Raw genomic sequence first — 103,343 nt, forward strand, 5'->3', positions numbered from 1 at the left:
CCCGTACATTCCCGCGCTGAACCGGAAGATAAGGCTCAATCAACGCGTACTGCTTTTCTGTTATCTCATTCATAACAATGGTTTAGCAGAAGCGGGCATCAGACGGTAGTGTTAACAGGCCCTAGTATAAATTAATAATACGGACTTCTCCGCCACAAAATCATATCCTAGTGTTCTTGTGGCTTTTTCCCATATCCTTGAACCATTCTCCACATTTCGATCCGAAACATTCATCACAATAGCAGAGGCCGCACCAGCCACGAGGCAACTTTCCGGCACTTGGATGCAGATCACCCACATCATAGCAACAAGCAAGTTTCTTACCTGAATGCGCCCAAAAACGACGCAATCACGGTGATCTGGACCAATTTTGGGTCAGATTCCTGCCGTTGGGCGATATGTCACGTCGCAGAATTACCCATTTTGGCCGTCTACGTACTGTACCCACGAGTATTGGTGCGCTAGTGAACCCGTGACCTAAAATGAATGGATTCTACTATGAGCGATCTACTCTCTCAGCGCCAGTCCTCCATCGATGCCACGCAGGGCGGCGCGCCTGCGCGAACAATCAACCCGTTTTTTGGTGTTGGACCTATTACCGACGTCGTCCGTGATGAGGTCGAAGGCCGTGAAAACAGATTCAAGTTCGACCATTGGCTGGAATCCACTTATCGCAAGCTGGATGACAAGGGCAACGATCTGGGCCCGTTCACGACGGCAGAGCTTGGTCGCTCCATGCACCGCGGCTATCCTGCGGATGCGGTTCTGTTGGACATGATGCACCATATCCACCGGTATTTCGGGTTTCCGAAATCCAACCAAATGGCCGTTGGTCTGGGTGGCGGGCATAGCGGGTTTACCGTTGCGATCATGCACCTGATGAACCCGAACCTGGCGGGTCAGAAACTGTTCGTCGACACCCCTGCCCCGGAATCCGAGGCCGCAAAGGCAGGTGGCTTCTTCCGTCAAAGCTGGGGCACCCAGATTCTGGAGCTGCAACGCTATGCCGCGAATGGCAACGCCGACAAGATTGCCTTTGCTGGTGAGGAAGGCACGATCCCTTCTGCTGACGCGCTCGAAGAGATGGGCATCACGCTGTTCGTAGGTGTCGGCCATGAAACCACTGGCGCCACCACCTATACCGAGGCAGAGGTTAAATCCCTGCTGGAATGGCTGGCCCGCGATCCTGAAAACCGCCATGCGGTGATCGATGTGACATCGATGCTGGGCGGCATGCCCTGGGCCGATGATGTGGTGGCATCCTTCCTGCAGAACTGCTGTCTGTTCACCCCGTTCCAAAAGGCCATTGGCGGTGTATCTGGGTATTTCATCGCGTCGTTCACACCTGCGGCGATGCAGTTGATCGAAGACAACCAGAAAGATCCGGCATGGGCCATCGCGCGTCAGTTGAAACTGGTTGTTCCAACCGATGCCAAAAAACCGCTGACGGGTGAAAAGACCGTGGGTCTGGGCCCGTTCTATGATCCGGCTGCCAATAAAATGACTGGCGGGGTGATCAACACATTCTCCACCCTCGCCTTTGCGGAAACCACCTATTGCCTGCTGCGTGTGGAGGCCATGATCGGCTCTGTCGAGACGATGAACCAGCGGTCGGTGCGTAATCGCCAACAGATTCAGGACTGGCTGGCGGGTCAATCCCTGCTGGAAGCCGGCGTTGCAAACCCCGAAAAACGCGGTGCCGCCGTGACCCTGTTGCGGGTCAATGATCCGGACATCACCGATGCTGATATCCATGCCCGTATCGTGGCCCGTTCCAAGCAGCTTTTGGGGTATGAGGGTCTGACCCATCCCAATGGCGAATATGAGGCCGGTCTGGATGCGGCCCGCTATGTCAACGCCTTCCCGGGCACCCCGGGCGACTATCGCGCCTGGATCGGTGGCATTCGCGAATCCGAAGATATCGTCGCGCTGTTGGAAAACATCTCTTACGCCTATCACCGTGCAAAAATCGTGGTACTGGAGGAAGAACTTGCCGCCCAGGGCCACACATTTGAGGCCGGCGAAGGCGCAGGTGGTGACACCCGCAAGGACGACTCTACCCGTGCCTACCGCATCCTGATCGCAGATCTGATTGGTCTGAAGTTTGGTGCCGATGGTCAGCCTGACCCCTCTGCCGTTCAAACCCATATCGAGGCACAAGGCGGGACCTTCACACTGGGTGCCTGGGATGGCGCTGACCTGCCTGCGGGTCAGCACTTCTTCTATCAACCTGATCTCAGCACCCATGAGGAACTGTCTGCGGCCTGCTGTGACAACCAGTATGACGCGGTGATCGCGGCGGCGACCTTCTTCCCTGAAAATGCCACCTTCCCAGAGGGCGGGGTGCGTATCGGCGCTGGCACCGGCAACATGGCCTGCGCCTGTTGGGGCGGCGGCGGCGGCACTGGTGGCTCTGCACCACTGATGAACACGCCCAGCTTTAACAGCCGTGCGACCGCGCAAATGGCGATGAAGGCTCTGCTGCGCGTTCTGCCAGACCTGAATGTCGATGAAATGCACGACCGCGTGGTCAAGGGCGACTTTGACACCGGCAAGCATCTGAAAGACTACCCGACCGAGAAGGTCGAGGGCAAACGCATGGCCGTGATCGGTTATGGCAATATCGGTCGCGATGTCGCCCGTCTGGCGAAATCTTTTGGTATGAAAGTGTCCGTCTACGCCCGCGAGCGTCACAAGCAGTGGATCGAATCCGAAGGCTTCACCTATGCCGCAACGCCAGAAGAGGCCGCAGCGGGTGCCGACGTTCTGTCCCCCCACACCGGTTTGGGCGCACCCACCACTGATGGCTCTTTTGCCAATGCTGGCCTGATCGGCGCATCGGTTCTGAACGCCATGAACGATGGCGCGGTCATCGTGAACTATGACCGTGGCGAAGTGATCGACGCAGACGCCCTCCATGCCGCAATGGCCAGCGGCAAAATCCGCTTTGCCGCCATTGATGCGGATTTGTTCGTCAAAGACGACGGTAGCCTCTTTGGCCCAATGGTGCCTTATCGCCCGCTGATCGAGACCTTCCCCGGCCGTCTGGAACTATTGCCGCATGCTGCAGCGGATACCGAACACACCTCGCGTGTCGAAGGCGCCAAGCAGGCGGTGGATCAGATCCTGTCCGCGATCCGCTATCGCAAAGTCATCAACTGCAAGGGCGACATCCCCGAAGGCTACACCAGCGGCGGTCCACAAACCGTGCCGGGTGTTGGCAAAGTCTTCCCGGGCACCATCAGCCGTGCGGCCGACGACGCCGACGCATTGGTCCGTATCCGTAAGGCATCGGAAACCCTGGCCACCATATGGGGCGCGATTGAAAGCACCCGCGACGCGGGCCGCCGGGCCGAATTGATCGCCGATCATGGCGCGGCGTTGATGCTGGCGACCAACACGCTGTTGAACGATTGCGATGCCTTCGGCCTGAACGGCCCGTTTGACGGCAACGCCTGATCAAACAATTCGGGCCAGCATCACACGATGCTGGCCCGCTTTCCTTCTGACCGCGTCAGTAAAAACTCTGCGGGTCGATATCCACTGACAATCTGATTGTTCCCGGCAGTTTGAACTGTCCCACCCATAGGGCCACGGCCTTTTGGATTGGCACGGACTTGTCCGCTTTGATCAACATCCTGACCCGGTGGCGCCCCCTGATCCGGGCAATGGGCGCAGGTGCGGGCCCGTAGAGCTCCGCCCCCACCGCGCGCAACGGATCCTGGCGCCGCGCCATCGCATTGGCCATATCAAAGGTTTGCGCGGCCTCTGTTCCTGACAAGACAATCCCGACCAGACGCCCATAGGGCGGCACACCGGCAGCCTGTCGCGACCCTGCCTCCGCCCGCCAAAACGCCTCTTCTTCCCCCGACAGGATCGCGCGAATCACCGGGTGTTCCGGCTGATAGGTCTGCAACACCGCAACGCCGCGCTTTTCCGCCCGCCCGGCCCGTCCTGCGACCTGCCGGATTAGTTGAAATGTCCGTTCCGCCGCCCGCAGGTCAGACCCCTGCAGGCCCAGATCGGCATCAATAACCCCAACAAGCGTCAGCAGAGGAAAATTATGCCCCTTGGCCACCAGCTGCGTGCCGATGATAATATCTCCGGCACCATTGGCAATGTCGACGACCGCCTCTTTCAAGGCGCGGGCCGAATGAAACAGATCAGAAGACAAGACCTTGACCCGCGCATCGGGGAACTGATCCACCACCTCTTCGGCCAACCGTTCCACCCCGGGGCCGATAGGGGCCAATTTGCCCTCCACCTGGCAGCTGGGGCAGACCTCTGGCATTGGTTTCGTCTCGCCGCATTGATGGCACATCAGCCGTTTCAGAAAACGGTGCTCCACCATCCGTGCATCGCAGTGATCACAGGCGATCTGGTTGCCGCAGGCCCGGCACAGGGTGGTCGGTGCATAGCCGCGTCGGTTCAGAAACAACAGCGACTGTTCGCCATCCCTTATCCGCTGGGTGATTTCGCCGCGCAACGTGGGCGACAGCCATCGGCCCGAGGGCAGTTCCTCTAGCCGCATGTCAATCGCGCGCATATCCGGCAGCTCCGCCACACCAAATCGGCTGCTAAGATCAAGGCGCTGGTACTTTCCGCTTTCTGCATTGGCCCAGCTTTCCAATGCGGGCGTGGCCGAGGCCAACACCACCTGGGCAGAGGCGCAAGTGGCGCGCAGCACCGCCATATCACGGGCGTTATACAGCACGCCGTCCTCTTGTTTATAGGAACTGTCATGCTCCTCATCGACCACGATCAGCCCCAGATCACGAAATGGCAGATACAAAGCTGACCGCGCACCCACGACCAGATCAACGCCACCTTGGCCCGCCATGCGCCAGATTCGGCGGCGTTCGGTCATGGTGACGCCCGAATGCCATTCAGCGGGCCGCGCGCCAAATCGCGCCTCAACCCGGGTCAGAAACTCCGCCGTCAGAGCAATTTCCGGCAACAAGACCAGCGCTTGGCGCCCTTGGCGCAAACATTCGGAGACTGCCTCCAGATAGACCTCTGTCTTGCCCGATCCGGTGACCCCTTTCAAAAGCGTCGTGCGGTACTGACCGCTGCGCATATCGGCGCGCAACACATCCGCCGCCTGCGCCTGATCGGTGTTCAGCTCTTTACCGCCATAGTCTGGATCAAGACTGGCAAAGGGCCTGTCTCGCGGCGTGGCCTCTTCTCGCATCGCACCTTGGGCCACCAGCCCCTTGATGACGCTGGCACTGGTTCCAGCCATTTCTGCCAGCTCGCGCTGGGTGAAGCTCAGGCCCGCATAATCACGCAAGACCGACAGGACACGGCGGCGTGCATCGGTCAGCCGATCCGGTTCACTATCGCCCAGCCGATAAATTTTCTGCATCGACGGCGGGTCGCTCAACCCCGGGGCACGGGTCGCCAGCCGTAGCATGGTGGTCATCGGGGTCAGGGTATAATCGCTGGCCCGGGTCAGAAAGGCGCGCATTTCCTCGCGCATCGGGGCCACATCAAGCACCCGGTGGGCCGCGCGAATTTTTGATCGGTCAAATGTTCCCTGCCCAGGCCCCCAGACCACGCCCAGAACCTTGCGCGGGCCCAAGGGCACCTCGACAAACGCCCCCTGATGGCAGCCACCCTCTGGCGCGCGGTAGTCCAGCAACCGATCCAACGGCTGCGTGGTCAGCACCGAGATCAGCGCCTCGTGATCATAAAATCCAGGGTTTGTGTGATCGGACATCTTGCGCCTGCGCCGCCTCAGGAACGCCCATATTCACGCCACAGATGGCGCGGGTCAACAGGGATAACGGCCCGGATCCAAAAACAGGGTTATCCGTCGAGCAGACCGGAAATACCCCTGATTGCGGCCTGCAGAACGCTGTCCAAACCGACCCGCAACGCGTTGATGACCGCGACATAGCCAGACAGAATTCCTTCTGCCCTGGGGATCATATTGGCGATCGTCGGGGCAAGGGCATAAATCACAACACAGGTCGCAAAGACCACCAGCGCCAGGATGAAGCCTGCACGATAGCGGCTGCGTTCACGCAGCAGTTCCGCCTCTTCGGCGCCATAGCCGGCCTCTCCATCCTGATCAGCATCCGACCGCAGCGACGAATTGATCTCTTCGATATCCGGCAAAAGGTTGCGGCGATTGGGCTGTTCGGGAACACCGTCGTCTTCGTTCGCCAACAGGGCAGAGATCGCACTGTCCAGCGCATTTGGGTCAGCGTCGTCCTGTTTGGGTTTTGTCGGCCGTTCGGGAACTGGTGCCACGGCAGATACTGATACATCCGTGTCGTCATCCTCGCGCCAGATGCGACCTTCAGCCTGCCGGGCTTGGGCCTCTCTGTCCGCCTCTTCGCGCAGCACGTTCTGGACCACGGGATCAAGGGGGCGGCGCCGGGGTTCCGGGGACGGGGCTGGGGACAACTCCTCTGGCTCTGGCTCTGGCTCTGGCTCTGGCTCTGGCTCTGGCTCTGGCTCTGGCTCTGGCTCTGGCTCTGGCTCTGGCTCTGGCTCTGGCTCTGGCTCTGGCTCTGGCTCTGGCTCTGGCTCTGAAGCCACATCATCATATGGCGCCGCTGACAACCCTTCTTCGGCCGGCTCGTCAGACTGCACCTCTTCATAGGTCTCTGCAGGATCGTTCCAGATCTGATCCGATGCGGGCGCTTCTTGATCTTCATCGGATGCGGTCACGGGCTCATCGGCCACGGGTGGTACTATTGAGTCTTCGTCTGACGCGGCAATTGCGTCTTGGGTCGCTTCAGCCCCAGTTTCGGCCTCCTCGGCCAGCATCGCAGCGCTTTTCTGAAACCAGGTATGTCCGCAATTTGAACATTGAACATCGCGCCCATCATCGGGGATGACGCGGTCATCGACTTCGTAATTGGCCTCACAGCTCGGACAAATCAGTCGCATTAATCTAATCCTGTTTCGCCCGCGTTGGTCGCGGTTCGTTGCCTCAATTGTTTCCACTTGTAGCAAGCCTTTGGTCTTTGTCCAAGTTTAGTGATGCCCAGTCATTGAAAGATCACGTTCTCTGGGGCAAAACTGTCACCATCAAGCCAACCGCCAAATGACGAAAGGGGCGCGCATTGATCGAGCTGAACGCTGCCTCTTTCAGTTATGGCGGGCAGGCCATCCTGAACGACATGACCACAACCCTGGCCCCCGGATCGTTTCATTTTCTGACCGGCCCGTCGGGGGCAGGCAAATCCACGTTTTTGAAACTGTGTCATGGCGCGCTGAAACCAACCGCTGGTCACATCAGCATTTTTGGCAAACAAACCAACAGTATGGCCCGGGACGATATCGCCAGGACCCGGCAACGCATCGGCGTGGTGCATCAGGATTGTCAGTTTCTGGATCACCTAAGCCTGACCGAAAATATCCTGCTCCCGCTGACGGTGGCGGGTCAGCTCAGCGATCATCACACAGGCGACCTGCGAGAGCTGATGGCCTGGGTCGGCCTGTCGGATCGCGCAAACGCCCTGCCCCCATCACTATCCGGTGGCGAACGTCAGCGCGCGGCCCTGGCCCGCGCTGTCATCCAATCGCCAGAGGTTATTTTGGCCGATGAACCCACAGGCAATGTTGATTGGGAGATGTCGCAGCGGCTCTTGTCGCTGCTTGCAGAGCTCAACCGCATGGGCAAAACCATCGTGATCGCCACCCATGATCTGCAATTGATCCGGGCGGCAAAGACCCAGGTCAATGCCCGGGTGCTGCGCATCAGCGATCGTACCATCCAAAATGCCGGGGCTGATTTGTGAAGAGCGTCAAAATGATACGCGCCGGTGAACTGGGCGGCTTTCTGGGCGGTGAGCAGAAGGACCGGGTCGTCCCGCCCACTGGTAACACCGCCGGGCTGACGGTCTTTACCTCTGCGGCGATGGCATTTCTGTGTGTCTTTGCCATTGCCTTGTCACTGGCCGCCGGGCGTTTGGCAGATCGCTGGCATTCCGAGCTGACACAATCCATCACCATCCGAATCTCGGCCCCTGCAGGACAGGCCGACCGGCAGGTTCAACGTACATTGCAAATTTTGGATACAACGCCCGGTGTGACCTCTGCGGCAGCCCTGAGCAAAGAGGAACATCAGGCATTGCTAAGCCCCTGGTTCGGGCCGGACCTGCCCGTTCACGATCTGCCCATTCCGCAACTGATCAACATCACCACGGATCAGACCCGGTTTGACACCGAAGGCCTGCGCCAAAGGCTGTCTGGTGAAGTGCCCGGCGCGGTGCTGGATGACCACATGCGCTGGCGCACCCCGCTGGTGCGCGCGGCAGAACGGTTGCGCCTGTTTGGGATGATCTCGATCCTTCTGATCGCCGCAACGACCGCGGCAATTATTACGCTTGCCGCCAACGCCGCCCTGGCCGCCAATAGTCAGGTCATTCAGGTCCTGCGAACGGTCGGAGCGATGGATAGCTATATCGCCCGCGCCTTTGTCCGGCGATTCACTTTGCGGGCCTTTTATGGTGCCTTTGTGGGCATGATCGCTGGCAGTATTGCGGTCGCACTTCTGCCTGCCGGTCAGGACCCTGGAAACTTTCTCACTGGCCTCGGTTTCGCCGGTTGGCATTGGCTTTGGCCCTTGGTTATCGCCCCGCTGGCCGCTACTGTCGCCTTTGTCGCCACCCGATTTGCCGCCCACGGAATTTTGAAAGACACGCCATGATACGCCACGCATTTCAGTGGGTTCGGTCCCTGCTCTTTATTGTCCAGATGTATCTGATGCTGGCCATCATCGGATTTGGTGGTATCCCCATTGCCCTGATCCGGCGCGAGGCGGTCTATGGCATCATCCGCGCCTATTGCAACTGGGTCCGTTGGACGGCGTCATGGATGGTCGGGTTAAAAACCGAAATCCGGGGGGAAATCCCCTCTGGCCCGGTGATCGTCGCAGCCAAGCACCAGTCGTTTCTGGACATTTTGATGATTGCCGGCACGGTCCCCAGAATGCGCTTCATCATGAAAAAAGAGCTGCGCTGGGCGCCGGTGATCGGAATGTACGCGAACTGGACCCATACCATCCCCGTTGACCGTGGCAAAAAAGGACAGGCGATCAAGGATATGGTCAAGGCCGTGGTCGACGGACCGAAAGAACCCAGCCAACTGGTGATCTTTCCACAAGGCACCCGTGTCGCCGCAGGCGTCAAAAAACCCTACAAGATTGGCACAGCAGTGCTTTACGAAAAGACCGGCCAAACTGTCATTCCAGCCGCCACCAATGTTGGCATGTTCTGGCCACGCCGCAGCCTGCTGCGTAAACCCGGTTTGGCCGTGGTCGAGTTTATGCCCGCCTTAGAGCCGGGCAAAGGCACCCGCGCCTTCATGCAACAGCTTGAAGCATCCATCGAAACCGCCTCTGACCGGTTGATGGCAGAGGCCCGATTGGCCAGGAACAAAGGTCATGCGCAAGATTGATACGATCCAAGAGTTGGAGGCTCTTTACAGTACGCCCGGTGAGGCTTCGCTGATAAAAGTCACGGATCAACTGATCCCGACCTATCGCGACTGGATTTCCCGCAGCCGGTTTTGCGTGCTCAGCACCATCGGGCCGGAAGGCACAGATGGCAGCCCGCGCGGGGACGATGGCCCCGTCGTGAAGATTTTGGACGACAAGACTTTGTCTCTGCCCGACTGGCGCGGCAACCAGCGGCTGGACACCCTGCGCAATATCGTGCACGACGCCCGCGTTTCCTTGATGTTTTTTATTGCCGGGTCAAACAATGTGATCCGCGTGAATGGTCATGCCATCCTGACCGACGATGATGACCTGCGCCGCAACTTTGAACAGGGCGGGCATCATCCGGCAACGATCATCGTGGTCAGCATCGAAGAGGTCTATTCGCAATGCGCCCGTGCCCTGATGCGCGCAGGCCTTTGGACCATGGGCGATCAGTCACACGGCTTGCCAACGGTCGGGGAAATGTTGCGCGACGCCAAGAACGGCGCGTTCGACGCCGACGCCTATGATCGCGACTGGCAGTCACGCGTGGAGGCAACATTGTGGTCGAATTGACGCTCGTCCGCCACGGACAGGCCCAGACCGGCGCCCGGGATGAGGCCAGCTATGATCAGCTCAGCGATCTGGGCCATCAACAGGCACGCTGGCTGGGTGAAGTTTTGCGGCAGGATCACCCTTATGACCGCATCATCTCTGGTGCCATGACCCGACAGGTGGAAACCGCGCAGTCGCTTGGCCTGCCAAAATTGCCCCATAAGATAGACCCGCGTTTGAATGAGCTGGACTATTTCGGGCTCGCCGAAAGCTTGCGCCAGAACGAAGGCATCGACATCCCCTATGACATGCAAAGTTTCGCCCTGCATGTGCCACAGGTCCTGGATGCCTGGCGCAACCGACGGGTTCACGATCATCTGGAAAGTTATGACGATTTTCGCACCCGCATTCGCGCTGCTGTCGCTGACGCGGCCGGGCTGGGGGGGCGCAGCCTTCTGGTGACTTCAACCGGGGTCATTGCAACACTGACGGCCATGGCTTTGGATCTGGACATCGCCATGAAAACCCGGATTTTTCTACGCATCCGAAATACGTCGGTCCACCGCTTCGTCTGGCAAAATGATGAACTGCATCTCAGTCAGTACGGGGCAACCCCGCATCTGGACCACGCCTCCCGCAACCACGCGCTGACCTACGGGTAGGCGCAAAAGGGGCGCTGCCCCTCGCGGGCAAAGCCCACTCACCCCGAGGTGTTTCATGCGAAAGGAAAAGCGGGCGGGTTTTACAGCCTCTGCGCGCGAATGTTTCGATTGAACCCGGGATTTCTTTTTGGCCGCAATACTCCCGCCAGAGGCCACAGCGCCGCCCAAAAGGCGGCGCAACTTATGGTGTGACGCAGAACGCGTCGCTATTTAATTGGGTGGCGAAACCTGTCAGGCTGCGAGCCCCTTGGAGCCAAGCCCAAGGTATTTCTTGCGCCGCTCTTGAACCAGTTCTGCGGGTTTTTTCTTGGCCAGCCGGGCCAGCTCTTCTTCTAGCGCTTTGCCCACCGCGGCAATCGCGGCGGGTTTGTTGCGCTGCGCACCGCCCATTGGTTCTGGGATCACGATATCAGCCACGCCCAACTTGTTCAGGTCCTGCGCCGTTAGGCGCAAGGCCTCTGCCGCTTCGCGCATCTTTTCGGCGTCTTTCCACAGGATAGAGGCACAGCCCTCTGGCGAAATCACCGAATAGATCGAATGTTCCAACATCATCAGCGTGTTGCCGGTGGCAAAGGCCACCGCCCCGCCGGAGCCGCCCTCGCCAATGATGACGGAGATCAAGGGCACTTTGACCTGCAGGCATTTTTCGGTCGACCGGGCAATCGCCTCTGACTGACCGCGCTCTTCGGCCCCTTTGCCCGGATAGGCGCCGGGTGTGTCGACCAAAGTGATGATCGGGATGCCAAAACGGTCGGCCATTTCCATCAAACGGATGGCTTTGCGGTAGCCTTCCGGACGCGCCATGCCGAAATTGCGTTCGATCCGCGATTTGGTGTCATTGCCCTTCTCATGGCCGATTACCATGACGGGGACACCATCCAACCGGGCCAAGCCGCCCATGACCGCATGGTCATCGGCAAAATTCCGATCCCCGGCAAGCGGCGTGTATTCGTCAAACAAAGCCTCGATATAATCTTTGCAATGGGGCCGATCTGGGTGGCGGGCAACCTGACATTTGCGCCACGGCGTCAGGCTCGCATAGAGATCTTTCAGAAGATCCCTGGCTTTTTTATCCAGCGCCTTGGCTTCCGACTCGACATCCATTTCTTCATTTGCCCGCGCCAGAGATCGCAACTCGGCAGCCTTGCCTTCGATTTCAGCCAGCGGTTTCTCAAATTCAAGATAATGGGTCACGAAGCTCTCCTGCATAATCTAACTGTCGTATATGGCCTGAGATACGAGCCAATGCAACATAGCACCGAACAGCTTTGGGCACACGCGCGTTGCGATATCTCACAAATTTTCATTGCCCTGGACATTTGTCGGCCTCTACCCATGATTTCTGGCGGTATTGTCGCCGCATTGCTGTCAATCCCGCATAAAAGCAGCTTTGTTTCCCCAATATTCGAAGGCTGCTGAAATTCGGACAAAAAATCCCCGTATCCGCCCCTAAATGCTGTGGAGAATACCGTTCAAACCGGCGGATTGATCACGGATTTTCACTGAATTTCGACGTTATCGTTTCGCATTTGGTGTATGCGGCCCATCTTCAACCCGCTTTGTTCCTGTGTGCCGAACAATCGCGGTTTCGACTGATCCTTTTAGACAGGTTGGTCGCTTAACCCCGGCCCGTGTAGGCAGAGATAACGGAAAGCGGCAACTTGGTCATTCGCTTGGGTGGGGCATCCGCATTGACCATCACCGCTCGCAACGCCGCTTTCCGTTTTGTTAAACAGTAATGGCTTCGGCCGAAATGTAATAAGTATGGTGAAGTAATGAGTGCTCAGGTTCAAAATGGTCAGGCCAGGAGAGAGACCCACAGACCGATCGCGGACAGTCAGACGCTGGACATTGACAATCTGATCGAACGGATTGCCACGCAGCCGTCTGCACCGTTGAAATCTGTGACGCCACCCCGTCTCTCTCCTGCCGCCACGCCCGTCGCACGTCCGGCATGGGCGATTGACGGAATTGCCGATAACACCCGGATCACCTCATCCTTTGGCGAGGTGCCCGCCCAGTTGCTGCGTAAAAACGACATGCTGCGCACCCGCGATGGATCCTATCGCCGTATTATTTGGATCAACCACCTGCGGTTTGACGAAGAATTCCTAGCGCAACACCCAGAGGCCGCGCCGATCCGCATCCGTGCCGGGGCCCTTGGTCGCAATCTGCCAGAACGGGATGTCGAACTGTCGCCCAGCAATGCGATCAGCCTGACAACCGGCGCAGGTCGCGCGACATTTAAGGCCAAAGACCTGCTCAACCGCTCCGGTGTTCTGCAAATGCCACGCAGGATGTTGAGCTATACCCAAATACGCTGCGAGGGCGGCGATACCGAGATCTGTTCCGAAGGTGTATGGATTCACCTGAACGGGTAAGTGAAACGCTCTTTTCACAAAAGAAATGCCGCCTGACCACAGGCGGCATTTTCGATTCTGGCTGTATGATCAAGACTTAATCAGCGATCATTTCGGCCTGACGCACGATCACCTCTGCCTGCTTGATCGAGGCGATATCGACCAGACGGCCCTTATAGGTCGTGGCGCCCTGCCCGGCGGCTTTGGCGGCCTCCATTGCGTCCAGAATTTCGCGGGCTTCCTGCACCTGCGCATCCGACGGGGTGAAGACCTCATTCGCCAGCGCGATCTGTTTCGGGTGGATCGCCCATTTGCCGACCATGCCCAAGGTCGCACATCGACGTGCCTGGGCCAGAAACCCTTCGTCATCCGAAAAGTCCCCAAACGGCCCATCGACGGGCAGCAACCCGTGGGTCCGGCAGGCCGCAACAATGGCTGCTGTTGCCCAATGCCACGGGTCTGACCAATGCTTTTCCCCGTTGCGGTGCATGTAGTAGTTTTCCTGCGTCCCGCCGATTCCGGTGGTCTGCATCCCCATCGATGCGGCAAAATCGGCCGCGCCAAGGCTCAGCGCCTGCATCCGTGGGCTGGCGGCGGCGATCTCCTCAACATGGGAAATCCCGGCCGACGTTTCGATAATCGCCTCGAAACTGATACGCTTCTTACGGCCCTTTGCGGCCTCAATCGAGGTGACCAGCGCATCCACCGCATAGATATCAGCCGCGCATCCGGCCTTGGGGATCATGATCTGATCCAGCGCATCACCGGCCTGTTCCAGCAGATCAACAACGTCCTTGTACCAATACGGGCTATCCAGACCATTGATCCGCACCGACAGGTATTTGTTGCCCCAATCAATGTCGTGGGTGGCTGCAATCGCGTTCTTGCGGGCCTCATCCTTGTCATTGGGGGCAACGGAATCTTCCAGATCGATATTGATCACATCCGCCGCGCTGGCGGCCATTTTTTCAAACAAGGCCGGACGCGAAGCGGGGCCAAATAATTGGCAACGGTTGGGGCGGGCCAGGGCGGCAGGCTGGAGACGAAAGCTCATTGATGATTCCTCTCGCAAGAATATTGCATTTCAGTTGTGCCGGTTGGTATAAAATTACGCTGCGCTGCGCAAGAAGGTTTTGCATGTGCAGCATAAGAGGATCGCGACCCTCATGTCGGAAACGGATGCGCCGTCACAATCGCAATTTGGTAGCTGGGCAATATCGTTAAGATTCAAACGGCTGGAATTTGGATTGCCTAACCTGTTCACCCCCATCCGTATCGGGCCGCATGATCTGGATCATAGGGTCGTTTTGGCCCCCATGACCCGAATCCGGGCGGATGAGGCCACGCTGGCCCCAACCCGGCAAACCGAAGATTATTACGCTCAACGGGCAAGCCAGGGTGGTCTGCTGATCACAGAGGCGGTGCATATCTCACCCGAGGCGACGCCGGTGTGGAAAATCTACCCCCGGGTATTGGCCAAGGGCGGCCATGTGCCGGGGCTGTGGACCGAAACCCAGATGCTGGCTTGGCGCCGCGTCGTGGACCGTGTTCATGCCAAGGGCGCAAAGATCTTTTGCCAACTGCTGCATACCGGGCGGGTGGCACAACCCGATATTGGTGCGCATCCCCTGATCGCGGGGACAGACCGGCCATTGCCACCTGTGTCATCTTCTGCAACCCCCATTCTTGCCAGCCAGGAAACCGGCAATCAGTACAATTGGGACGCCAATGCAGCGCGCCCGCGGGCATTGCAGACGGCTGAAATTCCGCGCGTCATATCAGATTACACCCACGCGGCAGAACTGGCGAAAGCCGCGGGTTTTGACGGGGTGGAACTGCACGCGGCACACGGCTATCTGATTGAACAGTTTCTCAACGACGGTGTAAATCACCGCTCTGATGCTTATGGCGGATCCATTGAAAACCGCTGTCGCCTTTTATTCGAACTGGTGGAGGCGCTACAGGCCGTGATGGGAGAGGGCCGATTGGCGGTGCGCCTGTCCCCAACCCACTTGGACCCCGAAACCGGGCGATCCAGACAGGTTTACTTCGATGTCCATGACAGCGACCCGGGTGCGCTCTACCGCCACGCGGTTCAGGGGTTAAATACCTATCCACTGGCCTACCTGCTGCTGACGGAACCCCGGGTCGGTGGATTGTCGCAACGGCCAGAGGACGAAAATGCCTATTCCCAACCAATCGCCAATCGGCCCTATCGGGATCTGTATGATGGGGTTTTGATCGGTGCGGGCGGTTTTACCCCGACCACGGCGGCACAGGCGGTTGCCCGCGGAGATTACGACCTGATCGCATTTGGCCGCTGGTTTCTGGCCAACCCTGACCTACCGGAACGGCTTCGCCAAAACGCTCGATTGAATGTCTATGATCGGGCCACATTCTACGGGGCCGGTGCTGAAGGCTATATCGACTACCCGACGCTGTCAGAGCCTTTGGGCAGATACCGCACAATGGCGCCTGATACGATCGGGGCCAGCCTGACATCCCCGAACAAAAGACCAAAATAAAGCGCGGCCAACCTACGACAACTGATCGAACAGTCTGAACCAATCCGCACCTCAAAGGAGGAAGCCGCGACAACGCTCAACTTAACGCATGATAATTCGATAAATATGTCAATACATCGAATATTCTTTCGATATATCTTTCACAACGCCTGAAATCAGTATGTTTTCGCAGGTAATTCGTAGGAAACTGCGCGCAAACTGATTCTGTGGGGGTACGCACCATGATTGAAACGCCATATCTTCTGTTCCTCGGTGATGCGCCAGACATGCTGGCCGCCAAAGTGGCCATCGGCATTCGCGACTGGCGCCCGGAAAATGCACTGGGTCAAATCAGGCTGGAAGGCTGCGGCGCTGATCTTGGGCTGAAGGATCTGACCCTGGCCGAAGCGCAGGAAGCCGGTGCCAAAACCCTCGTGATTGGCGTGGCCAACCGGGGCGGCGTGATTTCCCCTGCCTGGAAAAAAGTGCTGATCGAAGCGCTGGAAATGGGCTATGATATCGCCTCTGGCCTGCACAATCTGCTAAGGGATGAGGGCGACCTGGTCGCAGCGGCACAGACCTTTGGCGGCACCCTGCACGACGTGCGCGTCCCAACAGTTGGCTATCCGATTGCAAACGGCAAAAAGCGCACTGGCAAACGCTGTCTGGCCGTCGGCACCGATTGTTCCGTGGGCAAGATGTATACCGCCATGTGCATGGACGCCGAGTTGCGCAATCGCGGTATGAAGTCGACCTTCCGCGCAACCGGCCAGACCGGCATCCTGATCACCGGCCACGGCGTCCCGCTTGACGCGGTCATCGCCGATTTCATGGCCGGGTCGATCGAGTATCTGACCCCTGACAATGACGACGATCACTGGGATCATATCGAGGGGCAAGGTTCGCTGTTCCATGTGTCCTATTCCGGCGTCACCATGGCGTTGATCCATGGCGGCCAGCCTGATGCGCTGGTGCTGGCCCATGAACCGACCCGCGCCCATATGCGCGGCCTGCCGGATTATGCGTTACCGTCACTGGAACAACTTCGCGATACCGTTCTGCCCATTGCCCGCGTTGCAAACCCCAACTGCCAAGTGGTTGGCATTTCGATCAACACGCAGCACATGTCAGAAGACGAGGCCAAAGCCTATATCGCCGAGGTTGAAACCCGCATGGGCCTACCCGCCACGGACCCGTTCCGTTTTGGCGCTGGCAAGTTGGTGGACGCTCTGGCAGCGATCTGATCTAAGGATCCCGCTGGCGGCAACATTACATGCCTCCGGCGGGAGTATTTTCACCAAAAGAAGGGCCACATGATGCAGGTCACCGTTACCCGCGACGTGTTCAAACTGGCACAAGCCTTCACCATTTCCCGTGGGTCGCGGACAGAGGCAAAGGTGCTGACCGCGACCATCCGCGATGGCGCCCATCAGGGCTGGGGCGAATGCGTCCCCTATGCGCGCTACAATGAAACACTGGACAGCGTGAGCGCCCAGATCGAAAGCCTGCCTGATGGACTCAGCCGCGCGGCGCTTTACGACCTTCTACCTGCCGGGGCGGCCCGCTTTGCAGTCGACGCTGCGCTATGGGATCTGGAGGCCAAGAAAGCCGGCAAGCGCGCCTGGCAATTGGCTGGACTGTCCGCACCAAAGCCCGAAATCACAGCCTATACCCTCTCGCTCGACACGCCGGAAAACATGCGGGCGCAGGCCCAGAAAAACGCCCACCGACCGCTGTTGAAAATCAAGCTGGGCACCCCCGACGACATGCCCCGGCTGGAGGCCGTGCGCGCCGGTGCGCCAAAATCCACCATAATCGTTGATGCGAACGAGGGCTGGACGGCAGAGGTCTATTCCGATCTGGCCCCCCATATGGTGCGCATGGGCGTCGCGCTGGTCGAACAACCCCTGCCCGCCGGACAGGATGATATTCTGGCCGAGATTGCGCGCCCCCTGCCCGTCTGCGCGGATGAAAGCTGCCATGGCCGCGCCAGCCTGCCTGACCTCAAGGGCAAATATGATGTGATCAACATAAAGCTGGATAAAACCGGCGGCCTGACCGAAGCGCTGGCCCTGAAACAGGCCGCTCTGGCAGAGGGATACAAGATCATGGTCGGCTGTATGGTCGGCTCATCCCTGGCGATGGCCCCTGCCGTTTTGGTTGCACAAGGGGCTATGGTGACAGACCTTGACGGACCACTTCTATTGGCCGAAGACCGTGCAAACCCATTGACCTTTGACACCGCCGGGGTACACCCGCCAGAGGCCGCGCTCTGGGGATAAGGAGACACAACATGACCCGCACCGTTTATGTAAATGGCGAATACATGCCAGAAACCGAAGCCACAGTATCGATCTTTGACCGATCCTTCCTGATGGCGGATGGCGTTTACGAGGTCACCAGCGTGCTGGACGGCAAGCTGATCGACTTTGACGGCCATATCAAACGGCTGGAACGCTCCCTGAATGAACTCGACATGCCGCATCCGCCGGAGCTGGGCGATCTGCTGGACATCCACCGCGAACTGGTGCGCGCCAATGACATCACCGATGGCCTGATCTATTTGCAAGTCTCCCGCGGATCAGATGGCGATCGTGATTTCGTCTTCCCCAACCCCGAAACCACCCGGCCGACCGTGGTGCTGTTTACGCAAAACAAGCCCGGGCTCGCCAACTCCCCGACCGCCCAAAAGGGGCTGAAAGTGGTCGCGGTCGATGACATCCGCTGGGGTCGTCGCGATATCAAAACCGTGCAGCTTCTGTTCCCGTCAATGTGCAAGATGATCGCCAAAAAGGCCGGGTGTGATGATGCCTGGTTGGTTGAAGACGGGTTCGTGACCGAAGGTTCCTCCAACAACGCCTATATCGTCAAAGGCAACAAGATCATCACCTGTGCCCTGTCCAATGACATTCTGCACGGCATCACCCGCGCCGCCGTTCTGCGCTTTGCCCGCGAGGCGCAGATGGAGGTCGAAGAGCGCAACTTCACCATCGCCGAGGCGCAAGCTGCGGATGAGGCTTTCATCACCTCTGCCTCCACCTTTGTCATGCCAGTGGTAGAGGTTGATGGGGCAAAAATCGGCGACGGCACTGTCGGATCGGTGGTCCCCCGCCTTCGCGAAATTTACCTGGATGAGATGCGGAAACGGGCGGTTTAACTTGAATTCAGCTGCGCATATAAAGGGCCGGTTCGCCGGCCTTTTTTTGTTGTGGTGAATATTAGCAAAGCGGGACGGAGTAGCCGCCAAACTGATATCACAAGCCGCGCTTCTTTTGAAGCAGCGATACGACAAGTACACCCAATACGGGCACTATAATCGTGCGGATAAAATCTAACCCACTTTCGCGCCAGCGCCATATTCCGAAAGATTGCAAATCATCTCTCATGTCCAAAAATTCCATTGCGGCACCCAAGAGACAAGCAACCGTTAGCGCCCCTAAATACGGTGGTAAGCGCATTGATTTTCGGGCGAACACAACTGCAATTGCAGTCAACGTAATACCGATCAGAACATGAAGAATATCCCTATCAATGGGTACATATTCAGCGAGTAGGATTTTCAACGATTGATAGGCTGATGAGCTTTGTTCCATAGCTTAAAAATAGGAGCATCGAAGTAGTCGGCAAAGGGGAAAGTTGGGCGACTAGCAGACCGATCCACCCCTGTTGCAACTATCGACACTCCATTGCATTTCATGGAGTCTGGCTTGTCACATCCCCCCAACACCTTGACCCCACCTGCCCTTTCATGGCTATGCTTCACCGTGGCACAGAAGAGCAGCAAGAAACCCGCCCGCAGGAAAAAACCGGCAAAGGGCAGATTATATGCCCTGCGGCATCCGATCTTGTGGATTCGCAGATGGCTGGGGCGTGGTATCTTGGCGCTGGCCGCTTTGGCTGTTTTCCTCACTATCCTCTACACGTTCGTCGCGCCGCCGACGACGCCCTATATGCTGGCAGAGGCTTACCGGCTGGAAGGGTTGAAAAAGCAATGGATTGATCTGGAGGATCTCCCACCTCACGTTCCGGCCTCAGTGGTGGCGTCAGAGGATGCGAATTTCTGTCTGCACTGGGGGTTTGACATGTCGGCCATTCGCGACGCGGTGGCCGATGGGGCGAAACGGGGTGGGTCGACCCTGTCTCAGCAAACCGCAAAGAATGTATTTCTGTGGCAGGGGCGCAGTTGGTTTCGCAAATTGCTGGAGGCCAGCCTGACTCCGGTGATCGAACTTGTCTGGACCAAGCGCCGAATTGTCGAGGTCTACCTGAACGTTGCAGAGTTTGACGAAGGCGTGTTTGGGATAGAGGCCGCAGCGCAGCATTATTTCGGCAAACCTGCGGCCAAATTATCCACCACGCAGGCCGCGCGATTGGCCGCCGTTCTGCCCAACCCCAAGGGCCGATCTGCGTCAAACCCCACCCAATTCGTGCAGGGCCGCGCTCGGGCGGCCCGGGACGGGGCAGAAACGATCCGCGCAGATGGGCGGGCAGACTGTTTCCAAGGTTGATCTTGGGCTTTGAACGCGTCAATTAGGGTTATCCCTGTTTCAAGGCCGCATTCCGATGAACCGTTTATATCACGTTCCGCTTTCCCCGTTTTGCCGCAAGGTCAGGCTAAGCCTTGCCGAGAAAAAGATAGAGGTGGAACTGGTCGAGGAAAAATACTGGGAACGCGACCCGGATTTCCTGCGCCGCAATCCGGCAGGCAAGGTGCCGGTTCTGCGCATGGATGGCATGACCATGTCGGAAAGCTCGGCCATCTGCGAGTATCTGGAGGAGAAATATCCAGAACCGAGCCTGATGCCCTCCTCGCCCGCCTCCCGGTTCGAAGTGCGGCGCCTGATCAGCTGGTTTGACGACAAATTCCACAGCGAGGTCACGTCAAAGCTGCTGTATGAACGGGTGAACCGCAAGCTGATGGGCAATGGCTATCCCGACAGCGCGAATGTGAAGGCCGGCGCCAAGGCGATCAAATATCATCTGGATTACATGATCTGGCTCTTGGATCAGCGCCGCTGGTTGGCCGGCGATGTGATGACATTGGCGGATTTCGCCGCTGCGGCCCATCTGTCATCGCTAGATTACATATCAGATGTGGATTGGAACCGGTCGGACACGCTGCGCGACTGGTATGCCAAGATCAAATCCCGCCCGGCATTTCGGTCCATTCTGGCCGATCAGGTGGCGGGCTTCCCACCGCCCCGCCACTATGCGGATCTGGATTTTTGAGCGCCGCGCTCAGAACATCCCTTATTCAGAAAGCCCATAACGAAGGCTTCGCCAGCGTCGGCATCTGCCAGCCTGACGCTGTTCCCGAAATCTCGGACCGGTTGGACCAGTTTGTGGCAGAGGGGCGTCACGGTCAGATGGGTTGGATGGCCGAACGCATGCATTGGCGCGGCAACCCCGCGGCGCTGTGGCCGCAGGCTAAATCGGTGATCATGCTGGCCGAACCCTACACGCCGGATCATGACCCGCTGGAGGTTTTGGATCATAAGGACCGCGCGGCAATCTCTGTCTATGCGAAAAATCGCGACTACCACGATATCGTCAAAAAACGTCTGAAACGGGTTGGGCGCTGGCTGATCGAGCAGGCCCCGGGAGCAGAGATCAAGGTCTTTGTCGACACCGCCCCAGTGATGGAAAAACCGCTGGCCGCCGCCGCAGGTCTGGGCTGGCAGGGTAAACACACCAACCTGCTCAGCCGCGAACTGGGGAATTGGTTTTTTCTGGGGGCAATCTTCACAACCATCGATCTGCCCACCAACCCGCCCGCACGGGAAAACTGCGGCTCCTGCCGCGCCTGTCTGGATATCTGCCCCACCGATGCCTTCCCAGCCCCGTTCCAGTTGGATGCGCGGCGCTGCATTTCCTACCTAACCATCGAACATCACGGCCCGGTAGATAAAGAGCTACGTTCCAAACTGGGCAACCACATCTATGGTTGCGATGACTGCTTGGCCGCCTGTCCCTGGAACAAATTTGCCCAAACCGCCCGGGACATTCGATATGCCGCCCGCGACGATCTGCGCGCGCCGAAACTGGCGGAACTTGCCCAGCTGGACGATGCGGGCTTTCGCGAAAAATTCTCTGGCTCCCCCATCAAACGCATTGGCCGCAACCGGTTTATCCGCAACGTTCTTTACGCCATCGGAAATTCCGGACAAGCTGACCTGATCCAAGTGGCGCAAGCCCTGACAAACGATCCAGATGACACCGTGTCAGAGGCCGCTCGATGGGCGGTGGCAAGACTGAAGGACCAGACCCAATGAACCCGACCAAAGGCATTTTGATGAAACTGGCAGCGGTGACGCTGTTTTTCTTCATGGCCGTGTTGATCAAGGCCTCTTCGGAACATGTACCTCCCGGACAGGCAGTGTTTTTCCGGTCCTTCTTTGCGCTTCCGGTGATTGTCGGCTGGCTGATCTGGCAGAAAGAACTGGCAACGGGCCTTAAAGTCAAAAATCCGATGGCCCATTTCTGGCGTGGCCTTGTCGGAACCACCGGCATGGCCTGCGGCTTTGCCGCGCTTGGCATGTTGCCGCTGCCAGAGGTCACAGCGCTGGAATATGCTGCCCCGCTTTTGACCGTCATCTTTGCCGCGATGTTTCTGGGCGAAGAGGTGCGTATTTATCGCCTCTCTGCTGTTGCCTTGGGGTTGGTCGGGGTGTTCATCGTGCTGTCACCCCGTTTGACGCTGTTTCAGCAAGGCACGGTGGAAACCGTTGCCGCCTTTGGTGCGATGATCGCGCTTCTGGGCGCTGTGTTCAAGGCGCTGGCCCAGATCCATATCCGCAATATGGTGCGCACAGAACGGACTGCGGCCATCGTCTTTTACTTCTCTGTCACATCGACGGCACTGTCCCTGACGACCATCCCCTTTGGCTGGGTCTGGCCCACATGGTCAGAGGCCGCGATGCTGATCGGCGCCGGGGTTCTGGGCGGCTTTGGCCAATTGTTCCTGACCTCCTGCTACCGCTACGCCGATGCCTCTGTCGTGGCACCGTTTGACTATGCCTCGATGGTGCTGGCACTGGTCTTTGGCTATCTGTTGTTTTCCGAGGTCCCGACATCAACCATGCTGGCCGGGGCGTCGCTGGTCATTCTCGCCGGTCTGATCATCCTGTTCCGCGAACGCAAATTGGGCCTGTTGCAACAAGAAGAACGCACCAAGGCACGGCGCGGGATCACCCCGCAGGGTTAAGGGTTGCGCAAGGTTCTGCCCTACCATTTTGCGCAGATGGAAATATCATGCTATGGTTGTGACCCGGTCATTAAGGGAGGCATGACATGACACGGCATATCCTCGACCATCCGGCAGCAGATGAGAACGTTTCCGAGCTGAAGCGCTTTACTGATCTGGAACGCGCGAAAGGCGTCAAAGGACCACACCCTGCGACAGCCAGCTTGCAGCAACGTCCGCATGAACACAGTTCTGACAGCGCCCGGATGCGTGCCTATATGAAGATCGAGCGCGAAAACCAGTAGAGTTTCTGCGCAACTCATGAAACATGGGGCAACTTTGATATCTCCGGTCGCCCTGATGCGTCTTATTGAATTTCTGGCAATCTACCTGATTGCCCCGGTCCTGATGGCCGTGTTTCTGCCCAGCGGAATGTTGTTTCCGGCGCTGATCGGGTTCAGTGCGTTTGTACTGATTTTGCTGTTCGTGACCAAAGAATTTCAGTGGCGCAGCCTGCTTCACGGGGCCTCTCAGATTAACATGCGAACCATCGCTATTGCTGGTGCTCTAACCGCGACGGTAGGCGCCGTGATCGTGCAGATCACGCAGCCCGAGGCCCTGTTTTTCCTGTTGCGGGAACGGCCGGGGCTGATGTTGATGATCGCGCTTCTCTACCCGATCTTGTCGGTCTTGCCGCAGGAACTGATCTATCGCCCCCTGTATTTCCGCCGCTACGGGCACCTGTTGCCGGGGGATAAAACGGGGCTGGTTTTGAACGCCGCGCTGTTTGCCTTTGCCCATCTGATGTACTGGAGCTGGATCGTCGCGATGCTCACCTTCATCGGCGGCCTGGCCTTTGCCTGGGCCTATGAGATCCGGCGCAGTTTCCCCCTGACGGTTGCGCTCCATTCCGTGGCTGGGATCATCTTTTTCGCGGTCGGGATGGGGATCTATTTCTATTCCGGCAATGTGGTGCGGCCGTTTTAGATCCGACTTTAGATCCGGCGCCGCTTCACCTTGGTTTTGACCCAGGCATTGAACCGATGAACAAGCGGGTTGTTGGTACCCGCGGGTGTCACGATGTAATAGGCATTGTCAGACGGCAGTGGCGTATCGGACAACACAACCAAAGCGCCTTGGGACAGCTCATCCTCGATCAGATACTGCGGCACCAATCCAACCCCCAGACCGGCCGCTGCTGCCGCGATGACCATCGACCACTGATCATAGATTTTCCCGCGCGGTGCAGATGGGACATCCTCCCCGATCAGACTTAGCCAATTTCCCCACTGACCCAACCGGGTTTCCAGATGCAAAAGCGGCGCATCAGTCAGGGCGGACAGGTCGTCCAACCCGTGCCTGTCCCGAAAAGCGGGCGCACAGACAGGCAAAATCTCTTCGCGACACAGCAAACTCATTTGGGTGTCGGGCCAATCGTCCGTGCCATGATGGATGGCCAGATCGAACCGCTCTTCCTCAAAATTAAACGGATGCAGGCGCGCGGCCAGGCTGATTTCGATATCCGGGTGCTTGGCCTCGAAATCCGGCAGGCGCGGGATCAGCCATCGACAGGCAAAGGTCGACAGGGTCGCGATGCGCAAAACTGTCTTGTCATTTCCAGCTGCCACTGCCCGGGTCACGGTCTGTTTCAGTCGATCCAGATCGACGGACAGGTCCTGCGCAAATCGCGACCCGGCATCGGTCAACGCCACCCGGCGACCGTTGCGACGAAACAGCGTAAAGCCCAGCCCGCCTTCCAATTCCTTGATCTGCCGGCTCACCGCACTTTGTGTCAGGTGCAGCTCTTCAGCCGCCAGGGTAAAACTTCCATGCCGGGCCGCGCATTCAAAGGCGCGCAATGCCGCGAGGGACGGCATGATTTGGGATGAACGAGAGGCTGGTTTCATAATCTACATTCCCAATTCTCATGGATAACTGCGATTTATGTGATTTTTACACCTATCGGCAACTGCTAGTATTGCGCCAATCAAGATTCTTTATTGGGGCGGAACATGCAGCGCATCGTTGTTTTGGGTTTGGGTAAGGTTGGAAAACTGGCAGCGACATTGCTGCACGAGGCGGAATTTGACGTCACCGGCGTCGATCTGGCCCCGCCCAGCGGCACCCTGCCCTTTGCCGTGACATCTGCAGATATCGGGTCCTCGGAAGTTCTGGCAGATCTTTTTTCCAAAACCGATGCCGTCCTGTCCTGCCTGCCCTATCACCTGAATATTGGTGTGGCCAATGCTGCCCATGCGGCTGGCATCCATTATTTTGACCTGACAGAGGATGTTCCGACAACCAAGCATATTCAGGAACTTGCCAAATCTTCCAAGGGGTTGATGGCGCCGCAATGCGGGCTGGCCCCGGGTTTTGTCGGAATCGTTGGCGCCGATCTGATCAGCAAATTCGATGAATGCCGGTCGTGTAAGATGCGCGTCGGGGCCCTGCCACAAAACCCGACCGGATTGATGGGCTATGCCTTCAACTGGTCACCCGAAGGCGTCGTGAACGAATACCTGAACGATTGCGAGGTGATTGAGGAAGGCCAGCGCAAATGGGTCAGCCCGATGGAATGGCACGAAACCCTCTACATCGATGGGGTGAAACTCGAGGCATTCACCACCTCCGGGGGCCTGGGCACCATGTGCGACAGCTATTTGGGCACGGTCGCCAATATCGACTATAAAACCATGCGCTATCCCGGCCATATGGAACTGATGAATTTCTTCTTCCACGAACTGTTGATGCGTGAACGTCGCGAAGAGGCCGGGCAAATCCTCGTCAATGCCAAACCCCCCGTATCTGACGATGTGGTCTATGTGCACATCGCCGCCGAGGGCTTGATAGATGGGCGCCTGACCCGCGAAGAGTTCGTGCGCGGCTACCGCCCGGTTAACGTCGCCGGCGAATCCCGCACCGCCATCGCCTGGACCACAGCCGGATCAGTGGTAGGCGTGATCGAGATGGTCAAGGCCGGCGCCCTGCCCAGCCACGGCTTCCTGAAACAAGAAGACATCCCGCTGGACGCTTTCCTGAAAACTCGCACCGGATCGCTTTACAACGGGTAAGGGTTGAAGAATGTTCGGGCGAATTGACATCACTGTTTGGGATCAAAAATGACCACCTCTGCCCCCTTTCGCCGTTCCGACCGCGCCAGCAATCTGAAACTGTCAGAAATTGTACGCATATCCGAGGCTGCCCGTGCCAGAAAGGCAAAGGGTCATGATGTCCTGAGCTTTGGCACCGGGGAGCCTGATTTCCCGACCCCGCCCCATGTGATCGACGCAGCGATGCAGGCGGCGCGCGCGGGGCAGACCACCTATCCGCCGACCGCCGGCACCCCGGCGCTGCGGCAGGCCGTGGCCGATCTAAATGGGGTGGACATAGCGCAGGTGATCATTTCGACCGGCGCAAAACAGGTTTTGAACAACGCCTTTCAATGCTCGCTCAATCCTGGCGATCAGGTTATCACCCCAGCGCCCTATTGGACCAGCTATTCCGATATTGTCGAAATGTGCGAAGCCGAAATGGTGCTGGTGCCTTGCGGGGCTGACACCGGATTTTGCCTGACGCCGGATGCCCTGCGTGCCGCGATCACGGATAAAACCCGTTGGCTGCTTCTGAACACGCCTGGCAACCCATCAGGCGCCATGTATTCGGGTGATGATCTGGCCGCGCTCGCCGATGTGCTGCGCGACCACCCGCATGTCTGGATCATCTCGGATGAGATTTACGAACACATCGCTTATGCACCCTTCACCTCTTTCCGCACAGTCGCACCCGATCTGGCCGACCGGATGCTAATTGTGAACGGCGCCTCCAAAGCCTATGCCATGACCGGTTGGCGGCTGGGCTGGGGAACCGGCCCGGTGGAGTTGATCAAGGCGATGACCGCCGTTCAGGGGCAATGCACGTCTGGCGCATCGTCGATTTCTCAGGCCGCAGCATTGGCCGCCCTACAAGGGCCGCAGGATTTTCTTTCAGAACGTTGTGCCGAATTTAAATCCCGCCGTGACCACGTTGTTGGCGCGCTGAACGCAATCGATGGCATGTCCTGCCCCACCCCCGGCGGCGCGTTCTATGTCTTCCCGGATTGCACCGGCTGCCTGGGCAAACGCACGCCAGAGGGCCACATGTTGGAATCTGACGCCGATCTTTGTGATTATATCCTGTCCGAGGGCAATGTCGCATTGGTCCCCGGCCGCGCCTTTGGCCTGCCCGGACATTTCCGCCTGTCATACGCCTACGCGATGGAAGATCTGGTCGAGGGATGCAATCGCATCGCCACAGCCATCGCCACACTTGAAGGAGCCTGAGATGGCCAAAGACCTATCCCCCCAATCCCAACCGGGCCTCAGCAGCTTCAATTGGGAAGATGCCTTCCGGATTGAGGATCAGTTGACCGAAGAGGAACGGATGATCCGCGATTCCGCGCAATCTTACGCGCAAGAGCGACTGATGCCGCGGGTGATGGCAGCCTATGAGCGCGAGGAAACCGACCCTGAAATTTTTCGCGAAATGGGGGAGATGGGCCTGCTGGGCGTCACCATCCCCGAGGCTTATGGCGGGATTGGTGCGGGCTATGTCAGCTATGGTCTCGTGGCACGAGAGGTCGAGCGTGTGGATAGCGGCTATCGGTCGATGATGTCTGTGCAAAGCTCGCTGGTCATGTACCCGATCCATGCCTACGGAACAGAGGATCAGCGCAACAAATACCTGCCGAAACTGGCCTCTGGTGAATGGATCGGCTGTTTCGGGCTGACCGAACCCAATGCGGGATCGGACCCTGCGGGCATGAAAACCGTCGCGAAGAAAACCGATGGCGGCTACGTCCTGAACGGCAGCAAAATGTGGATTTCAAACGCCCCCATCGCCGATGTCTTTGTCGTCTGGGCCAAGTCCGACGCCCATGGCGGCAAGATCAAGGGCTTTGTCCTGGACAAGGGTACACCCGGGCTCTCCGCCCCCAAGATCGGCAACAAGCTCAGCTTGCGCGCCTCGATCACTGGCGAGATCGTGATGAAGGATGTCGAGGTGGGCGAGGACGCACTTTTGCCCGATGTTGAGGGGCTGAAAGGCCCGTTCGGCTGCCTGAACCGCGCGCGTTATGGCATCAGTTGGGGCGTTCTGGGCGCGGCAGAGTTTTGCTGGCACGCGGCCCGGCAATATGGGATGGATCGCAAACAGTTCGACAAGCCACTGGCGGGCACGCAGCTTTTCCAGAAAAAACTGGCCGATATGCAGACCGAAATCACCCTGGGCCTACAGGGCAGCCTGCGCGTGGGCCGATTGATGGACGAGGGCAACGCCGCCCCGGAAATGATCAGCCTGATGAAACGCAACAATTGCGGCAAGGCGCTGGATGTGGCGCGTCACGCCCGTGACATGCATGGCGGTAATGGAATTTCCGGCGAATTTCACGTGATCCGGCATATGGTGAACCTGGAAACCGTGAACACTTATGAGGGCACCCATGATGTGCATGCCCTGATCCTAGGCCGCGCCCAAACTGGGCTGCAGGCGTTTTTCTGAGGGGGACGGGGGCTGTCTGCCCCCTCTTGACCCTGACGGGCCAATTCACCCCCGAAGGTATTTCGGGCGAAAGGAAGATGAGGCGTTTTGATGGACCGCGCGGATATTGTTCATGAGGCTTTCCTGAAGCGGGTGACAGGGGGCGATCTGCCCACGGGTGCGGCACCATCTGGGCCGCTGACACCCGAGGAGGCCGTGGCGATTTTCCGTGCCCAATGCCTCAGCCGGAACCTTGATCGCCGCTCGCGCAAGATGCAGGCGGCGGGTCAGGGGTTTTATACCATCGGATCATCAGGGCACGAGGGCATGGCGGCAGTGGCCTCCGCGCTTCGCCCAGATGACATGGCCTTTCTTCACTACCGCGACGGGGCCTTTCAGACCCGACGCTCGGCCATGGTGCCGGGGGTCAGCGCCGCCTGGGATATGCTGCTCAGTTTTGCCACGTCATCAGAGGACCCGATTTCTGGCGGGCGGCACAAGGTTCTGGGATCCAAGCGCCTGAACATCCCACCGCAGACCTCCACCATCGCCAGCCATCTGCCCAAGGCCGTGGGCGCTGCCTATTCCATTGGTCTGGCAAAGCGGCGGGCACCGGAACACAAGGCGTTGTCCGATGACAGCATCGTCATGTGTTCCTTTGGTGATGCCTCATCCAACCATTCAACCGCACAGGGCGCGATCAACACCGCCTGCTGGACCTCGTTCCAATCGGTGCCGCTACCGCTCTTGTTCGTCTGCGAGGATAACGGCATCGGCATTTCCGTGCGCACGCCCAAGGGCTGGGTGGCGGCGAATTACGCGGGCAAACCGGGGCTAAAATATTTCCACGCCGATGGGCTCGATATCTTTGACACCTACCGCGTGGCGGCGGAGGCGGCAGAATACGTCCGCACCCGTAAGAAACCCGCTTTTCTGCATCTGAACCTTGTGCGGCTTTACGGCCATGCCGGATCGGACATGCAGCAAACCTATCTGTCCAAACAGGTGTTTGAAGGGTGGGAGGCCGACGATCCATTACTGCATTCCGCGCGGCTGCTGATCGAGACGGGCGCGCTGAGCGCCGACGAGGCGCTGGCGATTTACACGGAGACAGAGGCCCAATGCGCCCGCGTCGCGGAAGAGGTCATCAAACGCCCGTGCCTGAAAACCGCCAGCGACGTGATGGCGAGCATCATCCCGCCAAAGCGCGACTGCGCCCCCACCAATGGGCCGGATGCGGTAAAACGCGCAGAGGTTTTTGGCACCGATATGCGCGCCATGGCAGATCCGCAGCCCATGTCACGGCTGATCAACTGGGCGCTGACCGATCTGATGCTGGAACATGGCGAAATCGCCGTGATGGGCGAGGATGTCGGGCAAAAGGGCGGCGTTTACGGCGTCACGCAAAAACTGTGTGATCGCTTTGGGCCTGACCGCGTGATCGACACGCTTTTGGATGAACAAAGCATTCTGGGCCTCGCCATTGGCATGGCGCATAACGGTTTCATCCCGATGCCGGAAATTCAGTTCCTGGCCTATCTGCACAATGCCGAGGATCAGATCCGGGGGGAGGCGGCGACATTGTCCTTCTTCTCTAACGGTCAGTTCACCAACCCGATGGTCCTGCGGATAGCCGGGCTGGGCTATCAAAAGGGGTTTGGCGGGCATTTCCACAATGACAACTCGCTGGGCGTGCTGCGCGACATCCCCGGCGTGATCGTCGCGGTTCCCAGTCACGGGGCCGATGCCGCCCGAATGCTGCGTGAATGTGTGCGATTGGCACGAGAGGAACAACGTGTGGTGGTCTTTGTCGAACCCATCGCGCTCTACCCGATGCGCGATTTGCACGAGGACAAGGATGCAGGCTGGATGCGCACTTACCCGGCCCCGGATGAGCGTATCGGGTTGGGTGAGGTCGGCGTGACAGGCGATGGGCCTCTGGCCATCGTCACCTATGGCAATGGCCATTACTTCAGCCAGCAGGCCACGAAAGAACTGGCCGCCAAGGGGATCGAAACCCGCATCATCGACATCCGCTGGATTGCTCCGGTTCCCGAAGAAGGGATCATCTCGGCGTTGAACGGCGCCAAAAAAGTTCTGGTCGTCGATGAATGCCGCCGGTCCGGCAATGTGGCAGAGGCGCTGATGACCCTGATCGGCGAACGCACCACCCTGCACCACGCACGCGAGGTCGCCCAAGACAGCTTCATCGCCACCGGCCCCGCCTATGCCGCAACCATGCCGTCGAAAGACAGCATCATCGCCGCGGCAGAACAACTATGGGGGGCGACATGAAACAGACCGCCATTGTCATCGCCCCCGGACGCGGGACCTATAACCGCGAGGAGTTGGGATATCTCTCCCGCCACCACGCGGACAAGACCGATCTGATTGCCAGCTTTGACGCCTATCGCAGTGCGCAAGGTCAACCGACGCTCAGCACGCTGGATGGCGCAGAACGGTTTTCCGGCGCGACACATATCCGGGGCGACAATGCCTCCGCCCTGATCCATGCCTGTGCCTATGCTGATTTTCTGTCCATCGACCCCGACCGGTTCGACATTCTGGGCGTCACCGGCAATTCCATGGGCTGGTATATCGCCCTTGCCTGCGCTGGTGCACTGGGGCCGCAAGAGGGCCTGACTGTCGTCAACACCATGGGCACACTGATGCACAATCATGCGCCGGGCGGGCAGACGATTTACCCTTATGTCGATGACACATGGCGCGCCATCCCCGGTCGGCGGGGCGAAATCCTGACCAAAGCCGCAGAAATCAACGCGGGCGACGCCACGCTTGGCCTGTCCGTAGACCTTGGCGGGATGCTGGTTCTGGCGGGGGATGAGGCCGGATTGGCAATGTTCGAGGCCGCCATGCCCCGCGTGCATGATCGTTTCCCCCTGCGCCTGCCGGGCCACGCGGCCTTTCACACCCCGATGATGGCGGATGTCGCCACGATGGGACAATTTCACCTGGGGCCTGACCTCTTTCAGCAACCACACCTGCCCCTGATCGACGGGTGCGGGGGGATGTGGCACCCGAAGGCCACCAACCTGACCCGACTGCGCGACTACACGCTGGGCCATCAGGTGACGGAGTCCTACGATTTTGCCATCGCCATTCGCCTGACCGCGCGCGAATTCATGCCCGATGTGTTTATCATTCTGGGCCCCGGCACCACGCTGGGCGGATCAGTGGCGCAATCCCTAATCGCCGCCGATTGGCGCGGAATGAACAGCAAAGCCACCTTCCAGCAGATGCAGAAAGTCGCCCCGCGCCTGTTGTCTATGGGGATGGAAGATCAGCGCGCCATCGTCACCGGCCGCTAACCGGTCGGATTTTTCGCAGGCATCCGGTTTTGATCCCGGCTATACCCGGATCAGGAACGATGTGACGGGCGAATCTCTTGGGCGAGCCACAGATATTTTTTGATCAGGGACCCGAAGGCCGGGCCTGCCGCTTTGGTGGGGCCAAGCGTCTGATCGTGGCTGAAACACCCGCAGAGGTCCCCGAAGCGCTTGATCAAATCGCGCAGGCACAGGCACAGGGCCATTGGATCGCGGGCTATGCCAGCTATGAATTGGGCTATGTCCTGATGCCGAAATTGGGCCACCTGATGCCCGGTGATCGGGATACACCGCTTCTGGCCTTTGGCGTCTTTGATGCGCCAACGGACGGGACGCCCCCAGCCAATGGCCCCGCCAACCTGACCCTGCCGCAACCCCGCTGGGACCGCGACCACTACCGCGCCGCCTTTGACCGTCTCAAGGCCTATATCGGTGCAGGCGACACCTATCAGATCAACCTGACCTTCCCCATGGCCGCACAAATGACGGGTGATCCCGGCGCGCTCTACGCGCTGCTTGCCCAGCGCCAACCGGTGGAACACGGGGCCTATGTGGATTTCGGCATTGGTCCCTTGATCCTGTCCCGCTCTCCCGAACTCTTCTTTCGCACCACTGCCGACGGGGTGATCGAAACCCTGCCGATGAAAGGCACCATCGCCCGTGGCTTGACACCGGAGGAGGACGAGGCCCGCAAGGCGTGGCTGCACAATGACACCAAGAACCGGGCCGAAAACCTGATGATCGTGGACCTCTTGCGCAATGATATCAGCATGATTGCCAAGATCGGATCGGTGAAAGTGCCAGAACTGTTCAAGGTTCAGACCTTCGCCACCGTTCATCAGATGGTCAGCCGTGTGCAGGCCCAGTTGCTGCCCAATATTGGCCTGCCCGATATCCTGCGCGCGCTCTTTCCTTGCGGATCAATCACCGGTGCGCCAAAGCACCGCGCCATGGAGATCATTGATGAGCTGGAATCCGAGCCACGCGGCATCTATTGCGGTGCGATCGGCTGGATGGCCCCGGATGGGCGGTCATCCTTCAACGTGGCAATCCGTACCCTCTGCATGTTTGAAAATGGCCGCGTGCGTCTGAATGTCGGCGGCGGGGTGGTCTGGGACAGCACAGCGCCCTCGGAATACGAAGAGGCTTTGCTAAAATCCCGCTATGCTAGGCTGCCGCAAGATGGATGATACTTTTCGCATCATCGAGACCTTCGGTTGGCACTCCGGTGAAGGGGCGCGGCGGATCGACCGGCATCTGGCGCGCATGGCTCGCACGGCGGAAACGTTGGGAATCACCTTCGTGATTGAGGGCGCGCAGACCCTGATTTCTGGCATCACCAACGAAACTCCACTGCGCTGCCGCCTGACGCTGGACCGGGCGGGCGGGTTTGATCTGACAACCGCCCCGCTGGGTGATGCCCCGCCAAAATGGCGCATCGCCATCGCCCCTGACCGCTTGCATTCGACCGACCGCTGGCTGGGGATGAAAACCACCAACCGGGCGATTTATGATCAGGCCCGCGCCGCCCTGCCCGATGGGGTGGATGAACTGATCTTTGTGAATGAACTTGGCCATCTGTGCGAAGGCACGATCACCAATCTCTTTGCCGATCTGGGTGACGGGTTGGTCACGCCCCCGCTATCTGACGGGCTCTTGCCCGGCATCCTGCGCGAAGAGATGTTGGAGAGCGGCAAAGCCCAAGAGGCCACCCTAACCCCCGCTGACCTGATCCGCGCACAGCGCCTTTATGTCGGAAATTCGTTGCGCGGGCTGATCCCGGCCACGCTCATCAGCACGTAAATCCACACCGTCGTAATACCGACGCAATACCGACGTGCTGCAGACACCTGTTTTGACCAGCCAAACGACCTGCGCTTACTCCGCCGCATCCCTGACCTGCCGTTCCTCTGGCAGATACAAATAGTCCCGGGTCAGGGGCACCGCGTCCTGCTGGCGGGTCAACTGAAACTGGAACACCACCTGCCGATGCAGGCGGAAGGTCAGCTCCGCCGAGATCAGATAGAACCGCCACATACGGATGAAGCGTTCGTCATAGATCTCTCGCACCTTGTCGAGATTGGCCATGAACCGTTCATACCAGACCTTCAGCGTTTCGGCATAATGCAGCCGCCAGACCTCTATATCCGTGGTCCAAAGCTGTTCCTTTTCAATCGCTTTTGCGGTTTCTGACAGCGACGGGATGTAACCGCCGGGGAAAATATACTTGTCAATCCAAGGGCTTGTGCGGCTTGGCACATCGCAGCGCCCGATCGTGTGGATCAGGGCCACGCCATCGGATGTCAGCATCCGGCGGATATTGCGGAAATACTCCCGGTAATGCGGCACGCCCACGTGTTCGAACATGCCGACCGAAACAATGCGATCGAACCGGTCAGCAACCCGGCGATAATCCTGCAGGCGAATGTCGATCTGATCTTGCAGCCCGGCCGCATGCACCCGTTCTGTCGCCACCTTGTGCTGTTCTTCCGACAAGGTCACGCCCGTCACCCTAACCCCGAAATCGCGGGCCAAAGTGATCGCCATCCCACCCCATCCGCAACCAATATCCAGTACCCTCACCCCCGGCTCCAGACAAAGTTTCCGGGCGATATGGGCCTTTTTCGCAACCTGCGCCTCTTCCAAGGACATGTCAGAATCTTTGAAATAAGCGCAGGAATATTGCTTGTCCGCGTCCAAAAACAGATCATACAACGCACCTGACAGATCATAATGATGGGCCACATTGCGTTGCGCCCGCCCGATCGGGTTGATCTGTTTGAACCGACCAACAATGCGCCCAAACAACCGTTCCAGCCCGTGACCCTTGCCAATTGAAAAATTGCGGATGCCGATGCTGATCAGGCCGTAAAGATCATCATCCTCTATGGTCAGCGTCTCATCCATATAGGCCTCACCCGCGGCCAGTTCGGGGCTGATCACAAATTTCCTTGGCATCTGCGGGTCTGTTATCGTCACCCGAACCGGTACACCGCTGCCGTCACCAAAGGTGCTTGATGTGCCGTCAGGCATTATGATGGTCAGGCTGCCGTCTTTCACGATCCGCCCAAGCATCGTTAGAAAGATTTTATCCCACATCGCACACCCCCAAATTCTCAGTTCGTGCGTTCCAGCATTGTCTTTCGCAGGAAGAATTTGACCAATTTCAGCGTAACTTGTCCAGTTTGTTGTGTTTTCAGTCTACTTCTGGGCGAAATCCGCGTGACAATCCTTTGGCAATGGGCGTTCTGTCCTTGACTTCCGGGCCCGCGCAAGGTGTATCGGCGCGGATGTATGAACTTCCCTGACGAGGACCCGCGATGCACGCCTTTCGCAGCCATAATTGCGCCGATCTGAACAAATCCAATGTCGGTGAAACCGTTCGCCTGTCCGGCTGGGTTCACCGGGTGCGCGATCATGGTGGTATCCTGTTCATCGACCTGCGCGATCACTACGGCATGACGCAAGTGCTGGCCGATCCGGACAGCCCGGCCTTTGCCGATGTGGAAAAGGTTCGTTCCGAATGGTGCATCCGAATTGATGGCGAGGTCAAAGCCCGCGATCCCGAACTGGTAAACTCGAAACTGCCCACCGGTGAGGTTGAGGTGTTCGTGCGTGAACTGGAGGTTCTGGGCGCCGCGGATGAATTGCCGCTGATGGTCTTTGGCGATCAGGAATACCCCGAAGAAACCCGCTTGCGCTATCGTTACCTCGACCTGCGCCGGGAAAAGCTACAGCGCAACATGACCCTGCGCTCTGACGTTGTATCCTCTATGCGCAAGCGCATGTGGGATATTGGTTTCCGCGAATTTCAGACCCCGATCATCACCGCCTCCAGCCCCGAAGGGGCGCGCGATTTTCTGGTGCCTTCGCGCCTGCATCCGGGCAAGTTTTATGCCCTGCCTCAGGCCCCGCAGCAGTTCAAACAGCTGATCATGGTCTCTGGCTTTGACAAATACTTCCAGATCGCGCCGTGTTTCAGGGACGAAGACCCCCGCGCCGACCGTTCCCCCACCGATTTCTACCAGTTGGATTTAGAGATGTCTTTTGTCGAACAAAAGGACGTCTTCGACACCATTCAACCGGTTCTTCGGGGCGTGTTCGAAGAATTCGGTGGCGGCCGCAAGGTCGATACCGATTGGCCGCTGATCTCGTATAAAGATGCAGCGCTGAAATTTGGCACGGACAAACCCGACCTCAGAAACCCGATCGAAATGCAGGATGTCTCTGATCATTTCCGCGGCTCCGGCTTTGCCATTTTTGCCAAGCTTTTGGAAAACGAAGGCACGGAAATCAGGGCTATCCCCGCCCCCACCGGCGGCAGCCGCAAATTCTGTGATCGCATGAATGCCTTTGCCCAGAAAGAGGGCCTGCCGGGCATGGGGTATATCTTCTGGCGCAAACAATCGGCTGACACCATTGCCCAAGAACGTGGAATCAAGGTGAAAGAGGTGAATGCCCTGATCAATTCCGGCGAGATTGTTCTGGGAACCGAAGCCGCCGGTCCTCTGGCCAAAAACATCGGTCCCGAACGGACAGAGGCGATCCGCCAACAACTGGGTTTAGAGGTCGGCGATGCGGCCTTCTTCCTGGGCGGCAAGCCATCCGCCTTTGAAACCGTCGCCGGCAAAGCCCGGGTCGTGATCGGGGATGAGCTTGGCCTGACGGACAAAGACCGCTTTGCCTTTGCCTGGATTGTCGATTTCCCGATGTACGAGGCGGACGAGGAAACCGGACGCGTAGAATTCAGCCATAACCCGTTTTCCATGCCCCAGGGCGGGCTGGAAGCACTGGATGGCGATCCGCTGGAGGTTCTGGGCTATCAATATGACCTCGCCTGCAACGGCTATGAACTGGTGTCGGGTGCCATTCGGAACCACAAGCCAGAAATCATGTTCAAGGCCTTTGAACTGGCAGGTTACGGCGAGGACGAAGTGCGCAAGCGGTTCGGTGGCATGGTCAATGCCTTTAAATTTGGCGCCCCTCCACACGGTGGCTGCGCGGCAGGGATCGATCGGATCGTCATGCTCTTGGCCGATGAGGCCAACATCCGCGAGGTCATCATGTTCCCGATGAACCAACGCGCCGAGGATCTGATGATGGAAGCGCCCAGTGATCCAACCAACGAACAGTTACGTGAACTGTCTCTGCGGGTCATCGAACAGGACTAATCCCCTGAACCCGAACAGAAGGGCGCGATGTAACAAGCGCGCCTTTTCGTTTTGGTCCAAATACTCTGGCGATCCGCTGAACGGGGCAAATCCTTTATTTTACCTCGTCGGCCAACAGCCAGCCAAAAACCACTGTGGCGACCACGGCTGCAAACAGTTGCACCAGCACAAAGCCCAACACATGGGCCGGGTCAATTCCCGCAAATGTATCCGAAAACCCACGCGCAATTGTCACCGCCGGATTGGCGAAAGACGTGGATGACGTGAACCAATAGGCCGCCGTAATGTAGAGCCCGACAGCCATTGGCACAAAGCTTGGCCGCGATTTTAGGCAAGCCAGAATGGTTCCGACCAAACCAAACGTCGCAACAAACTCCCCGGCCCATTGTCCGACACCTGTGCGCGACGTGGTGGACGGGTCAATAATCGCATTGTCAAACATCAGATGGGCGGCAAATACGCCGAGTATCCCACCCAGAATCTGAACCAACACATAAGACCCCGCCAGGCGCGGCGCGATCTCTTTTCGGATCAGAAAGGCCAGTGTCACAGCCGGGTTGAAATGCGCGCCGGAAATCGGCCCAAACATCGTGATCAGCACCACCAGAATCGCGCCGGTCGGGATCGTATTGCCCATCAATGCGATGGCGATATTACCCCCCGCCAGACGTTCTGCCATGATCCCAGATCCAACAACGGTGGCCAAAAGGAAAAAGGTTCCCAATGCTTCGGCAGCAAGTCTTCGCATGATAAATTTCGTCCCCTCTGCTCTTCACGTCTCAGCGCGAATTTCACCAGTCGCGCCAGATCGGCGGCTCATAGCATCAAATTGTCATCGCTTTAAGACACTACATCCTGCGGAGGTTAACCAGTGGAAATATCCATGTCTTCGACCTCTTTCGCAAGCCAATCTCCAAACGCCACAATTTTGGGATCGGGAACCGTGGTTTTCGGCCAAACCAAATATGTGCCGTTAACTCCGGTAACGGTGTCCGGGTGCAGACGCACCAGATGCCCGTTTCCCAACTCTTGCGCGGCAAAGCGCTGATCGACCAATGCAACACCCCCGCCCGTTAGAAGAAAATCCAAAACCACAGCACGATTCTCCAGTTTGATCGGTGCGGGCCGGGCGGGATTGTTCAGCCCCACGTTGCGACACCACAGTTGCCAGTCTTTTTGGGCCCCTGGGGACACTGCATAGGGCATTGCTGCGATTTCTGACGGATTAAGCGGCAGATCTTTGCCCGCAACCCGTTCCGGGGCGCAGACCGGTGCCGACCGGTCCTGAGAGATCAGCCGTGCCTCCACGCCTGACCAATCACCTGACCCGTACCTGATAGCCACGTCAAAGGCTCCTTGAGTCAAATCCACAAGGCCAGCATGCAGATCGAGTTCAACATCGATTTGGGGATTCTGTTTCTGGAACTCTGAAAGTCGGGGCAGCACAAATCGATACCCGAATGCCGGAACCGATGAAATTCTAAGCGCCCCGACTGTTTTTGCTTTGCGGATATCATCCGCCGCATCGGCAATCTCAGCAAAACTCTGGGTCAACTTTCCGGCCAGCGCTGCGGCCTCGGGCAGCAGTTCCACCTTGCGCGTCAGGCGGCGAAACAACGGTCGGCCAAAATCCTCTTCCAACGCTTTGATCTGGTGACTGATCGCTGCATGGGTGACATGCAGCTCCTCTGCCGCACTCTTAAAGCTGCCCAACCTTGCGGCGGCCTCAAAGGCGCGCAGTTGCTTCAGCGATGGCAGCGAACGAGTCATAACTCCTATAGGTTAGATCAATTCACCTATGCTGTGAATTCTTATCGTTTGTCGCGATGGTTCTGGAAATTCTATGGTCAATACAGGCGCCGATCGAACGAAACATCATCAAAGATTGGAATAGAACATGACCAAGAACGCACATCATAAACTGTCCGAGATTGAAATCGCTCAACTGCACCACGGATGGCCCCAACTGCCGGCCGAATTGGCAAAAGTCCACGTTGCCCAGCGCAAGACGCAAGAGCAGACCAATGACCGCGCCAGCTTCAGATGCGCCGTCTGCACCCGTATCGCCACGGCCCTCATCGCCACCGGTGAATGGTTCCAAGTCCGGGCGAAAGCGCAGATGCCAGTGTAAGAAAACACATGTGAACAAACGAAAACGGGAGGCTTTAACGCCTCCCTTTTCATCTTGCCCACAACTTACTTATTCCGGGTCAGCCGCGAAAATCAGCCGCTCAGAACAGGGCGCCACCCGCAGAATATTGGTGGTCCCGGGCACATTGAATGGCACCCCTGCCGTCACCACGATCTGGTCGTCCTCTCCGGCAATATTCAGCTTTCTGGCCGCTTTTGCCGCATCCACCACAGCGAATTTAAACCGTTCCAGGATTTCGGTTTGCACACATTGTGCACCCCAAGTCAGGCACAGACGTCGCGCGGTTTTCTGAAGCGGCGTCAACGCCAGGATCGACACGCTGGGCCGTTCGCGGGCGACCAGCAAGGCCGTTCCACCAGATTGCGTGAAACAGCAGATCGCCTTGATGTCTGTGGTTTCTGCAATCTCTCGCGCAGCAGCCACGATGCCGTCAGCAACCGAGGTGCGGTCCGCTTTGCGGCTAGCATCAATCACCTGGCGGTAGGTCGAATCACTTTCGACCTCTATCGCCACGTTGTTCATTGTGGTCACCGCCTCAACCGGATAGCTGCCTGCCGCCGATTCCGCCGACAACATGATGGCATCGGTGCCCTCGTAGATCGCTGTCGCCACATCAGACACCTCGGCCCGTGTCGGGACCGGGCTTTCGATCATCGATTCCAGCATCTGAGTGGCAACGATCACCGGCTTTGCCGCCCGCCGGCAAGCCCGGATCAAACGTTTTTGGATTGGTGGCACGTTTTGAACCGGCAATTCCACACCCAGATCGCCGCGGGCCACCATGATGCCATCAGACACCGCAAGGATGTCATCAAAGCTTTTGACGGCAGCGGGCTTTTCAATCTTCGACAGCACCGCGGCCCGTCCTTGGGCCAGCTCGCGTGCCTCTTTAACATCAGAAGGGCGCTGGACGAAAGAAAGTGCCAGCCAATCGACCCCTAAATCGCAGACAAATTCCAGGTCACGACGGTCCTTTTCGGACAGCGCCGCCAACGGCAACACCACATCGGGCACATTCACGCCCTTGCGGTTTGAAATCGTCCCGCCGACCTCGACCACGCAATCGGCAAAATCATTGCCGCATTCCGTCACCTTCAACCGGATCTTGCCATCATTGACCAGAAGCGTCGCACCCGGTTCAAGCGCGGCAAAGATTTCCTCATGCGGCAGTTGAACCCGGTTTTCATCCCCAGGTTCTGCGACCAGATCCAGCCGGAATGACTGCCCCTCTGCCAGATCTTCGGCGCCGTTGGCAAAAACACCGCAACGCAGCTTTGGCCCCTGAAGATCGGCCAGAATCGCAATCGGATAGCCCAGATCCTCTTCGATCTGGCGAATAATCTGGTGACGTTTCCTGATCTCTTCGTGATCACCATGGCTCATGTTCAGGCGGAACACATCGGCCCCTGCCTCTGTCAGGGCTCGGATCGTTTCATAGTCATCTGATGCCGGACCGAGCGTCGCGACGATCTTTACATTGCGCTGGCGTCTCATCCTGCGTCATCCTTTGCAGTCAATTGGGGCTGAACCAGATGCTCTTATCGCGCATTTCGTTAGCGCTGACAACTGGCGCTTCGCCGCAGTCTTGGTTAGGGATATATCGTTGGGAATCATGACATGCAGATGACAATTCAATCAACGGATACACATCACCCCTTTCACGTGTTCGGGGCAGAGCGCACAGGCCGTTGGGTGATCACTTGCGATCACGCCACAAATGCGGTGCCGCGGGACATCAACAACGGCGATCTAGGGATCAGTGCCGAAGATATGGCACGCCACATCGCCTATGACGTCGGTGCAGCGGGGGTCAGCCTGGCCCTGGCCGAACGGCTGAACAGCCCGGCCATCCTATCCAATTTCTCACGCCTTGTGGTCGATCCCAATCGGGGCGAAGACGACCCGACCGTGTTGATGAAGCTCTACGACGGCACCATCATCCCGGCAAACCGTCACGCCGATACGGCAGAGAAAGAGCGTCGTCTGGCTGCCTATCACCGGCCCTATCACAACGCGGTTGCGGAACTTCTGCAACAACGGCAAGATCCCGTTATCATTGCCATGCACAGCTTTACCCCAAAACTGGCCGGACGCCCCCCGCGCCCTTGGCATATCGCTCTGCTTTACGCTGATGACACAAGGTTGGCGCTGCCGCTCTTGGATCGTTTGCGGGCTGAACACGATTTGTGCGTCGGGGCCAACGAACCCTATGGCGGCCATCTGGAAGGTGATTCCATCGACAGGCACGCTATCCGCAATGATCACCCCAATGTTTTGATTGAGATTAGAAACGATCTGATCAAAACAGAGGACCAGCAACTGGCCTGGGCGGATCGTCTGGCCCCGATCCTGTCTGACGTGCTGGCGGAAACCCAGATCTAGCCCCCATATTGCGATCAGGCACTGCAATCCCTATCTTTGATTCACGCGCGGATCTGAAAGGAGACTGCGATGACATTGGATATGCTGACGGCATTCTTTGGTTGGATGGCTTTGATAAACATAGCTTTTCTGACCATATCGTCCCTTATGCTGATGATGATGAAGGATTGGGTCGCTGAGCTGCATAGTCGGCTCTTTGGGGTCGACGCCGAAAAAGTGAAACATACGATCTATGGTTGGCTTGGGGCTTACAAAATCATGCTCCTGATCTTTTCGCTGGTGCCCTACATCGCGCTGCGCATTATCGGGTAATTGCCCTTTGCGCTTGTGGCTGCTAGGCGAAGCTATTCTTGGAAGACAGGTGAGCTATGGACGACCAAACCAAAATCGAACTCGAAGCCGCAGCCTTTCGCCGCCTGCGGGAACATTTGGCCGAACGCACCGATGCCCAAAACATCGATATGATGAATCTGGCCGGGTTTTGCCGAAACTGCCTGTCGCGCTGGTATCAAGAGGCCGCCGTTGAACGCGGTCTTGATATGACCAAAGATGAAGGGCGAGAAGCCTTCTACGGCATGCCTTATGATCAGTGGAAAGACCGCTATCAGACCGAGGCGACAGAGGAACAAAAGGCCGCTTTTACCAAATCTCACGGTTAACCCGCACGATACTCACCACCCCGCTCAGAGTCCGGTTTTTACACAGGAGCAGAGGTGAATTCCCCTCCCCAACCCTGGCCCATATTTGGAAGTTATTTACCGTTTTAGGCGTAACTGGCAGAGCCCGTCGCACGGAGGCTGATTGCCTAGCGACGGGCGAAGGAATGTCTTGTGTCAGGCGGGGGCCCGTACAATATGGAACATGCAGGGTTCACCAATGGCCTTCTGACTGGTATTTCCAAAGCCTGCCGATTGTCTTCATATTCGACGGTCTATGCCGTTCTGTCGCTGAAATCCGCGATCACGAAATTCAAATCCTTGGGCAAGCGCCCGACAATCCATTTTGAACGGTCTTATGATGACCGGCCGATCCTGCTGCTGGCGCTCTATCAAAAGGGTGTTTTGCGACCCGATACGATCCGCCTGCTGAACGCTGCCAAGGCGGCAGGCATGTATGTGCTGGCGGTCAACACTCTGAAATTGTCGGACCCAATCCGATATGAAGATCTGATCGATTGCTACATCGAACGCTTCAACTTCGGTCGCGACTTCGGCAGCTATAAACTGGGCTTCCTCCATCTGTTCAAAACTGGTTCTGATCAAACCTGTCCCAGACTTGTTCTGCTGAACGACAGCGTCTTTTTTACTGAGAGCCGGATGCCAGCGTTTCTGACACAGATGCTGAAGCGGGATGTGGAAATTCTGGGGGCAACTGAGAACTTTGAAATCGAGTATCATCTGGGGTCGTTCTGCATTGCCATGTCAGGTCATGTCCTGCGTCAACCGCGTTTCCAACGGTACTGGCGTCGATATCGAAATTCAGATGTTCGACCGGCGGTTATCTATCGTGGGGAAATGGGTCTGTCTCGTGTGTTAAGACGCTGCATTTCCGCACCAGATCAGTTGCGGGCGTTGTTTTCATCCTCACAGTATTTGGCGCAGCTCGACTCCGACGATCAACTGGTCGATTTTGCGATCAAAAATGCGCGCGTTTCTTCTCTGACGGGGTGGAAGAGGTTTTCCAGACAGCAGGTTCTGCAAAGGTTTCAGGACATGTTTCAAACGGACGTGTTCAGCAAACACGGGGTCGAGGTCAACATTGATGCCGACCCTGTAGTGGTGAATGAAAAACATCATCTGAATTCATTGAGCGAACTTGCCCAGGCCGCCAAACGCCACCTGACCAACAACAGCACGGATGTGGACCGGACCCTGCACCGAACCCTGTTGGCCGAGCTGGTCGCCGTGTTCATGCAGGGAAGCCAAATTCATCAGAACGCCGCCATTTTGGTGCAGATGGGATTGCCGATCGTTAAATTGGATGGGTTCTATCGGGGTATGTTCGCGGTCGAGGATATTCAGGCCATTTCCGGACAGTTGGAACCTGTAGAGCGCGGAGAATTGCAATCCCTGCTTATGGAGCGCCCTTACGGCGGTGACACGCTGATCGCCTGGAAACGTGTTGCCTTTATGCGAGGTCTGATTTGATGAACACTATCAGGTCAACCGACAGAGCCAATGTGTTTTTGGACGATGCACCGCAAAAGCATGTGTTCATCCACATTCCCAAAACCGCGGGATCCTTCGTACGGTCAGTACTGGAACATCACTATGGCAAGCTTGGTTGTGCCTATCCCACACCACCGTTTCATCGCTTATCGGACATGACCGACAAAACTCTGGTACGGTTTTTGTCAAACAAAGTTCTGATCGGTCATGAGGATTACTTTAGCTTCCACAAACTGGTTGGCGGCTCGGCCTGCTACACCACAATTCTGCGCAACCCGGTGGACCGGGTGATCTCGCTGTACAATCACGCACAAACCCATTTTGACACGTTCCGCGACCAAAAGGTCTCAATGCTCAAGTTCCTGACCCGAAATGCCAGCATCGAGCTTGATAATCTGCAAGTCCGCTATCTGTGCGGAAAACCCAAGGAACAGCCCGTCACCACAGATGATGTCGCCTGTGCCATCGACCTTATTCAGGCGGGCGACCTGCAGGTTGGCATTCAGGAACGGCTGCCCAAGAGTTTCGCCAAACTGAACCTGTTTCAGGAAATCAAGTTGGAACATCACCCCAACAGGGTGAACAGCTCCTCCTTTGGCTTTGATCGCACCTCTTTTTCACAAGGAGAGATTGATACGGTCCGGCAGATGAATGTTCTTGATTTTCAATTGTATAGCTTTTGTCTAGAACGCTTGAAAGCGTTGTAGGTTTCAAACTTTTCTCGATTGTTGTTCCTTAAACCAGTCCCATCTTCCAAGCCCCCCACATAATCGTGGTCTCTGCCCTGCTTTGCCGGTGCAGACCCAGCGCGGCAATGTCACGAACATGGCGCGCAGCCGCTTGTGATCGCAGCGCGGCAAACCGCTGCAACAGGTCCCTGTTTTCGGGTGTCAACCAGTCCTCGGATGTCATGAGTGCAGCAATATTGTCATCCATCCAATGGCGATATCGCTCGCCAAAAATTGATTTAAACCGGTACAGCCGCGCGCGCATGCTCCGGTTTTCACCGACCAGATTTGTGGCGTGCTGGCGATATAACAGCCCCGGTTTAGGGTCATGGATCACCACGCCCCCAGCCCCGCTGATGATCTGGTAAATCCACCAGTCATGCGAGACGATGTTCTTCGCCTGACAACTGGCCGCCTGCACCAGATCCAGCGCCGCCCGATTTAGAACCATCGTGTTGCCACCAGAGATATTCTGCACAAGCGCATTCTTGAAACTGGGTGCCCTCCTGAAATCCGGGGACATTTTGATGGCGTTTTTCTGGGGGGTCCAAATCCAACTGCGGCTGCCATAAAGCGCGGGCGTATCCTCTGGCGTGTGCCGCAAAACATCCAATGCTCGTGACAGCTTTCCCGACAGCCAGATATCATCCTGATCGGAAAGCGCCGCATATCGACAATTCGTGGGAATTTGCCGTAAAAGATGTAGGTAATTCTGGGCAAATCCACGTCGCGACCCGTCGATCAACCTGATGTCATGATTTTGGCAACGCCGCGCGAACCTTGTGGTAAGATCAGGGCCATGGTCAACAGATCCATCATCACTGACAATCAACGACCAGTTCCGGTAGGTTTGCCGTCTAAAGCTATCCAATTGCTCCGGCAAGGTACGCGCCCCATTGCATAACCCCATCACAATCGCGACTTGGGGTGAACCTTTCGCCGGGTCCGTTTCAGAAGATGAAATCATCAGCGCTCAGATCATCGATCAGCGTGTTCGACAGCGTCAAACTGTCGGTGCCGGATGTGATGACCACATCTGCGCCATCCTGCACCATGTGATTGTCGATCAGATCGGTGAAACTGGTAATGTCATCGAGTTGACTGAAATTGATCAACTCATTGGCCGCGACAGGATCGAAATCTGTGATTGTGTCCTGCCCGAACCCGTCATCGAATATGAACTGATCGCCACCATCACCCCCCGTCATTGTGTCGTCGCCTGCGCCACCGGTCAGGAAATCATTCGCGTCCCCGCCATCTAGGATATCGTTGCCTTCCCCACCCTCCAACGTGACCATGCCGACATCGCCGATCAGGGTGTCATTTCCCGCCCCACCATAAAGCAAATCCCGATACCCTTCGCCCTCCAGCATGTCATCGCCATCTCCGCCATAGATGACATCGCGGCCCCCGCCCCCCGACATCGTGTCATTCCCGGCCCCTCCGTGAATTTCGTCATTTCCGCCACCACCAACAATCGAATCGTTGCCATCCTCCCCATACAGAAAATCACGCCCTGCATGGCCCACCAGCCGATCATTCCCGTTGCCGCCAAAAAGTTTGTCACCGGCCGCATTGCCATTCAGGATGTCATCGCCATCTTCCCCATAGATTTCATCCTGGCCGGGATTCCCGATCAGATGATCATTTCCCGCCTCCCCATACATCCGGTCCCCGTTTGAGCTGCCCTCCATCGCGTCATCGCCCATTCCACCCAGAATGATGCCATCTGTCAGGGACGCATCGATGGGACTGCGCGGGTGGTTAAGGACTGACGCCGTTGTAAAGTCATCAGCCGTAAGTGGCTGTCCATCAGCGCTGAAAATCTCAATTGTTTCATCCTGATAGGTGATGATTGCGCCAGTGGTCGTGGGCGTGATGTGGAGCTGATCAACACTGTTCAACATCGGAAAGGCTGACAGATCCAATTGATCGACGCCAGGTTGGAAGTCCATGATCTGATCGGTGCTGCCATCCGCGGACAGCACGAAAACATCGACCCCGCCCCCCCCGGTCAACTGATCCTGCCCGGGCCCATCCATCAAGATGTCATCACCCCCTGCCCCCGACAGGATATCATTACCAATGCCTCCGCTCAGCACATCATCAAGGCCAGCGCCCGTCAGAATATCGTTGCCGGTGGTTCCCTCGATCACGTTGCCCAGAGTACGAATGTCATAGCTGAACTGGCTGATTCCGTGTTCGCTTTCACTGGTGACGAACAGTTGCAATTCACCGTCCAGCGCGACCAGTTCCAAGGCCTGCACATTGACCATGGCGGTCTCTGGCGTGTCGGCAACCGTATCCAACAGAAACAATCGCCCCCCGGGCAACAAGGTAAACAGGCTGATGCCGTCATCACCACCACCAACCGCGACAAAAACCGTGTCACCGACGGCGACCACCGACAAAGCCGTCGCCCCCTGAAATCGCGTATCCAGCGTATCAACGACATGATCGGTCGGCAAAAATTGACCCTCGCCGAAAACGCGAAGAGCACTGAGCGATGAACTCCCCGCCCCTGCCACCAGCACATAGTCCAATCCGTTCATGGTCACGTGTTCTATGTCGGATGGGGCATCCAGGCCAAACCCGTCATCGGCCCCCAGACTGCCTGTCACCACATGCGTGCCATCCTCCTCTACCCGCACGGCAACAATCGTGTCCTCAGATATGCTGGCCATCATCACGACAGGGCGTTGATCCCGAACCGTCTGTGTAAACTCTGTCACATATTGAATGCCCAACTCTTCGGTCGTGGCCCCAGACCCCAACCGAGTTAAGCCCAGATCATCGGTCATCACGAAGACTGAATATCCCGTCTCCCCGGTTTCACTGGCAAAAAGCCAATGTTCGCCATCAACCTCCACCTGCAAGGCAAGGGACAAATCCGGGGCTGGTTCCGTCTCCAGTGGCTCCGCCACGCCCAGCATACTTTGTGTATCCAGCTGATAGGCCATCGGGGCACCGGAATAGACCCCGACCGGCAGGATAAAGGCCCCGTTTGACGTTGTAAGCGTGGTGAGCGTCATCCCCCCCAAAGCCGGCGGCAGGTCCAGAACTTGATGTTCAGCCAGATCAATTGGCGCCCCGCTCAGCAGTTGAAACGTCGTCAACCCGCCGGTTCGCGACAAGGCCACCAACGTCGGCACACCATCGACGACAACGACCTCCAGATCGCGGATCCCGAAATCCCAAATCGCATCATTATCCAGCGTGGTCGACATGTAAGTCAGTTCTGGCAAATCTCGCCCATCCTGCAGCGGTTATTTACCAATAATTAGAGGCGCATAATTAAAAATTAGTGTGAATTCTTTGGGGTAGGCCCAAACCATCACCCAGACAGGAGCCTTGCCTGACATGTCTTTGACTTGCCATCTGCATATTGGCATGCCCAAAACCGGGACAAGTGCCATACAAGAGGCATTTCAAAGAAACCTGGGGGCGCCATACACCTATCTGTCGCTTGGTTCGGCCAATCAATCAGGTGCCTTTGTCACCATGTTCGAAGATCACCCCGAACGTCATATGAGCAACCGGATACTTGGTCGTAGCAAGGCCGCAATACAATTACGGCGGCGGCAATTGCTCTGCAAATTAAATGATTTGCTCTTCACTGCGTCAACATCGAAAAACTTCTCTGACATCATGTTTTCAGCCGAACGCATGTCTGCACCGCGCGACCCCCAAGCAGTCAGACGAATGAAACACGTTCTATCGAACTATTGTTCCGCCTTTCGGGTCTATGCCTATCTTCGGCCACCGCGCGCCTTTATCACCAGCGCCTTTCAACAGCAGATACGGCTGGGCGGGGGCAATCTTGATCTGGAACTTGACCAGATCCTGCCCCGTTACCGGGCGCGATTTGAACCTTTCGATCAATTGTTTGGATCCGAAGCTGTTTCGCTTCGGATATACGACCGACAAAGGCTTCGTAGCGAGGACGTGGTTCAAGACTTCTAATCGCAATTGGGGATCGATCAGGCATGGTGCGGTTCACAACAGCACAATCGGGCGCTTTGTCTGGACGCAGTCGCGATTTTGTGGGCGATCCACCGTTCCGGCCACCTACGCCTATTGGGGGCGGCGGGATTACAACTTGCGCAAGAGATTTCAAATGCCTTGGCAAACCTAACTGGGCCTAGGCTTGAATTTTCCAATGAGCTTCTTTCTGCAACCCTGAATCAGAAGGGCAAAGATATCGAATGGGCAGAAAACCGGCTAGGGACCAGTTTCAACGAATCCATGGTGAAAAGGGGCATTCAAATCTCTGGCGTCAAGGACATGGCCGAGGCCGCCATATCAGCCCGTGCACGATTGCCGGAAATTTCGAACGACTTGACCATTCGCGGATTGAAAGACCCCGACGGCAATCCGATCACGCCTGCCCGATTGACATCATGGGTGAACGACGGGCTACGCTACTAATCCCTTCCCAAATCCCCTTGCTCCAACACATCAATGCGGTGACGCAGGCGCAACGCCTGCTCTTGCAAGGCAAAGACACTTCTGGCCAGAAACTGAATCATTTCCCACTCTGATGGGATATGCTGGCGCACCGCCGCCTGGTCAGTGTCAAACTCTGGTTGGCCCTTCTCGCGCAGAATGGAATTGACAAAACTCAGATCCTCTGCGGCATCTTCCAAGACCATTTCAAGATCAGCATCGGTCGCAAATAGGCGATCGCATTCCGAAAGGGGCGCAGTCCCGTTTGCTGGTTGTGTCAAGCTCAACAATCGCTGAAATCGCGCGGGCAGTACGGGTTGGACAAATTGTGAGTTGTAAATCGCCCAGGCCGCCAATGTTTCTGTGGATGGGGTTTCGTAAACCCGTGTCCCAGCACATCCAGCAACACCCAGAATATCCGCAACATCCGCCGTGACATCCGCCGTCTGGTCAAAATTTCGCAAATCCAGAGATTGCCCAAATTCCTCCTGCCAGTACCGCAGAGTCTGCGCAAACCGCACCGGGCGTTTTTGCACCCAATCTGAAAATGGCATGACCGGGCCGGGGTAGGTTTTGTGTTTGATCCCCCACTGGGCATAGGCACTTTTCGCCCAGTGATCATGCCGACGCAGATAACACAGGATGTGAATATCCACCCCGTCGTCCTGCAAACGCTTTAACGCGTCGCCCACGCCCTGCTTGCGGGTGAAAATCGCTTCGTGGCTCCAAACCGCGTAGCGCACGGGCATAGTGGACAGATGTTCCAGCCCTTGCCTCAGTGCCCGGTAAATCTGATCACTGGCCGCATCGGGGGCGATCCCTTCGAACAGCAGGGCCGGTTGCAGGCCGCTTTGCCAGTCATATTGTGGCTGGTTCGGGCAGTGTTCCAACATCATACCCAGCCAGACAACACCCCTGTCGCGCAGCTTTTCCTGCTCCGCCGACAGCATACGCTGGATCGATGTTGACCCGGTTTTGCCCGGGCCAATATGCACCAGAAGCTTAGGAAATCTCGTCATATCACCCCTGCTCTCACCTGCTTGAACAGATCCAGATGCTGCGCGGCGCTCGCCCCAACACTCAGCGGCACCGGCAATCCATCCCTCAACCGCGCCCACAAGCCCGTATCACCCGCAACCTGCCCCATCGTTTCGGCCCAGCACGCACTGTCCCCCGGGGGCAGTGTCAATCCGTTCGCCCCATGTGCGACCTTCTCTGCCATTCCGCCAATGTTGGATGCGATAACAGGGCGGCCGTGGGCGAAGGCCTCCTGGATGACCAAGGGTGAATTCTCATACCAGACCGATGGTACCATCACCCAATCCACCCCCCGCATTCGGACCACCAGTTCAGATGGATCATAAGGCCCACAATCGCGAACCACCCCTTCAGCAATCAGTGGGGCGGCCAAGGCGCTGATCCGCTCCCGATACTCTCGGGGCTGAAATTCCAAGTTTGCGCCATGCACCTCCAACCGCAATTTCCGTCGTGTCTTTTTGGGCAGGGATGACAGGCCCGCCAACAACACATCCAGCCCCTTAAAGGGGTTGATCTGGCCGAAATATCCGAACCGGTTGCGCGGCTCCCCCTCGACAACCCCTCGGGGCGGCTCTGGAATGGTTTGGGGTTGTCCATTTTCCAACAGGCTGATCCGTTCCGGGGCGAGGCCCCATTCAACATATCGCTGCCGCAAAAACTCTGACGGCGCGATGAAGTGATCGACATGGTCGAAGTAGCGTTCAAACCGGTGCTTGCGCAGCCACATTTCCTCTGCCGAACGGCCCGGGGCACAACGTTGATGTGTTTCATAGCTACCGTCGCGACATCGTTCATTGCGTTTGGGGGCAAGCATCAAGCCTTGATTGGGGCAGATCGCCATGTACTCATGCAGGGTCAGAACGGTTCTGATGCTCGGATCGACCCGTTTTATGGCACGCAGATATTCCAACCCGAACTGAAAATAATGATGCGTATGAACGATTGTGGGCTTCAACTGTTCCAACAGCTCTGCGAAATAACCCGAAATTTCTGACCAATTGGCCGCCTTCATCCAGAACAGATCTGCAAGATGTTGGTCCCACAGATACTCTGCCGTCCGGTGGCGACTGATGCGCCCGCTGGCCCCGGTGCCATGATCCGTTGCCGCCAAAAACCAGGCCGCGTTGACATCTGCGTGCTGCCGGTAGGTCTGAAACAGGTTATAGGCTGCAATCTCTCCACCGCCGCGTCGTATATCCGGATGACCATGCGCCATCACCAAGATGCGTTGCCCTGTCATACTTCAGCCATCCGATCCAACGTGGCACCCCAACGCATATTGTAGCGAACCGCATTCAGCATGGTCGTCGCCCGGCGTTGGTCGCAATCCGTTTCCAACCCAAAGGATTGCCGCTCTAGGTGCAACAGTTCGGTCTTGGGGAGGTAAAGAGAACGCAATCCAATCTCTCGCAGTTTCAGGCACAGATCGGAATCTTCGAAATCACCGATCAGATAGCCACTATCCCACCCCCCGACACGTTCGAAATCACATCGACGCATTGCAAGACAAGCGCCGGTCAAAAGCGGTACGCAAGTTGGATCCTGCGCTGGATCAAAGGCCGCATCCATCCCCATCAGCGGATGCCGATTGGTCCACAGCCCCAGCGGCGCCTGCCAATGGGGTACCATCCCCGCGTGTTGCAGCGTGCCATCAGGAAAGTGCAGACGGGGACCCACAAGCCCGACATCCGGGCGTTCGTCCAACGCCGCCACCATGTCATCAATCCATCCGGGCCGAAGCGGGAATACGTCGCTGTTCACAAAGATCAGCTTGTCCGCCTCTGCCACCTCTGCCCCCAGATTGTTGGCCCCGGAAAATCCCCGATTTTGCCCGGCACTGATCCATTGGAACGGAACCCCTAACAAGTCATGCAGATGCGGTGCCAAACGATACATCTCACCAATCAGGGCCGGGTCATCGATCACATAGATCAGCTCTGCCTGCCGTGAAAAATCCGGGTCCGTATGAAACTCCAATAGCTGATGTTCAATCAGGTCCAACCGGCCATAAACCGGAACGATCACAGAAACCCGTGGCTCGGACACCTGCGACCCAAACGCGAGCTTGGTGACCTCGGCATCCATCCAAGTCGCCTGCTGTCGTGCAAGAGATGCCCCGAGCAAGGGCCAATCCACATGCCGGCATCGTTCTGGAAACATGCTCCAAGGCGTGGGGATTTCCATCAATTGACGCAAAACCGCCTTTGGTTCCGCAGGCAACAGCTCTACCTCAACAGGCGCACCCATCGTTTTTCCGAAAGGTCCGCAAGCGCACAAGCGCAACGCCTGTAAGGCGTGGTCGGCGCGCAGCACACAGGCAAACCCGGTCTTCGCACCGACATCCCCCAATTCGACAACGGCAGAGGCCACATCTTCTCGACACCACCGAAAACCGTGATTGATATCCCAACACCTGCCCTTGTTATCCTGCACCCAAACCATCGCACCCGGGGCGTGGCTTTCCCAACCGCTGCAATATCCCAACCCCCGCCGCATGGCGGCAAGGTCGATCATCCCGATCTGTTGCCTGTCCGGCTGGGGATGATCCGGCATCAGGCCGATTAATCGGCGCCATTGGTCCGATCCAATCGGCAAAGAACTTAACAGCGCAAAGACGCCGTCATTGATCAGCCGCTGTGCGTGCAGTGGCACTCGGTCATCATAGTCGAGCGGTAGGTGGTACGGCTCCCCCTCAGGATCATTCTGGACGATCAACAGAGTATCAGGTGGTTCAGGTGCGGCAGCAATAAAGACAAAGCCCGGGAACTCCACCTCTCCCGCTGGCACATCATCCCGCGCCAAACGGCACAAATTCAAACAGGTGTTTGCCCCATCTGCTGACAAATTCAGTGTCAGATTTGCATATGTACTCCACCCCGCCGCAACAACCAGCCCGCCGATCTGCACCGCCGCGTCTACCTTGAACAGGCCGGGCCTGTCGCCGATTGACACCGGGCGCTGCTGGCAGTCCGCCAACACAAGATCAGGGCGACCGGTTTCAGGCGGCGGGGTGCAGGGATCAGTCATTCAGGATCACCAGAATATGGCGTCGCAACAACATTAGACCAAATCCAAGCCCGATCAGACTGATCGCCCAGACGTAAGACGGGCTGATATAGGGGCCGTCGTAGACCGGATAAAATCCGCGGCGCATCTCGCCCAGAATATGCAGCAGTGGGTTGTACCACATGACATCCTGCGCCTGACCCGGCAAATCCTCATACAGGAAAAAGATCCCCGAAATCAAAAACAGCGGGCGAGTCAAAATTTGCCAGATCCGTTCCCATACCGGGTAAAAGCTCATCAGAAAGCAGTTTGTCACGCCAATCCCGATCGCCACCCCCCCGGCCATGGCAAGGGCATGCAATATATGGGGAATATCCAGCACTGCAGAGGTTTCTGAGAACATGAAAATCCCGGATAGAACGGCGCAAAACACCACCAGATGCGTCAGCAAGTTCAGAACGAACCTGGCCAAAATAGCATCAACAAAATTCACCCGTGGATAGGCCAGCAATGGCCGCGAAAACCGGATCGACATCGCCGTTTTCCCCGCCAGATCAAAAAACATCATAAAGGGCAGATACCCGGTGGCATAAAATAGCGGAAAACTCGTCCCCAGTGACGGCGCGTGAAGGGCCAGCGACAGCACCACCGAAGACAGCGCTATCGCTGCAACAGGTTCCAAAACAGCCCAGGCATATCCCCCCGGCGACCGCCCATAACTGGTCGCCATTTCCCGCAGCATCAGGGCTGCAACCGTCCGGCATCCACTGCCGCGACGGGGTGGCAAGGGTAAGGTTATGGTATTGCCCGAAACAGCGGTCATTCGGCCCCCTACAGGTGGTCAGCGTTCCTTCCGATTAAACTTGTCTTGGTTTACATGGGGTTAACCAGAGAGGGTCAAACTGGGGCCGCCGGGGCCTTAAGCTCCATAACAAATGTGAACCCATGTCCTCTGACTTGACCACCTCTCCAAGGCCCGCTGCATTGCCTGCCGAAAAATTGGCGCCTGAACCGGCGTCAGCCCCCAAATTAGCATCCGTGCAGGTTTTGCCGCCGCCGTTGCCCACGCGCAGATCGATACGCTGGGGCCTGATAATCAGCTTCATAGCAATGGTCATCCTGCCCACTATGATGGCGGCACTGTATCTGACCTATTTCGCGGCAGATCAGTTCGCCTCTCGCGTGGGGTTTGTGGTACGACAGGAAGAGGCCGCCAATCCCATGGATTTTGTTGGCGGTTTCGTTGGGTTTTCAGCCAGTTCCAGCTCTGACACCGATATTCTCTATGAATACATCCAAAGCCCGGAAATGGTGGCAATCGTAGACCGTCAGCTTGATCTGCATCGCATCTGGTCGGAGCCAGAAACAGACCTTGTCTTTCGGTTCGACCCCGATGGATCATCGGAGGATCTTCAGGATTACTGGAACCGGATGGTCAGGATTTCCTATGATCAGGGCACCGGGCTGATTGAGCTTAGGGTTCTGGCCTTTGCAGCAGCGGATGCCCGCAATATCGCCACCGCCGTTTTGGGCGAAAGCAGTCGCATTATCAACGAACTGTCGGCCATCGCGCGCCAGGATACGACCCGACTTGCGCGGCACGAACTGGACCTGTCCATTGAGCGATTGAAAACCGCACGCGAGGCGATGACCGCATTTCGCATGCGCACCCAGATCGTTGACCCAGAGGCCGATATAAACGGACAAATGGGAATACTCGGCACATTACAGCAGCAATTAACCGAGGCGTTGATCGATCATGACTTGTTGCTAGAGGTCACGCGGACCGGCGATACGCGTCTGGATCAGGCACAACGCCGGATCAAGGTGATCGAAGCGCGCATTTCAGATGAGCGCAACAAATTCAGCTCTGATGCCAGTACCGAGGGCGGGCAGGCCTATGCGATGCTTATCGCGGAATATGAAAGATTGGCGGTGGATCGCCGCTATGCCGAAGAGGCCTACACCGTCGCGCTCGCAGCGCTGGATATGGCGCTGGCAGACTCCCGACGGCAAAGCCGCTATCTGGCAACCTATATGCAACCAACTCTGCCCAGCACTGCCCAATATCCGGAACGCATCATCCTGACAGCGATCATTGCGGGCTTTTTGTTGCTGATCTGGTCGGTTCTGTCCCTGATCTATTACAGCATGCAGGACCGGCGCTAGATGATCCAACTGATCAATCTATCAAAATTTTACACGGTTCAGGGTGTGCAAAAACCCGTGGCCGATCACATCAACATCACCTTTCCCACCGGGATGGCGGTGGCGCTTTTGGGGCGCAACGGGGCCGGAAAATCCAGCCTGCTGCGCATGATATCTGGCACCATGCGGCCAGATGGCGGACGGATCACCAGCGATGGGTCCGTGTCTTGGCCGGTGGGCTTTGCGGGCAGCTTTCACCCGGATCTAACCGGGGCGCAGAACACACGGTTTGTGGCCCGCATCTATGGCGTCGACGTCGACCAGCTCTGTGCCTTTGTTGCCGGGTTTGCCGAACTTGGTGGTCATTTTCATCTGCCGTTCCGAACCTATTCCTCCGGCATGCGATCCCGGCTTGCCTTTGGCATCTCCATGGGCATCGGATTTGATACCTATCTGATTGACGAGGTGACCAGCGTGGGCGATGCAAACTTCCGCACCAAGAGCGAGACGATCCTCCGCGATCGCCTGCGCAACAGCGGGGCGATCGTTGTGTCCCATGGTCTGGGATTGCTGCGCAACCTGTGTCAGGCCGGTGTGGTTTTGGAAAATGGAACACTTGTCTGGCATGATGGTATCGAGGACGCGATCCGTCATCATCAGGATATCATGAAGGCTGGGTAAGGCACGGTCAGGCTCCGGTTTATTGCATTTTCCCGCTCTCCATCTGTTGCACGACAGTTGCAGCATCTGCCGGATTTCCCTACAATCGCACATAACATGGGGCAATTCGCAGGCATAATCCCTATAAAAGCTGCGAAAAGAAAAAAAGGGCAGTGAAGTGGAAAAACACGTTTCACAGGACGATGATCAGCAGCAGGCAGTGCTGCGCGGCACCATTCTGAACAATCCTGAACTGGTGTTAGAAGACCCCGAAATCATGCGCATTCTGACGACAACTCCGGCCGTGGGTCCGGCCGACAACATCGTCGATCTGCGCAGTGTGGCGCTGGATCGGATGGAAATGCGGCTGGGCCGTTTGGAAGACACGCACCGCTCTGTCGTGGCTGCCGCCTATGAAAATCTGGCAGGCATGAATCAGGTGCATCGCGCCATATTGCGTATGCTAGATCCGGTCACATTTGAAAGCTTCCTGCACAATCTGGGTGCCGATGTGGCAGAGATTTTGCGCGTCGATTGCCTGCGTCTGGTATTGGAAAGCGTCCAGTCAGAGGATGATCCTGTCGTCCAGCGCCTATCCGATGTGCTTAGCGTGGCCGAACCCGGATTTGCCAAAGCCTATATGACCGGGGGGCGCGGGTCTGTGCGCCGTTCTGTTATCCTGCGCCAGATCCATCCTGATGACGCGCTGATCTTTGGTAACAAGGCCGCTGATATGCGATCAGAGGCCGTACTTTATCTGGATCTGGGCAATGGCCGTCTGCCCGGGATGCTGGTCATGGGGTCTGAGGACCCGAACAAGTTTCATCCCAGCCACGGCACCGATCTGTTGGTGTTTTTTGCTTCCGTCTTTGAACGCACCATGCGGCGCTGGCTGACATGACACTGGCCTTATCCCCAGCGGTTCGCGACGCGCTGGAGGATTGGCTTCAGACCTGCAAGGCCTTGCGCAATCTTGCCGACAACACGGTAGAGGCCTACCGCGCGGATCTGACGGCGCATCTCAACTTCATGGCAAATCACTTGGGCGGGGAAACCGGGCTCGGCCCACTTAGAACGCTGCGCGTCGCCGATATGCGGGCCTGGATGGCTCATGAACGCGCACGCGGCGTGTCGGCCCGGACTTTGGCGCGGTCACTGTCGGCGGTGAAAAATTTCTACGGCTGGCTGTCAGAACGCGACGGGTTTGATGCAACGGCTGTTCTATCTGTTCGCACCCCAAAAACACCGGCACGACTGCCCCGGCCGCTGGATGTATCAGCAGCCTCTCAACTGATCGATACCGCAGGCGATATGGCCACCACCGACTGGGTCGCCGCCCGCGATATTGCGGTTCTGACCCTGCTTTATGGCTGCGGGCTTCGGGTGTCAGAGGCGCTGGCGCTTAATCAATCTGACGCCCCCCTGCCAGAGGTCATGCGCATTACCGGCAAGGGCGGCAAAACCCGTCTGGTCCCGGTGATCGCGCCCGCCCGATCTGCCGTCGACCGCTATGTCACCCTGATGCCTTTTGCCCCGCAACTCGAGGGCCCGCTCTTTCGCGGTGTCCGGGGGCGGCGCTTGGCCCCGCGGCAGGTTCAGAAAACCATGGAACAGGTGCGTCTGATGCTGGGGCTTCCCAAAACCGCGACGCCCCATGCACTGCGCCACAGCTTCGCCACGCACTTGCTGAATGCAGGCGGTGATCTGCGCGCTATTCAGGATTTGTTGGGACATGCCAGCCTGTCAACCACCCAGATCTATACCGCAGTGGACGAAACGCATCTGATGCAGGTCTATGACAAGGCCCATCCCCGCGCCCAAACGCGTGGGTCGGACTGAGGGTCAACAAATTGGCAGCACCCTTTGCATGAGTGTTTGCACTTTGCCCGATTATCCGTCATGACCCTGCCATGACCGATCAGATGAAAGCTTATTCCGTTCACCTTTTGACCGCGAGCGGAGCCGTGTTCGCCATTTTGGCCATGCTCGCCGCTGTCGAGGCCAACTGGAGCCTGATGTTCCTGTGGCTGGTGGTGGCCTTTGCCGTTGACGGTATCGATGGTCCCCTGGCCCGCAGATATCATGTCAAGAAAAACGCCCCGATCTATGATGGCGTGTTGCTGGATCTGATCATCGATTATCTGACTTATGTGTTCGTGCCCGCCTATGCGCTCTTTAAATCGGGGCTTCTGACCGGCTGGACCGGCTGGCTGGCGATCATTGTGATCACCTATGCCAGCGCGCTTTACTTTGCCGATACGCGGATGAAAACAAAGGATAATTCCTTTTCCGGCTTCCCCGGATGCTGGAACATGCTGGTGCTGGTTCTTTTTGCCGTGCCGATGAATCACTGGGTGATGCTGTTTATCGTCTGTGCCGTGGCGGTGTCGATGTTCCTGCCATTGAAATTTATTCACCCTGTGCGCACTGAACGCTGGCGCGGCTTGTCATTGCCCATCGCCATCGCGTGGACTGGGTTCGCCGCTTGGGCGGCCTGGGTGAACTTCAATCCCGAAAGTTGGGCGCTATGGGGATTGGTGGTCAGCTCTTGCTATCTGATGCTGGTGGGAATTGTGCAGCAGATGGTACCGGAACAACAGGGCGAATAACACCTGTTCGCACACGCGCCCTGAACATAGGCGCGCGAAGTTCACACCCGCGTCAGGATCACACCCATCACGATCATCGCGGCAGATATCGCCTTGCCCCGATCCAGACGCTCCCCAAACAAAAACACCCCTAAAAGCACCGCAAACAGGATCGAGGTTTCGCGCAAGGCCGTGACCAATGCTATCGGGGCCACGATCATCGCCCAGACCGCAATCCAATACGCGCCAAGCGAGGCCCCACCCGCCAGCGTTCCCCGCCCCCATTCGGACAATTTGCGCGGCATCACCCCGCCCCGGGAAAAATATACCAGGGCGAAAATCACACCATCGATGGCAAACATCCAGGCCACAAACTGGCCAGCATCCCCACCGATGCGCGCGCCCACCCCATCAACCAGCGAATAGCCCGCCGTCGCGCAGGCAGAGGCCAGCGCCCAGGGCAGCATGCGTTGCGACTCGCCGTTGGTAAATATTCCGCGCGCCATCAGGATAATCCCGCACCCGATGGCAATGACGCCAAGATAATCCATCACCGCCAGCTCATCTGCCAGGAATAGCCCCCCAACGACCAGAACGATCATCGGCGCCGCCCCCCGGGCAATCGGATAGACCCGGCTCAGATCCCCATGTTCATAGGCCGAGGTCAGAAAGAATTTATAGGCTGAATGGATCAGGCCAGAGGCGATCAGCCAAAACCACACTTCAGCCTTTGGCAAGGGGAAGAAGCACAGCATCACCAGCCCCATCAGCCCTTGCGCTGTCGACATCATGAACATCGCCTGAAACCGGTTCCCGCCGGTCTTAACAATGGCGTTCCAGCTGGCGTGCAGAAAGGCCGCGAACAATACCGCCAGAAAGACCCCAATACTCATGGCTGCCTCATATCAACAAACCTGCTGCCCCTTCGTGACGCAGCAATGTCACTTTCATCTCGACTCCGCCAGCCCCGGAAAACCCGCCCAGTCCATTGGCCCCCAAAACCCTGTGACACGGGATGATCACCGGGATCGGATTGCCGCCACAGGCTCCACCCACAGCTTGCGCTGGTACACCCAATTCACGGGCCAGATCGCCATAGGTCCGGGTTTCGCCAAAGGGGATGGCCGACATTGCATCACAAACCTGCTGTTGAAACTCCGACCCATTGACCTGCAATGGCAGATCAAAAACCTCCAACGTTCCGACAAAATAACGTTCCAATTGACGCGCCCCTTCGACCAGCACATCCGTCATGTCGCCAGAGGCCTCGGCATCCCACAACAAACGGGTGATCCGGCCGTCCTCTTCGACCAGTCCAAGCCGCCCTATTAAGGTCTCTGTCACACCGATATTCATGGCCCGACCATGGCCGGGATTGTTCGCCGCCACAACCCGGATCGCGGCCCGGTTCTTGTGCAAAATTTGCGAACTCACCTAACCGCGTGCTGCATTTGATGAATTTCAGTGTTTACGGTATGGTAAACCTCTGATCATTCGCACGATCAAGATCACAACTTCGGGGTAATTCTGATGAGTTTCAATTTGCACCATTCTATTCGCAACACCGTGTTGGCGGGTTCGCTCGCCCTTATGCTGCCCTTCGCCGCTGCCGCCCACGACACCGAAACCACACAAGCCGTGTTGGACAATCATTTAGCGGCCTTCGGGACGGCCGATATGGAACGCATCCTGTCGGATTATACCGACGAGTCGGTCATATTCTTCAATGGCCTACGGATGACCGGCCATGCAGAGATCGAACCTTTGTTTCAGGCCCTGTTTGATGAATTTGGCAAACCCGGCATGACATTTGAAATGCTGAACATGCAGGTGGACGGACCCGTCGCCTATATCGTCTGGACGGCAGAAACCGCAGACAATCACTACGAGGTCGCATCCGATACTTTGGTCATCGATGATGGCAAGATTGCCTATCAGACCATCGCTGGAAAAATCACACCGAAATAAACGAAAAGGCCGGATCAAATCGATCCGACCTTTTGATTTCTTAACCCAATGCCGCGCTACAACGACCGCAGGTTCCAGAGTGGCTGTGCGTGCCAACATCAGGCAGAATTTTCCAGCAGCGCTGGCATTTTTTGCCCTCGGCTTTTTCAAACACCACACCGACGCCCTCGACCTCTGGCAGGCGGAAGGCCTCTGCCGGGCTCGGATCGCCGCTCAGGATCACGTCAGAGGTGATGCACACATCCTCGAAATCCACCGTTTTCAACGCAGCCAACGTCTCCGCATCGCGCACATGTACGACAGGGGCGGCTTCCAATGACGCGCCGATCACCTTATCCGTGCGCTGCACCTCCAACGCGGCGGTCACCACCCGGCGCACACGGCGGATCGCGGCCCATTTCGCGGCCAGCGGTTCATCCAGCCAATCGGCAGGGGTTTCGGGCATGTCGGTCAGGTGGATCGAGCTACCCTCGCCCGGGTTCCGTTCCAGCCAGACCTCTTCCATTGTGAAGGTCAGGATCGGGGCCAACCACGCGGTCAGGCGGTGATAAAGGATATCCAGAACCGTGCGCGCCGCCCGGCGGCGTTCATTGTCACCATCGCAATAGAGCGCGTCCTTGCGGATATCGAAATAAAAGCTCGACAAATCCACCGTGGCAAAGGTGAAGATCGCCTGGAAAACACCCTGAAAATCATACTTGGCATAGCCTGTCCGAACCGTGTGATCCAGCTCTGCCAGACGATGCAGAACCCAGCGCTCCAGTTCCGGCATATCCGCAGGATCCACCCGGTCAGCGTCCGAGAACTGCGCCAATGATCCCAACATAAACCGCATGGTGTTGCGTAGGCGGCGATAGCTGTCGGCCACACCTTTCAGGATTTCGTCGCCGATGCGCAGATCCGACGTGTAATCCGACTGGGCCACCCATAGGCGCAGGATATCAGCGCCGTATTGTTTGACAACCTGCTCTGGCGCGATGGTGTTGCCCAGCGACTTGGACATCTTGTTGCCCTTGCCATCCAGCGTAAAGCCGTGGGTCAGAACGCCCCGATAAGGCGCACGGCCACGGGTGCCACAAGATTGCAGCATGGATGAATGGAACCAGCCGCGGTGTTGGTCGGTGCCTTCCAGATACAGATCGGCAAGACCATCCGCAGACCCATCTTCACGGTCGCGAAGGACAAATGCATGGGTGGACCCGGAATCAAACCACACATCCAGAATGTCAAAAACCTGATCATAGTCATCCGCGTTGTAGTCATTGCCGAGGAACCGTTCCTTGGCCCCGTCCACATACCAGACATCTGCGCCCTCGGCCTCAAACGCCTCAACAATCCGAGCGTTGACAGCTGGATCACGCAACAGGAAATCGGGATCAGTTGGCAGCGCACCTTTCTTGGTAAAACATGTCAGCGGCACGCCCCAGGCACGCTGGCGGCTTAGCACCCAATCCGGCCGCGCCTCGATCATCGAATACAGGCGATTGCGCCCAGTTTTCGGCGTCCATGTCACCAGCTCGTCAATCGACCGTAACGCCCGCTCGCGGATCGTGGTGCCATAGTCATCCTGCCAGTCGCCAACCGCGCGGTCGATGGCCGCAAACCACTGCGGCGTGTTGCGGAAAATGACCGGCGCTTTAGAGCGCCATGAATGCGGATAGCTGTGGGTCACGCGGCCCCGGGCGATGATCCCCCCGGCCTCCACCAGTTTGGTGATGACAGCGTTGTTGGCCTTGCCTTCCTTGCCCTTGCGGTCAAAGACCTGCAGACCTGCAAAGAATGGCACATGCGGCAGAAACTCGGATTCCTCGCCCACATTATGGGTCATCCGGTCGATCCAGTTGCGTTTCACAAACGCCTCATAGTCATCAGCACCGTGGCTGGGCGCGGTATGCACAAAGCCCGTGCCCGCATCATCGGTGACATGCTCCCCGTCGATCATCGGCACCTCGTAATCCCAGAAGCCATCCGCCCCGTCGAGGCCGTGGAAGGGGTGAGCGAGGGTCATGCTTCGAAAGGCCGATGCTTTTACATCGCGAACACGAGTAAACTTGGTCACGCGCGATTTACCCAACGCATCCTCGGCCAATGCATCGGCAAACAGATATAGATCACCCGGCTTGGTCCAGCTTTCGTCTTCGGTCGTATCAACGCGATACAGCCCGTATGAGATCAACGGGTTATAAGCCACGGCCTTGTTCGAGGGGATGGTCCAGGGGGTGGTGGTCCAGATGACAACACGCGCACCTATAAGCGGCTCGGGTGCCGACACCGCCGGTTCAATGTCTTCAACGGCCATCGTGACTTTAAACGGAACCCAAATCGTATGACTCTTGTGATCGTGATACTCGATCTCTGCCTCGGCCAGCGCGGTCTTTTCGACCGGCGACCACATCACAGGTTTCGACCCCTGATAGAGCGTCCCGGTCATCAGGAACTTCATAAATTCCTCGGCAATCACCCGCTCGGCATGGAAGTCCATGGTCAGATAGGGGCGCTCCCACTTGCCGGTCACGCCAAGGCGCTTGAATTCCTCGCGCTGGATATCAATCCAGCCCTCAGCGAACTTCCGGCATTCCTGACGGAAATCGACGACGTTAACCTCGTCCTTGTTGCGGCCCTTCTTGCGGTATTGTTCCTCAATCTTCCACTCAATCGGCAGACCGTGGCAATCCCAGCCAGGGATATAACGCGCGTCCTTGCCCATCATCTGTTGCGACCGCACGACCATGTCCTTCAGGATCTTATTCAGCGCGTGGCCGATATGCAGATGCCCGTTGGCATAGGGCGGGCCGTCATGGAGGGTGAAACTGTCGCGCCCCTCGGCCCGTTCGCGCAGGCGATCATAAATACCGATCTCGGACCAACGGCTCAGCCATTCAGGCTCGCGTTTCGGCAGTCCCGCGCGCATCGGAAAATCGGTTTTCGGCAGGTTCAGAGTGTCTTTGTAGTCAGGCGTCTCGGCACACATCATCGTGGTCCTTGAAAGGGGGATCAGATTGTTCAAAAAGGATCGGCGCGGCAGCCCATACGCCTTGACCCGGCGGCTCAAACGTCAGAGCGCCGGGCATATAATTCGAATAATGATCGCGCTGCGGGTCATCATGATCCGCCTTATAAGCCGGGGAAATCGTGGCGTCCAGAGCACATGGCCAGACGGGATAAAATGCCGCCTTCGCCCCAAGTGACAAAGCCGCTACACTCTGATCGTTGGGTGGTGAAAGAGTACGAATGCAACAGTTGGAAATCGGCATTGCGGGGGCCGGGATTGGTGGATTGTGTGCCGGGTCCGCCATGGCCGACGCGGGACATTCGGTAACCATTTACGATCAGTTCGAAACACCCCGGCCTCTCGGCTCGGGTTTGGTGATTCAGCCCGTTGGGCAGGCGGTTCTGGATCTGGTCGGCGCGGGCGATCAGGCCAGGGCATTCGGGAATCGCATCAATCGTCTGTCAGGGTATGAGGCCAACCATGGACGGAAGGTTTTGTCAGTTGACTATGACCGCGGCAGCAAGTCTGGCCGATATGGGCTGGCCATTCACCGCGCCGCCCTATTTCATTGCCTGATGCGGGCCGCACAAACGTCAGGGGCTCAGATTCAATCCGACCACCAGATTGCAAGAGTCACCAAGGATAAAAAGCGCAGGTTGAATTTTGAGGATGGCAGTCAAAGCCAGCCATTTGACCTGATCATTGATGCCACAGGTGCAAATTCCCCGCTGTCTCCGCTAAAATCTCGCGCCGTTTCCTTTGGAGCCCTATGGGGTACCGTCAACTGGCCGACAGACACCACCTTGCCCAAGGACCAACTTAGCCAATGCTACCGTGCATCAAACAAGATGCTGGGCGTGTTACCTATCGGCCAGATCCCAGACGAGGCAGGTGAAAAAACCGCGATATTCTGGTCTCTGCCTCGCGGCAACATCGATGGATGGAAACAAGGTTACCTTTCACATTGGCAGGGAGAGGCGATTGAGATTTGGCCGGACTTCGCGGATTTTCTGGACGAGATCGACGATCATGATCAAATGACTCCCGCCATCTACAGCCATGGTCACCTGCGCAAGCCTTATCGCAGGGGATTGATCCATATTGGTGATGCCGCCCACCGTGCCAGCCCACAACTGGGCCAAGGGGCCAATATGGCGCTTTTGGATGCTTATGCCCTGTCATTGGCTCTGGAAAACTCCGTCTCCATCCCCGATGCGCAGGTGCTATACCATTCCCTCCGCAAACGACACCTATGGATCTATCAAATGATGAGCTTTTTGTTCACACCGCTCTATCAATCTGACAGCCGCCACCTGCCGCGGATACGCGATCGCATCCTAACGCCCCTGACCACCCTGCCGATCGCACAATCCATTCTGTCACGGATAGTCTGTGGCGATCTGGTATCGCCGATTAAAGGCCGCCAGGCCGGCTAAGCCTAGGACACAGATTGCACACCTAATCCTTGAGGTTTCGGTCGAAACTCCAAAAGGCGAACATCCGATCAGCCACCAACGTTAACCTGTATCGCAATCCCATTTCCAATACCGACGTAATGCCGACGTTACACCGACGCTCCACCGCCACTGAAAATCCCGGTTAACGCGCCCTTGACCAACCCCGTTACAGAGGGCCGCTTGCGCGCAACAAAGGGCAGTGGGCGGCAGACCTCTATCGCCGCGATACCCACCCGAGCGGTCAGGGCGCCATTGACGACACCCTCGCCAAAACGCCTTGAAATCTTTGACACCAAACCGCCCCCCGCGACAGAGCTGATCAGGTCATCACCCACGGCCACGGCCCCTGTGGCCACCAGATGCCCCAGTACCGTGCGTGTCAGCCGCCAGTTTCCCAAAGGCCCGGCCCGACCGCCATAGATTTCCGCAATCCGCCGGATCATGCGCAAATTGGCGATCAACGCTGCCGCCAAATCGGCCAAAGCCAGCGGTACGATCGCCGTAACCGTTGCGACTTGTCGGGCGGCTGCTTTGACCTCATCCTCCGCAGCCCGATCCAGCGGCGTCATAACCTCTTGTTCAAAAAGAGATAACAAAGAGTCTGCGTCCATACAGTCATCTGATAGTTCGCGCCAACGCTGACGCCCCCATGTCAGATCCTTTCGGTCCCGGTAGAGCGTATCGATTTCGCGAACAACGCCTTGCGTTGCGGGCAAATCATTCGCCGCGCGCACAGTCATCGCGCGATCCTTCAGCCGATCCAGACGCCGCATTCTGGACAGGCCAGCCAGTTCTTTCAGCCCATAGATCCCAATGCACAGCACAATCACCCCGCTTAGCCCCAGTGACAGATAGCCCAGCAGTGCATTCCGCGCCAACAATCCGGTCACAAAGTCCCAAGCCCACATGGACACCGAGAGCGATATCAGCCCGACAATGGCAGTCAGAAAGAACCGAAGCAGCACCGAAGGCCTGCGCGATGCAAGCGTGATCGCGCTGCGCATTCCCCGCCCTTCAGGTCGCGCCAAAACCTCTTCCACAACCGGTGCATCCGCTGGCGACGGCATCACCTCATCATCGGAAATATCAAATATTATCGGGCCCTTAGGCTCAGTCATCTTGTCGCCCTCGCCTGCCAGATATATCGGATATCTGGCAGCTTTTCATCATTGCCCGATCCATCTGATCGCTCCGCCTCTACAAACCCGTGTTGATGATAAAACGCCTGTGCTGGCAGGTTCTTTTCAAACACCCACAAGGTCAGATCAACCCGCGCAGCCTGTGCATCACCGATCAACGCCGACCCAACACCACGCCCACGCGCCCCATCCGCAACATAGAGCGAATGGATCATCGCCCCATCACACGCAATAAAACCGCGCACTTGTTCATCTTGAACCACCCGGACCCACCCTTTGCCAATCATCAACCGGGCGAAATCGACTGTTTCCTCAAGACTGTGCAGCTTTGGCATCCAGTGGGTTGAGAGATTCCAGCCGTGCAGAATGGATGCGATGTCCTCAGATTGGATCAGGCTTGCATCTTCAACGCACCACATCAAAGCCGATCCCCCAACAAAAATCTGGCCGCATGATCCAATCGGATATGGGGCGGGCCATCGCCTTGGGCCAATGACAGAACAGGGGGCAAAAATCGCATCACCTGATAATCGGCCTGCAGCCACGATGAACCGCGGTCTTGGGTTTGATCGAAAATCTCGCGCGGGTCCTTGGGCAAGTTGCCGGGGTAATAAACAGCCTGACCACCTCCATCCAGCCGATTGCCGCGCACGCATCCCAGTCGTTCCCCATCACGATCGCGCCACTCTTCAACAGTTGCGCGGAACGACGCTAGGGCCATCGCCTCAACCTCTGCACCCTGAAACTGGGCACGGTCGGCTGCCTCTCGCAACAGGGTGCGGGCAATCGCCACTAATCGAGGATGCTGGCTGTGATGCAGATGATCAGCTTTGGTTGCCGCAAATAGGATCCGGTCAATGCGACGTCCGCGCAGCAATTGACCAAGCCAGCTGTTTTGCCCCGGGCGAAAGGCTTTCAAAATACCCGCCATCGCCTCGCGCATATCGGCCACGGCCGCCGGTCCATCATGGATGGCCCCTAAAACGTCGGCCAATACAATCTGTCGATCAATGCGCGCAAAATGATTACGGAAAAATGGCTTTACCACCTGGGCCTTGTAGGCGTCATAGCGGCGCTCCATTTCCCGCCACAGGGATTGGCGGTTGACCTTGGCCGGGCGCTGCAATGGCGCAAAGCTGACCACTGGCGCACCTTCCAGATCACCCGGCAAAAGAAACCGGCCAGGCCCGCAATTTGAATAGCCCTGCGCCCGCGCAACATGCAGGTGTTCTGTGTAAAGCTTCGAGAGTTTCTGTGCAGCGGCTTCCTCAAATTTTACGCCACTATCAATGCCTTGTACGACCTGCAGATAAGGCTCTGCGCCTTTTCGCAACGCCAAACTGCGCAGTACATTTTCGCACCATTGCCCATAGCTCTGGTCCATGAGTGCCAGATCAAGCAGCCATTCCCCGGGATAATCGACGATGTCCACATGAACCGTTCGCGCGCCAGAGAGTCCCGACAGAACACCGGATGGCTGCACACGCAATGACAATCGCAATTGACTGACTGATCGTGTGCTTTCCGGCCAATGCGGTTTTCGTCCCGTCAGTGCCGCCAGATGGGTTTCATAGTCAAACCGGGGTACCGTATCGTCCGGCTGTGGTTGCAGATAGGCCGCCGTGATCCGGCCTGACGGATCAAGGGCACCCATACGCCCGCGATCCAGCAGATTGGCAACGAGGGATGTGATAAACACCGTTTTTCCGGCTCGTGACAAACCGGTTACGCCCAGCCGGATAGTGGGCTCAAACAGGGCACTCACCCCGTCCCCCATCCGTTCTGTCTGACGTAAAACCAGATCAGCCAAATCACCCATTATCGGCACTCGGAACCCTTTCACATTCTTTCCGCAAAGATAGGCATGCACAGACGCATGTACCAGCCCGCATTGCAAAAGCCCGTGCATCGCGCTATCGGGTCGCATGCCCAGATTTGCGCTTAAAATCGAATATCACGGTGCGCCCTTCTCCGGCTGGCAACGGCAGCGCGAACACCCGTCTGTACAGCAGGCGGTCGAGGAGGCACTGCGAATACTGGAACCCGAAACCGGATCCATTGCCGCCGCCGGGCGGACAGATGCGGGCGTTCACGCCACGGCACAGGTTGCACATTGCGATGTGGAAAAGGACTGGGATCCGTTCAAGCTGGCTGGTGCTCTGAACTATCACCTGCGCCCCAACCCCATTGCAATTATCGAGGCCGCGCGCGTGCCTGATGACTTTCACGCCCGGTTTTCCGCCACGGAACGACGCTATCTGTTTCGCCTGATCAGCCGCCGCGCCCCTGTCACCCACGATCATGGCCTCGTCTGGCAAGTCGCCCACCCGCTGGACACGGACAGAATGCAGGACGCCGCTCAACGCTTGATCGGCCTTCATGATTTCACCACCTTCCGATCGGTGATGTGCCAATCCGCCTCTCCGGTGAAATCACTGGATGAGATCAGGATCGAACGGATCAACATTCCCCACGGGACAGAGCACCGGTTTCACCTGCGTGCGCGTAGTTTTCTGCACAACCAAGTTCGCAGCATTGTCGGCACGCTCGAACGTGTTGGCGCTGGCAGTTGGTCGGCCGATGATGTCACCGCCGCGCTAGAGGCTCGCAATCGCGCCGCCTGCGGACCGGTCTGCCCACCGCAAGGTTTGTATCTGTGTGGCGTCAGCTATCCTGACAATCCGTTCACCGAATAGTCGCTTCGTTTTGTGCAGACACGTCCGCGATCAAATCACGATACATGACGTGCGCGAAACGTCTCGATCTCTGCTTGCGTCGGATAAGTGCCGGTAAATGTCTCAACATAGTCCGGCATTCGTTCGATCCGAAGGTTTTTCGGCTCTTCCAGCATCATCGAAATGTAGCCAACCTGAACAAAATACACAGTAGAGCCGCGTGCATAGGCAGCCTCTGGGTCATACCCGAACCGCACATACATAGCGGCCAAGGCATCCATACGTTTCAGATCCGACGCCCTGACCTGCTTCATCAGATCGTCATCCGCCTTGGCCCAGCTACGGATGGCAAAATCCAGCTTGGCATCAAAAAGATCATCATCCAGCCAGCAATCAAACAAATGGAATATTGCGGCCTCTATGGTCTGTGCTGTTTTTTCGGTTTGTGCGATCAAATTTGCAGTGTTTTTCTGCTGCCACTTGTCAATCAGTGCATCCAGCAACGCCTGACGATCCGCGAAATGCCAGTAAAAACTTGGTCGCGACATTCCCACGGCACGGGCCAGCGGCTGCACGCGTACTGCATCAATGCCTTGCCGGATCAGAATGTCATACGCCGCGTTCAGCCACAGCTCTGCCGATCCACGCCAACCTTTGGGTTTTTCTGTCATGATCATTCCCTACGATCTGACAGGCTGCAGGGCAAGGGCAGTGCGCTTTGCAGGATCAATTCAGCCGTGAAATCATGGTCATGAAGTGATTTTTGACCGCATCTGCATCAACCCGCATCGCGACTTTTGCCAAAGGTCTGTCGGAGGCGGGGTCAACCACGGTTCGCCCGATTTCCGGGCCATCACAAACAACCCGCACCGGCACGTGATCATAACCAAACAAATCGGGCCGCTCACAGGCAATCACCGCGGCAGGATCATGCAGACTGCATCCGTCAAACTTGCCAACGGTTTCATAAAAATGCAGGTAGAAAATACTCATTTCCTTCAGCATTCCACCCAGATCAGGGGCCGACACAGCAAGCGCATCAAAATCATCAGCCGTACAAAGAATTTCATGCGTGACGTCCAGACCAATCATCTCGACCCTTGCACCAGAGGCAAAGAGCACCTCTGCCGAATGGGGATCGTGATAGATATTGGCCTCGGCAAATTCGGTGACATTGCCGCCTTTGATTCCGCCGCCCATGATCACGATCCGCGCGACATTGCGGACAAACTCTAGATCCATCTGGATCGCCTGCGCAATATTGGTCAGGGGGCCGACGGGACACAGCACAAGATCGCCTGCGTGTTCACGCGCCATGCGGATCAGAAATTCCGCTGCAGATTCATCGATTGGCTGGCCTTTGGGGGTTTCAGCCGGAATATCACCGAACCCCTCTTCCCCATGCACATGGGTGGATGGCGTAATCGGTGGCAGCGCCATTGGCTGCGCCGCGCCCTGCGCCACCGGGATATCCAACCCGGCTGCCTCGATCAATCGCAACGCGTTGCGCGTGGCGGTTTCAACCGTCACATTACCAAAAATCGTGGTCAGGCCCAAAATCTCGATATCAGGTGACACGGCAGCGTGAAAAATCGCCATTGCATCGTCAATGCCCGGATCGGTATCTATGATCAGTTTTACCATGGCTAGATATCAGGCGTTGAAGAGGAAGTGCAAAACGTCACCATCTTTGACCAGATAGCTTTTGCCCTCCACCCGCATTTTGCCGGCCTCTTTTGATCCCTGTTCGCCATTATTGGCGACAAAATCATCATAGGCGATGGTTTCAGCCCGGATAAATCCACGTTCAAAATCCGTATGGATCACACCGGCGGCTTGCGGGGCCAACATGCCCTGCCGAATGGTCCAGGCACGCGCTTCTTTCGGGCCGACGGTAAAATAGGTTTGCAGGTGCAACAGATCATAACCCGCTTTGATCAGGCGATCCAAACCCGCTTCTTCCAGCCCCATTTCGCCCAGAAACATTTCGGCCTCTTCATCATCCAGCTGGCTGATTTCCTCTTCGATTTGGGCAGAGATTACCACATGTGCAGCGCCCTGTTTTGCGGCCATTTCGACCACTTTGGCGGAATGCTCATTGCCTTCTGCTGCTGATCCTTCATCTACATTACAGACATAGAGGATTGGCTTGGTGGTCAAGAGTTGCAAACCCTTCCAGGTCTTCTTGTCATCCTCGGCAACCTCGACCACACGGGCGGGGCGCCCCTCTTCCAGCACAGCCTTTGCCTCGCGCAGCAAACGATCCTGATCTTTGGCTTCCTTGTCGCCGCCCTTCAATTTGCGCACCAGATTTTGCAAGCGCTTTTCGATGGATTCCAGATCGGCCAGCATCAGTTCAGTCTCGATGGTTTCGGCATCCGCCACCGGATCCACGCGGCCGTCGACATGGGTCACGTCACCATCTTCAAAGCAGCGCAACACATGGGCGATGGCATCGACCTCGCGAATGTTGGCCAAAAACTGGTTGCCCAGCCCCTCGCCTTTGGATGCGCCCTTCACCAGACCTGCGATATCGACAAAGGTCATCCGCGTCGGGATGGTCTGCTTTGATTTGGCGATCTCTGCCAATGTATGCAACCGAGCATCTGGAACAGCGACCTCGCCCACATTGGGTTCAATCGTGCAAAACGGGAAGTTTGCCGCCTGTGCCGCGGCGGTTTTTGTCAATGCGTTGAACAAGGTCGATTTGCCCACATTCGGCAATCCGACAATCCCCATTTTGAAACCCATCTCGCGCTCCTGTCACATACAGCCCAACAATCGCGCAGCTTCTATGCCGGGACGCGCCTAGGCGCAAGGTCAGCAATCAACGACAATCCACACTGCAGGCATTGATTTTCCCGTAAAGTTTCTGCACATCGGGACATACTCTACCCAAAGGGATGCCCATGACTCGTATCAACGCCAAATTCGCCGATCTGAATTCACAGGGCAAAAAGGCCTTTGTCGCCTATGTCATGGCAGGGGATCCGGATTTCGACACGTCACTGAAGCTGGTCAAGGGCCTGCCGGGTGCCGGAGTTGATGTAATCGAACTGGGTCTTCCGTTTACCGATCCGATGGCCGATGGCCCGACGATCCAGCTGGCCGGACAGCGCGCGTTAGAGGCTGGCATGACCTTGCCACGCACTCTGGAACTGGCGACCGAATTTCGCAAGACCGATGATACCACCCCGATTGTGCTGATGGGATACTACAACCCAATCTACAGCCGTGGGGTGGAGCGGTTTTTGGAAGAGGCCAAAGCCGCCGGCATCGATGGTCTGATTATCGTTGACCTGCCACCGGAGGAAGACGAAGAACTGTGCATCCCGGCGCAAAAAGCGGGACTAAACTTCATCCGCCTCGCCACACCCACCACCGATGACAGACGCCTACCCAAAGTGCTTCAAAACACCTCGGGCTTTGTCTATTACGTCTCGATCACCGGGATCACTGGCGCGGCAGAGGCCGAAGCCGGTGATGTCGGCCCCGAAGTTGCACGGATCAAATCCGCGACTGATCTGCCCGTGATCGTGGGCTTTGGCATCAACACGCCGGAAAAATCACAAGCCATCGCAAGCATCGCTGATGGGGCTGTTGTGGGATCAGCCATCGTCAAGCAAATCGGCGAAGGTCGCCCTGTGGGGGATGTGTTGAGCTTTGTCAAATCTCTGTCAGACGGGGCGCATCGGGCGTAATCTGGTCAAGAGCCGATTGCCCTACGTCACCTGAAACACAAAAATCTGAGCGCCCAGATCCGGCTCTGACAAAAGATAGGGGCGGAAGATGGGTGAATGCTCAACCTCCCGCCACCTTCCATCCCCTGTCAGGGAATCAATCTTGGCCTTATGCCCCTGTTCCTCATAGGTTTCCGGCCGCACATTCAGGATGACATGCCCACCCGGGCGTGTGACACGCGCAAACTCTTCAAGACAATTGGATGGTGCATGACCCGGTCCAAGCGAGCCGAAACATGTAACTGCGGCGTAGCTTTCATCTGGCTCCGGCAAGGGCTGGCCTAAATCATGTTCGTAAAACCGCGCATATACACCCAGAGTTTCCGCACGCGCCATCATGGCCGGGGAGATGTCGGTTCCGATGATCTGGGTGTACCCCAGAATAGACATCGCCTCTCCGACCAGGCCTGTACCACAGCCGGCATCCAGGATTTGTCCAGCACCCGAGGCCACATGGCGTGCAACGAATGCCGCCCCCAGTTGCGGCAGGCGAAACCCGCCAGAGATATTTTCGGCATCATAATTGCTGGCCCAATCCTGATAAGTCTGCCGGATCGCATCCGCGTCTTCTGCGCCATAAACGTGGTCTAAGCTCTCGGTCATATCAGATCTCCAGCCTCTCTTGGTTCAATCCCAAAGATCGATGCATGGTCGCCTCAATCAGGACGCCGCCGTTAGCAATGTTGCCGCCTTTTTCGACTCGACCAGATGATGGTTCAGCCGTTCTGCCAGCCGCGTGTTTTCCACCATCAGGGCCTGACAGATTTCATGTTCCAACCGATTACGAAGAACCGCCAAAACTTGCACGGCCTCTTCGACCTGTTTTGATTTCACCTTGACCATGTCGTAATTCCTAAAGCAATAACCGTATTCGCGGCCCCTTGCTATTCAGGCTATCCGACCCAACCCAGATCAATCCATTGACATAACGTGGGTGGATCGTTGAATCTCTGCGTAGTCCAAGGGGAAATGGCGTGACGCATTGGGTATTGGATCAGACGGACGGAACCCTGTCGTCGGGCTCTGCCACGGCACGGCTGACCCCAAAATCTGCCGCCGTTCTGGCCTGTTTGATCCAACACTCAAGTCAGGTCGTCCCTCGTGCGCAAATTCTGGACGAAGTCTGGGGTGATATTCATGTCAGCCCAGATCTGGTGCGTGAATATATCCACGAATTGCGCCGTGCCCTTGGCGATGACGCCCGTGCGCCACGATATATTGAAACGGTCGGGCGACAGGGATTTCGCCTGATTGGCCCTGTTGCGGCTAGGGCGGACAGCGCTTTGCCAAACTCCTCTCCAGGGCGCCGCAAGCCTGATCCGATGCCGGAAGTAAACTATTGCAGCTCGCATGACGGGGCCAAGATCGCCCATGCGATCTCTGGCAAGGGTTATCCGCTTCTGTTTTCCGGAAGTTGGATGACCCATCTGGAACTGGACTGGGACAGCCCCTCTTATGGGGATTACCTGCGCCATCTCTCGGATCGATTTCAGGTCATCCGCTATGACCAACGTGGCAATGGCCTGTCGCAATGGCACGATCTGGCACTGGATTTTGAGCCGATGGTCGATGACATGGAAGTGGTCATGGATGCTTACGGCTTTGATAAAGTTGCCATTCTGGGCATGTCCCAAGGGGCGTCGGTCTCCATCGCCTATGCTATCCGTCATCCAGATCGGGTCTCGCACCTGATCCTGAATGGCGGTTATGCGCGCGGGCGCAAACAACGGGACAACCCCGCCGATCATGCGCAAAGTGACGCATTGGTCAGTCTGATCCGAAACAGTTGGGGCAATGAAAACCCCGCCATCCGCCAGACCCTGACCACGCTTTTCATGCCCGATGCCACACAGGCGCAAATGCAATGGTTCAACGAGTTTCAGCGTCAATGCGGCCCGGCAGAAAACATTGCCCGTTTCCGGTCGTTGTTTGATGACCTGAACGTTGCGCACTTACTGACACAGGTCACTGTACCAACCCTGGTGATCCACAGCGACCGTGACAGCGTCGCCCCAATTTCCGAAGGACACCTGCTGGCCAATGCCATCCCAGATGCAACGTTCGAGATGCTGAACAGTCCAAATCACATGATGTTCGCGCATGAACCCGATTTCGAAAAACTGATTTCCGGGATCACGGAGTTTGTACACGGCAGGTAATACGGCGTTGCTATTGCACTTATTGCAAGTATTGGTAAAATAATATTACCAATATACGAGATTCCTTATGCCAATCATCACCGAGATCAATGATTTAAAGCGGCTGTATCAGCGACGCGTGCCAAAGATGTTCTATGACTACGCCGAATCCGGCAGTTGGTCGGAACAGACCTTTCGCGAAAACAGCTCTGATTTCGACAGGCTCTATTTCAAACAGCGCGTCGCCGTAGACATGACCAACCGTTCCACCGCCTGCAAAATGGTCGGGCAGAATTATGCCATGCCCGTTGCCTTGGCCCCGGTCGGGCTGACCGGCATGCAATGCGCGGATGGGGAAATCAAGGCCGCCAGGGCCGCGGAAAAATTTGGAGTGCCCTATACGCTCTCCACCCTGTCGATCTGTTCAATCGAGGATGTGGCAGAGAACACGGAAAAACCGTTTTGGTTTCAGATCTACACTCTGAAGGATGATGAATTCATGACCCGGCTTTTCGCGCGGGCCAAGGAAGCCAATTGTTCAGCGCTGGTCATCACCGTTGATCTGCAAATCCTCGGCCAGCGGCACAAGGACATCAAAAACGGCATGTCTGCCCCACCCAAGCTGACCGTCCCCAATATGCTCAACATGGCGACCAAGGTGCGTTGGGGGCTGGCAATGCTGGGCACCAAGCGGCGCGAATTTCGTAATGTGATCGGTCATGCCAAGGGTGTAAGCGACCCGGGATCTTTGACATCCTGGTTTGCAGAGGCCATGGATCACGCCCTGAACTGGGACCGCATTCGCGAGTTTCGCCGCATGTGGGATGGCCCACTGATCATCAAGGGCATTATGGACCCGCGCGACGCGGTGGAGGCCCTGAATGTGGGCGCTGATGCGATTGTCGTCTCTAACCATGGCGGGCGACAGTTGGACGGCGCGCTTAGTTCGATCCGCGCCCTGCCCGCGATCATAGATGCGGTAGGCGACAAGATAGAGGTGCATTTGGACAGCGGGATCAGGTCCGGCCAAGACGTGTTGAAAGCCACCGCCATGGGGGCCAAGGGCGCCATGATTGGCCGTGCCTTTGTCTACGGCCTTGGCGCGATGGGGGAGGCCGGCGTCAGCGCAGCCTTAAACGTCATCCACAAAGAACTGGATACCTCCATGGCCTTATGCGGACATCGCGATATCAACCAGGTTGATCGCGATATCTTACTGGTTCCCAAAGGGTTTTCCGGGGAATGAGAATAAGAAAACCCGGGCGTTTCCACCCGGGTCAGGCCTCCCATTTGCGAGGGTCTTAGCCGTTGGAAAACTCCGGGTAGGCTTCCATGCCCAGCTCAGCCATGTCCAAGCCGTTGATCTCTGTCTCTTCATCAACCCGTAGGCCCATGATGGCTTTCAGCACCATCCAAACCACGGCAGAGACCACCACGGTGAACACCCCAACAACAATGATCGCGTAAAGCTGCGCGCCAAAGTTTGCCCCGCCATTGGTCAGTGGCACAGCAATGGTGCCCCAGATGCCAGCCAGCAAGTGTACCGGGATCGCACCGACCACGTCATCGATTTTCAACTTATCCAACAGCGGTACGGCAAAGACCACGATCACACCGCCAATGGCCCCGATCAGGGTCGCCATGCCCAGAGACGGGGTCAGCGGCTCAGCCGTGATCGATACCAGACCCGCCAGCGCGCCGTTCAGAACCATGGTCAGGTCAGGTTTGCCAAACCGCACTTGCGTCAGGATCAGGGCCGCAATCGCCCCACCCGCGGCCGCAGTGTTGGTGTTGGAAAAGATCCGGCTGATATCGGCCACGTTGCCGGCCGTGTCCATGTACAGCTGCGACCCACCGTTAAAACCGAACCACCCCATCCACAGGATGAACGTGCCCAGCGTCGCCAAAGTCAGGTTAGAACCAGGAATGGGCTGCACACGGCCATCTTTGGCAAATTTGCCCAATCGCGGGCCCAGGATAATCGCGCCGGTCAGTGCGGCCCAACCACCGACGGAATGCACCACGGTAGAACCTGCAAAATCCTGAAACCCCGCCGCATCAAGGAACCCGCCACCCCATTTCCAGCTCGCCTGGATTGGATAGATCAGCGCGGTCAGGATGATGACGAAAACCAGAAACGGCCACAGCTTGATCCGTTCCGCCAGCGTGCCCGACACGATCGAGGCGGTGGTTGCACAGAACATCAACTGAAAGAAGAAATCTGACCCAACAGAGGCATAGGTCAAGTCAGGCTCAGCCCCTTCCAACCCCACGGGCTCCAACCCTGCCGGGCCAAAGGCCCCCAGAATGCCGGTGACAGTCCAGCCATCGCCCGGATACATCAGGTTATAGCCAATGGCGTAGTAAAAGAGCGCCGCCAATGAAAACAGCGCGATGTTTTTGGTCAGTTGCATGGTCACATTCTTGGATCGCACCAGCCCGGCCTCGAGCATGGCGAAACCGGCGGCCATCCAAAACACCAGGATGCCCGAGATCAGAAACATGAACGTGGTAAAGATAAAGCCTATCTCGGCATTCATCGGCGTCGTGTCGGCCTCTTGCGCGAAGCCTATCGTCGGGAGAGCGGCCATCAGCGCCGCAAATATCAGTCGTCTTGCAATCATTGATCTGTTCCTTTGTCGGGGCGCTACAGCGCCTCTTGATCGGTTTCGCCCGTTCTCACCCGCATGGCCTGCTGCAGGTCGAGCACGAAAATCTTTCCATCGCCGATCTTGCCAGTCATGGCGGTATTGCGAATGGTTTCGATGATCTCATCCGCCATTGCGGCACTGGCGGCGATCTCAAGCTTGATTTTCGGGACGAAATTCACGGTGTATTCAGCACCGCGATAAATCTCTGTATGTCCAGACTGGGCGCCAAAGCCCTTGATCTCGGACACCATCATCCCGCGAACGCCCAGCTCGGTCAGCGCCTCGCGCACATCGTCCAGCTTGAACGGTTTGATGGTCGCTATGATGAATTTCACTAGGATTCCCCTTTCGTCAGCGATTGTGCATGCGCAGCATTTCGCGACCACTTTGACCTCACATCAAGAAAAGGAACCGTATAATTGCCTTTAAAATATGGAAATTGAGATGGAATGCCTTAAAATCAAACTTGCTGCTCATTAATGCGGCAGTTGCAAAAAGACTGAATTTGCGCCATGCCGCTCCACATTCCCGCTCAGGCGGTGTAGATTCCGTCGAAACAAGTTTTTGCGAGCAGGCAAATCAGAATGAGTGGTCCCGGTAAAAAGAAGCCACCCCTCGTGGCAGAGCGGCGCTATCCAAAGGCGTCTACAAAGAAGACCACAAAAAAGACCACCAAACCGGTGGGTAAAAAAACAGCCGCAAAAAAAACCACGACCCGGAAAACCACGCATCGCAAAACCACGCGCAGACGCAAGAAAAACTCGGGCAATTTCATTACCCGCTTCCTGCGGTGGATCTGGCGTTTGGTTTGGTGGGCGATCTGGCGGTTTTCCCTGGTTGCGGGGGCCATTGTGGCACTTTGGGTAGGCTTTGTGTACCTGACGCTCCCCTCCCTTAATCAAGTGATCGATCAACGCGCGCAAGGCTCTGTCACGCTGTTGGATCGATATGGGGAAGTCTTTGCATGGCGCGGCGAACAGTTTGGCGGGATGATCACCGCTGAAACTGTATCACCGCATCTGAAAAACGCCGTCGTTGCCACCGAGGACAAGCGGTTCTATCGCCATTTCGGTGTCAGCCCGCGCGGCGTCCTGTCGGCCATTCGCATCAATCTGCGCGAAGGGCGCGGCCCGCTTTCGGGGCATGGTGGATCAACGATTACGCAGCAAACCGCCAAACTGCTGTGTCTGGGCAATCCATATAATCCCGCTGATTGGAAATCCGAAGCAGCCTATGAGGCCGACTGCCGCAAAGGATCACTATGGCGCAAGGCCAAAGAAGGCATCTATGCGCTTGCGCTCGAAGCCAAGTTTTCCAAAGATGAGATTCTGACCATATATCTGAACCGCGCCTTTCTGGGCGCCGGGGCCCGTGGGTTTGAAGCGGCCAGTCAGCGCTACTTTGGCACCTCCGCCAACGCGGTCAGCCCGTCAGAGGCTGCGATGCTGGCGGGCCTGTTGGTCGCCCCGACACGTTACGCCCCCACCAATAATCTGGAACGATCACAAGAACGCGCCGCAACCGTTTTGCGCCTGATGGAGGAGCAGGACTATCTGACCCGGGCCGAAACGGCCTATGCACAGGCCAACCCGGCAGAACTCAGCCGGGCAGCAGCAGCCCGTGCCGGGGGCTATTTTGCTGATTGGGTTATGGGCAGCGGACCTGACTTTCTGACCCGAGAAACCACCGAAGATGTCATCCTTCAGACGACGCTGGATCAACGCATCCAGACAGCCGCCGAAGATGCCATGCAATATATCTTTGAAAACAAAGTGCGCGAAGGATCAGAAGCACAAGCAGCAATTGTCGTGATGTCGGCAGACGGCGCTGTACGTGCCATGGTCGGCGGGCGCGAGACCAAGGTCACGGGCGCGTTCAATCGCGCGGCACAAGCACTGCGGCAAACCGGATCCGCGTTCAAGCCCTTCGTCTATGCCGCTGCTCTGGATTTGGGATTCACCTATAACAGCGTGCTGGAGGATGAACCTTTTTGCATGAATATTCCCGGCTCTGGCGAATGGTGTCCCAAGAACTACAGCCGCGACTATCGCGGCTTGGTGTCGATGACCCAGGCCTTGCAACATTCGCTGAATGTCCCCGCGGTCAAGGTCGCGAACGAAGTTGGCCTGGAAAGCGTGCGCACAGTAGCCGAAGGATTTGGCATCAGCAGCGATCTGGCCCTTGGTCCGGCGCTGGCGCTTGGCGCGTCAGAGGCAACATTGATCGAGATGACCGGTGCCTATGCCGGCATCCTGAACGGCGGCAGCGCAGTGACCCCTTACGGGCTGGTCGAGCTGCGCCTGCAAGGCGAAGACCTTCCCCTGATGAAACAGGAAGGCGGCATTGGCGAGCGTGTGATCTCTGAAAATGCAGCGCGCCAACTGACCTATATGATGAACCGGGTCATCGAGGCCGGGACCGGCACCCGTGCCCGTCTGCCCGGATGGCAAGCAGCAGGGAAAACCGGCACCACAAATTCGGCCCGCGACGCATGGTTCATCGGCTTTACCGCAGATTATGTAGTTGGCGTCTGGATGGGGTACGACGACAATACACCGCTGTCCGGCGTGACCGGAGGCGGGCTGCCCGCTGATATCTGGCGCGAGGCGACCAGCCGTGTGATTGACGGCCTGCAGTCCCGGCCCCTGCCCATGATCACCCCGGCCCCAGAAGAAAATTTCATCTCTGAACGTCCGCGCGGGCGTGAACGAGGTAACCGACGCGACAACCGCAGACGGAACAGCTCAGACAGCGCCATCGAGGATCTTATTCTGGATCTGTTTGGTATTCGGCGCCGGAATTGATCCTGACCTGACCGAGGGCGCAATGAAACGGCTGTGGCGACCCCGGCAGGATTCGAACCTGCAACCTGCCCCTTAGGAGGGGGCTGCTCTATCCAGTTGAGCCACGGGGCCAGCCTGCGGGCACATTATGCAGATCAACAATGGTCTTCAATCGGGATTGTACCGGGTTGGTGGCAAAAAAGAAACGGCGACCAAAATGGTCGCCGCCCCAATGCATTTAAAAATCCGAACATTAGGATGCTGGCAGATCACGCTCCAGCGGCTCCAGAGAACCCATACGTGCAGATCCGTCGGCTTGGGCAGGCAGTTCCGTGCCTTCGCAAGTACCGGCATCAACCAGCGTCCAGGCATTGCCTTGGTAGTCAACGGTCGAGGTGCCAGCACAGGTTGTACCCGGGCCAGCAGCGCAGTCATTCGCGCCTGCCAGCGACACACCGTAACATTTTTCACCACCGGCAGCGGCGGCCGGGGTTGCGATTTGGGCGGTAACTGCAGCAGCGACGGCACTGGCAACTGCGAAAGAAGAAAGGGTCTTGGACATCTCGGGTGCTCCGTAAATTCTGTTAAGTCTTCCGCAGCAGAATTGCGCGGCTTGGTGTAGAATGACCATTCTGCGGCGCGAAGCAACAGGGCCATTCTGAATTGTTTGTGAGTGGAAGTTTATCGCCAATTTTCAGACTGTGATGGCGAAAACATGCTTATCTTCAATCAGTTATATGAAAAATTCGGCAAATTTTCGCCAGCAGAGAACTGTAACATTTCGGATGATTTGCGTTTCAAAACGGTGACGAAGCCGTGAACGACACGCCGCGCCCACCGTCAGGGTGGTTCAATCTAAGCGACTGAGCATGCAGCATCAGGCGGGGAAAATTCAGCGCGTCACCACTGGCATAAAACGGATCACCCAAGATCGGATGCCCGATCTCTTTCATATGAACCCGAAGCTGGTGACTGCGCCCGGTTTTGGGCATCAGGCGTATCCGCGTTGTTCCCTCTTCATACCGCATCACACGCCAATCAGTGATCGCGGGCTTGCCATGCACATGGTCCACATGCTGCAATGGCCGGTTCGGCCAATCCACGATCAATGGCAGATCTACTGTCCCGGTCTTGTCAGGCACCTCCCCCCAGACGCGCGCAACATAGGTTTTTTTCATCAGACGCTTTTCAAACTGGCCGCTTAAATGTCGTTGTGCGGACGGCGTCAGGGCAAAGACCATGACGCCCGAAGTATCGCGATCCAGCCTGTGCACCAACAACGCCTGTGGAAAGACGTCTTGCAATCGAGTGATCAGGCAATCCGCTAGATGCGCCCCCCGCCCCGGAACAGACAGCAGGCCAGACGGTTTATTCACCACGACGATTTCATGATCGTCGTGCAGAATGTCCAAAGGGGCGGTCGGAGGGATGTAGTCGGTAGTCATAGGCACGGGCTATCATGTGCTGCCGGTCTTCACAATTCCCAACAGGCACCTCACGGCGTGGGGAAATGGGAACGGGTACTCAATCGATGTTAGCTAAGGGGAATTCACGCACACGACCCTTGACCGGCCAGTGAGGCCAGTTTCAGCAGATGATCTGCAGCCTTTCAGCAGCGTCGATCCGGGCAAATACTCCCGGGTACAAATATCTAATTCACAACTCGAAACATAACGCGTTCGAATGTGCTAGGGACGTCGCTCACCCCGTATCCTTCTGGATGCATTGCGTTTGCGAAAACAACCAAAGCGCCCCCCAGGACCAATACAAATACCCCGCCCGCAGTCATACGGCCATTTCGTATTCGCTTGGGCAATACTAGCAGGGCCAATGCGATCAGGACCACGCCACCGACAAATAATAGGTCAGAGTTCATAGTCTCTTCCTCGTCAGTGTTCGTAGAGTATATCATGAATTGAATAGATATCCAAAACCCACACGCATTCCGGGAAATGTTTACGTTAGGATACACAGGCCAAACGAAAAACCCCCAGCTGGGCCGGGGGTTTTGCATCGGTATTACGTCGGTATTGCGACGGTGTCAGACTTTCACACGCTCGGATTTCGGATCATACATCGGCTTCAAAGATGCCTCTGCCTTGACCCTAACGCCGCAGACATCAATCTCGTAGCTTGACGCCAGCACATCTGCTGCGCTTTCGCCCTCGCAGGGGACATAACCCATGCCGATCGCGCCGCCCAAGGTGTGACCGTAATTGCCCGAACTGATATAGCTGACAATCTCGCCATCCCGGATCAGGGGTTCGTTGTGGTAGAGCAGCGGTTCCGGGTCGGTCAGTTTGAACTGGACCATGCGGTTCTTGGGCCCGTTGGCTTTGCGCTCTGCCACGGCAGCCTTACCGATGAAATCATCCTTGGACAGGTCAGCGGCAAAGCCCAGACCCGCATCCACTACGTGATCCTCGCTGGTGATGTCATGGCCAAAGTGGCGGAAGCCCTTTTCAATCCGGCAGCTGTCCATCATGTGCATGCCGCACAGTTTCAGCCCCATGTCTTGCCCGGCGTCCCAAAGTGTCTCAAAGACGTGGCCGGACATCTCTGCAGGAATGTAAATCTCCCATCCCAGCTCACCCACATAGGTCACGCGGTGCGCCCGGGCGAGGCCCATACCAATCTCGATCTCTTGGGCGGTACCAAACGGGTTGATGGCGTTAGAGAAATCATTTGGCGACACTTTGGCCAGCAAATCGCGCGCGTTTGGTCCCATCACTGCCAGAACACCCTCTGCCGCTGTGACATCCGTAACAGTCACACGGTAGTCACCGGCAAATCGCTGCAGGCGGGTATGATCGGCCAAGCGGGTCACTGCGGGTGTCACCACCAGATAGACGGTCTCTGACAAGCGGGTGACAGTGACATCGGCCTCGATCCCGCCGCGAGAGTTCAGGAACTGCGTATAGACGATCTTACCCGCCGGCACAGACATATTGGCCCCGCAGACATAGTTGAGAAACGCCTCTGCATCAGGTCCTTCGACCCGGATCTTGCCAAAGGACGACATGTCATACATGCCCATGTTTTCGCGCACAGTCCGGTGTTCGGCGGCCGAGTTTTCAAACCAGTTCTGGCGCTTCCAGGTGTATTGGTATTCCCGCTCCTGACCTTCATTTGCGAACCAGTTGGCGCGTTCCCAGCCGCCGATCTCGCCAAAGACCGCGCCTTGTTCCTTCAGATGATGATGGAAGGGCGTGCGGCGCACACCGCGCGCCGTGCGCTTTTGCAGATAGGGGAAGTGATCCGCATAAAGAAGCCCCAGCGTTTCCTTGGACCGTTCAAACAGGTAATGCTTGTTGCCCTGGAAAGGATGCATGCGACTGATATCCACACCACCCAGGTCAAAGGGTTTCTCGCCACTGTCCATCCATTCGGCCAGCGCCTTACCGGCGCCACCAGCCGATTGAATACCGATAGAGTTAAATCCGGCGGCCACGAAAAAGTTTTTCAATTCCGGCGCCTCACCCAGATGATAGGCGTCATCGGGGGTGAAGGATTCGGGGCCGTTAAAGAAGGTGTGGATGCCTGCCTCTGCCAGCATCGGCATCCGGTTGACGGCCATTTCCAGGATCGGCTCAAAGTGATCGAAATCTTCGGGCAGTTGGTCAAAACAGAAATCTTCGGGAATGCCCTTCATCCCCCAGGGTTTGGCGTGGGGTTCAAAACAGCCCAGCAGGATCTTTCCGGCGTCTTCCTTGTAATAGGCGCATTCATCCGGCACCCGCAGAACCGGCAATTCGGTCAGTTCGGGGATCGCCTCGGTCACGATGTAGAAGTGTTCGCAAGCATGCAGCGGGACGTTGACACCAGCCATACGGCCGACCTCGTGCCCCCACATGCCCGCGCAGTTCACCACATAATCTGCCGCGATATGGCCGTTTTCTTCGCCCATCTGCCAGTCCACGCCGGTGACGCGTCCCTCGGCCTGAGTGATGGCGGTGACCTTGACGCCCTCTTTGGTCATGGCGCCCATCATCCGTGCGCCCTTTGCCAGCGCCAGCGCCACGTTGGCCGGATCGCCCTGACCGTCATTCGGCAAATAAACCGCGCCAGTCACATCCTCGATGTTCAGGTGTGGATACATCTGCTTGGCCGTCTGGGGGGAGATTTCCTCGACATCCACACCAAAGGCGCGTGCCATGGCCGCGCCGCGGTAAAGCTCTTCCTTGCGTTCCTCTGTGATCGCGACAGAGATTGACCCGTTGGCCTTGATCCCGGTTGAAATGCCGGTTTCATCGCCCAACCGCTGATACAGTTCGGTCGTATATTTGGCGAGCTTGGTCATGGTGGAAGAGGCGCGCAACTGGCCAATCAGACCGGCAGCATGCCAGGTTGTGCCACTGGTCAGCTGTTTGCGTTCCAGAAGGACAATGTCCTTCCAGCCGATTTTCGCCAGGTGATAAGCGACCGAACAGCCAATAACACCACCACCGATGATGACGACGCGGGCGTGAGAGGGAAGAGACATTCAGGGAGACTCCTTCAGGGTATTAGAACCAGTTTTCCGGGATAGGTTTTGGCGGCAAAGTCCGCCTGTGCCTGCGCGATGTCACGCAGGGGATAGGTTTTTGACACCAGCGGCCGGATGCGCCCGTGATTGATCAGATCAACCAGTTCGGCAAAGACCTCGATCGGCTGATAGGTGCAGCCAAACAGCGTCAGATCGTTCAGGTATATCGTACGCAGATCGGCCTCGACAATCGGGCCGGCGATAGCGCCAGAGACCGCATAACGCCCGGCGGGCTTTAGTGCATCGATCAGGGCGCCCCAGTCATCGCCACCCACGACATCGACGACCGTGGTAAAGCTTTGCGCAGGCGGTGTGTCGCCGCGTAATAAAACATGATCCGCCCCTGCGGCGCGCACGGCATCGGCCTTGACCGGGGATGTGATCGCCGTCACCTCTGCCCCCAGTACCTTGGCCAGTTGCACAGCCGCCAATCCAACCCCGCCAGAGGCACCGGTAATCAGAACATGATCCCCTGATCCCACACCGGGACGTTTCAGCAGGTTATAGGCAGTGCCAAAGGCACAGGGCATGGCGCCGATTTCAATGTCGGACAGGGGCGAGGCGCTGACATCAAACACCTGGTTTGCATCCACCACACAGTATTCGGCAAAGGTGCCATCATATTCAGACCCGAGCGCATCAAATTTCGTCGGCGCATCCGGGGTTGGTTTGGGCTGGTTGATCGGGCAGGTCACACGCATGTCCGGCGAGATCCCATCCACGCCCGCACCAATGGCAACAACGCGACCACACAGATCACCGCCCTGAATCAGGGGAAACGTCAACGCCCCGGACCAACCGCCCTCCTCCGCGGTCGCGCCACTGTCGGTCGCGCCACTGACATCCTTTGAATACCAGCCGATCCGCGTGTTGATATCGGTGTTGTTAACCCCGGCGGCCAGCACCTTGACCAGCACCTGACCAGCGCCAGATTGTGGCACCGAGATGGCGTCGTTCCAGACCAGCATCTCCGGCCCGCCATGGCCGGTCAGTTGGACACCAGACATTGTGTTGGGGATCGTCATCATGAGGCTCTGGCGGTTCGAATCCTTGTTCCCCGGCAGCTTGCCACGTCAGACCGACAAAAAAAGTGTGAAAAACGCCAAACCGTGGCGAAATATCACCGATCGGCGGATTTTGCGCCCTGCCGCATCTTCAACCGCAGAGCATGCGGTGTAATGCCGTAAAAACTTTTGTAGAGGCTGGAAAACCCGTTGGGAAATCCACAGGCCAGCCCGATATCGCGCACGCTCATCGTGGTATTGGCCAAGAGGTTCGACGCCCGGTTCATGCGCAGTTCCCGGTAATAGGTATTGGGCGTCGAGTTTAGGTGCGATTTAAACTTGCGCTCCAAAGACCGGCTTGAAATACCCAGTTGCGCCACCAGATCACTGATGGGCATCGGGTCCTCCATGTTGGACTGCATCAGGTCGATACAGCGGTCCAGATCGCGATCGCCGGTGAACGATCCCGCCATCCCGGTAAAAGGCTGCGGTGTGGAAAAATCACGGATGCGTTCATGCAGCATAATATCGGCAATGGTGCGTTTGGCCGCAGAAGAGACGTGGCGCCCGACCACGGCCAGTGCAATGTCGGTTGTCGTTTCCATCCCCGCACAGGTCACGATCTGGCCATCCTCCACCGCGATCAGCGACAGCGCGTCAAACTTCACCTCGCGTTCGCGCAGCATCATGGTGTTTTCCCAATGGGTGGTGTGGATCAGACCCTTTCCCCCATATTCGCCAATATAGCGGCTGGCGGCCTCTGCCAGCAAAAACACCTGCGCGCCGCGATAGGTGTAATCAGACACGATACGCCCCGTGCTCAGCGCCGGATTGTCAGGATCGGTATTTCCGATGACGAACAGGTAATCCGCGTCAGGTTTTTGTGCGACCGGCTCGGTGTCCAGAATTGCGCCGGTGCGGCTGCGCACTGGTCCGCCGGTCTTTGATCGGTATGTCCAGGTGAACATCGGCGGCACGCTGACGCGATTGGCCAAAGACAGAATTTCAACCAGCCCTGCCACCTCGATCAGAACATAATCCTGCGCCACCAGTATATCGAACTGGACCCGCCTTGCGCCAGGATCCTTTGCGCCGAAAGTGCTGATTGTTTCACCCGTCATGGCGTTACCCTCAGGGATAAATCTCTGCGTATTTGGATTTGTACAGCGCAACCATCTCTTCTTCGGTGGCGCCATCATCATAAGGCGGGGTGGTCAAAAGCTTTGCCTCGGTCACATCCAATACCACAATCACATTAACCCGCTCTGCCAGATCCCCCCAGATCGCCTGCCATGTCGGAACCAGCTGTGCGAACTCCTCTGTTGCCCGACGAACAAGGCGGCTGTTGCCCCGAACACGCACCCCTTTACGGGCAAAGGGATCGACGAAATTGACCTCGCATTCCGGCAGGTGGGACAGGTTGGTCAGGGTTTGGGGCGACCGGATTTCACCAAATGCAATGGTATCGTCATTCAATACCACAAACGTCCCTTTCGGGGAAACGCTGGGGCGCCCGCCCGGCGTAACTGTCGCCACATATCCCAGCCGGAACGTTTCGATGACATGTCTGGCATAATTTGGCAGCTTCATGACTTATCCTTTTAAACGCTCTGACAGAAGGGCGATATGCGCCGGGCCAACCTCGCAGCAGCCCCCGACAATCGTCGCCCCCAACGCCACCCAATTCTGGGCGAAGGCCGCATAGGCCTCTGGCCCCAGATCGGATCGCGCCTTTAACAGATCCACGGTCGCTGATTTGGTCTGATAGTCGCTGGTGATATGTGTAAACCCGTTAGCATAGGCGCCAAAGGGCACATCAGCATCCGCAAGAATGGGCAACGCGTCGCTGACGGCCTCTGGTGTTGAGCAGTTGATCAGAACAGCGGCCGGATTGAACTCAGCCAGCAGCGGCAGGATTGCCTCTACCGGTTCGCCGGATCGCAAATTGCGACCATCCGCGTCGTCCACGGAGATCGACAACCACACAGGCTTGTCCGATGCCGCACACCCCAACAAGGCCCCGCGCGCCTGATCGACAGAGGACATGGTTTCACAGATATACAAATCCACATAAGGCGCGTGCAGCGCCACGATCTCTGCGTAATACGGGGCGGCTTCCTGAGCACGAGGCGCCATATCCGGGCGGTAGGACCAGCCCAAGGGGCCCAGTGATCCGGCGACTAGACCCGACCCATGCGCATCACGTGCTTGGGCCGCCATCTGGCAGGCCAGAATGTGGAGCTCTGCAAAACGGCTTTCCACCTCTGTCCCTTCCAACCGGTCGCGATGGATGGAATAGGTATTGGCGGTCGCAATGTCAGCACCAGCGGCAAAGTAATCGTCATGCACCGCCCGAACCGCATCCGGATGATCCATCATCACCTGCGTGGCCCACAGGCCGGTGGGTGCAGATTTGGTACGGGCCAAGAGTTCCTGGCCCATACCCCCATCCAAAAGCGTGATTGTCACGCCCGCAGCCTTTCGTTGGCCGGATCCCACAGGGGTTCATCTTTTTGAACCACCGCGCGGCATCGTTGGCCGTAGATTTCAACCTCCAACTCGGTGCCCGGCACCGCCAGATCAGGCCGCACCATGCCAAGCGCGACAGAGGTGTTCACCCTGTATCCCCAGGCGCCTGATGTGGTTTCGCCCACGATCTGATCGCCGTGCCAGATGCAGGACATATAGGGCGCGTCCGCATCACCGGCATCGACCACCAGTGTCACAAAAGACTTCTTCACGCCTTGCTGTTTCTCGTTCTGGATCGCCGCCTTGCCAACAAAATCAAACGGTTTGTCAAGCTTGACGAAACGCTCCAACCCGCCTTCGAGCAGGGAGTAATCGGTCGACAGATCGCCCTTCCACGCGCGGTAGCCTTTTTCGATCCGCAAGGCGTTCAGGGCGTACATGCCAAAGGGTTTGGCGCCTGCGTTCAGCACGGCCTCGTAAATCTCTGGCATATCCTCGTTCTGGGCGTGGACCTCCCAGCCCAGTTCCCCGGCAAAGGACACGCGGATCATAAACGCCTTGCGTCCGGCAACGGTGCAGTGCTGATGGGTCAGCCATCCCATCGACAGGTCTGCATCGGTGAGGCCCGCAAGAACCTCGCGCGATTTCGGCCCGGTGACGATCAGCGTGTCACGTTCGGTAGTGGTTTCACGCACGGTGACGCCTGCTGGTACAGACTTGCGCACCAGATCGCCGTCATGCCACTGCGCCGTCGCGGCGGTGATCAGGACAAAGCTGTTTTCAGCCAGCCGGATACAGGACATTTCCGTCAGGATACGGCCGCGGTTATCGGACACATAGATCAGGTTCATCCGGCCGACCTTGGGGATGCCGCCGGTGCAGAAGCCACGAAGCCAGTCATCGGCGCCTTCACCTTGGACCCATAGGCGGGTAAAGCCGGGCAGATCCAGCACGCCGCAGTGATCGCGCACGGCTTCGCACTCTTCCTTGATCCGCTGTGCCCACGGGCCAGAGCGGCCCCAGGTGTGGGTGCTTTCCTCGGATGTATCATCGCCTGGTTTCGCGAACCAATTGGCCCGCTCCCAACCGTTATAGGCACCCATCACACCGCCCAGTTCCTTGACCTTGGCATGGACCGGCGACAGTTTCTTGTCGCGCGCGGCGGGCCATTCGTGATGCGGGAAATGCATGGCGTATTCGTTACCGTAGACTTCCAAACCTTTTTGGTTGCAATAATCCTGATCGGTGTAGTCCGTGTAACGGCGCGGATCGACGGACCACATGTCCCATTCGGTCTGGCCATCGACAATCCATTCGGCCAGCACCTTACCGGCCCCACCGCCCTGAGCGATACCAAAGGTAAAGACACAGGCCTCAAACGCATTTTTCACACCCGGCATCGGACCGATCAACGGCAGCCCATCCGGGGCGTAAGGAATCGGGCCGTTGATAACGCTGCTGACACCGGAGCTGGCCATCAGCGGCACCCGTTCCATGGCATCGGTGACGATGTCCTCGATCCGGTCCAGATCGTCCTGCCACAGTTGAAAGCTGAAATCCTCGGGCATCTGGTCGTCCTCGGTCATCCAGTGGCCCTTGCAGGTTGGTTCATAGGGACCAAGGTTATAACCGTTCTTTTCCTGACGCAGATAATACGACACATCAACGTCGCGGATCAGGGGCAGTTTCTTGCCACCGTTTTCTTTGGACCATGCTTCGATCTCTGGGATCTGTTCGGTGAGCAGATACTGGTGGCTCATCACCATCATCGGAACGGTGCGCCCACCGTAAGGTTTGAACCATTCGCCCACACGTTGGGCATAATATCCCGCCGCGTTCACGACATAGTCACAGGCGATATCGCCTTTGTCGGTGTGAACGGTCCATGTTCCGTCATCATGCTGGGTAACACCGGTCGCCGGACAGAACCGGATGATCCTCGCGCCCATATCGCGCGCGCCCTTGGCCAGGGCCTGGGTAACCTGCGCCGGGTCGATATCGCCATCCGACGGATCCCACAGGACACCGGCCAGATCATGGGTTTCCAGGAACGGATAGCGCCCCTTGGCCTCCTCGGGGGTCCACATCTCCATCTCGATGCCCTGATAGCGGCCCATGGAACAGGCGCGCTCAAATTCCTGCATCCGCTCTTTGGAATGGGCCAGTCGGATCGATCCGGTCTGGTGATAGTTCATCGGGTAATCGACCTCTTCGGCCAACCCGCTGTAAAGCTCGGTCGAATAACGCTGCATGTTCATGATCGACCAGCTGGTCGAAAATGTCGGCACGTTGCCTGCTGCGTGCCAGGTGGAGCCTGCGGTCAGCTCGTTCTTTTCCAGAAGAACGCAATCGGTCCATCCCTTCTTGGCCAGATGGTAAAGCGAGGAACAGCCGACAACGCCGCCCCCGATGATGACGACCCGTGCTTTGCTTGGAAGATCAGCCATGAGTTTCAATCCCTACTCGTAGTGTTCAAATTGAGGCGCGTCGCAGGTGATTTCGTAATAGTCACCCTTGTTCGCAGTGAAGATGTGTTTTCCAGTTCTCAACCCGGTTGGTTGGTCGAGCGTTCCGGCGCCGATGGCTGTGCGGTTTTTGCCAATGACATCAAAGAAAAGGCTGGAGCCGCACTCTTGACAGAATCCGCGGCGCGCGATGTCTGAAGACTTGAACCATTTCAGCCCGTCGGACCAGGTGAGCCTGATACTGTCCGCAGGTACCGAGACCGAAGCCCAGGCATGGCCGCTGGTGCGAAGACATTGGCCACAATGGCATATAGTGACCGCGTGCCTGTCGGCCTCGGCCGCATAGGCAACTGCACCACATTCACAAGAGCCGCGATACAGCATCATCAATTGTCCTCTTGCGGCAATCCATCCGCGATGTCGTAATAGTCACCCTTGTCGGCGACAAAGATGTGCTTGGTCAGACGAAGGCCGGTATCGCCCTCGACTGCCCCCAGCGAGAAACTGATCGTGTCTTCATCATTGGCCTTCCAGAACAGAAACGTCCCACAACGCGCACAACTGCCTCGCTTGGCAATTTTGCTGGAAGCATACCAATTCACTTCGCCAGTGATTTTCAGTGCGGCCACAGGCACATTGGCTGAGGACCATATCCCCCCAGATTGGCGCCGGCATTGCCCGCAATGGCACATTGAGGCGCCCTGAGGCTCCGCAATCGTTTCAAAACCGATGTCGCCGCACAGGCAGTGTCCCTTAATCACTTTCGTCCCCCTTAAACCGGTCAAACTGTGGCAGGCCATCACACAGCGCGTAGTAATCGCCCTTGTCCGAGACAAAGATATGCGCCTTTGTTTCCAACCCTGTGCTCCCATCTATGGAACCTGCGGCCACAACCGTCCGGTTCTGACCTTCGGGGGCCCAGAACAGGCTGGATCCGCACTGATCGCAAAATCCCCGACGGGTGGTCTCACTGGATTGAAACCATTTCAGACCGTCCTGCTTTCGAATACTCAGGGCCTCGTCGGGCACAGAGGTGGCCGCCCAGAAGTGACCAGAGATTTTTCGGCATTGCCCGCAGTGACACGCATAGACCGGCCGCAAGGGTGGCCTGAGATCGAACATCACTGCGCCGCACAGACAAGATCCGCTGATCATCTTTTCCTCTCAATAGACTGGCGGTGCGATCACCCAGATCGCCACGCAGGGTTCGTCATAAGGGTTTGCCCATTGGTAGGGTTCGTTTTTGATCCGAAAACTGTCCCCCGGACCGACGGTATAGTCGCGACCGCCGATTTTCAGGTCCAAGCGGCCAGAGATGACATAACCGACCTCTTGCGTTTGCCGATCTGCGGGCACCTGCATCTGGGACCGGGGCTGAAAGGTGGAATGCACCATTTCGAAATCATCGGTCAGATCGGGCGAGAGCAATTCTTCGATCAGGCCCTCTTCGCCTGACCCCATGGGCCGGCGGGACCCGGATCGGACGACATAACCCTGTTCCTCCGCAGGCACCGCCGCGTGGGCGAAAAGCATCGACATCGGAACGCCCAGACAACCTGCGATTTGGCGCAGATCAGAAATGGATGGTTCTGATTTGTCACGTTCAACCTGGCTTAGCCACCCCACTGACCGACCCAACCGGTTGGCCAGATCTGACAGTGTCAGATTGCGGGCCTTGCGCAACGCACGAAGATCCGCCCCCAAAGTTTGGGTTTTCTGGGGCATGTCGTGTCGCATGGCGAGTCACCTCGTGAAATTATGTCGCTAAATTTCACGATACCGCAGCCAATGAAAAAATCAAATCTTTTTTCATTGGCTATCTTGCCGTCAAATAGGGGCGCTGCCCCTCTGGCCCGTTGGGCCATTCACCCCGAGGTATTTTTGGCGAAAGGAACTACGTTTGGGAAAAAACCAGAGACAGGATATCGGTCAACGCAGTGACGTCCTCTTCGGTAAACGCGCCCGGTTGATCGCTGTCAATATCCAGAACCGCGATCAGGTCACCCGCACCATTCCAGACCGGCAACACGATTTCTGACCGGGTCGAACTGGCGCAGGCGATATGGCCGGGAAAGGCATCGACATCGGGGACCAATTGCACGTTGCCCGTCCGGGCCGCCGCCCCGCAAACGCCCCGCGCAAAGGGGATGACCAGACAACCATGCCCCCCCTGATAGGGGCCGATTTTGAGCGTGTCATTGCCGACATTGCGATAAAACCCGGTCCAGTCGAACCGGTCATCAGCGTGATGCAATTCGCAGGCCACGGTGGCCATCAGGGCAATCGGATCGGTTTCGCCCTCGGTCAGGGCCGCGATGATTTTGCGGATCTCTGAGTAGTCAATTTTCATGGGCGTTCAATCGCGATGGCCGTGCCCTCGCCCCCACCGATGCAGATGGCGGCAACACCGCGTTTCAAATCGCGCTGCTCCAATGCATTCAGCAAAGTTACGATGATCCGCGCGCCCGACGCGCCGATCGGGTGGCCAAGCGCACAGGCCCCGCCATTTACATTCACAATCTCATGCGACAGATCCATTTCTTGCATGAACGCCATGGGGACCACGGCAAAGGCTTCGTTCACCTCCCACAGGTCCACGTCTGCGATGGTCCAGCCGATCCGATCCAGCAGTTTGCGCGCTGCAGGCACTGGCGCAGTGGTGAACCAACCCGGGGCCTGGGCGTGGGTGGCATGCCCGACAATCCGTGCCCTGATCGGCAGGGCGTTTTGTTCGGCCACCTCTTCGGACGCCAGAACCAATGCCGCGGCCCCGTCTGATATAGATGACGAATTGGCCGGTGTAACCGTGCCGCCCTCACGAAATACGGGCTTTAGGTGTGGAATTTTCTCGGGCCGGGCATTGGCGGGCTGTTCATCCTCTGACACGACAACTTCGCCCTTGCGCGAATTAACCGTAACCGGTGCGATTTCCGCACAGAACGCGCCAGAACCCTGCGCCCCTTGCGCACGTGCCAAAGAGGCCAACGCGTAGCTATCCTGGGCCTCGCGCGTGAACTGATACCGTTCGGCGCAATCCTCGGCAAAGCTGCCCATCAGCCGCCCTTTGTCATAGGCATCTTCCAATCCGTCCAGAAACATACTGTCGATGACAGCATCGTGGCCCAACCGCGCCCCGGATCGCATTTTCGGCAGCAGATAAGGTGCGGCGCTCATGTTCTCCATCCCGCCGGCGACAATGATGCCTGACCGGTCCAGCGCGATCTGATCGCTGGCCACCATTGCGGCCTTCATCCCAGAGCCACACATCTTGTTCAGCGTTGTTGCCGGAATGTCCTGGGCCAACCCCGCGGCAAACGCCGCCTGGCGCGCCGGGGCCTGCCCCTGACCTGCGCCCAAGACGCACCCCATCAGGACCTCATCGATCAGATCACCTGTCACCCCGGATTGTGAAACGGCCGACTGGATCGCGACGCCGCCCAAATGCGCCGCCGGGACAGAGCTGAGCATCCCTTGCAATCCGCCCATGGGCGTCCGAGCTGCCCCAACAATCGTAATGCGTCTCATGTCATGACCCCGATTCTTCCGGCCTTTGGATACAGATTGGTAAGAATTCGCCTTTAGGGTCCAAATACCGGGTTTTGACGAGGACAGCCATGAAAATTAATTCTCAATCGCGCGATCAGGCCCTGATCGTCGAGGTGCATGAACCGCGTCTGGACGCAGCCATCGCCGTACAGTTCAAGGACCATATGCGCGAACTGACCGATGGCGGCGATGACCGCGTCATCCTGGATCTGTCCGGGGTGGATTTCATGGATAGCAGCGGTCTTGGCGCTGTTGTCGCCTCGATGAAACAACTTGCCGCTGGCCGGAAGATGGAACTCGCCGGATTGACCCCGACAGTGCAAAAGGTCTTTCAACTGACACGGATGGACAGCGTGTTTACAATTCACGCGACATTGGCCGCGGCAACCAGCGATATCTGAGCGGGCGGAGGAGGCACTTGTGACCCGACAGAATTGCGCCCTTCGTCACGACGATACACCGGTCCTCGTACCCACCTACCGATTTCGAGGTAAGGCAACCCCGCTCATTGTCCGCCGATTGGTCGAAGAGATGGCCGATCACCTTGTAATGGCGGCTTTGGCCACGTCAGACATCTCATCTACCCAGATTGTGATGGCCGAAGTTCTGAACAACATCGCCGAACATGCCTATCCGGATCAACGCCCCGGGTCGTTCAGCATTCATATCCGCGTGACCCAGGATCAGATTATCGCCGTTGTTTCCGATCACGGGGATCGGGTGCCCGATTGCGTCCTTTGCCCGCATCCGATGGCCGATCCCGGCGCGAATGTCGCGGATTTGCCAGAGGGCGGGTTTGGCTGGTCGCTGATCCATGTGCTGTCAACGCGCATTCGACATCGCTATATCGGTGGCAAAAACTGGCTGGCAATCGCCATTGTACAATCCGCATAGAAACATCTTGTATGTGGCGCGGGCACTTGCCCATCGGGGCAAGAGGGTTTCGCAATCACATTGGTCAATGCAGCCCAAGAAATTGACACAATTGACCCGCATTCCCGACACAATCTCGCGCGATAGTCTTGTCAGCTGCAAAAGCTTTTCCCGGCGTCGCGTCTCACAGCCCCCACCCAATCGTGACGCCGGGTACAATTTTCCGAACATTCGACAACTCTCTGGATGGCCGCGCGCAGTGCGAAGGCTCATTTTATGCTACCTTTAGCAGTCACCTTTACTAACGCACTTTATAGTTGTATATTTTAACTGATACTCGCTTGTCGTGTATAATTTTGACCATTTCTGACCGATCTTCACATGAGCAAGAGCTTCGCGCCCTACCCCCCTGTCCAGACGACCACCCACCGACCCCAGACGGTAGAGGGGTTGGACATAATGATGCTTGCCGCCCGTATCCGGGGGACGGGCCCGTACATATTGGGGGTATCTATCGCGGCGTTCTGTCTGGTGTTTCTGATCTCTACCCAACTGGTGTCACCAGTCTACAAAGCCCACGCCGAGATCTTCATCAGTGGGCAAACCGTCGCCACACCAGATCAGGGGATCACTGCACATCAGATCCCGGCGGAGGAAACATCCCTAAATTCCGAACTTCAAGTCTTGCGGAGCCACGACCTGATCAGCCGATTGATTGATGACCTGTCCCTTGCCGATGATCCGGAATTTGACCCGCGCTCTTCAATGTTCAGTGACCTGTTTCTCTCCAAGCCCGCCAGCCTTTCGCCCGCTCAGTTGTAGCGCTCCCGGCTCGTCGTGGCGATGAGCGACACCATCGAAACCCGTGCGGTGCCCCGCAGTGCGGTTCTCATCATCTCGGCCACCACCAGAGACCCGATGAAATCAGCACTGATCGCAGATCATCTGGCAAATCTGTACCTCGCGGATCAGCGGGAAAAGTACACTACCCGGCAGCAGCAAGAGCTTGAATGGCTGGCCAATCGAGCAACCCATTTGCAAGCAGAGCTTATACAGGACGAAGCCGCAATTTCTGCATTCCGGACACGTGCGCCGCACGTCATATCCGATCCGCTTGTCACCTATGAAACCCGCCTGACCAACCTGCGCGACAGAATTGCCCGGCTGGAACCCGCAGTGGCGTCAGGCACCCCAGACATCCAATCACAGGATCATTTTAAACATCTAGTCGCGGCACATGATGATCTGTTCGCATTTGTCACCGAACAAGGCCGCGATTGGCTGCATTTTCAGCAGCTACAGGATCAGGCCAACACAACCCGCACGCTGCACGACTACTACGTTACACAGCTAAAAGCCGCCGCTGCTGCTGAGGGGAACATTGGCTCTGACAGCCACATCGTCTCGACCGCGTCAATTCCAAACACACCGCACCGGCCACGCAGTCTGGTCTTGGCATTGACGGCAGGGCTGGTCACCCTGATGCTTGGCCTGCTGAGCATGCTATGGAAAGAGGCGAGCAACGTGCGGTTTCGCACCGAACGGGAGCTTGCCCAGTTTTCCGGCTATCCAGTGCTGGGTCACAGCACCCGAGCCCCTGCCAATCCCCAAACACCACTCGCACAAGGGGTCAACACATTGCGCGGCCTGCGATGTGCCGTCGTGTTTGGCACCGACGGGCCGCAAAAGGTGATCATGATCAGTTCCTCCCACCCGGACGAAGATGTATCAGAGGTTGCCATGACCCTGTCGCGCAGCTTGGCCGATATCGGAAAACGGGTCCTGATTGTCTCTGCCAACCCGAAACTGACAGCGCGCGCCCCGGGTCGGGCTGTTGAAAAGGCGGTTCAAGACGATGCCGCCATTTTTCACAACGCTACATTACGATCAGATATAAGGCCATTGCCCACAGAGCTGACCGGCGCCAGCGCACCGATGATCTTTGCCAAACTTGCCGAAGAGATTGCACGCCTGAAAGCCGACTACGATCACGTGATCCTGGACGCACCCGCCCTGTCAATCTGCCCCGAAGCACGCATCGCATCGCGATATGCCGATGGGGTCATTCTGGCCGTGCGCTGGAACAGCACGGCCAAAGACGACCTTGATGCTAGCTTGGGCCAATTTGAATTGGAAAATGTGCCAATCATCGGTCTGGTTTTGACCGGCGTCGACCCGTCAAGACTGCGCCGCCTTGGGCTAACGCATCAGTGTGGCTTTCACGCTGGCTATGGCACCGCGTGAAAACCAGACCCGGCTTACAAGGTCACACCACTGCGCGCGGCTGTCCGTGCTTCCATATCCTGCACCCGCGACAGATTGGTATCGCTCCAGACCGATGCGGCGAACAGTTTCGCCCCGATCCGACTGCCGGTGCTGCGATTGGTCAAAAGGTACAAGGCAGGTGCGCTGGCCAATGCACCGTTATAGCCACTGACCTGCCAATCCTGAACGCCGTTAACACGCAAGGTAATTGTGGCCGCCGTCTGATCCAACATCAGGGCATAGACCTTTGCCCCCACATGCGCCGATGGCGACCGGATGCTTTCAACGCCCAACCCGCTGCTGTTGAACCGCGCCTCAAAGCCCGAAGGCGACCCCGCATCCAGTTGAAAATCCCCGTCGGCGGCCTCGATCGAAATCAACGCATCGCTGTTGCTGGAGACTGACCCCACATCCGCCCCGATGCAAAACGTCACCGTGGGCGGCAAGGGCACAGACGCGGCGATCAACATGTCATCAACCCCGTCACCGTTGATCCAGTGCAAACCATTCGCAGTCTCGTAAAGCGGTCGGCGTTCAGTTGTCCCTTGCAGCAGCGAATGCCCCCCAAGCCCCTGATCAGAGACATACCCAACCGGATCACCCGAGGCACTGACCGCAACGCTCTGGGCCGCATCCTGAAACAGACTACCAGTTTGTGACGGGTCAAACAGCGCAATCGGGCTCAGCGACAGCGGATCAAAGGGCGGGGCCGCCCCGCGCGAGCGCCCTGCAATCTCTGTCAGGTTGAGAGATAATCCCAGCATCAGGACACCACGAAGGCATGAATTCCCGCGGCGGTGGTTCCGGTTGCATTAACACGCCGCACACCCACCGGCAGGATCATCCCGTCGCTGACGGTCAGGCTGCGCGACCCACCCGCCACGGTTTCCATCGACAGCGTGCCACCGGTTTTAACATATAACGCAACAGCGACCTCAGACAGATCAACACTGTCAGACGGCGTCACCGGCATCAGATCAGTGGCTGGCCCGCCCAGCGACAGGGAACGGTTTTCAAAAGGGTTGTTCATGGCAAATCTCCGGTCATCAGCCCGACCCCCACCGGGCCCGGCAATCGCTGGAGGTTCTAAGCTCAAACTCTTAATCGTGGTTAACAGCAGCGTGCGTTGATCCGAACTGCAACACCCATTCCCAAGCCCCGTCAAATCCTCTATAGCGCGGCCATGACAACGAACCCGCCCAACCTCCGCCCTGATGTCGCGCCGACGATGCGCCTGAACGAACCTGCCCGCGATGGCCAGCCCAAGGTGGGTATGGTGTCGCTCGGCTGCCCCAAGGCCTTGGTAGACAGTGAACGCATCCTGACCCGGCTGCGTGCCGAAGGATATGCCATATCCCCCGACTACGCGGGTGCCGATGCGGTGATCGTGAACACTTGCGGGTTTCTGGACAGTGCCAAGGCCGAAAGCCTGGAAGCCATCGGCGAGGCGTTGAAAGAAAACGGTCGCGTCATTGTCACCGGCTGTCTGGGCGCAGAGGAGGACTATATCCGCGGCACGCATCCGTCCGTCCTCGCCGTCACCGGCCCGCATCAGTATGAACAGGTGTTGGATGCCGTCCACGGCGCCGTGCCGCCCAGCCCCGATCCCTTTGTCGATCTGTTGCCTGCGCGCGGCGTGTCCCTGACACCGCGCCATTACAGCTATCTGAAAATATCCGAGGGCTGTAACCACAAATGCCGGTTCTGCATCATCCCCGATATGCGCGGAAAACTGGTCAGCCGCCCCGCCCATGCGGTGCTGCGAGAGGCCGAAAAACTGGTCGAGGCCGGGGTCAAGGAACTGCTGGTGATCTCGCAGGACACCTCTGCCTATGGGCTCGATCGCAAATACGATCTGAACCCGTGGAAGGGCGGCGAGGTACGCAGCCACATCACCGATCTGGCCCGCGAGCTGGGCCAGTTCGGCGCCTGGGTGCGGCTCCACTATGTCTATCCCTACCCCCATGTGCGCGACCTGATCCCGCTGATGGCGGATGGGTTGATCCTGCCCTATCTGGACATCCCGTTTCAGCACGCGCACCCGGACACGTTGAAACGCATGGCCCGCCCGGCGGCGGGATCAAAAACGCTGGATGAAATCGCAGCGTGGCGAGACGTGTGCCCCGAGATCACCCTGCGCTCGACCTTCATCGTGGGTTATCCGGGCGAGACTGAAGAAGAATTCCAGACCCTGCTGGATTGGATGGATGAGGCCCAACTGGACCGCGTCGGATGTTTTAAGTATGAAAACGTCGATGGTGCCCGTTCCAACGCCCTGCCGGATCACGTGGCCGAAGAGGTGAAGCAAGAGCGCTGGGACCGTTTCATGGAAAAGGCGCAGGAAATATCCGAAGCAAAACTCGCCGCCAAAGTCGGGCAGGAGATGGATGTGATCGTCGACGACATTGACGAAGACGGCATCGCCACCTGCCGCACTAAAGCCGACGCGCCAGAAATCGACGGGAATTTGTTCATTGACGAGGGGACGGAGGGGATATCGGTGGGCGATATCGTGACGGTCGAAGTTGATGAAGCGGGGGAATACGACCTCTGGGGCCAACTGGTTAAGTAATTACAGAAAACAGAGGGCAGCGCCCGACCCGGGTGGGCGAAAAACGCCCGCCATGGGGCGGCTCGGGCGCTGCCCGGCGTTGCCGCCGGGTGGATTGATGCTAAGTCAAACTAAGGCCAATATTCGTCTGACAGCAATCGAACCTTCCCATCCGTCGAAACATACAGCGTGTTGGAAGACAGTTTTAAGTACTCTGACAAAGCGAAATGTTTTCTGGCACTTCGCTTATCATTTGTGACAAATGCATCGCATGCTAACGCAAACGAGATATGCTGAACATCGTTGCGTTCGCTTTTCGCCCCCTGCAACGCGCGTTTACCATCCGCTTTCTTAATCCGCTTATCATTGTTGAAGCCCAGAAGTCCGAGCAAAGCGACAGCTTCGCTCAAGTTTGAAAAGCTATACTTGGCACCACCAAATGTATCGGCAATTGAATCGCTCATTTCTTCTGGATAGAGATCAAGAATCTTGGTCAGAACATTCGGAGGCCGAGTGCTTGAAATATGCTTTAAATTGTCTAACCCTTGATCCGGCACCTTTGGAGGTTCTTCTAAATATTTCGGCGCTTCGAACATTGGAGAACTCTCAATGTCTAATGAGGCTTCTGATATCATTTGAGAAGCAAAGGGAGAAATATCACGCAACTCGAATACAAGCTCACCCATCAAATCCGAAACTGCATTTCTGAACTTTTGGTCAATCTGTTCAATTTCTTTTTTCGATTTTGATCCATGTGCAAACAAAGAAAACTCGTCTAGCACACTTAAGAACTCTCCAATGTCAAATGCCTCCTCAGATAAGCTCTCAATAAATTCAGAAGCCCGCTGATCGACTAATTTGCCGTTGGTAGCGCTAAGGTCTTCAACGACCAGTCTTAGCGCTCTGATTTCATCAATTAGTTCTACTCTTCTTTCAAATTCAGTTGAGTCCTGCATGTCGTCGACGGTGATATGCGAATAGACTGGAATGAATAATTCGGAAAGAAATGCTTTCTTCAAATTGTGTAGCTGACCATCTGCTAACTTGCTGATTATGTTATTGTCCAAATAGATTGTTGGCTTTTTGATCAACTTAACACCCGCACCAACACCACAACCCACGCCACGCCCGCTGCAATCGCCGCCACCGCCACGCCACCGCTGCCGGCGTCCTTGGCCTGTTTGGCCAGTGGGTGGTGATCTTCGGATATATAATCCACGCAGCGCTCAATCGCGGTGTTCATCAGCTCTGCCGCGATGACCATGATGCCCAGTGCCAATATCAGGGCGCGCTCCCCACTGGTCAGCGGCAGGTAGAGCGCCAGCGCAGCAGAGATCAGATTGGCCCAGATCCAGCTGCGAAAGGAATACTCTGTGGCCCAGGTATCCCGCACGCCGTGCCAGCTCCAGACACATCGATTTTTCAGGTGAGTGAAGAAGAATTTCATATCCGCGCGCGCCCCACACAAAACAACGCCCCCAGCCTTAGCAGACCGGGGGCGATTGTGACCAGATTTTCGTGAGGTCAGAACCGATAGCTGAAGGCCAGAATCCCGGCTGTATCTTCCAGATCGGCGATATTGCCGTGGTTTTGGGCGTGAACCAGTTCCAGCACCAGTTCCAGATTGCTGGCAACCTCTGCCTGATAGGTCAGCGACAGGTCCAGCTGCCGCTTCTGTGGTGCCAGATCCAGGCTAACGGTGCTCATCTGGGAACTGCCATCAGACATCACAACGGGCAATTGCACCTGTGCGCCGCCATCAGAAATCGCCATCGGCATCGACAGACCCAGGGTCAGGCGATCCGAGTTTGACAGGATGCGCCGCTTGCCAAACTGCAGGCCGAAACTGTCATAACGCACGGAACTGTCGGCCTCAAAAAACGAGGGGGTTTCCAACGTGCCGATGCCGAACTCCCCGGTCAGGCCAACAAACGTGCCGCTGTCAAATTCCCGCGACAGACCCATATGCAGCGCCGCCATATCGGCACCCAGCCCATTGGCCTGTGCATCAGCAAACCCAACCGCCCCGCCACCGTCATGGAAGACCTTCAACCCCAGCTCCAAATCAACATCGGATTTCGGCATCAGGTCTCGCGACAGGCTGACGCCATAGCTGACATCCTCACCAAACAGGTTCGGAGTCAGAAAGGAGGCATTCACCCCGCCCGCTGTGGACATCAGGTTAACCGTCTGCCCCTCCAGCGTTGCAAACGGATCGTTCACATGCGCCGCCGGGGCCAGCCGCGCCTGGGTCATGTCATAGGACAGTATCTCTGACATCCGCACCGTCGCGATGGATTGCGGGGCGACGGTGGCGGTTAACGTCTCGGCCTGCATGTCAAACCCGGCGCTTAAGGCATCCGTGACGGCGACTTCCATTCCCGAAAGGCTCCGCGTTACCGCATCACCCATGGCCGCACCCGACAGGACCATCGGCTCGCCCACCGTCACAGATGTGTCCCCGACAGAAAGGGTCGCGGTTCCGATGGGCAACAGCGCGGCGCGAAGATCAAGGAACCCATGGCCAAAGTCGTCGCTGTAGCCGTGAAAGAACCCATCGGCCAGTTCAATACTGCCATCATGGGAATAAAATCCGTTATCGGCAGAGGCCAGCAACCGGACACGCAGTTCATGCGGGGTCATCGTGGGAAACGCCTCGGCCAAAATCGCCAAAGCACCCGCCACCTGCGGTGCCGCAAAGGACGACCCGGTTCCCAAATCATACGCATCGACACCCGCCGAAATCGCCGCAGTCCAGGCCCCATCGGCCACCAAACACCACGCGGCCGCTTCCAGACAGCCCGAAGATAAAAGCTGTGCAGACAGAATGCGGTCATTATCAAAATCCGGCACCGCATTGGCCACGGCCAGCCATCCCGCCGTCAGATCAGACTGCAGATGGGGGAGCGCGGCCATAATCGTCGATGTGGTTTTGGTATCATCGTTTGAGACCGCAAAAATCACCACACCTTGAGCTGCATATGCTTCCAGCGCAGACAGGTAATCAGCGCCGTCTGGATTGTTCACGAACAACGTATCGAAATTCACTTGGGTGACATCAGCATTGTCAAAGCCCCATGAATTGTTCTGGGCTACCGCATTCAGGGCCAATGCTTGCGCGGTCGCTGCGGTCCGGCTGGCAAAGGTATCAAAACTGCCCAACGCCAAATCCGCCCCCGGTGCAACGCCGATAAAGGTCGACGATTCACCAGCCGCGATTGAGGCCACGCTGGTGCCATGATCCTCAACTCCAACCGCACCGGCGGTCGAGATGGATTTCCCATCCAGCGTTTCGTGGCTGGTCAGAAATCCGTTATCAACAATCGAAATGGTCTGCCCAGCGCCAGTCAATCCAACAGCATGGGCATATTCGACACGCGACGCCGCCAGCGGGAAGCTGAAATAGGTCTTCCCGACACCACCAAAATTCCAACCGGTGTTCTGCAACTGATACTGGACACTGTTACGCAGGTCCGACGCCGTTGTTTCGTAGATGTCAAATGAGTCCACATAAAAGGCGCTCAACACCTCCATGGCGACCAAAGCGGGACTGGACAGGCTTGCGCTACCCGCGTCTTCGCCACCGCCCCCGCCGATGCATGCTGACAAGGCCGCAACCCCGACACACAAGGCCGCTGATTTAGAGAAACTTCCTGATAATCTCATGACACCTGTTGATGGCGGGCGGAGAGTCCACACAACCATAATCCTAGATTTTATTATTCTGCTCGACCCTAGAATAGCGCGGCATTGAAACAATTACGATCCAAGATTTTGAGTACGGGTATTGGGCTGGGAATTTGTGATGAAAGAATGACAGTGATCTCGGGCGCTGCCAAAAATCTCACCTGAAAAAAGGATACCCCCGCGAAATGATCGCAGGGGCGCCGTTCGTTTCTCGGTCAATGCGTGCTCAAAACCGCCAGCTATAACTCGCGGTGGCGCTCAGCTCTTCGTTGCTGTCATAGCCCAGTTCAAACCCGCCATTGGCGAAGTCCATGCCCAGGAAGACGCGGCCATAGCCGTCCTCGCCGGGGGTGGAGCCTGACAGGCT

General features: G+C 57.2%; 99 protein-coding genes and 1 tRNA gene. 50 read left to right on the top strand and 50 right to left on the bottom strand.

Annotation, left to right across the window (positions count from 1 at the left end):
• The first annotated feature begins 498 nt into the window (after positions 1-498).
• Positions 499-3,459, top strand: a complete 2,961-nt coding sequence (locus AC2D8P_RS10575) for an NAD(P)-dependent oxidoreductase (RefSeq protein WP_484702593.1) — start codon at positions 499-501, stop codon at positions 3,457-3,459.
• A 55-nt stretch (positions 3,460-3,514) separates the two neighbouring features.
• On the opposite strand, the gene AC2D8P_RS10580 is transcribed toward AC2D8P_RS10575, so the two are convergent.
• The gene (locus AC2D8P_RS10580) at positions 3,515-5,719 is read right to left on the bottom strand and encodes a primosomal protein N' (protein ID WP_484702595.1); all 2,205 of its coding nucleotides are present in this window, start codon (positions 5,717-5,719) and stop codon (positions 3,515-3,517) included.
• Positions 5,720-5,808: 89 nt separating this feature from the next.
• Positions 5,809-6,900 (bottom strand): zinc-ribbon domain-containing protein, encoded by a 1,092-nt coding sequence (locus AC2D8P_RS10585; RefSeq protein WP_484702597.1) that lies wholly within the window; start codon positions 6,898-6,900, stop codon positions 5,809-5,811.
• A 176-nt stretch (positions 6,901-7,076) separates the two neighbouring features.
• Here AC2D8P_RS10585 and AC2D8P_RS10590 point away from each other — a divergent pair, with 176 nt between their 5' ends.
• From AC2D8P_RS10590 to AC2D8P_RS10610, 5 genes are read left to right on the top strand one after another with little or no spacing between them, the layout of a single operon-like run.
• Positions 7,077-7,754 carry a cell division ATP-binding protein FtsE gene (locus AC2D8P_RS10590; protein ID WP_484702599.1) on the top strand — a complete coding sequence of 226 codons (678 nt, stop codon included), beginning with the start codon at positions 7,077-7,079 and terminating at the stop codon, positions 7,752-7,754.
• Between the two features lie 11 nt (positions 7,755-7,765).
• Positions 7,766-8,665 (top strand): cell division protein FtsX, encoded by a 900-nt coding sequence (locus tag AC2D8P_RS10595; RefSeq protein ID WP_484702600.1) that lies wholly within the window; start codon positions 7,766-7,768, stop codon positions 8,663-8,665.
• On the top strand, positions 8,662-9,414 hold the full coding sequence (locus AC2D8P_RS10600) for a lysophospholipid acyltransferase family protein (protein ID WP_484702601.1): 753 nt from the start codon (positions 8,662-8,664) through the stop codon (positions 9,412-9,414). The genes AC2D8P_RS10595 and AC2D8P_RS10600 overlap by 4 nt, the downstream gene beginning before the upstream one ends.
• Positions 9,401-10,012 carry a pyridoxamine 5'-phosphate oxidase family protein gene (locus tag AC2D8P_RS10605; protein ID WP_484702603.1) on the top strand — a complete coding sequence of 204 codons (612 nt, stop codon included), beginning with the start codon at positions 9,401-9,403 and terminating at the stop codon, positions 10,010-10,012. The genes AC2D8P_RS10600 and AC2D8P_RS10605 overlap by 14 nt, the downstream gene beginning before the upstream one ends.
• Positions 10,000-10,653, top strand: coding sequence for a histidine phosphatase family protein (locus AC2D8P_RS10610; RefSeq protein WP_484702604.1), 654 nt, complete (start codon positions 10,000-10,002; stop codon positions 10,651-10,653). Before AC2D8P_RS10605 ends, AC2D8P_RS10610 begins: the two co-directional genes overlap by 13 nt.
• 231 nt (positions 10,654-10,884) lie before the next feature.
• Here the strand turns inward: AC2D8P_RS10610 and AC2D8P_RS10615 are convergent, their stop codons facing one another.
• Complete coding sequence (locus tag AC2D8P_RS10615) at positions 10,885-11,847, bottom strand: acetyl-CoA carboxylase carboxyltransferase subunit alpha (protein WP_484702606.1); 963 nt, start codon at positions 11,845-11,847, stop codon at positions 10,885-10,887.
• Between the two features lie 581 nt (positions 11,848-12,428).
• On the opposite strand from AC2D8P_RS10615, the gene AC2D8P_RS10620 reads away from it, so the two are divergent.
• Positions 12,429-13,034: a Hint domain-containing protein gene (locus AC2D8P_RS10620; protein ID WP_484702608.1), complete on the top strand. Its 606-nt coding sequence runs from the start codon at positions 12,429-12,431 to the stop codon at positions 13,032-13,034.
• 76 nt (positions 13,035-13,110) lie between these two features.
• On the opposite strand, the gene AC2D8P_RS10625 is transcribed toward AC2D8P_RS10620, so the two are convergent.
• Entirely contained in the window at positions 13,111-14,067 is a 957-nt protein-coding gene (locus tag AC2D8P_RS10625; RefSeq protein WP_484702609.1) for an L-malyl-CoA/beta-methylmalyl-CoA lyase, read from the bottom strand.
• 112 nt (positions 14,068-14,179) lie between these two features.
• On the opposite strand from AC2D8P_RS10625, the gene AC2D8P_RS10630 reads away from it, so the two are divergent.
• The 4 genes from AC2D8P_RS10630 (at position 14,180) to AC2D8P_RS10645 (ending at position 18,674) form a co-directional block, all read left to right on the top strand.
• On the top strand, positions 14,180-15,538 hold the full coding sequence (locus AC2D8P_RS10630; RefSeq protein ID WP_484702611.1) for an alkene reductase: 1,359 nt from the start codon (positions 14,180-14,182) through the stop codon (positions 15,536-15,538).
• A gap of 221 nt (positions 15,539-15,759) precedes the next feature.
• Positions 15,760-16,761, top strand: coding sequence for an N-acetyltransferase DgcN (gene dgcN / locus AC2D8P_RS10635; protein WP_484702612.1), 1,002 nt, complete (start codon positions 15,760-15,762; stop codon positions 16,759-16,761).
• A 72-nt stretch (positions 16,762-16,833) separates the two neighbouring features.
• Positions 16,834-17,799, top strand: coding sequence for an N-acetyl-D-Glu racemase DgcA (dgcA, locus tag AC2D8P_RS10640; RefSeq protein ID WP_484702735.1), 966 nt, complete (start codon positions 16,834-16,836; stop codon positions 17,797-17,799).
• 11 nt (positions 17,800-17,810) lie between these two features.
• Positions 17,811-18,674: a D-amino-acid transaminase gene (locus tag AC2D8P_RS10645; RefSeq protein ID WP_484702614.1), complete on the top strand. Its 864-nt coding sequence runs from the start codon at positions 17,811-17,813 to the stop codon at positions 18,672-18,674.
• 97 nt (positions 18,675-18,771) lie between these two features.
• On the opposite strand, the gene AC2D8P_RS10650 is transcribed toward AC2D8P_RS10645, so the two are convergent.
• Positions 18,772-19,110 (bottom strand): hypothetical protein, encoded by a 339-nt coding sequence (locus tag AC2D8P_RS10650; protein ID WP_484702616.1) that lies wholly within the window; start codon positions 19,108-19,110, stop codon positions 18,772-18,774.
• A gap of 114 nt (positions 19,111-19,224) precedes the next feature.
• Here AC2D8P_RS10650 and mtgA point away from each other — a divergent pair, with 114 nt between their 5' ends.
• From mtgA to AC2D8P_RS10680, 6 genes are all read left to right on the top strand, one after another.
• The gene (gene mtgA, locus AC2D8P_RS10655; RefSeq protein WP_484702618.1) at positions 19,225-20,025 is read left to right on the top strand and encodes a monofunctional biosynthetic peptidoglycan transglycosylase; all 801 of its coding nucleotides are present in this window, start codon (positions 19,225-19,227) and stop codon (positions 20,023-20,025) included.
• Positions 20,026-20,080: 55 nt separating this feature from the next.
• Complete coding sequence (fzlA, locus tag AC2D8P_RS10660; RefSeq protein WP_484702619.1) at positions 20,081-20,746, top strand: FtsZ-binding protein FzlA; 666 nt, start codon at positions 20,081-20,083, stop codon at positions 20,744-20,746.
• The gene (queG, locus tag AC2D8P_RS10665) at positions 20,743-21,789 is read left to right on the top strand and encodes a tRNA epoxyqueuosine(34) reductase QueG (protein WP_484702621.1); all 1,047 of its coding nucleotides are present in this window, start codon (positions 20,743-20,745) and stop codon (positions 21,787-21,789) included. The genes fzlA and queG overlap by 4 nt, the downstream gene beginning before the upstream one ends.
• Complete coding sequence (locus AC2D8P_RS10670) at positions 21,786-22,721, top strand: DMT family transporter (protein ID WP_484702622.1); 936 nt, start codon at positions 21,786-21,788, stop codon at positions 22,719-22,721. The genes queG and AC2D8P_RS10670 overlap by 4 nt, the downstream gene beginning before the upstream one ends.
• Before the next feature lie 86 nt (positions 22,722-22,807).
• Positions 22,808-23,005, top strand: coding sequence for a hypothetical protein (locus tag AC2D8P_RS10675; RefSeq protein ID WP_484702624.1), 198 nt, complete (start codon positions 22,808-22,810; stop codon positions 23,003-23,005).
• A 55-nt stretch (positions 23,006-23,060) separates the two neighbouring features.
• Positions 23,061-23,687, top strand: a complete 627-nt coding sequence (locus AC2D8P_RS10680; protein WP_484702625.1) for a CPBP family glutamic-type intramembrane protease — start codon at positions 23,061-23,063, stop codon at positions 23,685-23,687.
• An 8-nt stretch (positions 23,688-23,695) separates the two neighbouring features.
• Here the strand turns inward: AC2D8P_RS10680 and gcvA are convergent, their stop codons facing one another.
• Positions 23,696-24,607 carry a transcriptional regulator GcvA gene (gene gcvA, locus AC2D8P_RS10685; protein WP_484702626.1) on the bottom strand — a complete coding sequence of 304 codons (912 nt, stop codon included), beginning with the start codon at positions 24,605-24,607 and terminating at the stop codon, positions 23,696-23,698.
• 105 nt (positions 24,608-24,712) lie between these two features.
• On the opposite strand from gcvA, the gene AC2D8P_RS10690 reads away from it, so the two are divergent.
• The 7 genes from AC2D8P_RS10690 (at position 24,713) to AC2D8P_RS10720 (ending at position 33,364) form a co-directional block, all read left to right on the top strand.
• Positions 24,713-25,771, top strand: coding sequence for a saccharopine dehydrogenase family protein (locus tag AC2D8P_RS10690; RefSeq protein WP_484702627.1), 1,059 nt, complete (start codon positions 24,713-24,715; stop codon positions 25,769-25,771).
• A gap of 48 nt (positions 25,772-25,819) precedes the next feature.
• Entirely contained in the window at positions 25,820-27,019 is a 1,200-nt protein-coding gene (locus tag AC2D8P_RS10695) for a pyridoxal phosphate-dependent aminotransferase (RefSeq protein WP_484702628.1), read from the top strand.
• Position 27,020: 1 nt separating this feature from the next.
• A complete protein-coding gene (locus AC2D8P_RS10700) occupies positions 27,021-28,235 on the top strand; it encodes an acyl-CoA dehydrogenase (RefSeq protein ID WP_484702630.1) in 1,215 nt (404 codons plus the stop codon).
• A gap of 90 nt (positions 28,236-28,325) precedes the next feature.
• The gene (locus AC2D8P_RS10705; RefSeq protein ID WP_484702632.1) at positions 28,326-30,509 is read left to right on the top strand and encodes a dehydrogenase E1 component subunit alpha/beta; all 2,184 of its coding nucleotides are present in this window, start codon (positions 28,326-28,328) and stop codon (positions 30,507-30,509) included.
• Complete coding sequence (locus tag AC2D8P_RS10710; RefSeq protein WP_484702633.1) at positions 30,506-31,543, top strand: ACP S-malonyltransferase; 1,038 nt, start codon at positions 30,506-30,508, stop codon at positions 31,541-31,543. The genes AC2D8P_RS10705 and AC2D8P_RS10710 overlap by 4 nt, the downstream gene beginning before the upstream one ends.
• 77 nt (positions 31,544-31,620) lie before the next feature.
• Complete coding sequence (locus AC2D8P_RS10715) at positions 31,621-32,751, top strand: aminodeoxychorismate synthase component I (protein WP_484702635.1); 1,131 nt, start codon at positions 31,621-31,623, stop codon at positions 32,749-32,751.
• Positions 32,744-33,364: an aminotransferase class IV family protein gene (locus AC2D8P_RS10720; RefSeq protein ID WP_484702636.1), complete on the top strand. Its 621-nt coding sequence runs from the start codon at positions 32,744-32,746 to the stop codon at positions 33,362-33,364. Before AC2D8P_RS10715 ends, AC2D8P_RS10720 begins: the two co-directional genes overlap by 8 nt.
• Positions 33,365-33,439: 75 nt before the next feature.
• Here the strand turns inward: AC2D8P_RS10720 and AC2D8P_RS10725 are convergent, their stop codons facing one another.
• Positions 33,440-34,660, bottom strand: coding sequence for a class I SAM-dependent methyltransferase (locus AC2D8P_RS10725; RefSeq protein WP_484702638.1), 1,221 nt, complete (start codon positions 34,658-34,660; stop codon positions 33,440-33,442).
• 221 nt (positions 34,661-34,881) lie between these two features.
• Here AC2D8P_RS10725 and aspS point away from each other — a divergent pair, with 221 nt between their 5' ends.
• Positions 34,882-36,732, top strand: coding sequence for an aspartate--tRNA ligase (gene aspS, locus AC2D8P_RS10730; protein WP_484702639.1), 1,851 nt, complete (start codon positions 34,882-34,884; stop codon positions 36,730-36,732).
• Positions 36,733-36,826: 94 nt separating this feature from the next.
• Here aspS and AC2D8P_RS10735 read toward each other — a convergent pair whose 3' ends face one another.
• Complete coding sequence (locus AC2D8P_RS10735; protein WP_484702640.1) at positions 36,827-37,480, bottom strand: aquaporin; 654 nt, start codon at positions 37,478-37,480, stop codon at positions 36,827-36,829.
• A 116-nt stretch (positions 37,481-37,596) separates the two neighbouring features.
• On the bottom strand, positions 37,597-38,502 hold the full coding sequence (locus tag AC2D8P_RS10740) for a LysR substrate-binding domain-containing protein (protein WP_484702641.1): 906 nt from the start codon (positions 38,500-38,502) through the stop codon (positions 37,597-37,599).
• Between the two features lie 127 nt (positions 38,503-38,629).
• Between AC2D8P_RS10740 and AC2D8P_RS10745 the strand changes: the two genes are divergently transcribed.
• Entirely contained in the window at positions 38,630-38,863 is a 234-nt protein-coding gene (locus AC2D8P_RS10745; protein WP_484702643.1) for a hypothetical protein, read from the top strand.
• Positions 38,864-38,932: 69 nt separating this feature from the next.
• Here AC2D8P_RS10745 and pyk read toward each other — a convergent pair whose 3' ends face one another.
• Entirely contained in the window at positions 38,933-40,378 is a 1,446-nt protein-coding gene (gene pyk / locus AC2D8P_RS10750) for a pyruvate kinase (protein ID WP_484702644.1), read from the bottom strand.
• Positions 40,379-40,507: 129 nt separating this feature from the next.
• On the opposite strand from pyk, the gene AC2D8P_RS10755 reads away from it, so the two are divergent.
• The 5 genes from AC2D8P_RS10755 (at position 40,508) to AC2D8P_RS10775 (ending at position 44,141) form a co-directional block, all read left to right on the top strand.
• Positions 40,508-41,266: an N-formylglutamate amidohydrolase gene (locus tag AC2D8P_RS10755; RefSeq protein ID WP_484702645.1), complete on the top strand. Its 759-nt coding sequence runs from the start codon at positions 40,508-40,510 to the stop codon at positions 41,264-41,266.
• A 69-nt stretch (positions 41,267-41,335) separates the two neighbouring features.
• Positions 41,336-41,578 carry a DUF6868 family protein gene (locus AC2D8P_RS10760; RefSeq protein ID WP_484702646.1) on the top strand — a complete coding sequence of 81 codons (243 nt, stop codon included), beginning with the start codon at positions 41,336-41,338 and terminating at the stop codon, positions 41,576-41,578.
• Between the two features lie 56 nt (positions 41,579-41,634).
• Positions 41,635-41,925 carry a DUF1244 domain-containing protein gene (locus tag AC2D8P_RS10765; RefSeq protein WP_484702648.1) on the top strand — a complete coding sequence of 97 codons (291 nt, stop codon included), beginning with the start codon at positions 41,635-41,637 and terminating at the stop codon, positions 41,923-41,925.
• Positions 41,926-42,120: 195 nt separating this feature from the next.
• Positions 42,121-43,413 carry a rhamnan synthesis F family protein gene (locus AC2D8P_RS10770; RefSeq protein ID WP_484702649.1) on the top strand — a complete coding sequence of 431 codons (1,293 nt, stop codon included), beginning with the start codon at positions 42,121-42,123 and terminating at the stop codon, positions 43,411-43,413.
• Entirely contained in the window at positions 43,413-44,141 is a 729-nt protein-coding gene (locus AC2D8P_RS10775) for a sulfotransferase family 2 domain-containing protein (protein ID WP_484702651.1), read from the top strand. Before AC2D8P_RS10770 ends, AC2D8P_RS10775 begins: the two co-directional genes overlap by 1 nt.
• Before the next feature lie 28 nt (positions 44,142-44,169).
• Here the strand turns inward: AC2D8P_RS10775 and AC2D8P_RS10780 are convergent, their stop codons facing one another.
• Positions 44,170-45,129 (bottom strand): glycosyltransferase, encoded by a 960-nt coding sequence (locus AC2D8P_RS10780; protein ID WP_484702652.1) that lies wholly within the window; start codon positions 45,127-45,129, stop codon positions 44,170-44,172.
• Positions 45,113-47,407, bottom strand: a complete 2,295-nt coding sequence (locus tag AC2D8P_RS10785; RefSeq protein WP_484702654.1) for a calcium-binding protein — start codon at positions 47,405-47,407, stop codon at positions 45,113-45,115. The genes AC2D8P_RS10780 and AC2D8P_RS10785 overlap by 17 nt, the downstream gene beginning before the upstream one ends.
• A gap of 115 nt (positions 47,408-47,522) precedes the next feature.
• Here AC2D8P_RS10785 and AC2D8P_RS10790 point away from each other — a divergent pair, with 115 nt between their 5' ends.
• Positions 47,523-48,125, top strand: coding sequence for a hypothetical protein (locus AC2D8P_RS10790; protein ID WP_484702656.1), 603 nt, complete (start codon positions 47,523-47,525; stop codon positions 48,123-48,125).
• Positions 48,126-48,131: 6 nt separating this feature from the next.
• On the top strand, positions 48,132-48,590 hold the full coding sequence (locus AC2D8P_RS10795) for a hypothetical protein (RefSeq protein ID WP_484702658.1): 459 nt from the start codon (positions 48,132-48,134) through the stop codon (positions 48,588-48,590).
• On the opposite strand, the gene AC2D8P_RS10800 is transcribed toward AC2D8P_RS10795, so the two are convergent.
• The 4 genes from AC2D8P_RS10800 to AC2D8P_RS10815 are packed head-to-tail and all read right to left on the bottom strand — an operon-like array spanning position 48,587 to position 53,475.
• Entirely contained in the window at positions 48,587-49,627 is a 1,041-nt protein-coding gene (locus AC2D8P_RS10800) for a hypothetical protein (protein ID WP_484702659.1), read from the bottom strand. The two genes, AC2D8P_RS10795 and AC2D8P_RS10800, sit on opposite strands and share 4 nt — an antisense overlap.
• Positions 49,624-50,886, bottom strand: a complete 1,263-nt coding sequence (locus tag AC2D8P_RS10805) for a glycosyltransferase family 4 protein (RefSeq protein ID WP_484702660.1) — start codon at positions 50,884-50,886, stop codon at positions 49,624-49,626. Before AC2D8P_RS10805 ends, AC2D8P_RS10800 begins: the two co-directional genes overlap by 4 nt.
• Positions 50,883-52,673 (bottom strand): glycosyltransferase, encoded by a 1,791-nt coding sequence (locus AC2D8P_RS10810; protein WP_484702661.1) that lies wholly within the window; start codon positions 52,671-52,673, stop codon positions 50,883-50,885. Before AC2D8P_RS10810 ends, AC2D8P_RS10805 begins: the two co-directional genes overlap by 4 nt.
• Entirely contained in the window at positions 52,666-53,475 is an 810-nt protein-coding gene (locus AC2D8P_RS10815) for an ABC transporter permease (protein ID WP_484702662.1), read from the bottom strand. Before AC2D8P_RS10815 ends, AC2D8P_RS10810 begins: the two co-directional genes overlap by 8 nt.
• A 122-nt stretch (positions 53,476-53,597) precedes the next feature.
• On the opposite strand from AC2D8P_RS10815, the gene AC2D8P_RS10820 reads away from it, so the two are divergent.
• The 5 genes from AC2D8P_RS10820 (at position 53,598) to AC2D8P_RS10840 (ending at position 58,069) form a co-directional block, all read left to right on the top strand.
• On the top strand, positions 53,598-54,821 hold the full coding sequence (locus AC2D8P_RS10820; protein ID WP_484702664.1) for a KpsE/RkpR family capsule polysaccharide export protein: 1,224 nt from the start codon (positions 53,598-53,600) through the stop codon (positions 54,819-54,821).
• A complete protein-coding gene (locus AC2D8P_RS10825) occupies positions 54,822-55,481 on the top strand; it encodes an ABC transporter ATP-binding protein (RefSeq protein ID WP_484702665.1) in 660 nt (219 codons plus the stop codon).
• A 157-nt stretch (positions 55,482-55,638) separates the two neighbouring features.
• The gene (locus tag AC2D8P_RS10830) at positions 55,639-56,361 is read left to right on the top strand and encodes a DUF484 family protein (protein ID WP_484702666.1); all 723 of its coding nucleotides are present in this window, start codon (positions 55,639-55,641) and stop codon (positions 56,359-56,361) included.
• Positions 56,358-57,299, top strand: coding sequence for a tyrosine recombinase XerC (locus AC2D8P_RS10835; RefSeq protein ID WP_484702668.1), 942 nt, complete (start codon positions 56,358-56,360; stop codon positions 57,297-57,299). Before AC2D8P_RS10830 ends, AC2D8P_RS10835 begins: the two co-directional genes overlap by 4 nt.
• Before the next feature lie 71 nt (positions 57,300-57,370).
• Positions 57,371-58,069, top strand: coding sequence for a CDP-alcohol phosphatidyltransferase family protein (locus AC2D8P_RS10840; protein ID WP_484702669.1), 699 nt, complete (start codon positions 57,371-57,373; stop codon positions 58,067-58,069).
• Between the two features lie 41 nt (positions 58,070-58,110).
• On the opposite strand, the gene AC2D8P_RS10845 is transcribed toward AC2D8P_RS10840, so the two are convergent.
• Entirely contained in the window at positions 58,111-58,941 is an 831-nt protein-coding gene (locus tag AC2D8P_RS10845; RefSeq protein WP_484702671.1) for an EamA family transporter, read from the bottom strand.
• A 7-nt stretch (positions 58,942-58,948) separates the two neighbouring features.
• Positions 58,949-59,404: a methylated-DNA--[protein]-cysteine S-methyltransferase gene (locus AC2D8P_RS10850; protein WP_484702737.1), complete on the bottom strand. Its 456-nt coding sequence runs from the start codon at positions 59,402-59,404 to the stop codon at positions 58,949-58,951.
• Positions 59,405-59,578: 174 nt separating this feature from the next.
• On the opposite strand from AC2D8P_RS10850, the gene AC2D8P_RS10855 reads away from it, so the two are divergent.
• Positions 59,579-60,016: a nuclear transport factor 2 family protein gene (locus AC2D8P_RS10855; RefSeq protein WP_484702672.1), complete on the top strand. Its 438-nt coding sequence runs from the start codon at positions 59,579-59,581 to the stop codon at positions 60,014-60,016.
• Between the two features lie 40 nt (positions 60,017-60,056).
• Here AC2D8P_RS10855 and ileS read toward each other — a convergent pair whose 3' ends face one another.
• A complete protein-coding gene (gene ileS / locus AC2D8P_RS10860; RefSeq protein WP_484702673.1) occupies positions 60,057-62,987 on the bottom strand; it encodes an isoleucine--tRNA ligase in 2,931 nt (976 codons plus the stop codon).
• 260 nt (positions 62,988-63,247) lie between these two features.
• Here ileS and AC2D8P_RS10865 point away from each other — a divergent pair, with 260 nt between their 5' ends.
• A complete protein-coding gene (locus AC2D8P_RS10865; protein WP_484702674.1) occupies positions 63,248-64,444 on the top strand; it encodes an FAD-dependent oxidoreductase in 1,197 nt (398 codons plus the stop codon).
• 128 nt (positions 64,445-64,572) lie between these two features.
• On the opposite strand, the gene AC2D8P_RS10870 is transcribed toward AC2D8P_RS10865, so the two are convergent.
• Genes AC2D8P_RS10870 through AC2D8P_RS10880 form a run of 3 tightly spaced genes read right to left on the bottom strand, consistent with a single transcriptional unit; the run spans position 64,573 to position 67,423 of the window.
• Entirely contained in the window at positions 64,573-65,583 is a 1,011-nt protein-coding gene (locus AC2D8P_RS10870; protein WP_484702675.1) for a YcjF family protein, read from the bottom strand.
• Complete coding sequence (locus tag AC2D8P_RS10875; protein ID WP_484702676.1) at positions 65,580-66,023, bottom strand: GNAT family N-acetyltransferase; 444 nt, start codon at positions 66,021-66,023, stop codon at positions 65,580-65,582. Before AC2D8P_RS10875 ends, AC2D8P_RS10870 begins: the two co-directional genes overlap by 4 nt.
• Entirely contained in the window at positions 66,023-67,423 is a 1,401-nt protein-coding gene (locus AC2D8P_RS10880; RefSeq protein WP_484702738.1) for a YcjX family GTP-binding protein, read from the bottom strand. The genes AC2D8P_RS10875 and AC2D8P_RS10880 overlap by 1 nt, the downstream gene beginning before the upstream one ends.
• Positions 67,424-67,529: 106 nt before the next feature.
• Between AC2D8P_RS10880 and truA the strand changes: the two genes are divergently transcribed.
• Entirely contained in the window at positions 67,530-68,300 is a 771-nt protein-coding gene (gene truA, locus AC2D8P_RS10885; RefSeq protein WP_484702677.1) for a tRNA pseudouridine(38-40) synthase TruA, read from the top strand.
• Between the two features lie 35 nt (positions 68,301-68,335).
• On the opposite strand, the gene AC2D8P_RS10890 is transcribed toward truA, so the two are convergent.
• Genes AC2D8P_RS10890 through ychF form a run of 3 tightly spaced genes read right to left on the bottom strand, consistent with a single transcriptional unit; the run spans position 68,336 to position 71,030 of the window.
• Entirely contained in the window at positions 68,336-68,950 is a 615-nt protein-coding gene (locus AC2D8P_RS10890) for a TetR/AcrR family transcriptional regulator (protein ID WP_484702678.1), read from the bottom strand.
• Positions 68,951-69,005: 55 nt separating this feature from the next.
• A complete protein-coding gene (locus tag AC2D8P_RS10895; protein ID WP_484702679.1) occupies positions 69,006-69,923 on the bottom strand; it encodes a nucleoside hydrolase in 918 nt (305 codons plus the stop codon).
• Between the two features lie 9 nt (positions 69,924-69,932).
• Positions 69,933-71,030, bottom strand: a complete 1,098-nt coding sequence (gene ychF / locus AC2D8P_RS10900; protein ID WP_484702681.1) for a redox-regulated ATPase YchF — start codon at positions 71,028-71,030, stop codon at positions 69,933-69,935.
• Between the two features lie 158 nt (positions 71,031-71,188).
• Between ychF and trpA the strand changes: the two genes are divergently transcribed.
• Positions 71,189-71,980 carry a tryptophan synthase subunit alpha gene (trpA, locus tag AC2D8P_RS10905; RefSeq protein ID WP_484702683.1) on the top strand — a complete coding sequence of 264 codons (792 nt, stop codon included), beginning with the start codon at positions 71,189-71,191 and terminating at the stop codon, positions 71,978-71,980.
• 21 nt (positions 71,981-72,001) lie between these two features.
• Here trpA and AC2D8P_RS10910 read toward each other — a convergent pair whose 3' ends face one another.
• Together AC2D8P_RS10910 and AC2D8P_RS10915 are read right to left on the bottom strand one after the other, a co-directional pair.
• Entirely contained in the window at positions 72,002-72,622 is a 621-nt protein-coding gene (locus AC2D8P_RS10910) for a class I SAM-dependent DNA methyltransferase (protein ID WP_484702685.1), read from the bottom strand.
• Positions 72,623-72,679: 57 nt separating this feature from the next.
• Positions 72,680-72,862 carry a hypothetical protein gene (locus AC2D8P_RS10915; protein WP_484702686.1) on the bottom strand — a complete coding sequence of 61 codons (183 nt, stop codon included), beginning with the start codon at positions 72,860-72,862 and terminating at the stop codon, positions 72,680-72,682.
• A 131-nt stretch (positions 72,863-72,993) separates the two neighbouring features.
• Here AC2D8P_RS10915 and AC2D8P_RS10920 point away from each other — a divergent pair, with 131 nt between their 5' ends.
• Positions 72,994-74,178: an alpha/beta hydrolase gene (locus tag AC2D8P_RS10920; protein WP_484702688.1), complete on the top strand. Its 1,185-nt coding sequence runs from the start codon at positions 72,994-72,996 to the stop codon at positions 74,176-74,178.
• A gap of 67 nt (positions 74,179-74,245) precedes the next feature.
• Entirely contained in the window at positions 74,246-75,403 is a 1,158-nt protein-coding gene (locus AC2D8P_RS10925) for an alpha-hydroxy acid oxidase (protein ID WP_484702690.1), read from the top strand.
• Positions 75,404-75,458: 55 nt separating this feature from the next.
• Here AC2D8P_RS10925 and AC2D8P_RS10930 read toward each other — a convergent pair whose 3' ends face one another.
• The 3 genes from AC2D8P_RS10930 to AC2D8P_RS10940 all read right to left on the bottom strand — a co-directional run bounded on the left by AC2D8P_RS10930 (position 75,459) and on the right by AC2D8P_RS10940 (position 77,658).
• On the bottom strand, positions 75,459-76,781 hold the full coding sequence (locus AC2D8P_RS10930) for an ammonium transporter (RefSeq protein ID WP_484702692.1): 1,323 nt from the start codon (positions 76,779-76,781) through the stop codon (positions 75,459-75,461).
• 23 nt (positions 76,782-76,804) lie between these two features.
• Positions 76,805-77,143, bottom strand: a complete 339-nt coding sequence (locus AC2D8P_RS10935) for a P-II family nitrogen regulator (RefSeq protein WP_484702694.1) — start codon at positions 77,141-77,143, stop codon at positions 76,805-76,807.
• Between the two features lie 296 nt (positions 77,144-77,439).
• Positions 77,440-77,658 carry a hypothetical protein gene (locus tag AC2D8P_RS10940; protein WP_484702696.1) on the bottom strand — a complete coding sequence of 73 codons (219 nt, stop codon included), beginning with the start codon at positions 77,656-77,658 and terminating at the stop codon, positions 77,440-77,442.
• A gap of 1 nt (position 77,659) precedes the next feature.
• Here AC2D8P_RS10940 and AC2D8P_RS10945 point away from each other — a divergent pair, with 1 nt between their 5' ends.
• Complete coding sequence (locus AC2D8P_RS10945; RefSeq protein WP_484702697.1) at positions 77,660-79,612, top strand: transglycosylase domain-containing protein; 1,953 nt, start codon at positions 77,660-77,662, stop codon at positions 79,610-79,612.
• A 34-nt stretch (positions 79,613-79,646) separates the two neighbouring features.
• Here AC2D8P_RS10945 and AC2D8P_RS10950 read toward each other — a convergent pair.
• From AC2D8P_RS10950 to AC2D8P_RS11020, 15 genes are all read right to left on the bottom strand, one after another.
• Positions 79,647-79,723 (bottom strand) — tRNA-Arg (locus tag AC2D8P_RS10950).
• 121 nt (positions 79,724-79,844) lie between these two features.
• Positions 79,845-80,153 carry a BufA1 family periplasmic bufferin-type metallophore gene (locus AC2D8P_RS10955; protein ID WP_484702698.1) on the bottom strand — a complete coding sequence of 103 codons (309 nt, stop codon included), beginning with the start codon at positions 80,151-80,153 and terminating at the stop codon, positions 79,845-79,847.
• A gap of 235 nt (positions 80,154-80,388) precedes the next feature.
• Positions 80,389-81,036 (bottom strand): RluA family pseudouridine synthase, encoded by a 648-nt coding sequence (locus AC2D8P_RS10960; protein ID WP_484702700.1) that lies wholly within the window; start codon positions 81,034-81,036, stop codon positions 80,389-80,391.
• Between the two features lie 596 nt (positions 81,037-81,632).
• Positions 81,633-84,074 (bottom strand): GcvT family protein, encoded by a 2,442-nt coding sequence (locus AC2D8P_RS10965; RefSeq protein ID WP_484702702.1) that lies wholly within the window; start codon positions 84,072-84,074, stop codon positions 81,633-81,635.
• Positions 84,075-84,088: 14 nt separating this feature from the next.
• On the bottom strand, positions 84,089-85,141 hold the full coding sequence (locus AC2D8P_RS10970) for an alcohol dehydrogenase family protein (protein ID WP_484702704.1): 1,053 nt from the start codon (positions 85,139-85,141) through the stop codon (positions 84,089-84,091).
• A 95-nt stretch (positions 85,142-85,236) separates the two neighbouring features.
• Entirely contained in the window at positions 85,237-86,241 is a 1,005-nt protein-coding gene (locus tag AC2D8P_RS10975) for a GlxA family transcriptional regulator (protein WP_484702706.1), read from the bottom strand.
• Between the two features lie 10 nt (positions 86,242-86,251).
• A complete protein-coding gene (locus AC2D8P_RS10980; RefSeq protein WP_484702708.1) occupies positions 86,252-86,710 on the bottom strand; it encodes a pyridoxamine 5'-phosphate oxidase family protein in 459 nt (152 codons plus the stop codon).
• A 3-nt stretch (positions 86,711-86,713) separates the two neighbouring features.
• Positions 86,714-87,589, bottom strand: a complete 876-nt coding sequence (locus tag AC2D8P_RS10985; protein WP_484702710.1) for a homocysteine S-methyltransferase family protein — start codon at positions 87,587-87,589, stop codon at positions 86,714-86,716.
• Positions 87,586-90,036, bottom strand: a complete 2,451-nt coding sequence (locus AC2D8P_RS10990; protein ID WP_484702711.1) for a GcvT family protein — start codon at positions 90,034-90,036, stop codon at positions 87,586-87,588. Before AC2D8P_RS10990 ends, AC2D8P_RS10985 begins: the two co-directional genes overlap by 4 nt.
• 12 nt (positions 90,037-90,048) lie before the next feature.
• Entirely contained in the window at positions 90,049-90,441 is a 393-nt protein-coding gene (locus AC2D8P_RS10995) for a GFA family protein (protein WP_484702712.1), read from the bottom strand.
• Positions 90,441-90,815 carry a GFA family protein gene (locus tag AC2D8P_RS11000; RefSeq protein ID WP_484702713.1) on the bottom strand — a complete coding sequence of 125 codons (375 nt, stop codon included), beginning with the start codon at positions 90,813-90,815 and terminating at the stop codon, positions 90,441-90,443. The genes AC2D8P_RS10995 and AC2D8P_RS11000 overlap by 1 nt, the downstream gene beginning before the upstream one ends.
• Complete coding sequence (locus AC2D8P_RS11005; RefSeq protein ID WP_484702714.1) at positions 90,808-91,209, bottom strand: GFA family protein; 402 nt, start codon at positions 91,207-91,209, stop codon at positions 90,808-90,810. The genes AC2D8P_RS11000 and AC2D8P_RS11005 overlap by 8 nt, the downstream gene beginning before the upstream one ends.
• A 9-nt stretch (positions 91,210-91,218) precedes the next feature.
• Entirely contained in the window at positions 91,219-91,779 is a 561-nt protein-coding gene (locus tag AC2D8P_RS11010; protein ID WP_484702715.1) for a helix-turn-helix domain-containing protein, read from the bottom strand.
• A 169-nt stretch (positions 91,780-91,948) separates the two neighbouring features.
• Positions 91,949-92,404: a GAF domain-containing protein gene (locus AC2D8P_RS11015; protein WP_484702716.1), complete on the bottom strand. Its 456-nt coding sequence runs from the start codon at positions 92,402-92,404 to the stop codon at positions 91,949-91,951.
• Positions 92,401-93,579 carry a thiolase family protein gene (locus AC2D8P_RS11020; RefSeq protein ID WP_484702717.1) on the bottom strand — a complete coding sequence of 393 codons (1,179 nt, stop codon included), beginning with the start codon at positions 93,577-93,579 and terminating at the stop codon, positions 92,401-92,403. Before AC2D8P_RS11020 ends, AC2D8P_RS11015 begins: the two co-directional genes overlap by 4 nt.
• Positions 93,580-93,668: 89 nt before the next feature.
• Here AC2D8P_RS11020 and AC2D8P_RS11025 point away from each other — a divergent pair, with 89 nt between their 5' ends.
• The 4 genes from AC2D8P_RS11025 (at position 93,669) to AC2D8P_RS11040 (ending at position 96,717) form a co-directional block, all read left to right on the top strand.
• A complete protein-coding gene (locus AC2D8P_RS11025; protein ID WP_484702719.1) occupies positions 93,669-94,001 on the top strand; it encodes an STAS domain-containing protein in 333 nt (110 codons plus the stop codon).
• Positions 94,002-94,020: 19 nt separating this feature from the next.
• Complete coding sequence (locus tag AC2D8P_RS11030; RefSeq protein ID WP_484702721.1) at positions 94,021-94,494, top strand: ATP-binding protein; 474 nt, start codon at positions 94,021-94,023, stop codon at positions 94,492-94,494.
• A 360-nt stretch (positions 94,495-94,854) separates the two neighbouring features.
• Positions 94,855-95,295 (top strand): Wzz/FepE/Etk N-terminal domain-containing protein, encoded by a 441-nt coding sequence (locus tag AC2D8P_RS11035; protein ID WP_484702723.1) that lies wholly within the window; start codon positions 94,855-94,857, stop codon positions 95,293-95,295.
• Between the two features lie 21 nt (positions 95,296-95,316).
• Entirely contained in the window at positions 95,317-96,717 is a 1,401-nt protein-coding gene (locus tag AC2D8P_RS11040; RefSeq protein WP_484702724.1) for a polysaccharide biosynthesis tyrosine autokinase, read from the top strand.
• A gap of 14 nt (positions 96,718-96,731) precedes the next feature.
• On the opposite strand, the gene AC2D8P_RS11045 is transcribed toward AC2D8P_RS11040, so the two are convergent.
• Both AC2D8P_RS11045 and AC2D8P_RS11050 read right to left on the bottom strand, forming a co-directional pair.
• The gene (locus tag AC2D8P_RS11045; protein WP_484702726.1) at positions 96,732-97,502 is read right to left on the bottom strand and encodes a hypothetical protein; all 771 of its coding nucleotides are present in this window, start codon (positions 97,500-97,502) and stop codon (positions 96,732-96,734) included.
• Positions 97,502-97,768, bottom strand: a complete 267-nt coding sequence (locus tag AC2D8P_RS11050; protein ID WP_484702728.1) for a spike base protein, RCAP_Rcc01079 family — start codon at positions 97,766-97,768, stop codon at positions 97,502-97,504. Before AC2D8P_RS11050 ends, AC2D8P_RS11045 begins: the two co-directional genes overlap by 1 nt.
• A 153-nt stretch (positions 97,769-97,921) precedes the next feature.
• Here AC2D8P_RS11050 and rimO point away from each other — a divergent pair, with 153 nt between their 5' ends.
• Positions 97,922-99,310 carry a 30S ribosomal protein S12 methylthiotransferase RimO gene (rimO, locus tag AC2D8P_RS11055; RefSeq protein WP_484702730.1) on the top strand — a complete coding sequence of 463 codons (1,389 nt, stop codon included), beginning with the start codon at positions 97,922-97,924 and terminating at the stop codon, positions 99,308-99,310.
• A gap of 110 nt (positions 99,311-99,420) precedes the next feature.
• On the opposite strand, the gene AC2D8P_RS11060 is transcribed toward rimO, so the two are convergent.
• From AC2D8P_RS11060 to AC2D8P_RS11070, 3 genes are all read right to left on the bottom strand, one after another.
• Positions 99,421-100,380, bottom strand: coding sequence for a hypothetical protein (locus tag AC2D8P_RS11060; RefSeq protein WP_484702732.1), 960 nt, complete (start codon positions 100,378-100,380; stop codon positions 99,421-99,423).
• Positions 100,377-100,736 (bottom strand): diacylglycerol kinase, encoded by a 360-nt coding sequence (locus AC2D8P_RS11065; RefSeq protein ID WP_484702733.1) that lies wholly within the window; start codon positions 100,734-100,736, stop codon positions 100,377-100,379. Before AC2D8P_RS11065 ends, AC2D8P_RS11060 begins: the two co-directional genes overlap by 4 nt.
• A 77-nt stretch (positions 100,737-100,813) precedes the next feature.
• Positions 100,814-102,955 carry a S8 family peptidase gene (locus AC2D8P_RS11070; protein ID WP_484702734.1) on the bottom strand — a complete coding sequence of 714 codons (2,142 nt, stop codon included), beginning with the start codon at positions 102,953-102,955 and terminating at the stop codon, positions 100,814-100,816.
• Positions 102,956-103,343: the final 388 nt, after the last annotated feature.

It is taken from the genome of Roseovarius sp. YIN77, from assembly GCF_057219155.1.

Excerpts from the sequence above, each read along its gene's own strand:
- AC2D8P_RS10575 (WP_484702593.1), top strand. The coding sequence starts at position 499 with ATGAGCGATCTACTCTCTCAGCGCCAGTCCTCCATCGATGCCACGCAG.
- AC2D8P_RS10580 (WP_484702595.1), bottom strand. The coding sequence starts at position 5,719 with ATGTCCGATCACACAAACCCTGGATTTTATGATCACGAGGCGCTGATC.
- AC2D8P_RS10585 (WP_484702597.1), bottom strand. The coding sequence starts at position 6,900 with ATGCGACTGATTTGTCCGAGCTGTGAGGCCAATTACGAAGTCGATGAC.
- AC2D8P_RS10595 (WP_484702600.1), top strand. The coding sequence starts at position 7,766 with ATGATACGCGCCGGTGAACTGGGCGGCTTTCTGGGCGGTGAGCAGAAG.
- AC2D8P_RS10600 (WP_484702601.1), top strand. The coding sequence starts at position 8,662 with ATGATACGCCACGCATTTCAGTGGGTTCGGTCCCTGCTCTTTATTGTC.
- AC2D8P_RS10605 (WP_484702603.1), top strand. The coding sequence starts at position 9,401 with ATGCGCAAGATTGATACGATCCAAGAGTTGGAGGCTCTTTACAGTACG.
- AC2D8P_RS10620 (WP_484702608.1), top strand. The coding sequence starts at position 12,429 with ATGAGTGCTCAGGTTCAAAATGGTCAGGCCAGGAGAGAGACCCACAGA.
- AC2D8P_RS10625 (WP_484702609.1), bottom strand. The coding sequence starts at position 14,067 with ATGAGCTTTCGTCTCCAGCCTGCCGCCCTGGCCCGCCCCAACCGTTGC.
- AC2D8P_RS10630 (WP_484702611.1), top strand. The coding sequence starts at position 14,180 with ATGTCGGAAACGGATGCGCCGTCACAATCGCAATTTGGTAGCTGGGCA.
- dgcN (WP_484702612.1), top strand. The coding sequence starts at position 15,760 with ATGATTGAAACGCCATATCTTCTGTTCCTCGGTGATGCGCCAGACATG.
- dgcA (WP_484702735.1), top strand. The coding sequence starts at position 16,834 with ATGCAGGTCACCGTTACCCGCGACGTGTTCAAACTGGCACAAGCCTTC.
- AC2D8P_RS10645 (WP_484702614.1), top strand. The coding sequence starts at position 17,811 with ATGACCCGCACCGTTTATGTAAATGGCGAATACATGCCAGAAACCGAA.
- AC2D8P_RS10650 (WP_484702616.1), bottom strand. The coding sequence starts at position 19,110 with ATGGAACAAAGCTCATCAGCCTATCAATCGTTGAAAATCCTACTCGCT.
- fzlA (WP_484702619.1), top strand. The coding sequence starts at position 20,081 with ATGAACCGTTTATATCACGTTCCGCTTTCCCCGTTTTGCCGCAAGGTC.
- AC2D8P_RS10670 (WP_484702622.1), top strand. The coding sequence starts at position 21,786 with ATGAACCCGACCAAAGGCATTTTGATGAAACTGGCAGCGGTGACGCTG.
- AC2D8P_RS10675 (WP_484702624.1), top strand. The coding sequence starts at position 22,808 with ATGACACGGCATATCCTCGACCATCCGGCAGCAGATGAGAACGTTTCC.
- AC2D8P_RS10680 (WP_484702625.1), top strand. The coding sequence starts at position 23,061 with ATGCGTCTTATTGAATTTCTGGCAATCTACCTGATTGCCCCGGTCCTG.
- gcvA (WP_484702626.1), bottom strand. The coding sequence starts at position 24,607 with ATGAAACCAGCCTCTCGTTCATCCCAAATCATGCCGTCCCTCGCGGCA.
- AC2D8P_RS10690 (WP_484702627.1), top strand. The coding sequence starts at position 24,713 with ATGCAGCGCATCGTTGTTTTGGGTTTGGGTAAGGTTGGAAAACTGGCA.
- AC2D8P_RS10695 (WP_484702628.1), top strand. The coding sequence starts at position 25,820 with ATGACCACCTCTGCCCCCTTTCGCCGTTCCGACCGCGCCAGCAATCTG.
- AC2D8P_RS10700 (WP_484702630.1), top strand. The coding sequence starts at position 27,021 with ATGGCCAAAGACCTATCCCCCCAATCCCAACCGGGCCTCAGCAGCTTC.
- AC2D8P_RS10705 (WP_484702632.1), top strand. The coding sequence starts at position 28,326 with ATGGACCGCGCGGATATTGTTCATGAGGCTTTCCTGAAGCGGGTGACA.
- AC2D8P_RS10710 (WP_484702633.1), top strand. The coding sequence starts at position 30,506 with ATGAAACAGACCGCCATTGTCATCGCCCCCGGACGCGGGACCTATAAC.
- AC2D8P_RS10720 (WP_484702636.1), top strand. The coding sequence starts at position 32,744 with ATGGATGATACTTTTCGCATCATCGAGACCTTCGGTTGGCACTCCGGT.
- AC2D8P_RS10725 (WP_484702638.1), bottom strand. The coding sequence starts at position 34,660 with ATGTGGGATAAAATCTTTCTAACGATGCTTGGGCGGATCGTGAAAGAC.
- aspS (WP_484702639.1), top strand. The coding sequence starts at position 34,882 with ATGCACGCCTTTCGCAGCCATAATTGCGCCGATCTGAACAAATCCAAT.
- AC2D8P_RS10735 (WP_484702640.1), bottom strand. The coding sequence starts at position 37,480 with ATGCGAAGACTTGCTGCCGAAGCATTGGGAACCTTTTTCCTTTTGGCC.
- AC2D8P_RS10740 (WP_484702641.1), bottom strand. The coding sequence starts at position 38,502 with ATGACTCGTTCGCTGCCATCGCTGAAGCAACTGCGCGCCTTTGAGGCC.
- AC2D8P_RS10745 (WP_484702643.1), top strand. The coding sequence starts at position 38,630 with ATGACCAAGAACGCACATCATAAACTGTCCGAGATTGAAATCGCTCAA.
- pyk (WP_484702644.1), bottom strand. The coding sequence starts at position 40,378 with ATGAGACGCCAGCGCAATGTAAAGATCGTCGCGACGCTCGGTCCGGCA.
- AC2D8P_RS10755 (WP_484702645.1), top strand. The coding sequence starts at position 40,508 with ATGACAATTCAATCAACGGATACACATCACCCCTTTCACGTGTTCGGG.
- AC2D8P_RS10760 (WP_484702646.1), top strand. The coding sequence starts at position 41,336 with ATGACATTGGATATGCTGACGGCATTCTTTGGTTGGATGGCTTTGATA.
- AC2D8P_RS10765 (WP_484702648.1), top strand. The coding sequence starts at position 41,635 with ATGGACGACCAAACCAAAATCGAACTCGAAGCCGCAGCCTTTCGCCGC.
- AC2D8P_RS10770 (WP_484702649.1), top strand. The coding sequence starts at position 42,121 with ATGGAACATGCAGGGTTCACCAATGGCCTTCTGACTGGTATTTCCAAA.
- AC2D8P_RS10775 (WP_484702651.1), top strand. The coding sequence starts at position 43,413 with ATGAACACTATCAGGTCAACCGACAGAGCCAATGTGTTTTTGGACGAT.
- AC2D8P_RS10780 (WP_484702652.1), bottom strand. The coding sequence starts at position 45,129 with ATGATTTCATCTTCTGAAACGGACCCGGCGAAAGGTTCACCCCAAGTC.
- AC2D8P_RS10790 (WP_484702656.1), top strand. The coding sequence starts at position 47,523 with ATGTCTTTGACTTGCCATCTGCATATTGGCATGCCCAAAACCGGGACA.
- AC2D8P_RS10800 (WP_484702659.1), bottom strand. The coding sequence starts at position 49,627 with ATGACGAGATTTCCTAAGCTTCTGGTGCATATTGGCCCGGGCAAAACC.
- AC2D8P_RS10805 (WP_484702660.1), bottom strand. The coding sequence starts at position 50,886 with ATGACAGGGCAACGCATCTTGGTGATGGCGCATGGTCATCCGGATATA.
- AC2D8P_RS10810 (WP_484702661.1), bottom strand. The coding sequence starts at position 52,673 with ATGACTGATCCCTGCACCCCGCCGCCTGAAACCGGTCGCCCTGATCTT.
- AC2D8P_RS10815 (WP_484702662.1), bottom strand. The coding sequence starts at position 53,475 with ATGACCGCTGTTTCGGGCAATACCATAACCTTACCCTTGCCACCCCGT.
- AC2D8P_RS10820 (WP_484702664.1), top strand. The coding sequence starts at position 53,598 with ATGTCCTCTGACTTGACCACCTCTCCAAGGCCCGCTGCATTGCCTGCC.
- AC2D8P_RS10825 (WP_484702665.1), top strand. The coding sequence starts at position 54,822 with ATGATCCAACTGATCAATCTATCAAAATTTTACACGGTTCAGGGTGTG.
- AC2D8P_RS10835 (WP_484702668.1), top strand. The coding sequence starts at position 56,358 with ATGACACTGGCCTTATCCCCAGCGGTTCGCGACGCGCTGGAGGATTGG.
- AC2D8P_RS10840 (WP_484702669.1), top strand. The coding sequence starts at position 57,371 with ATGACCGATCAGATGAAAGCTTATTCCGTTCACCTTTTGACCGCGAGC.
- AC2D8P_RS10845 (WP_484702671.1), bottom strand. The coding sequence starts at position 58,941 with ATGAGTATTGGGGTCTTTCTGGCGGTATTGTTCGCGGCCTTTCTGCAC.
- AC2D8P_RS10850 (WP_484702737.1), bottom strand. The coding sequence starts at position 59,404 with ATGAATATCGGTGTGACAGAGACCTTAATAGGGCGGCTTGGACTGGTC.
- AC2D8P_RS10855 (WP_484702672.1), top strand. The coding sequence starts at position 59,579 with ATGAGTTTCAATTTGCACCATTCTATTCGCAACACCGTGTTGGCGGGT.
- ileS (WP_484702673.1), bottom strand. The coding sequence starts at position 62,987 with ATGTGTGCCGAGACGCCTGACTACAAAGACACTCTGAACCTGCCGAAA.
- AC2D8P_RS10865 (WP_484702674.1), top strand. The coding sequence starts at position 63,248 with ATGCAACAGTTGGAAATCGGCATTGCGGGGGCCGGGATTGGTGGATTG.
- AC2D8P_RS10870 (WP_484702675.1), bottom strand. The coding sequence starts at position 65,583 with ATGACTGAGCCTAAGGGCCCGATAATATTTGATATTTCCGATGATGAG.
- AC2D8P_RS10875 (WP_484702676.1), bottom strand. The coding sequence starts at position 66,023 with ATGTGGTGCGTTGAAGATGCAAGCCTGATCCAATCTGAGGACATCGCA.
- AC2D8P_RS10880 (WP_484702738.1), bottom strand. The coding sequence starts at position 67,423 with ATGGGTGATTTGGCTGATCTGGTTTTACGTCAGACAGAACGGATGGGG.
- truA (WP_484702677.1), top strand. The coding sequence starts at position 67,530 with ATGCCCAGATTTGCGCTTAAAATCGAATATCACGGTGCGCCCTTCTCC.
- AC2D8P_RS10890 (WP_484702678.1), bottom strand. The coding sequence starts at position 68,950 with ATGACAGAAAAACCCAAAGGTTGGCGTGGATCGGCAGAGCTGTGGCTG.
- AC2D8P_RS10895 (WP_484702679.1), bottom strand. The coding sequence starts at position 69,923 with ATGGTAAAACTGATCATAGATACCGATCCGGGCATTGACGATGCAATG.
- ychF (WP_484702681.1), bottom strand. The coding sequence starts at position 71,030 with ATGGGTTTCAAAATGGGGATTGTCGGATTGCCGAATGTGGGCAAATCG.
- trpA (WP_484702683.1), top strand. The coding sequence starts at position 71,189 with ATGACTCGTATCAACGCCAAATTCGCCGATCTGAATTCACAGGGCAAA.
- AC2D8P_RS10910 (WP_484702685.1), bottom strand. The coding sequence starts at position 72,622 with ATGACCGAGAGCTTAGACCACGTTTATGGCGCAGAAGACGCGGATGCG.
- AC2D8P_RS10915 (WP_484702686.1), bottom strand. The coding sequence starts at position 72,862 with ATGGTCAAGGTGAAATCAAAACAGGTCGAAGAGGCCGTGCAAGTTTTG.
- AC2D8P_RS10925 (WP_484702690.1), top strand. The coding sequence starts at position 74,246 with ATGCCAATCATCACCGAGATCAATGATTTAAAGCGGCTGTATCAGCGA.
- AC2D8P_RS10930 (WP_484702692.1), bottom strand. The coding sequence starts at position 76,781 with ATGATTGCAAGACGACTGATATTTGCGGCGCTGATGGCCGCTCTCCCG.
- AC2D8P_RS10940 (WP_484702696.1), bottom strand. The coding sequence starts at position 77,658 with ATGGCCCCCGCAACCAGGGAAAACCGCCAGATCGCCCACCAAACCAAA.
- AC2D8P_RS10955 (WP_484702698.1), bottom strand. The coding sequence starts at position 80,153 with ATGTCCAAGACCCTTTCTTCTTTCGCAGTTGCCAGTGCCGTCGCTGCT.
- AC2D8P_RS10960 (WP_484702700.1), bottom strand. The coding sequence starts at position 81,036 with ATGACTACCGACTACATCCCTCCGACCGCCCCTTTGGACATTCTGCAC.
- AC2D8P_RS10965 (WP_484702702.1), bottom strand. The coding sequence starts at position 84,074 with ATGTCTCTTCCCTCTCACGCCCGCGTCGTCATCATCGGTGGTGGTGTT.
- AC2D8P_RS10970 (WP_484702704.1), bottom strand. The coding sequence starts at position 85,141 with ATGACGATCCCCAACACAATGTCTGGTGTCCAACTGACCGGCCATGGC.
- AC2D8P_RS10975 (WP_484702706.1), bottom strand. The coding sequence starts at position 86,241 with ATGACGGGTGAAACAATCAGCACTTTCGGCGCAAAGGATCCTGGCGCA.
- AC2D8P_RS10980 (WP_484702708.1), bottom strand. The coding sequence starts at position 86,710 with ATGAAGCTGCCAAATTATGCCAGACATGTCATCGAAACGTTCCGGCTG.
- AC2D8P_RS10990 (WP_484702711.1), bottom strand. The coding sequence starts at position 90,036 with ATGGCTGATCTTCCAAGCAAAGCACGGGTCGTCATCATCGGGGGCGGC.
- AC2D8P_RS10995 (WP_484702712.1), bottom strand. The coding sequence starts at position 90,441 with ATGATGCTGTATCGCGGCTCTTGTGAATGTGGTGCAGTTGCCTATGCG.
- AC2D8P_RS11005 (WP_484702714.1), bottom strand. The coding sequence starts at position 91,209 with ATGATCAGCGGATCTTGTCTGTGCGGCGCAGTGATGTTCGATCTCAGG.
- AC2D8P_RS11010 (WP_484702715.1), bottom strand. The coding sequence starts at position 91,779 with ATGCCCCAGAAAACCCAAACTTTGGGGGCGGATCTTCGTGCGTTGCGC.
- AC2D8P_RS11015 (WP_484702716.1), bottom strand. The coding sequence starts at position 92,404 with ATGAAAATTGACTACTCAGAGATCCGCAAAATCATCGCGGCCCTGACC.
- AC2D8P_RS11020 (WP_484702717.1), bottom strand. The coding sequence starts at position 93,579 with ATGAGACGCATTACGATTGTTGGGGCAGCTCGGACGCCCATGGGCGGA.
- AC2D8P_RS11025 (WP_484702719.1), top strand. The coding sequence starts at position 93,669 with ATGAAAATTAATTCTCAATCGCGCGATCAGGCCCTGATCGTCGAGGTG.
- AC2D8P_RS11035 (WP_484702723.1), top strand. The coding sequence starts at position 94,855 with ATGAGCAAGAGCTTCGCGCCCTACCCCCCTGTCCAGACGACCACCCAC.
- AC2D8P_RS11040 (WP_484702724.1), top strand. The coding sequence starts at position 95,317 with ATGAGCGACACCATCGAAACCCGTGCGGTGCCCCGCAGTGCGGTTCTC.
- AC2D8P_RS11045 (WP_484702726.1), bottom strand. The coding sequence starts at position 97,502 with ATGCTGGGATTATCTCTCAACCTGACAGAGATTGCAGGGCGCTCGCGC.
- AC2D8P_RS11050 (WP_484702728.1), bottom strand. The coding sequence starts at position 97,768 with ATGAACAACCCTTTTGAAAACCGTTCCCTGTCGCTGGGCGGGCCAGCC.
- rimO (WP_484702730.1), top strand. The coding sequence starts at position 97,922 with ATGACAACGAACCCGCCCAACCTCCGCCCTGATGTCGCGCCGACGATG.
- AC2D8P_RS11065 (WP_484702733.1), bottom strand. The coding sequence starts at position 100,736 with ATGAAATTCTTCTTCACTCACCTGAAAAATCGATGTGTCTGGAGCTGG.
- AC2D8P_RS11070 (WP_484702734.1), bottom strand. The coding sequence starts at position 102,955 with ATGAGATTATCAGGAAGTTTCTCTAAATCAGCGGCCTTGTGTGTCGGG.